The organism is Mesorhizobium sp. B2-8-3, from assembly GCF_006440815.1.
Lineage (GTDB): Bacteria > Pseudomonadota > Alphaproteobacteria > Rhizobiales > Rhizobiaceae > Mesorhizobium.
Genome location: NZ_VFTW01000001.1, coordinates 386,191 through 497,079, shown reverse-complemented (window position 1 = coordinate 497,079; position 110,889 = coordinate 386,191). Strand labels below are relative to the sequence as shown.

The following is a 110,889-nucleotide window of genomic DNA, read 5'->3' as shown; positions in this document are numbered from 1 at the left end:
ACAGGCGCAAGCCGGTAGACGGCGCGCTCGCCGACGCGGTTCATCAGCGTATCGATGAGGTCGGACACGTCCGGCACGCTTTCCTCGACAAGCGAGCTCACGGCCTGGCTGCGCTCCAGGGGTTCGGCCGATGTCGCCGCCAAGATCATCATCTCGATACCGAAGCCCGGTGCGATGGTCTCGACCTTGTCGCAAAGCAACCGGGTGAGCCGCTTGACGTCCCGGACCGGCATCGCCATGCCGGCACGGACCGCCTGGGCCTGGCTGTCGACGCGCTGGCAGATGAGATCAAGACGGCGCGCGCCGAGGCCGCGCTGCTCCATTAAGCTGCAGAGCTGGGCGACCAGTTTGCCGATGTAGCGCGCAATTGTCTCGGCCGCGCCGATCGGCTCGGCGAAGGCACGGCGCACTTCGACGATGTCCGGCGGCCGCACCGGGTCGATCGGCTCGGCTGTGTTGCCAAGAGCCTGATCGATGCGGCGGCCGATCTCCGGGCCGAAGCGCAGGGCAAGCGGCGCGCGCGGCTGTTTCAGGAGATCGCCGATCCGTTGGAAGCCGAGCCTTCGAAGTTCGGCCGCCGTCGAAGGCGCGATCCGCAGCGCCTCTAGCGCAAGCGGTTCTACAATCGATTGGTCGTGGCCGGGTGGCGCGATGAACATGTCTCGCCCGCCATACCGTGCCAGCGCATGCGCCGCGCCCCAGCTGTCCGCGACCGCCGCGCGCGTGACGATGCCGGACATCGCCAGACGCCCAACCATGCCCTCCAGCATGGCGGCCTCGCCGCCATGGAGATGGTCCGCGCCTGTGGTGTCGATGACGATCCCGCCGGGCGGATCGGGCGCGACGATCGGCGCAAATCGAAGCATCCAGACGGCGAGCCGCTCGAGCGCTTCGGCATCCGCCTGCGGATCGGCGTCCTGGATCGCAAGGCCCGGCACCAGCGCCTGCGCCTTCGTCACGGGCATCCCGGGGCGCAGGCCAGCGGCGAGCGCCGCGGCATCGGCCGCGAGCACCACGCGCCGGCTCTTGTCGCGGCCGATCAACACGAGCGGGGCCTCAGCCGGCGGCGCCGCGTTGCCGGCCTTCCGCCGCACCCTGTCGGTCGGCCAGGTCGGCAGGAACAGCGAGACGACCCGTGCCATCGCACGCCTCCAATTCGAAATCGGCACTTTCGCCCGCACGGGCGCGGATCAATTCGACGAGCCATCGGTGTCGGCCGACGCCTGGCACGGGCAGCGGCGCGGAGGGCAGAACCGAGACACGCCAGCGCGTCATGGCGGCCGTCGGCTGGCCGAAATCGGCCGCCTCCGTCTGCCGCCGCCATCTCCGCAGCGCGATTCCGATCGTGTGGGTTTCTTCGGCGGCAAGCTGCAGCCGCCGAGAGGCCGTTATTGTCAGGCGCGCAACCTCACCGACCACCGCGCCCAGGCCGCCATGTCGGATGCCTTCCTCCATACAGGCGAGAATTGTCTTGTCGTCGCCGGCCTCGACATAGATGACGCGATCCGGTTTCAGGCCGGCCTGCGCCAGCGCCGGAGCGAACAGGTCGGGCCGGGTGATGCACCACAAGACCTTGCCGCGCGTGCGCGCCGCCACACCGCCGGCGAACAGCGCCGCGGCCGCGCCATCAATGGCGCCATTTCCACCGCCGGCGATTTCATGCAGCGCGCCGAGCGCCAGTCCACCGCCCGGGAGCCGCGAATCCAGCTCGGCGATCCCGAAAGGAAGCACCGATCTCACGCGCCGGCTCCGGCCCTCGATCTTTTCGATCCGTGCGCGCAAGGCATCTATGCCGGGCTCCGGCCGCAAGATGGGTCGTTAACCTCCAGGAAAGTCTATATAAGCATGTTCTCTATTTGTTCTACTATTGCTTGGTAGAGTCAAGTGGGTATGGGTCACCGCTACGCGCCCCAAGCGCACAAGCCGAAGGCACGGACCTTAGGAGACCGCGCACTGCACGCCCTGGTCTTCCGCAAGGGACAGTCACCCGTATGGGACGAAACCGCGAAGTGGCGTAGGTCGAGAGAAAGTGAAATACAGCCCGGCCGGCGTTAGCCGGGGCGGCACAAACATGTCGAAAAATCGGATCAAATGTACTTGCGATAGTCGGAACTCACCTGTCCGTCGCTGACATACTTCAGCACTTCTCCGACCTTGCGCGCTGCCCTGATAGGGATTGGCAGCTTTTGGTTCATCTGGGTGGAATTCCAATTGACTTTGGTCAGGCCGAGAATCTCGTTCGCGATCTGGGCTACCGTGCTATCGCTGGACTTATAGGGACAGATCAACAGAGGCTTTGGGTCATATATACCGGGGTAAGTCCCGTAGTAAGGAATGCTGCCGTTTGTGTAGAGCAGCCCTTTGCCGTCGAGTTCCACGAATGTGCCGCGCATGACAGGGTAGTTGCCATCGCGGAAGACCTTCACAAATGACGATTCTTGCACCCAGACCAAATCGCGGAGCTCGGTCCCTACCTCGTCGAGAGCGTCAAAAATCCCGTCGGCCTCTTGGTCGCGAAACTTTGATGTTTTCAGAACGATGACGCGCGCCGGATAATTCATGTGATGCTTTTTGTACGCAGCCAGCGCGTCGGCGATGAGCGACTTTGCATCGTCTCGCGTGAGGTAAGGATGCCTTCCCCGGCTCTCGGTTTGTGCGCCCTTTCCTTTGAGAATGAACCCCCTGCCTCGCTCATCGAACATTTGAGCAGCGCTCGTAAAAAGCTGCTGGCCACCGGCCTCGCGGTAGAAGCTAACGCCGATGTAGCAGGAGGAGAACTCACCTTCTTGAGGAGCGCGGCGCCATGGGACGCGCCCTGACCCTTTGTAGTACAGGGTGGTGAGCAGATTCCATGTTCGTCCCGCTTGGTCCTGTATCTGACGGGCACTGCTCTCCTTGATCTTGAGAGGGATGACGGCCCGCTCGTCGAGCACATCTTCCCACACGATCTGAATGGGAAACCGGAAGTGCATCGCTTTCGCTTTGAGCAAGCCGCGGAAGTTGGGAGCATCCGAGCCTCCGCTGTCCTCCTGCTCCACGGTAGCGTCGGAATCGACCTTAGCGTTCCAGACGCGCTCGATGAGTTCTACCGGAAGAGCGATGATCGCGACGTCGGGCCGACTGCTGCCCTCGTCGAGGGCCTGCAACTGCTGGATGATTTCATCTACCGCCATCTCGACGGCTTTGCCGTGATGAGGCTCTTTTCTGATTCGCTCGATGCGTGCCTGCGGAATGGCCGCGACGGCGCCGTCGGGAATTTCGAACCGGCACCGGAAAGGATTGCGATTGCCAAGGCCCGGAAACGGCGGATGCATGTTGGGATGTTTTTCAGACTTCCCGGCGAACCCGAAACTGGCGGCTTCAAGAAAGTCACGGGAATCTTCAATGGTCTTCTGGCTGCCGACGACCGCGATGTTGATCACGTCGCCAAAGGGCGTCTGAAGGGGACCGGCCTCGAAAAGTCCGAGGCGAGGATCGGGGTGTTGATGTTGGTCGCCAAATTCCAACAGTGGCTCTTCGAAGATCTTGGTGTCGAACTTCATGCGAACCTCAGCAGTTCTTGATTGCTGTCTTCGTCATCACTCGCCTTCTTCTGCGCACCCCAAACGTCTTCGGGCACCTTGGTCGGGAGTTCTACCGTCGGCGGATCACCAAATGTCAGGCGCGGATCAGTGGTGGCAATGGCGAAAAGATCATCTGCATTACGGTCCGCTTCGGTGAGGAAACGATGCCACATGATGACCTGTCCCCGCAGCGATGCGCTCTTATCCAGCCGCTTCTTGCCCGCAAGAAGCGCGCTTGGGTAGGAGTGTGGAATGAAGCCGTTGGTGGTAAAGAAATAGGTTGGATTGATGACCAGGAACCAATGGTCGTAGAGGAGTTCGAACCTCGGAACGAACGCGTGGTGCCTCACAAAGTCGACGCGAGCAACGTCTGATTTGTTGCGAACGACATTGACGACGTCGGCTTCAGCCTTCTTCTTCGAGGCTTGGTAGTGATAGGCGCGCGATTCGTTCTCGGCGCGCGCCCTGAAATAAAAAAGCCTGCCCTCTTTGTCCCACCCGAGGTCGGCTCGTATTTGATGCCGAAGGGTTTGGGCTAGCAGGAAAGCGAAATTGTTTCTCTCGTCGAGGTCCTCGTGGAACGCCAGATGTTCCACTTCAATAGCCTCCACCTGATCAAGGTCGACGATTTGATCGCATGATGAAGTTCGCGGATCGTGGAAGGACCAGAATGCACTACCTTTGATCACCCAATCAAATCGCGCAGGCTCCTCTGCCGCCAGCAGCATCGCCGCGGCTTGCTTTGCGGTGTACGCGGTAGTCGTGACAAACACTTCATCCGGAAGGGTCACAGGTAATATATTGACGAGCGCTTCCTCACCGCCGCCAAGCGGTGGAACGAAGTAGCCGAAGCCCGTTTTGGGAATTGTAAGAGCGGCAAGCCTGTCGACAGCATTAGTGTCGAGCACGTCCTGCTGCTTGTCGAAGTGCAACCGCCGCTCGCCCGGCGCCGCGCCTCCAAGGACTTCCTTCCAATAGTAGCTCTCGTCACTTCTGCGGTAGAGAACAAGAATGATCGGCAGATTGGCACCGCGCCAGTACGCGAGGTCTTCGCTCCGTAAGAGATAGGCAAAGCCGTTCGCGTCCTCCGACGTGTACGTGCCGGACTCGGTTGCCTTGACCTGAACAGCAATCATTCGGGCGGAGGGCTGGCCCTCGATCATCACTTCGGCGATGCCATCGATTCCTGCTTCGAGCCGTGAGCGGACGTCGAATTGGAATCCTATCGTGAGAAACCGCAATTGAACTGCGGTCTCGCCGATCTGGCCGAGGAGTTGATTCGGGGTGATAGTTTTTGCCATCCCCGCATTATAGAACATTATGCGAACGGCCCCCATGAGATTCTTGTTTGCACCCGCTTTTCACAGGGGCGGACAAATCGGCGAGCCTGCTACTGAGGCTTGTGGAGACCGCGTTCGCAGTAAACGGTCAAATCGGCTACACTAACTTTCAATCAATCGACAAAGATTTTGAGGGGGTAATGGCCGACATTGTGGACGTTACATCGGACACTGAGAGAACCGCTATCGTCACAGAGTGTCGTCATCCTTGAGCGGTTTCGTTGGCGTGATGGAAAAGAGTTCTGTCGTTGGACAAATCCTCGGGCGGTGTCGCGGAACTCTCTATCCGCGACCTCAGCGGTATTCAGAGAAAAATTTATGAATGATGGCGGCCAGGTTAACCCGAAAGCGCACGGTCGCGCCTGCATCTTGGGGCTGATACGGGTTATGATTTGTGGGGTTGTAATCTCAGCCGAGTGCCCACCTCCTTCTAAGCAGTAATCATACCCAATCTAGCAGAAGATAATGCCGATCAACTCCCAAGCTTTCGATTTCGACAAGGCGGTAGCAGAGCTCCCGATCCTTCGAGGATTCATTGATTTCGTAAACGCACAGGTCGGCGTGTATATGGATTGCCTGTCCGGTTTTCAGGGCAACACGGCGCGCATCGAGAGGCAGGTCTCGCGCCAGCTGCGACGGGACGGCACCAAAATCGAGGACGGGCAAGAGGTTGTTATGTTTGCGAGCTTTGAAGACCCATCTCGCCCGGAAGTGATCCACCACCGCATTATTGCCGCCGAAAACTTTCTCTCCTCCAACAGCGCATCCGGTTTCAACCATCAGCAAATTTGCTGGTCTATCATCGTATTTGTCTTTGCATATTGGGATGAGGAAATTCGCCCGCAGATCGCGAAGGTCAGAGGAGTAAACCCGGACGAAGTGAAGCTCGACGCAATGGGCGACTTTCGCATTCTTCGCAATTCCGTCATTCACAATAAGGGCATCATCTCTGCGGTCGACTACGCGAAATTGAAGGTCATGGGCGACATGGTCAAAGCAGGTGAGCCGGTGACCATCTCTTACGACCACATGCACCGGGTCTTTGTGCTGATAAAGCAGGCCATCGCCGAGTTGATGCTGCATTACACTGGACACTTGCCGGGCGCTCCGAAGGCATCGGAACTTCGCGGAATCGCCATCCAGTAAGAGGGACTTCTAAACCGTGGGATCGAACACACCTAGCGTAGACGAAATCATGGTTGCCATGAACGAATCTGGTTACCTTATGGAGCAGGCAGTCGCCACGCAGCTGGAACAGCGCGGAATTCACGTCAATACTAACGTGGCGTTTGAGGATCCCGACGAAGGTAAGTCTCGGGAGATGGACGTTCAGGGCATCCAGCGAGTGGGCTATAATGAAAAGGAAAAGCTTGCTGCCTATGTTGAGTACATCATCGAGTGTAAAAACTCCTCAAATCCGCTGGTATTCGTTGCGCGACCAAAGCATGGCGCCGACCGAAACAACGCCCCCCGCGAGTTCTTATTCCCCTTCGAATACAAAATGTCAAAGCTCGCGGAGGTGACCAAACTGACTACCTATAGGGAGGTTCCAGCCTACCGACATCTGGGATTCGACAAAGTCTTTAACGAGACCAAGATCGACTGGAAAGCTGTTCAGTTCTGCCGAATTGATCGAAAAGGTGGAGGTTGGCACGCTAATCACGGCGGGCTTTACGACGCCACCTTCTTCCCGATGGTCAAGGCATTTGCCGCGCGCAAAAAAGCTCTCGACTCAATGAAGGCACATCGAACAGACTCGGTGATCTGGCTTTTCTTCCCGCTTGTCGTGACGACGAGCGACTTATTTCTAATCGACTCGTCTGAGCCAGCACCAGCTCCAAAGTTGGTAGATTACATCACCTTCAAACGCGAATTGAGGTCTGCCATGCTAACTGGCACGTTTATGCTGACCTTCGTTCATCTGAAGGCCTTGGAAGCGTTTCTGGCTACGGTCGTAGACCCTATGGCAAAGCATGCGACCGACCTCATCATGAACCGCACCGAGTTTTTTAGGACCCAGGTGATTCCCTGGTCCGACTAGCGCAAACTGCGGCCAAGCGTTCAACCTCGCCCAGCGTTCCACTGAAGTCAGGCAGAGCCAGACGTACACAAACGGTACTCAACGCTTTTCGGTAGGAGCACAGCCGATCTTTTCGGTTGCCGAATGGCAGCAATCAGCTGAACTCCCTCCGACAGGGGACGGTCGGGTTGCGGCTGATCCCATCCGCGATCGCTAGATGAATTCAGGCTCTGATGCAGCACATGTCAGGCCGTGGTAACACCAGCACCGGCGAAACAGTTCACACCATCTCTTTAATCGCAGATGAACCCATCGTCTCCGTCTTCCATTTCTCAGTGCGCACCAACGACCTCTGGAACGGGCTGATCTGGCCGAAGGACGGCTGAAGCCTCGATCGCCTATGCCGCAATGGCGCGTCGCGCGTTTCTTCCCCTGGGCGAAGCCCATTCCTCGCGAAACCAAGAAACGCGCGCCGCGCCATCCTGCGCTTTGCTGTGGTCGCAAGCGATGCGGCAGCGGTCGCCTTCGGCCTCACGATCGCCATCGAGGCCGCATGGTGCGGGCTCGGAAACGAAAAACGGAGACTGAAAATGGCTACCATCGGGACCTTCAAGAAGACCAATGCGAACGAGTTCACCGGCGAGATCGTCACCCTCAGCGTCCAGGCCAAAGGCGTGCGCATCGTCCCCGACACCCGGGCCAGCGGCGAGAACGCACCAAGCCACCGCGTCGTGGTCGGCAAGGCCGAGATCGGCGCCGCCTGGTCCAAGCGCTCCAACGAGGGCCGCGATTATCTCGGACTCAAGCTGGACGATCCGAGCTTCACCGCCCCGATCTACGCCAACCTCTTCGCTGACGAGGAAGGCGAGGGCCACAGCCTGATCTGGTCCCGCCCCAACCGCCGCAACGGCGAGTAACTGTCAAGCGAGCCCGTTCGACTCCGGTCGGACGGGCTTTGGCGTTCGACGGTAATGGAACCGCGATCAGCTGCTCTTTCGCAACAGAATCCCATTGTTAGGAAGTACTTCAATGCCAGCTCTTTCAAGCGCATTCACGATCGCTAATATATTGTTTGCAATCGGAGTCCGCGCACCGCGTTCGAAATCAGCGATTGTCTGCCGCGCGACGGTGGCCGCGCGGGCCAGATCATCTTGGCTCCATCCCAACATTGCACGTGCGCCGCGGCACTGCTCGGCGCTGAAATTCGCTGCCTTGTCTCCAATATTATGATTGACCTCAATCAATTTGTATATTACCCCTGTCTCGAACTTGCGGTCGAAGAGGGTGCGCGAACACCCTTTTCGACCTGACCAAAGCCAAGCTGTGTGGAGCTCGGATCATGGCTGATTCCGACAATACCACGACTTTGCCTTCCGTCACGCTTGGACGGGAGCCCGATCTCCGTTGACCGCTGAGCGTCCTGAGCCTTCTGCCGACCATGCAGCTGAAGATCAGCCGCCGGCCGATCCAGCGCTTGCCCTGTCCCTCGCCTGGATCGAGGCGCACGTTGCGGGGCTGGCCTCTTGCATCCGGCAGCAGCAGGCTGAGTACGCGCTCTTAGAGCGCGGAGCGCTTTTGTCTATTGGCGAAGTCATCGGGCGCGGGGAGGGGGCTGACGCCGACCGAGATTATCTTGATTTCTGCAAGGAAGAGCAGGACGACGCTGAAAAGGCTGACGCCTTGTTGGCTGAGATTGCGGCGACGCCTGCCCAATCCTTTGCGGGCGTGATCGCCAAGCTCGCGATCGTCGTTCGGGAGGCGAATGACAACACCGACCTGTGTGAATTTCCGCTGCCGCAAATCCGCTCGGCCTTGGCCGATCTGCGGCGTCTCATTCATGAAGCGATAATCGACCAGCCTGCCGGCTGGCCCGCAGGCGATCAGTCGATCGGCTCGATGTTCGAGCAGCCCGCATCATCTTTCGCCGCCTGGCGCGCCTTCAGTGCCTGGAGCCAGGGTGATGATGACGCCTATCGCGCCTGGACGAACACATTCAAGACACTGCAAGGCACAAGCCAGTAGGCATCGCAAAATCTCGGCCTGACTGCTCGGCGCCTGGATCTCTCCTCATCGATTCGTCAATGACGGAATCCAAGGATTTCGCTCAAAGCCGCGTCCTCCTATCAAATCCCTGAGGAGGGAAGGATGCGGATGAAGCCGGATACATCGCAGTGGCGTGACCCACAGGCATATGCGTTTATCAAAGCCGCCGCCGCCGATGAGATTGCCTGGGAGTTCCTGCGACGCAATCCCCAGTATCAGCGGGACTTCGCGGCCTCCCGCTCGGCCAAGGCGATTCGCGCATTGCGCAAGCGCTGGGGTTTGCAGTTTCGCCGCCAGGCCTGACCAGTCCGCGGTCGAGCAGCCCGTCTATTGGGCGCCTCAGATCGACCCTGGGGTTGTGAACCTTGTCGAGGTTCCGCCGGATCTGCAAGCGCGGGAGGGCAGCGCCTTCGACGTACCGTTGGCCGTGGGCCCGCATGATGAGGTCGGCCTTCACATGCGTTCGTCGCTTGGCGGCATGCAACTGGCGCTTCTTGGCGACACGAAGCCAGGCGAACCGCTTGCCGCCATCATACCGCTGGACGGCATGGCGCACGACCGGCTGCAAGCCATTGAGCGGTTCATCCGCTCGATCCACAGGCAGCACCTTCCCGACGCCCGCTTGACCGCAGCCCAGCGCCGGCGCCTTGGCCACATGCTGCGATGCCTCGATGGCCGGGAAGAGCAGGCATCCCATTTTGAAGTCGCCACCGCATTGTTCGGCCGTCGGCTGGTCAGCGCCGCCGACTGGCACGACTCGACTTTTCGATATCAGACGCATCGCTTAGTGCGCGACGGCTTGAAGATGGTCGAGCGCGGCTATCGCCAATTGCTGCGCGCGCGACGGCGTCATTCCTGAAGGCATCCGCCGCCTGGTCCACTTTATTGCGCTGTCTACAGGCCCAGGCTTACGATCCTGAAATGAACGGCGTTTTTGCGCCGCATGACGGACATTGAAGTCAGGTTCGCCTTTCCTGAAAGCTGACATCGGTGACCGTGCTGGAGGTCGTTTTGCACTTCAGCAGACAGCGACCGATGATAGCCTGACCTAACGCGGACCATGTTCGACAACTGGCCAACTAAGCCTGGTTCTGAACCTGCCTGCGAACGTCGTCGGCAAGGGGGTGCAAAGCCTCGGAAGGAAGAGAACCCACAAGGCTGTAGCCCATTCCGCTCGATGCCCAACTCCAGCCGTCCACCTTGCCATCCGAAAGCGGCGTCATCGTTCTTGCCTGGTCCACGGCCATGGGGCGGGTCAACATGACCAAGCGCATTCCGTGGTCATTGTCGTACATCAGCATCAGCCCAGCGCCGTGAGGGGTGGAAATGACCCGTCCGCCCATCAACCTGTAGCCGGACTGCGACAAGTCGGGCAAAACAGGTTTGCGCCCCATGCGCTCAGCCGCCCAGTCCACCAACTGGGCGATGTTGTCAGCCCGCAGCTCTACCGGTCTGATCCTGTCGGACGCGTAGGTGGCATAAGATTCGAAGGCTTCGCGGGCAAGGGCAGCGACGCCTTCGCGTGGGGGAGTTACCATCTCGTGCATGTACCAGCCACCGGAGCCGCCAGCGAACAGAAAGAGGACGGCCGCGGCGGCAAGTCGCCATGAGGAACCGCGGTTCCGGCGCCGGGAAGCGATCATGTGTCTCAGGTTGAGATGCGTCGGGATCGGCTCTTCGATGACCCGGTCAAGCGCGGAGCGCAGTGTGCCGCGCTGGCCGGAATATGATGCGAATCGTCTATCGACATCCGGATGCCTTTCCAGATAGGCCGCGACTTCAGCTCTGCGAGTCTCGTCGAGCCGACCGTCGATATAGGCGTGAAGATCGTCCTCGGTGACCGGCCTGTCAATCATTTCACTCTCCGCAAGTGCGATCCTGGCTTAGCGCCAGAGGCGGGATTTTCCAAGATTTGTCGCAGGCGCTCGCGCCCGCGTGACAGCCGCGACATTACCGTTCCGATCGGGATCGCCAATACCTCGGCGGCTTCGGCGTAGGCGAGGTCTTCGACTGAGATCAACAACAGGACGCTGCGCTGTTCCTCGGGCAGTTGCTGAAGCGCCGACATGATTTCTGCTCCTCTGAGGCCATCTTCCTGCGTTGCCCTGTGCACCAGCAGATCGTCGCTGATTTCCTCCAGAGGGATATGTTGACCACGGCGAGAAGCCTGTCTGAGACGGTTGATCGCAAGATTGTGCAAGATGGTAAACACCCACGCCCGCGAGTGTTCGCCTCGACGCTGCTGCCAATGGGTGATCACCCGCTCGAGACAATCTTGCAAGAGATCGTCGGCGGATGTCGGATCATGAAGCAAGCCGCGGGCATAGCGCCGCAGCGCCGGGATCATCGGTTCGACTTCCAGGATGAGATCGTCCATAGCGCACCTTACCGCCAGAGGATGGCCCGCCAGTCTGGCGGGCCATTTAAGTCACTGTGGCTGCACCTGCACAACCTCGCCCGGCTTTCCATCGGCTAAGGTCGCGACGACGAGATAGCGCTTCTCGTCCTTATGCCTGGCTTCGACGATCTGCCGAATTGGGCCAACCGCGTTGACGATCGCGGAACCGGCCGGATTGGTCATGAAGGCCGACAGGTTTTGCAACGCGCCGCTGCCATCCGGCTTCTTGGACAAGGCCAGGACATAGGGCATTTTCGGCTCGAGACCGCTGACCGCCGCCTGTAGAACCTGTGTGAGGCCCTGGTCGAACAGAGTAACGCTCGTCGGCGCCGCCTTGTCCTTGGCTTTCTTTGCCAGAAGCTTCAGATGAGCCGCCTCGCCGGCGGTGCCGAGCGGCATGAGGTTCTGAGTTCCGTCACCTTCGGGCACGGCATTCGGCACATATGCCACGGCCTGTGGCGCCTGACCGATTGGAATGTTGGCGATCACCTTGTTCGTCAGCGTGTCGATGACGGCGAACTGGTCGGCGTTCTCAAGCCCGACATAGACGCGCGTACCATCGCCCGATGGCCAAATGCCGTGCGGCAGGTTTCCAACTGGAATAGTCGCGACTTGCTCGAAATTGTCGGTACGGAAGACCTTGACTTCGTTGAGGCCACCAACCGTCACATACGCGAAACCGCCGTTCTTGTTGACGACGAGATTGACGTGATTGGTGATCGGTCCGGTATCGAGGGTCTTGATGAGGTTGAAGGGAGCCTCAGCGTTGAAGACCTGCGTTTTGCCGATGTCCTTCAAAGTGAACCAGACCTGCTTGCCGTCCGCGGAGGCCGCGATGTTCGGGCAAAACGGGCTTGCCTGCTTCACATGACCCACGATCTGATGATCGGCAACGGCAACGACGGCAACGTCCGGGTTGAACGAAGAGCAGATGTAGCCGTATTTGCCGTCCGGGGAGAATATCTGCATGCCTGGGCCTGGAGCAACCTTGATACGGGTCGTTTCCTTGAAAGAGTTCGAGTCGATGACGGAGATATAGTCCTCGCCGCGGACCGTAACCCAGACTTCCTTGCCGTCGGGCGTAAAGAAGGCTTCATGCGGCGATCGGCCGACATAGGTCGTGTGCTTCACCATATTGGTCGCGGTATCGATGAACGTCACGGAGTTGGAGCCGATGGAAACGACCGCGAGGGTCTTGTGGTCGGGCGAGAAGCCCATACCGTGGACGAGCACTTGTCCCTTGTAGAGCGGGCTCAGATTGCCTGGCTGCGGATCGCCGAGCCGGATGACACCAAGCAGCCTGTTGTCGACCGGGTCGCTGACGGACACGGTGTTGGAAAACTGCTCGGCCGCGTAGATGCGGTCCTTGTGGCTGATCGGAACGTCGGGATCGGAAGCGGCGCCGGGCGCCTGGCCGGCGAAGGCGCCCGCGGGAGCCAGCATCGTGCCAGCAAGAAGAGCAAAGATCTTTAGGTTGGGTCTCACGTGTCAGTCCTTTTCAGTTGGAAGGTCTTGTCATCATCATCTGCATGGCCGGAGCCTTGAGTGATGTCTCCCTGTCAGGGCTCGAGTTGCTGGTCGCTTCGACCTGCGTCGGAGCGGCCTCAGACGCTGGCAATGGATCACCGATCGCCATACGCATTGCCGCGATTTCCTGTTGCTGGTCGACGATGATCTCCTGCGCGATGCGCTTGAGCTGTTCGCTGCTGCCGTAGCGCAGATAGGCCACGGCCATGTCGACCGCGCCCTGATGGTGCGGGATCATCATCTCGGTGAAGTCGCGATTGACGTCACCGGTCGGCTTGACAGCCATGTCCTTCATCATCTTCACCATGGCGGCATCGTTCTGTTGGAGGAACGGGCTTTCGTCGGTCGTCCCGGCAGTGGTTTCGTGCTGATAGGCCGGGATGTCCTGGGCGAAGGCTGACACCGAAATGATGACGACGAGGGACGTCTGCACAAGGATGCAGGTGCGGCGGAAGAAGGCGGTCATTGTCATCTCCTGGTCTTTTTTCGATGAGGTTCACCAGGGTAGACAACGAGCTTCGCGGATTATTCCGAGCGACCCAAATATTTCTGAGATGTTTTTTGCCCCGCGTAACGGGTGGTCTTATTGCGGACGGGTCGTTCGCCTGACGCGAAAGGTTGAAGGGCATGGACGTCGTCTGCTGCTCGACCGGGCCAATGCTGGTGGGCCACGCTTCCGAGGATCGGATGGATGACCTCGCGATCCCGGTAATTTGATGGGGCGCTTCACAATCCTTTCGGATTGCCCAATGCGTAGGCTTGGGGGTTGAGCCTCGCGACATTGTTGTCAGGCGGGGTCCTCGGTTCCGAATATCGCGACAAGCGCGATTGCTGCGGCTCCCAGCAAAATTTCGAAGCTGGCTCCGACCCTCAATGCCGTCTCCGCCCAGCCGTTCCTTTTCTGCAAAAGGGGGACGAAGACGTAGCGATTGGCTATGGCGGTGAAGGTCATGATCATGACGAGCCCGATCTTGATCAGAAGTTTCCCCTGATAAGGTGATCGCCAATCGGTCGGCAGATGCCCGACAACGATCAGAGTATTGGCGCCGCCGCTCAAGAGAACCAATGCAACAGCGACATGGCCTAATGTCGAGAATCGACGGAGGGCACGAGCCGCATGGGGACGCTGTACAGCGTCCCGAGTCGCCTGGAGTATCGAAACGAAGCCGACGAGCCCGCCAAGCCATGCGCCGGCCGAGAGGACATGTACGATGTCGACGGCTTCGTGCAGAGTGCGCATCGTACCGCTATTCATAGCGGCGTGACCGCTGAGTGTGAGACTGGCCAGCGTCAAACCGGCCAAGGCGGCAAGCTCGGCACTCCGACCCGGCATAAGGAAGCGCGTCAGAACAAGCAGCAGGGTTCCACCACCCAGGAAGAGCCATGCTTTCCCCGCGTTTGTCAGCGTGAGAAACGACAGGACCGTCGCGGTGTCGACCGCATCGTGCCAACCATCAGCAACGTAAGCAACCTGCGCCGGAAGAATGACCAATACGGCAATGCCGAGGATCGTCACGCACCACGCGGAAAGTCCTGCGAGACGGTATGTGATTGCTGCCTTCAGTGGCATCGGCGCAGCCAGTGAAAGATAGCCGAAGCATCCCCAAAGCAGCATCAGTGTTGTGTCGATAACGGCACGGCCAGCGATCCAGAGCCACTGGGGATCGATCACGGCCTGACCGAGAAGCTATAGCTTCCCTGGGTCTTGTGTCCATCGCTCGAAAGGACATGCCAGTTGACCGTATAGGTGCCGGGAACAAGCACGGACTGGAAGGAAACCGCCAAGGTCGCGCCATCGCCGGCAAGCGTCGGTCTGCCGTGCTGCACTTCATCGCCCGAGGCATTCAGGATCTCGACGCCAGAGAAAGCGAGGTTCAGTCCTTCGGTGAAGTCGAGAGTTAGCGACGTCGGCGAAGTGTTCACCGTTGCCATTTCGGCGGGGGTAGCCTCCTTAAGATGCGCATGTGCGAAAGCGGAGCCAGCGGACAGAATGCAGCCAAGTCCACTAATCGCCAGAAGAGTTGAAGCGTGTTTCATCCCAGTTGTCCTTTCGGGTGCCGGAGCGGTTCCGGAAACGTGGACATTCGGGCGGCGGGTTTATTCCGCACTGTGATGAAATTCTTAAGGGACAGCTAGCAGTGCGAGGCTACGAACATCCTCAATGGTCAATCTGGGACCTTGCCCCATCGGGCTGAACGTCCGCTATTCGCCTTTTCGGACGCCAGAAACTGCCAGTCCGTTCGCGGCCCCGACCTCGCCATCAGTTGAATGCGCCAAGAGCGGCAGCTCTTGGGAGGCCGTCGGTGACCTATAAACGGCGTAGATGAGGCCGCTTGCCGAAAGGCTGCTTTCCGCAGAGTCAGCATCGAAAGATGATAGGCCGCTTCCGGCCCCAAATGAGACATTAATACAATGCCGCGCGACGAAAAAGGTGGCATCCAGCTTCTTTCGCCGCCGACTCCCAAATTGTCCAGCAAACGTCATGATAGATCTGCGGGAAGGGCGATCCAAATGGCCTTGCGCCCGTAGCACGACACGTCGACGCCAGGGCGGGCGAAGGCATCTCGATCCCAGCAGTAAGCCGCTCAAAGTGAGCATGGGCTTGGCACTGGAGGCAAAGAGGCTTCGATGCAGCACATGCCGAATCCTGTCAGGAAATCCGCTGGCGAAACAGGCCGCCAAACCATTGTTGATCCCGCATGCCGCCATTGCCTCCGTCGGCCATTTCACAGAGGGCACCAACGACCTCTCGAACGGGCTGATCTGGCCGAAGGACGGCTGAAGCCTCGACCGCCTTTGCCGCAATGGCGCGTCGCGCGTTTCTTCCCCTGGGCGAAGCCCATTCCTCGCGAAACCAAGAAACGCGCGCCGCGCCATCCTGCGCTTTGCTGTGGTCGCAAGCGATGCGGCAGCGGTCGCCTTCGGCCTCACGATCGCCATCGAGGCCGCATGGTGCGGGCTCGGAAACGAGAACGGAGACTGAAAATGGCTACCATCGGGACCTTCAAGAAGACCAATGCGAACGAGTTCACCGGCGAGATCGTCACCCTCAGCGTCCAGGCCAAAGGCGTGCGCATCGTCCCCGATACCCGGGCCAGCGGCGAGAACGCACCAAGCCACCGCGTCGTGGTCGGCAAGGCTGAGATCGGCGCCGCCTGGTCCAAGCGCTCCAACGAGGGCCGCGACTATCTCGGGCTCAAGCTGGACGACCCGAGCTTCACCGCTCCGATCTACGCCAACCTCTTCGCCGATGAGGAAGGCGAGGGCCACAGCCTCATCTGGTCCCGCCCCAACCGCCGCAACAGCGAGTGAATTGGCAGACGCCTCGCCCGGACCGGGCGAGGCGTCCTTTGTTCGCGCGAAAGACGTCCGCGCCGCCGGTCTATCCGACTGGGTTCCTGTTACAGGATGCGCTGCTTGATGCACGATGGCGCGAAGATAATTGAGCGGCGGCTATATTGCTGCACGCGTCGGCGGCACTGCCGAAGACCTCTTAGCGGTGCGAAATAGCGCCCCTCAATTGCGCACCTGATCACCATCCCCTTGCTCCTCCATCCTGGCCATCGATCGCCGTTCAACCGCAACGGCCGGAAGGAGACACCTCATGAACGCCGATGCCGCGCCACTGCCGCCGCGCTACCTGCGCACTTCGGAAGCTGCGCATTTCCTCAGTCTTTCTGCGCGCACCCTGGAAAAACACCGCACCTATGGGACCGGGCCTGCCTATCGCAAACTTGGCGGCCGCGTCGTCTACGCCGTCGACGACCTCCAGGCCTGGGTTCGGCGCGGCGCCATGACGTCGACATCCGATCCGCATGGTTCGGTGCTGCCCGCCAAGCCTCAGGCCGCCCGCCTGATCGCCTATGCCGGGCGCGAAAGGCGCTGAGCTCGCCGATCTCCCCCATGTCGGCACGACCACACCCACCAATGGAGCGCGAACAGCTCGACCTGTTCCAGGCGCTGCCCGGTGTTGTCGCGCCACGCGATGCGCAGGACCTCATGGCCTATCCCTTCTTTTCCCTCGCCAAATCCAGGCGCGTCGCGCCGATCGACTTTCGCGCCGGCGATGTGGCGATCCGTGTCGAAGCGATGCCCGATCACGGCATGGCGACGATCTGGGATGCCGATATCCTGATCTGGGCGGCGAGCCAGATCGTCAGCGCGCGGGACGCCGGATTGCGCACATCCCGCCTGATGGCCGCGACGCCATACGAAATGCTTGCGTTCATCGGCCGCGGCGTCTCGAAGCGAGACTACCTGCGCCTCAAGGCGGCGCTTGATCGCCTGCAGTCGACAAGCGTCGTCACCTCCATTCGCCAGCCCGCTGAAGGCCGTCGCCATCGCTTCTCGTGGATCAATGAATGGCAGGAGCGCTCGGGTCGAAACGGCCGCCCGCTTGGCGTCGAACTGATCCTGCCCGATTGGTTCTATCGCGCCGTCATGGACGACGCGCTGATCCTGACCATTGACCGCGCCTATTTCGGGCTGACCGGCGGCCTGGAGCGTTGGCTCTATCGGCTGGTGCGCAAGCATGGCGGACGCCAGCGCGCCGGCTGGCGTTTCGACGTCAGCCACCTGCATCGGAAGTCCGGCAGCCTCTCGCCGCTCAAGCGCTTCGCCTTCGAGCTGCGTGACATCGTGCGCCGCCAACCCTTGCCGGGATATCTGCTCTTCACGGAGGTCGAAGCCGGCGGCCGTGTGTTGTTGGCTTTCGAACCGGCGCCGGCATCGGTTGACAGGATCGTGCCATCGGGAACCCGAACTATCGTGCCATCGGGAACCGCATTCTCGTGCTTTCGGGAACCGCTATCGGCTTTAAGGGACCGGCCCGAAACGGAAAATCGCGCTCTTAACTTAGAATCTAACTCTCAATCTAACATTCTTGCGCGCAAGCCGCGGACTGTCGGCGGGGAGCAGAAGCGGCGGTGCGTTAGGCGGCGCGAGGGAGACGGCACATGACGCCGTCTCCCCAATCGACGCCGCGGGGCGGCCTCACGACGGTCGAGCTGATCTGGATCGAGAAGTGGATCGAGCACCGCATCCGCTTCGGCCGCCCTGCCCATGAGACGATAATCGACAAGCGGCGCCGCGTCGCCGGATTTGCGCCGGGCAGTATTTTTGCCTTCGTGCGCTGGGCGGCGAATGACTTTGGCACCATCGTTTCGCGCATCGACATCGTGCGCGCTGTCTTGCCCGCTGAACCTTACCAGACGCTGCCTTACATCCGGCCAGGCGGCGAGATCCTGCTCAAGATCGCAGGCTGGGACAAGGTTGAGCGCGTTCTCCAACTGATCGATGCGATCGAGGCGATTGGCCTCGATCCGGTCGACGCCGCCCCTGACTATTGGCGTCAGACCCACAACCGCCTGGTTGCCGGCGGAACCCCGTGTGCCTATTCGCTCGAGCAGCACCGGGCCTTTGTGTTGCGCAAGCGAGCGACATCGTGAGCCGCGCCGCTTGCATAGCCGCGACGCTTGTGGCCGTCGTCGCGACGGTCGCTCCGGCTGCCGTGGAGATGCCGCCGCTGCTGTTATGGAACGCGTCGGCCAGTGCGCCGATCGGGCTCTATGCGATCAGGAAAGTCGGCGCTCCGACCGTCGGCGCGCTCGCTGTCATCGAACCGCCGGAGAGGGTCGCCCGGTTCGCCGCAAAGCGTGGCTTCCTTCCGCTTGGTGTGCCGATGCTGAAGCACATTGAAGGGCTTCCAGGACAGCAAGTCTGCCGCATCGGTCGCGTCATCACGGTGGACGGACTTGCGATGGGTGCTGCGCTCGAGCGCGATCGCAAGGGGCGGGCGCTGCCTGACTGGCAGGGCTGCCGCATCATCGCCGCCGACGAAATCTTCGTTATGAACCGGAAGGTCGAGGACAGCCTCGACGGCCGCTATTTCGGCCCTTTCCCGGTGGGTTCGATCGTCGGGCGCGCGATGCCGCTTTGGACCGACGAGAGGGGCGATGACCACTACACCTGGCTCGCTCCGGCGAACTGAAATTCAGCACAGCCAACAAGAGGAAGGAGATAGTCCATGGCCGAGATCGGCGTCTTCCAGGAAACGGAATGCGGTTACTCCGGACGCATTCGAACACTGCTCGTGGACGTCGAGCTGGTGCTTGTCCCGATCAGGACGTCCAACGGCAATGCGCCGGATTTCCGCATCCACATCGGCGATGGCAGCGGCCCCGAGGTCGGCGCGGCCTGGAAGGAAACCGGGCAGACGGCTGGCGACTATCTGTCTTGTCGACTGGAGGATCCGCTGTTTGGTCGGCGCTTTCGCGCCGGTCTCTTCCGATCCGACGACGGTTCCTGGTCGCTGCGCTGGATCCGGCCGAGATGGCGGCCGGAGCGCGCTCGATGAGCGGGCCGTCGGCGCCGAATTGCGCGCACGAACGCCGTCCCGTCAGTTGCTTGCCTAGTCGGAGGCAAGCACGTTGGCTTGTCGCTGGCACCCTGATCCTCTGCCACGCGATCACGGGGGCCGCCGCACAATCCGCGCCGGTCTCCCACAAATCGGCGGACGATCCTTATGCCGCGCATATCGCCGAGGCGTCGCATCGCTTCCGCGTTCCTCAGCTCTGGATACGGGCAGTCATGCACCTTGAGAGCGCCCGCGACCCACGCGCCGTGTCGCGAAAGGGTGCAGTGGGTCTGATGCAGATCATGCCCGAAACCTGGGCCGAGCTGCGCTTTCGTCACCAACTCGGCAGCGATCCCTATGATCCGCACGACAACATCCTTGCCGGCACCGCCTATCTTCGCGAGCTCTATGATCGATACGGTTCACCGGGCTTTCTCGCCGCCTACAATGCGGGGCCGGCGCGCTACGAAGCTTCCTTGAGGGGCCGCCCGCTGCCGGCTGAAACCCGGGCCTATGTTGCAAAGCTCCGCCCTTTCTGGGGCGGCGGTGATGCGCCCGGCGCGCTCACAGCCGGCCATGCCAAGGCGGTCACTTGGAAGGTCGCGCCGCTGTTCATAGTGCGGTCCGGGTCCCTGGCCGGTTCCGGTCTTTCGTCCGGCGAACACGCTTCTGTCGAGGTCTCATCGTCACCGCCGGTGCGCAAACTTTTCGCGGCCAGTTCGCAGCCGCGCCAACTGTTCGCTGGCTCCGACGTGCGGACATCGCAGCGATGACGAAGTGTCCGTCAAATCGCCCCGCGGCATCTCTTTGGACGTCGCAGCCTTTGAGGCGCATAGGGCCCGAGGCAACAACCGAGGGATGGCAAGATAAAAGGGCGCACATTGTGCTGCGATCGGTTGGTTGCATTTTCTGGGTTTTTTGCCGCTTCCCGCACATTGCAGCGGCTCGGGGCAATGTGCTGGGAACATGCAAATCATTGTATTCGCTGCGCAAATGGCAAGGTGAGGAGGGGTGCCGTGTCCGATGAGCACGAGTTCCGCATCCGTCCGGGCCGCATTCGCTCGACGCGAGCCCAATCGTCGCGGCCCTTCGTCGCCCAGGCGCTTGCGGCGGCGCAAAAGGCTGGCGGCAGCGTGTCGCGATCAGGCCGGATCGGGACAGGCAACAGTTCGCGGTTCGGGCGGGGCACGGCAGCGAGCCTTCAGGCCAATCGCTTCCTCACCGGCCGCTCCCGCCTCGTCACGATCAAGACCCGCGTGGTTCGCCATTCGAAACGTGGCGCGCCGCTGGCGACCCACCTCAACTATCTGCGGCGCGAGGGGGTCACACGCGACGACGCGAAAGCCCGCATGTTCGGACCGGAGGTCGACGATGCGTCGATCCCGGATTTCGTCGATCGCTGCAAGGGCGACCGGCATCATTTCCGCTTCATCGTCTCGCCCGAGGATGCCCCCGAGATGGCCGACCTGAAATCCTTCACCCGTGATCTCATGGGTCGCATGCAGAAGGATCTCGGCACGTCGCTCGACTGGATCGCGGTCGACCATTGGAACACCGACAATCCGCATGTTCACGTCATCCTGCGCGGACGGGCCGACGACGGTCAGGACCTGGTGATCTCGCGCGACTACATCAGCCGCGGCATGCGCGATCGCGCCAGCGAGCTCGTCACGCAGGAGCTTGGCCCCCGGTCGGATATTGAGGTCCGCCGGCATGTCGAGCGCCAGGTCGAGGCCGAGCGGTGGACCGGGCTGGACCGCCAGTTGCTCCGCGACGCACGCGACAACGGCGTCATCGATCTAGCACCGCGTGCCGATCGCCAGCCTGACGAATTTATCGCGCCAAAGATCGGGCGGCTACGCAGGCTGGAAACGCTGGGCCTCGCCGAGCAACTCGGTCCTGGCCAATGGATCCTCAGCGAGAGAGCCGAGGCGACGCTGCGCCAGATGGGTGAGCGCGCCGATATCATCAAACGCCTGCATCGCGCATTCTCAGCCCGCGGCATCGAACGCGCGAGCGCCAGCTATGTGCTGGCCGCAGAGACCATCGGCGAGACGATTAGCGGCCGTCTGATCGAGCGCGGACTGGATGACGAACTGAGCGGCAGTGCCTATGCAATCATCGATGGCGTCGACGGTCGTTGCCATCACGTGCGGCTCGCCGATCTCGAGGCGGCGGGCGACGGTGCGCCGGGTGCGATCGTCGAACTGCGCAAATTCGAGGACGCTCAGGGACGCCCGCGGCTGGCGCTTGCCGTGCGCTCCGACCTCGATGTCGACAGACAGGTGGTTGCTGAGGGGGCAACCTGGCTCGACCGGCAGGCGCTTGCCCGTCCTGCGGCGGCTCTTTCCGACGGCGGCTTCGGCGCCGAGGTGCGCCAGGCGCTCGATCGGCGCGTCGAGCATCTGATCGGACTAGGGCTGGCTGAGCGGCAGCCGGGCGGGACCGTCTTTGCCGGCAACTTGATCGACACGCTGCGCCGAAGGGAACTCAATGCGCTGGGCGGCAGGATCGGGACCCAATCCGGGCGCACCTTCAACCGTGCGGCAAGTGGCGAATCCGTGTCCGGCACCTACAGGCAGCGCTTTGCGCTCGCGTCCGGCCGTTTCGCCATGATCGATGATGGCCTCGGGTTCCAGCTCGTGCCCTGGACGCCTTCGCTCGAGAAGCACCTTGGCCAGCATGTCAGCGGCAGCACTCGCGGCCACGGCGATGTCGATTGGAGCTTTGCCCGCAAGCGCGGGCTAGGTCTCTAGCAGCTGAAAGAATGGATCCTGCCATGTCCGCCGCCAAATCCTTGGGAGCAGATCCCCACGGTTTTCCTGAGTGTGGTGTTGACGACTTCGACGGCGACACAATCGCGGCATGGAGACTTGGCGTTCGGCCGCACCTCGGGCCGCGCTGGTCGATCGCGCCGGCTTGCCCGTCCACTTATGCGCCTGCGCGCGCAGGAGGCGGGCGAACGCTACCAGGCCTTCATCACGGCGCGAGACGGCCTGGCGAATGGGGCGAAGCTGCGCCAAGATTTCGGAAGTTAGCGATGCCGTGGGTCCGAGAAGAGGCAGTCTTAGCTGCGCCGCAGGGGATGTCGATATCGAATGTGCGGTCGGGCAGCCCAGAATTCTTGTCCGGCCGCCCTCTGAGCTTGATCAGCGTGTCTCGGCGAGGATGATCGCGCGCCTGATTATCGCCGATCTGACCGACTCGACGAGCTGCGCGGGAAAGTGACGTGGCAACGAAGAAATCACGACCTCGGTCCGCCTTTCGGCATTTTCGGAGATGTCTTCGAGGACCTTGCGCATCAGGGACGTCCCCACGCCGGAAACGTCGGCGGTCTGCATGAAATGGCGGGGCACAATTTCATGTATGGAATAATGCCGGCTCTTGCCGGCAGACATCGCCAGCTTGAATTTCTTGCGAGGGATCTGGCCAGCATCAAGGCTGGGCTGCGCGGTCAGCACGTCATAGAGCGGCGTCATCCGAAACCGCCCGCCGGGCCCGAGAAAAATGCTGAAATTCTTGGCGTGGCCGTCGGTCGCGCCAATGAGCCAGAATATTATGCAAGCACGCAAAAACAGCGAGATGTCGTCTTCGGGCCGGTCACTGCCCTTAAGAAGCTCGATAATCGACGGCATGCCGGGACCGCCCTCTGACTGGTACTTGCGTGTCGGCGGGACCGACAGTGCTTGACACATATCCTCCTGTGGTAGGCGCATGAGACGGCCATCCCTGGCCCACAACCGATCGAACCGCTCGACGATCAGCGTACGGCGCTCCCCGAAGTCGGCGATCTCAGTTCTGGCGGCGGGAACGCCGAACGCGTCGATCAGCTTAAGGCACAGATATTCGTTCTCAACGCTGTTGGAGAGATCGATGCCATTCGGCAACCTGCCGATCTGCGGTTTCAGGATGTGGGTGGTCGCCGCCGTGCCGACCGGCTTGTACCAGCGTCCGTCCTTGCGTAGCAGCGCCGTCTTTTCCTGGGCGCCCGCGATCGAGATGCGGAAATCTTCATCCTCGCCGAGGCCAAGTGGGGCGACCGCGAGGTTTGCGATTATCCCGGCGATATCCTTTTTGCTGGCCGGCTTGCCGTCGCTGCTACCAGGACTGCCGGGATCGACGCCATCAGGCAGGAATTGCAATGCGCCGACGCAGTCATGGCCCAGGGCGGCAAGCATGCTGTAGGCGTCGGTGCCATCCGCCCCGACGCGTTCAGCAATACGCTTGCGGATGGCGTCCTTGTCGGGAAGCAGGTTGTCGAAGACATTGACTACAGGCGCGCCGATATAGCGGTCCTCCCGCAAGGGAAGCGAAAGCGAGACAGGGAAAGTGCTTTGCCAGTCCAGCCATTCGCGGGCATATTGAAAGTCCACGGCGCCGGTGGATTGCCTGCGCAGCACGCCCACCAGCCGACCGTTCACGAAGACATTGAGCGGCGTGTGAGCCGGTCGCCGCGCCATCAGAACAGGTCCGCGATCTCGGTCGCGCTGCTTTTGCTGCGCGGGCGAACCACGAGTTCAAGGTCGAGGGCGGAGAGCGCAGCCATCAACGTACTGAGCTGCACTGCCGGCTCGCCGGCTTCAAGGCGAGACACGGTGGCCTGACGCAGGTGGATCCGGCTGCCAAGCGTCTCTTGCGTGAGGTCGGCTTGCCTGCGGGCGCGACGCAGAATGGCGCCGAGTTGCTTTTCGTTACGAGCGATCTGTTCGGTCATGATAGTCTCCTGAGCATATATACGCGATCGCGTATGACTTGGCAATATACGTGATCGCGTATAAATCTACCGTATACGCAACTCCGTATAGAGATCGGATATACGCAATCGCGTATGATGTTTGATGCTCAAATGCGCAATCCAGGAGGACGGCGCCCTCGCTCGCGCCCGGGCTCTTGGGCTTCCCGATTCCCTGTCTTCCTTGCCGACAGTACGACGCGACGCGATCGGCGTGAGCCCGCTGTTGAATCTCGCGCCAACCTTGCTGACCTCTCGCCACAAGGAGAAGCGAATGTCGGGAACGAAAGTCCTTTGGGGACAGATTGTCGTGGTCATCTTGATCGTGCTCTTCACGATCTGGGCCTCGACGCAATGGTCCGCCTGGCAGCTGGGCTATCAGGAACGGCTGGGAGCGCCTTGGTTCGTCATTGGCGGCATGCCAGTCTATTATCCGCCCGCCATCTTCTGGTGGTGGTATTTCTACGACGCCTACGCACCAGCCATCTTCGCGCGCGGCGGTCTGATTGCCGCCTCGGGCGGCTTCATCGCGATCGCCGTAGCGATCGGCATGTCGCTATGGCGTGCCCGCGAGGCGAGGGAGGTCGCGACCTATGGCTCCGCGCGCTGGGCCGAAAGAAGCGAGGTGCAGGCGGCAGGCCTGCTTGCCCCCGACGGCGTGGTGCTGGGGCGCTATGGAACTCATTATCTGCGCCACGACGGGCCCGAGCATGTGCTTTGCTTTGCGCCGACGCGTTCGGGAAAGGGTGTCGGGCTTGTTGTGCCGTCGCTGCTGACCTGGCCTGGCTCGGCAATCGTCCATGACATCAAGGGCGAGAACTGGGGTCTGACCGCCGGCTTCCGCGCCCGCCACGGCCGGGTTCTGCTGTTTGATCCGACCAATGCAAGATCGGATGCATACAACCCTTTGCTCGAGGTTCGCCGCGGTGAATGGGAAGTCCGCGATGTGCAAAACATCGCCGACATCCTGGTCGACCCCGAAGGCTCACTCGAAAGGCGCAATCATTGGGAAAAGACGAGCCACGCGCTGCTGGTCGGCGCGATCCTGCATGTGCTCTATGCCGGACCGGACAAGACGCTTGCTGGCGTCGCGGCATTCCTGTCCGATCCGAAGCGGCCGATCGAATCAACCCTGGCCGCGATGATGACGACTCCGCATCTTGGGGAGGGTGGTCCGCACCCGGTCATCGCCAGCGCAGCCCGTGAGTTGTTGAACAAGTCGGACAATGAACGCTCCGGCGTGCTCTCGACCGCCATGTCCTTCCTTGGGCTCTATCGCGATCCGGTGGTGGCGGAGGTGACGCGCGCATGCGGCTGGCGCATCGCCGACCTGGTCGCCGATCCTCGTCCGGCGACGCTCTATCTCGTCGTTCCACCATCCGACATCAGCCGCACCAAGCCGCTGATCCGTCTCATCCTCAACCAGATCGGCCGCCGTCTGACCGAGGATCTGCAGGCGAGGGCGGATCGGCATCGATTGCTTCTGATGCTGGACGAGTTCCCGGCGCTCGGACGGCTCGACTTCTTCGAATCCGCGCTCGCTTTCATGGCCGGCTATGGGTTGAAAAGCTTCCTGATCGCGCAGTCCCTCAACCAGATCGAGAAGGCCTACGGCCCGAACAACTCTATTCTGGACAACTGTCATGTAAGGGTCAGCTTCGCGACCAATGACGAGCGCACCGCCAGGCGCGTCTCGGACGCCCTTGGTATGGCAACCGAGCTGAAGGCGATGAAGAACTATGCCGGTCACCGGCTCTCGCCATGGCTCGGTCATCTCATGGTCTCGCGCTCGGAGACGGCGCGGCCATTGCTGACACCCGGCGAGATCATGCAACTGCCGGCAGGCGACGAGATCGTCATGCTGGCGGGGACGCCGCCGATCCGGGCGAAGAAGGCGCGCTATTTCGAAGACCCGCGGTTGCGGGAGCGCATCATGCCGCCACCGGCTATCACGGGTCGAGCCGTGGCGGAGCCTGACGATTGGACGACGATTCCGTTGCCGCTTCCGCAACCGGGTGCGGCAGCCGCAGTTGCCGTGGCGAAAGTCCATGGCGAATCGACCGAGTCCGAATTGCGACGTCAGCCCGAGCTCGATCCACTTCTGCCGGCTGCGGCGGAGCTGCCGCCCGTCAACGAATTCGAGATCGAAGCGCCTGACGAGGCGGATGATCTCGCCGCGAGCAGCAGCCGCATGGCTCGCCTTGTTCGGGGCGTGGCGCGTCAGATCGCGCTCGATCCGGACGACGGCATGGAGCTGTGAAGGTTGTGACGGCAAGAAAGAAAAAGGTCCAGATTTCCGTGTATCTCGACCCTGCCGTGATGGCATTGCTGGTCGAATATGCCGCCCGGCGCGATCGCTCGCAGTCGCTCATCGCTGAAGCGGCGATCGCCTCCTTCCTCTCTCCGGATGCCGACGCGCAACGCGAGGCGGCGATCTCCAGGCGTCTCGACCGGATCGATCGCCGGATCGCGCGGTTGGAGCGCGATGTCGGCATCTCGGTTGAAACGCACGCGGTATTCATTCGCTTCTGGCTGGCCACCACTCCGGCCTTGCCTGAGCCGATGGCCCAGGCAGCGCGCGCCAAGGCAAGCGAGCGTTATGAAGCTTTCGTTTCCGCGCTTGGCAGGCGCCTGGCCAAGGGGCCGAGCTTGCGGCAAGAAATCCCCGAAGACATCGCGCCATCCAGCGATCCTGAACGACAGTGATGTGAGGGCCTGTCGGCGCACAGAGGCCGCCGCGCGAGCTCGCGCGGCGTCACCCGGTCCTGTTGGTGCTGGACCGCTTCTGCTGCTGATCCAGTCAGTTGGCGGCTCCGCACAACTGCGAGGTCGTCAATCCTGGCGGCACGTTTTCGGTGGGGCCAAATCCGTACTTCGCCATGATGCTGGCAATCGTGCCGTTCGACATCACCTTGGCCAGCCCTTGGTTGTAAAGGTCGCGCAGGTCACCATCATCCTTCCTGAACGCGATCGCGACGTAGCTGATAGACTTCTCGTCGGTCGTGAATGGGTTGGCGCGCTCCAGATCGGGGCTCTTTTTGCCGGCCAGCAGCCCGATTGCCGTCGGGGAAGAAAATACCGCGGCGTCGATACGGCCGGCGCGCAGTGCCGCGATGTTGGTCTCGACATCGGGAAACTGCAGGATCCGATCCTGAGGGACGCCCTCGGCGATGGCGTTCTGGATGACATTGCTGCCGCGGCCGCCGCCCATGATGGTGTCGGATTTCTTGGCAAGATCCGCATAGCTATGGATCGCCTTGGGGTTGCCGGCGAGTACGATCGCCGCGTCGTCCTGCCTCAGATCGGGAGCGCCGAAGGCGACCTGCTGGCATCGCGGCGGCGTTATCGACAAGCCGGACGCCACGGCATCGAAACGCCCGGCCATCAAGCCAGGGATCAACGCACCGAACTCGGTGACCTCGAAGTCGATCTGCTTGACGCCGAGATCGGCGAACGCTGCTCTGAGCAGGTCCGGATGCCAGCCGAGCAACTCGCCGGTTCCTTCCTTCTTGTAGCCCCATGGCGAACGGTTGTGGATACCGATCACAATCCTGCCCTCTCTCAAGATGCGTTCCTTTGTCGTTTCCGCCGTGGCCGGCAGCACGGATCCAACAATCGCGGCATAGGCGATGCAGGCCAGGCCAATGGCGGCCGATCGGGCTCGAAATTTCATCGTGCAGTCCTCCCATGAGATTGAGTTGCGCGCAGGGGTTCGGCCCCAGCCGTTCAACGCTACGTTGAGGGCAGCCAATGCGTCAATATAGATATACAAAATATGTACAAAATATTGCCGCCTCTCAAATAATGGGAGGCGAGGTGACCGGGCCGAATATTTGGAGTCTTCAATTTTCCAGGCCCCAACCCCGCAGACGATGCAGATCAGCAGACTCTCGGTCAGGCGCGCTTTTCACCGTTCGGTCTTCCTACTCGAGCCCTCTTTGGCGGCTCACCGCTGGATTGACCGTTGAGCGAATAAGGCTCAGCGCACGATCATTGCTACAAGGTTTCTAAAAGCTTCAGAGGCAGCAGCCGACCGCGCCGGCGGCCGCGATCATATTCAATTTTGCTAAACTCTTCGGAACCGATTGCTCCGGCCCGGTTTGAATCCCGGTTCAGGAGTTCGAGTGCATGCGTAAATCGACCGGTCACCTCGCCTTCATCGAATTTCAGTCACCGACGCTGGTCGAGAACGCTCCTGCCGACACGGACTGGCTGCACGAAATCAAATACGATGGCTACCGGACTGAGCTTATCGTTGAAGGTGGCGGGGCACGTGCTTTCACGCGTCGCGGCTATGACTGGTCGCATCGGTACAAACGGCTCGTCCAGACGGCGGCGAACCTGCCGGTCCGATCCGCGATCATTGACGGAGAAGCTGTGGTTCTCGGCAACACCGGCCTGCCGGACTTTCAAGCGCTCGAGCGGGAACTGGGAAATCCGAACTCGCCGAAGCTCATGTTCTTTGCGTTCGATCTTTTGTACCTCAACGGCCGCGACCTTCGACAGCAGCCGCTGATTGAGCGCAAAGCTGCTCTGCACAGGCTCCTGCAGGAAACGGCTCCAACGCTGACCTATGCCGAACATCTGGAAATCAGCGGCAGTGAAGTTTTCGACCATGCCTGCCGCATGGGCCTGGAGGGCATCGTCTCAAAGCGGGCTGACTCTCCCTATCGCTCCGGCGTCCAAGCGAGCTGGCTCAAGGTGAAGTGCGTCAAGAGCGACACGTTCCCGATTGTCGCTTTCGTTGAAAAGCTTGGCGCGCAGCCACGCCGCATTGCTTCGCTCTATATCGGCAGATGGCAGGGCGAGCGGCTGCTCTATGCGGGAAAAGCGCAAAGCGGCTATACGCTGGAGGCAGCCCGGCGGGTTCGCGAGCGGCTTGATCCGCTCATCATCAGCAAATCACCTCTCTCGGAGCCCATCAAAAAACCCAAGGCAACGTGGGTCCGGCCGGAGGTGCTGGCGGAGGTGCAATTCAGTGGCGTGACAGACCGAGGCATCTTGCGCGAGCCGTGTTCAAGGGATTGCGCGAGGATCTCCAGGTGATCCCGGCGAAGCCGCCGTCCCCCTCCAAGCGCAGGTTGGAGGGCCAACATGGCGTTCCTCGCGAGAACATTCTCCAGCTGTTACCCGATGCTGTTGCACCTTCCAGGGAAGAGCTGATGGGCTACTGGCGGCGGGTGGCTGACCGAGCGCTGATCCATCTGGGACGAAGACCACCGAAGCTGGTACGTCATGCGCAGGGGGCCACCTTCTATCACAAGGGACCGCTGCCCCCGATACCAGGACCGGTGCACCAGCTACGCGTTCAGAAGCGCGAGGGCGGCGAAGGTGTTCGGGTCTGGGTAGATGGTCTCGACGGGCTGCTTGGGTTGGTCGAAATGGATGCCGTCGAGCTACATCCTTGGAACGCTACGATTGACGATATCGAGCATGCTGACCAGCTCGTGCTCGACCTCGATCCTGGCGAAGGCGTGCCATGGGATGCGGTGATCGAGACGGCGCTGTCGGTACGTCACATCATGGAAGCTGCTGGGTTGCCGAGCTGGCCGAAGGTCACCGGGGGCAAAGGCATTCACCTGACGGCTCCGCTGGCTTCGGGTGTGACCCACGACAGGGCGCGGCAACTGGCTAAATCGCTTGCCCAGTGCCTCATCGATGCTAAGCCGGACCGTTACCTCTTGTCAGCCGATCCAGCAGCCCGACGGGGTCGCATCTTCCTCGACTATCTTCGCAACGGGCGCGGCAATACTGCAGTCGGTACGTTCTCGCCACGAGCGCGGCCCGGCTTTCCTATTGCCCATCCTGTCACATGGACGCAGATCGAGCGGGGAATCCGGCCGGACGCCTTCACCATCGACCATCCATTCAGGGCTGCTGTTCGAAAGGCAGCGTAGTGAGAAGCCGCTTAACTTGCGGCGCTTAGTTCATCCTTCTTGGAAGCGAAGGCGAGTAACCACGCGGCCCAAATCACATTTAAGACCTCCGCCCACTTCGATGCCGACGTGCGCTTGCGAAAGGCCATCAGAACCGGGGTCCAGCCTTGCACTCAGTAAGCTAGCCTGACGAGCGCCATCAGGTATGCGTGCCCAAAGCACCAATTTCGTCCAGGCGCAACATCCGAGGATCGTGTGCGTTCTTTAAATTGGAGAGCTGCGGCCGATCTGCGGTATCTCATGCGATGACAGGTCGGAGGCGGCCAGAAATGTCCAAGTTCAAAGAGGCCCTTGAGCGGGGCAAGAAAGCTCGCCGTCGGCAGGACGAGAGCGCGGATGGGCATACTCCAAAGGTGGACTTTGGCGCCCAAGCCAGAGCTTGGCTAACGGAGGTCGTCGTTGCGTCGTTGGAAGCGGCCAAGGCAGACGTGGCGGGAGAGGTGACCATCGATATAGAACCCATCCCACGCCCCGAGGATAGCGCCATTGCTCCGTCTGTTGAATTCCGAATCTACGGGAGTGGAGCAGTGGAGAAAAACCACGCAAGGGCCTTCAAGGTCAGCGTTTCGATAAGTGGGGAGGCGTCAGTTTCTGCGCCCGGCATGGTGGCGGAAGATATAGGAAGCATTGGCGATAAGTCTGACCAACGATTCCGCCAGTTGCTGGCGAGATTGATCGAGGATGCGGCCAGGGACCGCCGATCTTGAGGCGCATCCGCCCTCGATCAGCGCAAGGTCACGCAGACCGGCTGCTGCCGCGATGGCCGTCGCGGAATACTCGCTCGATCAGATTGGCAGCACTTCCGAGCGCTTGACCTGACCCAGGGCGAAACTGCTTTCGATCGAAGCGATATTGTCCAGCCGCGTCAGCTTGTCCTTGATGAACCGCTCATAGGCTTCAAGGTCGCGCACCACGATGCGCATCAGGTAGTCGCGCTGGCCGGTCATCAGATAACAGTCGACCACCTCCGGCCAGCGCAGCACGGCTTGCGAGAACCGGTCGAGATCGTCCTCGCGCTGCCGTTCAAGCTTGATCGACGCGAAAGCGCTGATCGGCAGGCCGAGCTTCTTCTGGTCGACCACCACGGTGTAGCCCTTGATGACGCCGGCGTTCTCCAGGAGCCTGACGCGCCGGGCGCAAGGCGAGGGCGAAAGACCGACGGCTTCGGCGAGGTCGTTCGAAGTCGCCTTGGCGTTCTTCTGCAGCGCGGCGATGATCTTCAGGTCGATTGCGTCAAGCGCCGGATTTGGCATGTTTCCCTCATCTATGGGCAGCAATTGGCTGGATGAGCCAATATCATCAATCGCTTTGCGCAAGAATAGCCACATTCGGAAGGTCGACGCGGGTATCGTTGAGGCGCGATTTCACAGGAGCCGACGATGACGATCCTTTCCGAGCTTGAGCGCAAGGTCCTCTGGCTGGCCGTCTGGATGATCCATCACGCCAATCATCTTCGCGAGTCGACGGACGCCCTCAAGGTCGGCGGCCACCAGGCGTCTTCGGCGTCCGCCTCGACCTTGATGACGGCGCTCTACTTCAAGATCCTGAGGCCGCAGGACCGCGTCGCCGTCAAGCCGCATGCCAGCCCGGTTTTCCATGCCATCCAGTATTTGTTCGGCAAGCAGACGCTCGAGCAGCTGCAGAATTTTCGTGGCTATCGCGGCGCGCAGTCCTATCCGTCCCGAACCAAGGATATCGACGATGTCGATTTCTCGACCGGGTCGGTGGGACTGGGAGTCGCGCAGAGCCTGTTCTCCTCCCTGGTCCAAGATTATGTCAGCGCAAAAGGGTGGAAGACCGATCAGCCGGAAGGCCGGATGGTCGCTCTGCTCGGCGACGCCGAAATGGATGAAGGCAATATCTTCGAGGCGCTTCTCGAGGGCTGGAAGCACGGCCTGCGCAACACCTGGTGGATCGTCGACTACAACAGGCAGAGCCTGGACGCGGTGGTGCGCGAAGGCCTGTGGCAGCGTTTCGAAACCATCTTTCGCAACTTCGGCTGGGATGTGGTGATCCTCAAACACGGGACATTGCAACAGGCCGCCTTCGAGGAGGAGGGCGGCGAAAAGCTGCGGGCCTGGATCGACGCATGTCCCAATCAGCTCTATTCCGCGCTGACCTTCCAGGGCGGCGCTGCATGGCGCAGGCGCCTGCTGGACGGTCTGGGCGATCAGGGACCGGTCAGCCGCCTGATCGAGAAGCGCAGCGACGATGAGCTTGCCGTATTGATGGCAAACCTCGGCGGCCACGATCTTGAGACCATCATCGATGCCTTCGAAGAAGCGCGCGGGCATGATCGCCCGACCTGCTTCATCGCCTATACGATCAAGGGCTTCGGCCTGCCGCTCGCCGGCCACAAAGACAACCACGCCGGATTGATGACACCGGCGCAAGTCGAAGCCCTGCGCCAATGTATGGGAGTGGGCGAGGGCCGCGAATGGGACATGTTCGAGGGCCTCGCCTACGACGAGGCTGCGATACGATCCTTCCTCGCGTCGTCGCCTTTCGCGCAGGCAGCCCCGCGTCGTCACAATGCCACAGCTATTCCGGTGCCAGCGCGCATCAGCTTCGGCGCTCAGCCGTCCATGTCGACACAACAAGGTTTCGGGCTTTTGATGCACGAGATCGCAAAGTCGGACAGCGATTTTGCAAGCCGTGTCGTCACGACATCCCCCGACGTCACCGTCTCGACCAATCTCGGCGCCTGGGTAAACAAGCGGGGTCTGTTCGCGCGCGGCGATCAGGCGGACATTTTCCGCGAGGAGCGCATCCCCTCCACCTTCAACTGGACGTTTGCGCCGTCCGGACAGCATATCGAGCTGGGCATCTCCGAGATGAACCTTTTCACGATGCTTTCGGCGCTCGGCCTGTCGCACTCGCTTCACGGCGAGCGACTGCTTCCGGTCGGAACCCTCTATGACCCCTTCATCGAGCGGGGCCTCGATGCGCTCAATTATGCCTGTTACCAGGACGCCCGCTTTATCCTGGCCGCGACGCCCTCCGGCGTGACGCTGGCTCCCGAAGGCGGAGCGCATCAGTCGATCGCCACGCCGCTGATCGGCATGGCGCAGGACGGTCTCGCGATGTTCGAGCCGGCCTATGTCGATGAACTGGCAATCATCCTGCGTTGGGCATTCGAGTATATGCAGCGTACCGGCGAAGCCGAGCCTGACGACCATACCTGGCTGCGTGATCAAACCGGGGGTTCGGTCTACCTGAGGCTCTCGACGCGCTCGATCGAGCAGCCGACACGCCCGATGGAAAGCAAGCTGGCGCGCGACATCGTCGATGGCGCCTACTGGCTGCGCCCGCCCGGCCCGAACGCCGACCTGGTGATAGCTTACTCCGGGGCAGTCGCGCCGGAAGCGGTACAGGCGCTGGGCTTGATGGCCGGCGATCGGCGCGATGTCGGGCTTCTGGCCGTGACCTCGGCCGATCGGCTGAACGCCGGCTGGTCAGCCGCGGCCCGGGCGCGCCAATACGGCCATCCGCGCGCCTCAAGTCATGTCGAGCGCCTTCTGGCCGGCCTTCCGGCTTCCTGCGCCATCGTTACGCTCTTGGACGGGCACCCCGCGACGCTCGCTTGGCTGGGGTCGGTCCATGGCCACCGTACGCGCGCTTTGGGCGTCGAGCATTTCGGCCAGACCGGCACGATCGCGGATCTCTACCGTCATTACGGGATCGACACGCAAGGTATTATGGCCGCGGCTCAAGCGGTTTCGGTTGGCCGGCCGCTGAGGCACCTCGGCTCCGCCGCCTGACGATCGATCCCACATCGCCTCCCCGGCTGGCTCGTTCGACAGGAAGCCGTCAATACCGGAATTCCTTGAGGGCGGGTGTCAGCCGTCGGCGCCATCCTCCTCCGCTGCGAGAGAGCGTGGGGGAGAACTGAAAATGGCTGGCGCCGGCGATTTTATGAGCCGTGAAACGCTGCGGTCTTCGATCGGGACGGGAGCGGCGATAGCGCATCACGGCGAACTCATCCAGGGCGTCTTCAAGGATGATGGCGGGCGCCTTCATCGCGGGCTCGTCACGCTGCCGGTCGCCGGTTTGAGGTCCGAGGCCACCTTTGCCAGAACCGACGGCGATGCGGTCATTGTCCACCCTGATCATAAGGTCAAGGCGTCGTCAGCCGCGCGGCTCACGCTCGATTTCTTGAAGGTAACCGGCGGTGGCGTGCTGACACTTCAAAGCTCGATTCCCGTGGGGCACGGCTACGGCTCATCGACCGCGGACGTCGTCGCTTCCATTCGCGCTGTAGCCGCGGCCCACAAGGTCCAGTTGCGGCCCTCGAGCATCGGGCGTCTCGCCGTTGCCGCCGAGCGCGCCAGCGACGCGATCGCATTCGATGAGCATGCGGTCCTGTTCGCGCAACGCGAGGGCACGGTGATCGAGAATTTCGGCGGCTCGCTGCCGCCGCTGCTACTGGTCGGGTTCAAGGCGAATGGCGGCGTCCCGGTCGACACATTGCAGCTGCCGCCGGCGCGTTACGACAGTGCCGAAATCCAGGAATTCGGCGTGCTTCGGGCGCTGGTGGCGCGGGCGGTCTACCTTCAGGATCCGAATCTTCTTGGACGTGCCGCCTCGGCCAGCGCCTTGATCAGTCAACGGCACTTGCCGAAAGAGGGTTTCGACGAGATCGCCGAAATCGCCAGGCGGGCTGGAGCGTGCGGGGTGCAAGTCGCCCATAGCGGCTCGTTGTTTGGTCTGATTTTCGATCTTTTCGCATTGAATCTGAAGCGACGGGCAGCTTTGGTCGCGCAACAGATAAGGCGCGCCGGCTTCAAGGAAGTCGAGGTCCATCTGGTCAATGCGGAGGGCTGGACATGGTGACCCTCGCAGTTGACTATTTCAGGGATCTTGAGACCCCACGCCTTGCTCGCCTGGCGCCAAATTTGGTGGCGGCGGCTTTTCCATTGATGAAGCTGATGCCGGCCCGCTACATCCTGGATAGGGCAGCGTCGAATGGCGAACTGAAGGCGGGGTCCCACATTGTCGAGACGACGTCCGGCACCTTCGGCATGGCGGTGGCGCTGCTCGCGGCGGCGCGTGACTATCGCCTTACCCTCGTCACCGCTTCAACGCTTATCGATGCCAAATACAAAGCCCGGCTGGAGCGCATCGGCGCCACGGTCATTGCACTTGACGATCCGCGCGGTGACGGCAATCAGCCTGGCCGGCTTGAGCGCCTGCAGGAAATCCTGGCCAAGGAGCCGGACGGCTTCTGGACCCGCCAATACGACAGTCCGGGAAATTGGCTGGCCTACGCGCGGCTGGCTGAACTGTTCATCCGGGCGGTGGGCAGGGTTGACTGCCTGGTCGGCTGCGTCGGCACTGGCGGTTCGCTATGCGGCACCGCGTCCTTTCTGCGAACGGTCTTTCCCCATCTGACGGTGTTTGCCGTCGACACCCATCGCAGCATTCTGTTTGGGCAGCCCGTCGGCAAACGCATGCTGCGGGGCTTGGGCAACAGCGTTCTGCCGAAAAACGTCAGGCATGAGCTTGTCGACGAGATCCATTGGGTTGGCGCCTATCCGGCGTATCTGAGCGCGCACCGTTTGCTGCGCGAGCACGGTATATTCATGGGGCCGACCAGCGGCGCCGCCGCGTTGGTGGCGCAATGGGTTGCAACGACCCTGCCGGACGCGCAAGTAGCGGTCATCATGCCTGACGAAGGCCATCGCCATGCCGAGACTGTCTACAATGACGACTGGCTTTCGACCCTGCCTGGCTGGCCCTGCAAGGACTTGTCCGAGCCGAGGACGCTGACGACAATCGCACCGGCCGCAGAGGCGCAATGGACGCGCTTTCTTTGGCTGCGCCGTAGTCTCGACGATGTGCTGAAAACGCAGACAGCAAGTGAGGTGCCATCGGCTATTGGTGCGGTGGAGAATCTATGAAACGAGATCCAGCCCGCTTTTGTCGAGCCAGCGCCAGGCGTCTTCCGTCGTCTGGAAGATCTGATCGTGTTCGTTCGATCCAGTGGACCGATCGAGGTCCTTGAGACCGCTGGCGGTCACAACGGCCACGACGCGGTCTGTGGCTGCGATGATACCTTGATTCTTCAACGTCGATATGGCGATCAGCGGCGTGACAGACGCCAGTTCGGCAAAGATCCCTTCGTCCCGCGCAAGACGTTCCTGCATCGCGATCAGGCCGTGATTGTCGACGGGGACGGCGTGTCCGCCGGATTCGCGCAGAGCCTTCAGAGCCTGAAAGGTGCTGCGCGGCGTGCCGATCGATACGGCGAGGCTGTCGAAGAGCATTTTGCGTTCACTCAAGGCATCGGCGCCGCTGGCAAGCGCGTCCGCCAATGACCCGTGCACCTCCGCGGCGACGAGACGGGGCAGCTGCGTGATCGTCCCTTGCGCGTACAACTCGCAAAAGCCCGCCCACACGCCCGACAATGCATCGCCATAGCAGACCGGCAGGACGCACCAGTCTGGCGCCGTGCCATCCGATTGCTCGACGATCTCGTAGGCAATCGTCTTGTAGCCCTCGATGCCGAGTGGATGGCTGCCGACGACCGGACCGTGATAGGGCGAGGCGATGAACCAGTCATAGCGGGCAGCCGCCTGTTCCAGCACGGACCATCGGTCCATTTTGTTGACCAAGGGCAGCACCGTCGCGCCATATTTTCGGATCTGAGCCAGCATCGCGCCGGCCGACCCGGCGAAAGTCGTGACAACGCACTTCAGCCCGGCTCTGGAAGCGTAGGCCGCCAACGAAGCGCCGGCGTTGCCGGAGGAGGCGGTCGCGACGATCTTCGCGCCACGTGCGCGCGCCACGCTGACCGCGACCGTCGAAAAGCGGTCCTTATGCGACCACGTCGGGTTTCGGCCTTCGTCCTTGATTGCGAGGTTGGGCACACCGAGGAACGCGCCGATGCGTGGCGCCGCAAGCAACGGTGTCAAACCCTCGCCAAGGCTCACTGCATCCGCGGCTGTGCAAGGCAGACTATGCGCAAAACGCCATAGCGAGCGCGAGGGGGTGGCGCCGTCCAAGGGATCAGGATGCGGGTCCGGATAAACCGGCCGAAGATTTGCCGGCGCGGTGTTCTGGCACCGCGCGCACCCCTTGGAGTCGATGGTGACATCGGCGGGGTAGGGAGCGCCGCATCGGATGCAGACGAATTTAAGGACCCGGCTTTTGTTCATCCCGGGACGGCTGATCTCTCCCGAAGAATGCGCGGACATGTTGTGCGCGAGGTTGCGAAACGGCCGGCTCGGCATGGCTATTCCTGCGTCAGGAAACGATGAATTCGCTCGTTGTTTCAAACAGCGAACGGTGCAGTTGTCAATGCGGAATGTGCACTATAGTGTGTCGCACCATAGTGCGCGTCGTAGCATCCGTTGTTCGATGAAACTGCGCGGCGTTTTTGGTTTGAACGTGCAGCGGCTACGCAGAGAAAGAAGACTGTCTCAGGAGCAGTTGTCTTTCGTTTCGGGCCGCACGCGAGCCTATATCAGCAGCGTTGAGGCCGGTCGGCGCAACGCCACGCTGGATACAGTCGAGATCCTGGCGAAGGCCTTGGATGTCGAGCCGCAAGAGTTGATCGCGGCCGCTCCATCGAATCGGCGAGCTGTGCGTGTGACGAAACAAGGGGCTGCGAAGTCGACAGAATGAAGGCTCAGGTGTTCTTTCGAGATATTGAGCACATTTCCACTTTTGTCGACTTTAGCCGTCTAATTGACTCCTGCAGTGTACATTCGCTCTAGCTCCCATTGAAGATCGTGGAGACGCGCATAAGTTGTGGCGCGGCGTGCGGCTTGGCTTTTGTCGAGGTCTGCCAATGGAGAGCGAAGGTGTTGCTGACCTTTACGCAGCAATCTCAAGGATCGACACTGCGCGGTCGACTGATGCAATCCTCCAGGAGTTTCGCTCCGTTATGGGGCGGTATGGATTGCGCAATTTTCTGATCACCGGCCTGCCGGGGCCGCACGACGCGGACTGGCAACGCGAGATCCTGGGGGACGGCTGGCCTCCCGAATGGTATCTTCGATATGTCTCGGAGGATCATTTCTTGCATGATCCTTGCGTTGCTCAGTGCCGGCACTCGCCACAGCCCTTCCTGTGGGGCGACCTTCCAGCCGCAAGACTGTTTAAACGCGCAAGATTGGTGATGGACGAGGCGGCGGAGTTCGGGATGAAAGAAGGCATCTGCGTCCCGGTACACGTCCCGCTGTCAGGTCCCGGCGTCGTCACCGCCGCGAGTGACCGGATTGAATTACCGCCGAGCGCCATGCCCTTCATCGAGACGCTGTGCGTACATACGTTCCGAAGCCTTTCAGCGTTAGGAACACCTGGCGGGGGAGATCAGCCCACGCCGTTGACGGCGCGCGAGCGCGAGCTTCTGGAGTGGAGCGCACAAGGCAAATCCACGGAAGACATCGCTTGCATCCTCGGCGTTACCAGAAACACGGTCGAGAGCCATCAACGCAACATTCGAGGAAAGCTCGACGCCATCAACGTGTCCCACGCCATCGTCAAAGCTCTGCGACGACAGGAAATCCAGATTTAGCAATACCTGAATACCATTATACGGGCACGAAGCGCGTTTTCCTACGACCTCCACTTTTGGAGGCGACATGGTCCGTATTCATCTGGTCACTTGGGAAAACAGGAAGCAGTATAGAAGAGTGCTGGAGCGCTATTTCCGCATCCGGTACGACATTTACGTCAAGCAGAGACGATGGCGCGCCGTCGCCCGGCCCATCAACATCGAGATCGACGCCTTCGACAACGAGCATGCGCTTTATGTGCTGGCGCTCGATACCAACGGCAAGATCGTCGGCGGCTCCCGTCTTGTTCCGACGCTGGAGCCGCATCTGATGAGCGAGGTCTTCCCGGTTCTCGCCGGCGGCACGCCTCCGAGAGCGGCCGAAATTTTCGAATGGACGCGGTTTTTTGTCGTCCCATCGCTTCGCACGCACGGAGCGTCGTCGCCGATCGCCGGCATCGTGCTGTGCGGTCTTCTTGAGACGGCGCAGAGTCTGGGGATTCGACAGATCAGCGTGGTGTGCGAGACATTCTGGCCGAAACGCCTGCGCGCGCTCGGCTGGTCGCTTTTCGAACTCGGCAACGCTCTCAAGCATCCGGATGGAGACATCATCGCGCTGCTGATCGATGTCACGCCTGAGGCCATTGAGCAGACGCGCCGCGCTTATGGCATCAGCGGCGTCATACTTGCGGATAAAATCTAGGCTGATTGCCACCGGCAGCTAAAGGTTCGCACGCCAGGGGATATTGTCATCGCGCCCATTTGCGCGGTAGTCAGCCCTATGATGCACCGAATTCGGTTGATGGACTCATGACGCCGCTGGTCCTGATCTCTTCGAAGGACCCGGATTTCTTTCTGGTTTTCGGGCACATCCTTTCAGTCGCCGGCTTCGAAACCCGCCTCATCACGGCAGACAAGGAGATTGCGCCTGCCATCGTGGCCGAAACGCCGCTTGCCGTTATCCTGGACTGTCATCCGGGCGACCGCGCAATCGCCAAGCAATGCCTGTCGCTGAAGTCGTCCGAAGCGACAAGAGCAACGCCTCTTGCAGGTCTCGTCGCGCCTCGTTCCGGCAAACTGCACCTGGACCTTATCAAGGCTGGCGTCGACGAGATATTTTCGCGGCCGTTTGCGCCCGAGCAGCTTCTGACCTGGCTGCATGGCAAAGCAGGTGTCGCGAAGCTTTCGCGCGAAACCAAGACAGGCGATCTGGTGCAGGGCGATTTCCGGCTGGAGCGACAGACCCACCGGACATTCTTCAAGCAAAAAGAGATCGTTATGCCGCCGATCGAGTTCAAGCTTTTGCGCAGCCTTCTGGCGCAACCTGGCAAGGTCTTCAGCCGGGAGGAACTGGTCGCGACCGCATGGCCTGAACACGCCGCCGCAACCGATATACGGGGTGTTGACGTTCATATTGCCAGGTTGCGCAAAAGGCTTCGGGCATGCGTGCGAGGCGATGTGATCCGGACCGTCCGCTCTTCCGGCTACGCGTTCGCGCCGGACTGGTAACCTGCTCGGCGATTCCGCACCTGCCGATCGCCCTGTTGGCGTTCGTGCACGTCCATTGCCGGCACGCCGGTGCATACGCAATCTGTTCTCAATGGCTCAGGATAGTATCCAGGAACAGCCGCGTGCGCGGGTGAGCGGCTCTAGAGAAAAAGTCGTTGGAAGAGGCATGCTCGACGATGCTGCCTTCGTCCATGAAAATGATCTCATCGGCGACTTCGCGTGCAAAACCCATTTCATGCGTCACGCAAACCATGGTCACGCCGGTTTTCGCGAGCGCGATCATGACGTCGAGCACTTCCTTGATCATTTCCGGGTCGAGCGCGGAGGTGGGTTCATCGAACAGCATGATGCGGGGATCGAGGCAGAGCGCGCGCGCGATCGCCGCTCGCTGTTGTTGACCGCCCGACAGCTGGGCCGGATAGGCCCGCGCCTTTTCGGGGATGTGCACGGCCGTCAGATGCCGCATGGCGATCTCTTCGGCCTCGTGCGCCGATTTCAAGAGGACCCGGCGCAGCGCCAGCGTGCAGTTGGCAAGCACGGTGAGGTGAGGGAAGAGGTTGAAGCTTTGGAACACCATGCCGGTTAGCCGGCGCGCCGTCGCGGCATCGCGATCGCTTTTTCCCAGACTTCTCCCTTCAAACTCTATCGTCCCCTTTTGGAAACGCTCAAGACCGTTGATGCAGCGAATCAATGTCGACTTGCCGGACCCGGACGGTCCGCAAACAACGACGCGTGCACCCGGCCGTAAGGTCAGATCTATGTTTTTCAAAACGTGCAGGGCACCGAACCACTTGTTGAGGCCGTCGATCCGCACGAGGGGGAGGGATTCATGCCTCGAGGTCGGAAGCGCGCGCCGGTCGAGCATCAGCGACGCCCGCTCGCAAGCAGGAACTTCTCGATGCGCTTCACTCCATAAGAAACGATCAGCGCCAGGGCGAGAAACAGAACGCCGGCGACGGTCAGCGGCTCAGCGTAGCGATAGGTTTCGGAAGCGATATCGAAGGCGCGCCCGAGCATTTCCGGCACCGCCAGGATCGCGAGATAAGGCGTCGCCTTAAGGATCGAAACCAGGTAGTTGCCCAGGGGCGCGGCGATGTTGCGCAGCATTTGGGGTGCGATGACGAAGATGACCGTGTCGCGGCGCGTGAGCGACAAGGCTCTGGCTGCTTCCTGCTGGCCCCTCGGAATAGCGTCGATGCCCGCCTTGAACACCTCGGCCAGATAACCGCTGTAGTATAGGCTGAGCCCCAATATGCCCACCGTCATGGCGCCAAGCCGGATCCCGTAGAAGGGCATGACGAAATACAGGAAATAGAGCCAGGCCAGAACCGGCGTCGAGCGGATGAAGTCGATCAGGAAGCGCACGGCGAGGCCAGGCGCACCCCCGCCGCGGCGGATCATTTCGAAAGTGAAGCCAAGCGCCGAAGCGCCAAGGCAACTCAAGACCGTGGCGAGCAGGGTGGCCCCGATCGCACCGATAATGGTCGGGATGGTCGAGAGCGCGAAGCCGAAGTTAAATCCCACGAGGCGTTCCTCTTTCGGGACTGACCCGCGCCTCGAGCCAGCGGCCGGCGAGCGCGATCGGATAACAGACGACGAAGAAGGCTAGCAGCAGCGCCGAATAAATCGCGACCGGGTCGTACTCGGTCTGCGAGATTTCCTTGGCGCGGAAGGTCATGTCCGTCAACGTGACCAACGAGACAAGGGAAGTCGCCTTGACGAGCTGAATGAGGTTGTTGACGAATGTGGGGCTCATGGCGACCAACGCCTGGGGCAGCTCGATCAGAAGCAGGATCGCCGGGCGCGAGAGGCCGAGCGCCATGCCAGCCTCGCGTTGGCCGGCAGGAAGAGATTGGAGCCCGGCCCGCACCGCTTGGCTGGCGTAGCCGCCGCTATTGAGGCCGAGCACCAATGCACTGACGGTCATTGCCGATAAAGTGACCCCCATGACCGGCAGAACGTAGTAAAAGACGAAGAGCAGGACGACGACCGCCGAACTGCGCCAGAATTCGATTACTGCCGTGACCAGAAAGCGCGTCAAGCCGGTGGTCAGAAACTGCGCGACCCCGAAAATAAGCGCGAAGGGCACTGCGAAGACCAAGCCATAAGCTGTGACCGCTGCCGTTATGCGCAGCCCTTGCAGGATCCCAAGCCAGATGTCGAGCATGCTCATGAAGCTTCGCCGCCCTTTGCCGTCAAGGGGCGCGGCGTTGCGACGGTCGTGGCGCCTCGAGCATATTTGGAAAAGCCTGTTTGGCGCCGCGAAACCGAGCTCTCCAATCCGAACCGCATGACAATCCTCCGCGCCGTAAAAGGAACGATCGCCCGTTCGGCCAGGTCATCGATGCCCTTTCATAAACCCGGTGAGAGTCATGTGTCAATAAACATGTACATAGTATTGCGAAAGTTTATATTCTGCCGATCTTGGAACGCGGCGAAACGCCGCCACAGAGCTTCCTGAGCTCTGCGCCGCCGTTCGCCGGTTTTTGCTCGCTGCGCTACGACGGCGGTCGAAAGCTGTTGAACCGGGCTGCTTAAGGCCTCTCTTGCTCATCCCCGACCGGAACTGCTCGACGGGTTCCCGGGCCAAACGGGGACAGGATGGCTATCTCGCACAACGATACCGAAGGACGCGCGCGCAGCTCGCGTATGCTGCGCACCGCGCTCGGACCCGCCATCGCCCGGTTCCTGGACGACCCCGCGATCGTCGAGGTCATGCTGAACCCGGATGGCCGGATCTGGGTGGATCGGCTTTCGGAAGGTTTGGCCGATACGGGCGAAATGCTCGCGCCTGCCGCTGGCGAGCGGATCGTGCGGCTGGTCGCCCATCATATCGGCGCCGAGGTCCATTCCCGGTCCCCACGCGTCTCGGCCGAGTTGCCGCAAACCGGCGAGCGTTTCGAAGGCCTGCTGCCGCCCGTTGTTGCCGCGCCGGCCTTCGCGATCCGTAAGCCCGCGGTCGCCGTCTTCACGCTCGATGACTATGTCGCGGCGGGCATCATGACTTCTGGCGACGCCGCTATGTTGCGCGCCGCGGTTGCCGGCCGCGCAAACATTCTCGTTGCCGGTGGCACGTCGACGGGCAAGACTACCCTGACCAACGCGCTGCTCGCCGAAGTGGCGAAAGGGACGGACCGGGTCGTCATCATCGAGGACACCCGCGAACTGCAATGCGCTGCCCCCAACCTCGTCGCGATGCGCACCAAGGATGGCGTCGCCACGCTTTCCGACCTGGTTCGTTCCTCGCTGCGCCTGCGGCCCGATCGCATTCCCATCGGCGAGGTGCGCGGCGCCGAAGCGCTGGACCTCTTGAAGGCATGGGGCACCGGGCATCCCGGTGGCATCGGCACCCTTCATGCCGGCTCCGGTATTGGCGCTCTGCGCCGACTTGAACAACTGATCCAGGAGGCCGTCGTCACTGTCCCGCGTGCGCTGATCGCCGACACGATCGGCCTTGTCGCCGTGCTCGCCGGACGCGGCGCCGCGCGACGGCTGATCGAACTGGTCAGGGTCGAGGGTCTGGGCCCCGATGGCGATTATCGCATCGCTGAAGCTAACCCGATCAACACAGGAGAAATTTCATGATCCGCCTTTCTTCGCGCTGCCACGCCAGCCTGGCGGCGGCCAGTTCCGCCATTGCCCTCAACCTCATGGTCGCGCCGGGCGCCTTTGCGTCGGGCTCCTCGATGCCGTGGGAACAGCCGCTCGAGAAGATCCTGCAGTCGGTCGAAGGACCGGTGTCCAAGATCGTCGCCGTCATCATCATCATCGTCACCGGCCTGACGCTGGCCTTCGGCGACAGTTCGGGTGGCTTCAGGCGGCTGATCCAGATCGTTTTCGGCCTTTCGATCGCCTTCGCGGCCTCAAGCTTTTTCCTTTCGTTCTTCTCGTTCGGCGGCGGAGCGTTGATCTGATGACAACCGCTTTCGAACAGCTCGACACAGTGCCGGGGTGGACCGTGCCCGTGCACCGGGCGCTGACCGAGCAGATCCTGCTCGGGGGCGCGCCGCGCGCAATCGCGATCCTGAATGGCACGCTGGCGGGCGCTGTCGGTCTTGGGCTGCGGCTCTGGCTGGCCGGTCTTCTGATATGGGCAATCGGACATTTTACGGCGGCATGGGCTGCCAGGCGCGATCCGCTTTTTTTCGAAGTCGGGCGCCGGCACATGCGGCTGCCCGGGCATCTGTCGGTTTGAGGGCGCCGCTATGATGAGCCTTGCCGAATACCGCCGGACTGCTGCTCGCCTTGCCGACTTTCTGCCTTGGGCGGCACTCGTCGCCCCGGGGGTCGTGCTCAACAAGGATGGCAGCTTTCAGCGCACCGCGAGGTTTCGCGGACCCGATCTCGACTCCGCCGTAGCGGCGGAACTTGTCGCGGTGGCATCGCGCATCAACAATGCCTTTCGTCGTCTCGGCTCGGGCTGGAGCATCTTCGTCGAAGCGCAGCGGCACGAAGCGGCTTCTTATCCCGAGAGCCAGTTTCCCAATGCGGCCTCCGGCCTGCTCGATGCCGAGCGCAAAGCCGACTTCGACGAGGAAGGGGTTCACTTCGTATCGAGCTACTTTCTCACATTCCTGTTCCTGCCGCCGCCCGAAGACGCCACGCGCGCCGAGGGCTGGCTTTATGAGGGTCGCGACCAGGCCGGCGCGGATCCGGGCGAAATCGTCCGCGCTTTCGTCGACCGGACCGAGCGCGTGCTGTCCCTGCTCGACGGGTTCATGCCTGAATGCCACTGGCTCGACGACGGCCAAACGCTGACCTATCTGCATTCGACCATCTCGACCAAGCGCCATGCGGTGCGCGTCCCCGAGACCCCGATCTATCTCGATGCGCTGCTGGCCGACGAGCCGCTCGCCGGCGGACTCGAACCGCGGCTTGGCGACAAGCATCTTCGCGTGCTCACCATCGTCGGCTTCCCGACCGCCACGACACCCGGCCTGCTTGATGACCTCAACAGGCTGGCCTTCCCGTACCGCTGGTCGACCCGCGCGATCCTGCTCGACAAGGTGGACGCTGTCCGCCTTTTGACCAGGATACGGCGGCAATGGTTCGCCAAGCGCAAGAGCATCGCCTCGATCCTGAAGGAGGTGATGACCAACGAGGCATCAGCACTCCTCGACACCGACGCCGCCAACAAGGCGGCCGACGCCGACACGGCATTGCAGGAGCTCGGCGCCGACATGGCGGGCATGGCCTATGTCACCGCGACCGTTGCCATATGGGATTGCGACCCGCGCGTGGCCGACGAGAAACTGCGGCTCGTCGAGAAAGTCATCCAGGGCCGCGACTTCACGGCGATCGTCGAGACCGTCAACGCCGTCGACGCCTGGCTCGGTTCGTTGCCCGGGCATGCTTATGCCAATGTCCGTCAGCCGCCGATCTCGACGCTCAATCTCGCCCACATGATCCCCCTCTCTGCCGTGTGGGCGGGGCCGGAACGGGACGAGCATCTGGTCAGTCCTCCCTTGCTTTACGGCAAGACCGAAGGCTCGACCCCGTTCCGGTTGGTCCTTCACGTCGGCGATGTCGGCCACACGCTGGTCGTCGGCCCCACCGGCGCCGGCAAGTCGGTGCTGCTGGCGTTGATGGCCCTGCAATTCTGCCGCTACCGCAACGCTCAGATCTTCGCCTTCGACTTCGGCGGCTCGATCCGCGCGGCGACGCTCGCCATGGGCGGCGACTGGCACGATCTCGGGGGTCTTATCACCGAAGGCATGGACGCTTCCGTTTCGCTGCAGCCGCTCGCCCGCGTTCATGACACGTACGAGCGCGCCTGGGCGGCTGACTGGATCGTCGCGATCCTGACGCGCGAGGATATCCAGATCACGCCGGACGCAAAGGAGCATATCTGGGCGGCGCTGACCTCGCTCGCCTCGGCTCCGGTCGAGGAGCGCACCATCACCGGGCTCAGCGTGCTTCTGCAAGCCAATGACCTGAAACAGGCGCTTCGTCCCTACTGTGTTGGTGGCCCGAACGGCCGGCTGCTCGACGCTGAGGCCGAACACCTCGGCCAGGCATCCGTGCAGGCGTTCGAAATCGAAGGTCTGGTGGGCACGCAGGCCGCGCCGGCCGTCCTGTCCTATCTGTTTCATCGCATCGGCGACCGGCTCGACGGTCGTCCGACACTGCTCATCATCGACGAGGGCTGGCTTGCCCTCGACGATGACGCGTTCGCCGGTCAGCTGCGCGAATGGCTGAAGACGCTGCGCAAGAAGAATGCCAGCGTCCTCTTCGCCACCCAGTCACTCTCCGACATCGACAATTCGGCTATCGCACCGGCGATCATCGAAAGCTGTCCAACCCGGCTGCTGTTGCCCAATGAACGCGCGATTGAGCCGCAAATTACCGCCATCTATCGCCGCTTCGGCCTGAACGACCGTCAGATCGAGATCCTGGCGCGAGCTACACCCAAGCGCGATTATTACTGCCAGTCCCGTCGCGGCAACCGTCTCTTCGAGCTCGGCCTGTCCGAGGTCGGGCTTGCGCTTTGCGCCGCGTCCTCGAAGAGCGATCAGGCCCTGATCGGCAGCATCATCGCCGAGCATGGCCGCGACGGCTTCCTGTCGGCCTGGCTGCGTGCCCGCGACGTCGGCTGGGCCGCCGACCTCATTCCCAGCCTCACCGAACCTGAAAAGGATTCCAAACCATGACTGTTCGTCAAAGCCGCCGGCGCGTCCTTCTTCTGGTCGCGGCGACGCTCGCCGCGCCGATCGCGATCTCGCCGATGATGACTTTGCCAGCGCATGCCTTGATCGTGTTTGATCCATCGAACTACTCCCAGAATGTCCTGACGGCTGCGCGCTCGCTGCAGCAGATCACGAACCAGATCACCTCGCTTCAGAACCAGGCCCAGATGCTGATCAACCAGGCGCGCAACCTGGCGAGCCTGCCTTTGTCCTCGCTGCAGCAACTGCAACAGTCGGTGCAGCGCACGCAACAGCTTCTCGGCGAAGCACAGAACATCGCCTTCGACGTCCAGCAGGTCGACAAGGCATTTCAGCAGCAATACAGCAGCGTCTCGCTCTCTGCTTCCGACCAGCAACTCGTCACGGACGCGCGCTCGCGCTGGCAAAACACAGTGGGAGCTCTCCAGGACGCAATGCGCGTCCAGGCGGGCGTCGTCGGAAACATCGACACCGGCCGCGCGCAGATGTCGGCGCTGGTCGGCGCCAGCCAGTCGGCGACCGGTGCGCTGCAGGCGACGCAAGCCAGTAATCAGTTGCTTGCGCTTCAGGGCCAGCAGCTTGCGGACTTGACCGCCCTGGTAGCCGCCAATGGTCGCGCCCAGGCGCTGACCGAGGCCGAGCGTGCTGCCGCGGTCGATCAGGGGCGTGAGCAACGCCGCCGCTTTCTGGCGCCTGGCTCCGGCTACCAGGCCGGCTCGGTCCAGATGTTCAACCGCTGAGGTCGATCGCCATGGACGGCAAAACCCTCGCTCGCGTCGTGGCCGTCGTCTTGGTCGCCGTCGCCATGACGGCGACGGCGCTCGAGATGAGCCGGAAGGAACACAAACCGGTGGGGGAGGGTCAGCACACACCGGCGGCCTCGGTCCCGAATTCGCATCGCGATGGCCTGCGCCGCTGCCAGGCGCTCGGCGAGGCTGCCCTGCGTGATGATGGATGTGCGCGGCTGTGGGCCGAACAGCGTGATCGCTTCCTCGGTCTGGAAAAGCCGTCGGGGAATTCGATCGTCGAGCCGGCCACTTCGCGGTCGCCGGATGCTGGCCAGCACGAGGCCCGGTAGACATGGGCAATACCGGCGTCATCGACCAATTCCTGGCCACCTTCACCCGTTATATCGACAGCGGCTTCGGCCTGCTCGGCGGCGAGGTCGCCTTCGTCGCCACCACGCTAATCGTTATTGACGTAACGCTTGCCGCGCTCTTCTGGAGCTGGGGCGCCGACGACGACATCCTCGCGCGGCTCGTCAAGAAGACGCTCTTTGTCGGTGTCTTCGCCTACCTGATTTCGAATTGGAACAGCCTCGCCCAAATCATCTTCGAGAGTTTCTCCGGTCTTGGTCTCAAGGCGAGTGGAACCGGCTTCTCGGCACAGGATCTGCTGCACCCGGGCAAGGTGGCGCAAACCGGCCTCGACGCCGGACGACCATTGCTTGAGGCGATCTCCGGTCTGATGGGCTACGTCTCCTTCTTTGAAAACTTCATTCAGATCGCTTGCCTGCTCTTTGCCTGGGCCCTCGTTCTGCTCGCCTTCTTCATCCTGGCGGTGCAGCTCTTTGTGACGCTGATCGAGTTCAAGCTGGCGACGCTGGCCGGCTTCGTGCTGATCCCCTTCGGCCTCTTCGGTAAGACGGCCTTCATGGCCGAACGCGTGCTCGGCAACGTCATCTCGTCCGGCATCAAGGTTCTGGTGCTTGCCGTGGTCATCGGCATCGGATCGACCCTCTTCGGCGAATTCACCCAAGGCTTTGGCGGCGAGAACCCCACTGTCGACCAGGCCATGGCGATCGTGCTGGCGGCGCTGTCGCTGCTTGGCCTCGGCATCTTCGGTCCCGGCATCGCCAACGGCCTCGTCGCGGGTGGACCGCAGCTGGGCGCCGGCGCGGCAGTCGGGACTGGCCTTGCCGCGGGCGGCATCGCAGTTGCAGGCTACGGAGCAGCCAGCCTCGCGGCGCGAGGCGGGACAGCCGCGTTCTCGGGAGCGATGTCAGCCGCGCGTGGCGGGACGTCACTCGCTGGCGGCGGCTCGGCCGCCTATATGCTTGGCGCCGCCGGCCAGTCTGGCATGGCAGGCATCGCGTCCGGCTTGGGCGGCATTGCGCACGCTGGCGCTTCGGCGGCAGCCTCTCCACTCAAGCGCGCCGCCGCAAACGCCGGTCAATCTCTTAAGTCGAACTTCGCTTCTGGCGCCGGTTCGGCCGCCGGAATCACCGGCGGTTCGTCGAGCATGGGAACGATTGGCGGCGCCGCTGCGTCAACCGCGGCGGCTGCGTCCGGCGCGGGCAAGCCACCCAGCGCTAAAGGACAGCCCGAATGGGCCAGACGCTTGCATCGCTCCCAGCGCCTCGCCCATGGCGCTCAGACCGCCGCCCACGCAGTGCGCGCCGGCGACAGCCATGGCGGCGGAGCCTCGATTTCTCTTTCTCAAGGCGAATGACCCATGAACATCTTTAGGCGCCCCGCCGTCCACTACGGCAAGAGCCCTCGACCTGAAACCCCCTATCAAAAGGCGGAGCAGATATGGGATGAACGCCTCGGCTCCGCACGCGTGCAGGCACGGAACTGGCGCGCCATGGCGTTCGGGTCGCTCGTCCTGTCGGCGGGGCTCGCCACTTCACTGGTCTGGCAGTCGGGCCGCGGCACTGTCGTGCCCTGGGTCGTACAGGTCGATAAGCTGGGCCAGGCTCAAGCGATCGAGCCCGCAACCGCCGACTACAAGCCGACCGATCCGCAGATCGCGTGGCATCTCGCCCGCTTTGTCGAGCAGGTACGCTCCATCCCCGCTGACCCGATCATCCTGCGCCAGGACTGGCTGCGCGCCTATGATTGGACCACCGACCAGGGTGCGGCGGCGCTCAACGACTATGCTCGCGCTGCGGATCCTTTCTCCAAGGTCGGCAAGCAGCAGGTCGCGGTGGACGTTTCTTCGGTCATCAGAGCCTCGCCGGCCTCGTTTCGTGTCGCCTGGATCGAGCACCACTACGAAAACGGTCAGCTTTCAGGCACCGAGCGCTGGACCGCGATCCTGACGATCGTGACGCAGATGCCAAGCGACGCGGAACGGCTTCGCGCCAATCCCCTCGGCATTTACGTCAACGCCATCAACTGGTCGCGGGAGATGAGCCAATGAGCCCGACATCGCGTCTTGTTGCCGGCACGACTCTCTCAAGATACCTGCTATCGGCCATGCTGGTCTCGGGGACGACGCTGCTTGCGGGTTGCGCCACGCCTGCGAAGAAGCCGCCGAAGATCAGCTACGACACCTATGTTCCGCCCTTGCCGCCGGCTCCGGCCGCCTCGACCGATCAACGGCCGAAAGCTCTTCGCGTGCCACCAGGCTGGGCGCCCGCGCGGGGCGGCGCCATCGGGCAAACGCCGGCCGCCCGTGTCGAGAACGCAAACGCCGCGGCGCGCGTGGAACCGCGCCGTGAGGGCTACTACAACGCGATTCAGATCTACCCATGGAGCGAAGGAGCGCTCTATCAGGTCTACGCCTCACCTGGCCAGATAACGGACATCGCGCTTGAGCCGGGCGAGAGCCTGACCGGAGACGGTCCGATCGCCGCCGGCGATACCGCACGCTGGATCATCGGCGACACCGAAAGCGGGTCCGGCATTGGCCGACGCGTCCACGTCCTGGTGAAACCCTCGCGGGCGGACATCACAACGAACCTCATCATCGCCACGGACCGGCGCAGCTATATGCTTGAGCTACGCTCAGGCGCGAAGCCCTACATGCCTGCCGTTGCGTGGTCCTATCCGGCTGTGAAAGCGGGCCTCCCGCAGACGATCGCCACAATGCCGGTCATACCGGACGTTTCAGTGCGCAACTATCGCTACGGCCTCACCGGGGACAGCCCGCCCTGGAAGCCGGTGAGCGCCTATGACGACGGCCGCAGGGTCTATGTCGAGTTTCCGCGCGGCATCGTGCAAGGCGAGATGCCGCCGATTTTCGTCATCGGTCCGGACGGCGAGGCTGAAATCACCAACAGCCGCGTCTATCGAAACGTCCTGATCGTCGACCGCCTTTTTGGTGCGGCCGAACTGCGTCTTGGCGCTGGCAAGCGGCAGCAGACGGTAAGGATCGTGCGCATCGATGGAGGGACAGACCATGGATTGTGGCGGAGGCCAAGCGTCAGCGCCGCGTCGAAGGTGCCGAACGCAATGCACAGGGGAGCGCTGCAGCCATGAATGAGGACGATAAGGACGTCGAACCCATGCGGCTTCGCGCCGATCCGCCGCGTGTGACGCGTCTGTCGCGCAAGATGCTCGCAGGAATCGGCTTCGTCGCCTCGCTCGGTGTCGGCGGCGCGCTGATTTACGCTCTGCAGGACACCGACACATTCAAGCAGGGCGAGGAGCTCTACCCTACCTCCAATCGGCCGCCCGCGGACGGACTGGCAAGCCTGCCGCGCGACTATGCCGGCCCGATCCTTGGGCCGCCGCTGCCTGGCGATCTCGGCAGGCCGATCCTCGATGCCCAGAACAAGGGACAGGCCGTCGCGCCGCCCTCAATTGCAAGCCCCGCGATTGACGAAGCCGAGCAGCGCCGGCGAGCCGAAGAGGAAGCGGCCAGAACCTCGCGCGTCTTCTTCCAGACAGCGCAAGGAGATCCCAGGACCGCTGAAGCGTCCGCCCCTGCTGTTAATGACCTTGCCAGCCAGAACGCTCAGCCAAATGCGCAGGATCGCCAGCTTTCCTTCCTGTCCGCCGCCGCTGACCGGCGTACCTTGGCCCTGGATCACGTCATGCCTCCGGCGTCACCCTATGTGCTTCAAGCCGGTGCCGTAATCCCGGCCGCGCTTATCACGGGTATCCGGTCGGACCTTCCCGGGCAGATCAGCGCTCAGGTAACCGAAAATGTCTATGACAGTCCCACTGGCCGCTCGCTGCTGATCCCGCAAGGCACTCGTATTATTGGGCAGTACGATAGCGGAATTGGTTCCGGGCAGCGCCGCGTGCTGCTTGTCTGGAACAGGCTGATCTTTCCCGACGGACGCTCCATCGTGCTGGAGCGGCAGCCTGGCGCGGACGCTCAGGGCTACGCCGGCCTAGAGGACGATGTCGACTATCACTGGGGCGAGTTGTTCAAGGCCGCGGCGTTGTCGACCGTTCTGAGCGTTGGCGCGCAGGCCGGTTCTTCTGATCAAGATAGCGATATCGTGCGTGCTCTGCGAAGCGGCGCTTCCGATAGCGTCAGCCAGGTAGGCCAGCAGGTCGTGCAGCGGCAACTCGCTATCGCGCCGACGCTCACGATCCGGCCGGGGTTTCCCGTTCGCGTCCTCGTCACCCGCGATCTTGTTCTTGAACCACACGGAGGTTGACATGGCCAAGTTGAAACTCGCAACGATCGCCGACGACAAGCCAGTGAAGATTACGGTGGAGCTGCCGGCGCCCCTGCATCGCGATTTGGTGAAATACGCAGAGGTCCTTGGGCGCGAGACCGGGCGGCCATCTGCCGATCCATCGCGCTTGATTGCGCCGATGCTCGAACGGTTCATGGCAACGGACCGCGGCTTTGCGAAAGCAAAGAAGGAGGAGGCTTAGACCGGGCTTCCGTGTGGCCGACGAGCGATGAGCGTCTTGAGCCGAGACACCGATAGACTGCTCTGTCGTCCAGGGCCGCTATTCCGAGCTCGGCGCCTGCAGTCAGTCCCGGCATTCTCTTTGCGCAGGATTTTCAAAAAAATGTCTTCCGGCCAACAATTGGTCACCGCTCTGATCGGCAAGTCGTGGAGCAAGGATGAACCTTCGCTCATCCGGCGGGCCTCCGGAATTCAGTTGCAGATTGACTTCGGCACGTTCAGACGGGCGTCAATGCTCTCAGCTGGGCTTGCCGGGCGAGTGGCTTCGGCCTTCGCCGACGCGTTATAGCTGTATGTGAAGCCTGCTGGCCAGCCAGTCGGTAAACTTCTCGCTCATCGGGCGCGCCTGCCACTCGGCCAGGCTGATCTGCCTCGACCGCTTCAGGTCCTTGTCGAACAAGTCGATTTGCGTCTGCGCAAAATCCTTGCCGTAAACATTGAGGGTGGCTTCGTCGTTCAGCCGCAACGAGCGCTCGTCCAGATTGGTGGAACCGAAGCTCGCCCAGACGTCGTCGACGATTAGCAGTTTGGGGTGATACATCGTCGGCTGAAATTCATAGATGCGCACGCCCGCTTCGTGCAGGTGGCCCCAGAAGTAGCGCGAGCCATTTCGCACGATGGGCACATCCGTCAGCGAATTGGGAAAGATGACGTCGACCGCAACGCCTCTCTTCCTGGCGTCTAGTATCTGCTGCAGCGCGATTTCGTCCGGCACGAAATAGGCCATGCCGATGCGCAAGTGACGCTTCGCCGCGGCGATGGCAGTCAGCATCATCAGCTCCATGTCCTCGGAGCCGTTCGGTTGCGATGAAAGGATCAACTGGGTGCTTAGCGCGCCTGTAGGTTCGGGTGACGGATAGAACTTGTCTCCTTGCAACGTTTCGCCTACGGTCTCCAGCCAGTTCTCGGCGAAGGCCGCCTGGAAAGCGGCGACCGAAGGTCCCTGAATTTGGTAATGGGTGTCACGCCACTGGTTCGGATTGCGCGCATCGCCCAGCCAGTTGTCCGCGATACCGACCCCGCCGGTGAACGCGACCCGCCCGTCCACGATGAGCAGCTTCCGATGTGTCCGGTTGTTCACCCGGTCAAGCGTGTACCAGTAGACGGGTCGGTAGCGCTGGAATCGCACCCCGGCGCCCGTCATGATGTGGATCAGGTCCTCGTCGAAAGGGAGGCTGCCCAGCCCGTCGACGAGCAGTCGAACCTCAACGCCTTGCCGGGCTTTTGCGGCCAGGGCCGTGGCGAACTGATAACCGACCGAGTCCGACCAATAAATATATGTTTCCATGTCCACGCTGCCTTGGGCCGCGCCGATCGCTTGCAGCATCGACGGAAAAATCTTGTCGCCATTGACAAGGGTTTGCACGGCGTTCCGTTCGAACATCTGCCCTTGCGAATAGCTGCTCATGCTTCGCGCGAATTGCGGATCCTCCGCGTCGAATCGATGCGGAACGATGGCACGGATGGCACGGGGCTCCGGGGTCAGGTTTACAGCGGCCAGGGTGATCAGCGCGGCCGCGATCGCAACGGCGCTATATTTGAGCATGTCCAGCCAGCAGCCAGCCGTTCTCCCAGCCCCGAGCGTTCTTCTGTTGGTCAGTAACGCTCTAGCGCCTTGAGACCCCACGTCTTTCGCCGGCTCTAACGTTTCTCCCAACAGCAAGAACGTTCAAGCCTTATCCAGGTTCCGGGCGGGGCGCCGAGTCCGGACCGGCGTTTCGTCAGCCGGTTCCTTCCCCAGCCGCACGATCGACCGGAGCGCTGCATCCTTTGCGAGCAATCGCCGCGGGGCTGAGATCGATTTGTCTCACTGTTTCTTGTAAATGCACCGCGCTAACAGGCCGAAAAGTATGTCCCAAACTGTCTCCGAGGAAACAAAGGTAGCAAGGGATGAGGCTCCTAAAGGCGATGTGCTACGGGGCTGTCGACCACGGCTGACGGAACGCTTGGTAATCTCAAGGCCGCCGATTGCCGGAATTGTAATGCGGAGATGCAGCGTTCCAGTCTGTGCAGGCGCGACTTACGGCTCCTTATTTCATAGCCGATCTCCATGAGCTTCCTTGGCTTGGAGGCACCTCCAGGAACAAGCAGATCGCGTTCCAGCTTGGCGATTCGTTCTTTCAGTTCGTGGGCGTCAGCGAGCAGCTGTTGCCGAATCCGGCTTCGACCGTGCATTCCTGCGAATCCTCCGATCCCTATTGACAGCTTCGGACGCCGAGGCTGTACCGGTGGAAATCGATGCGGACGCGGTCGGAATTTCGCAAGTCGCCTAACCTTGATTGATCCATGGCCCGCGCGCCAACGCGAACCGTTCGCCAATCCCGCTCGGAATATGCCGCCCCATACGTGAGAGACAACCCTCTCGCGCGCACTTTTTCGCTTTGCCGATGCGCGCCAGTGCGGAGCGCCGGGATCAGACGATTAGACCCCGCCCCGCGCCAGGAGGTCGCCCTCCCAATTTCGGTCCAGGCCAGATCGAGACTACTTGCGGCGGCCTGTTGAACCGATTGTGCTGAGTTCAGAGTCTCGAACGTTCCTCGCCATCGGGATCGCGCACCAGCGACACCATCAGAACGGCATATAGGATCCCATAGATGGCAGAACCCAGGCGCACGCAGCACACACGCCATCGGGCAAACATATGCAGGAAGTAAAAACACAAGTTCGAGCGCAATCCACGATCGGCCGCCGCCGCTCCTCGGACAAGGAATTTGCCTTGACTAAGGCAAGTTTAGATCTTTCAATGTCAAGTGAGGGGAATGGGCACTCGGAGGTCACAATGCCCCTTGGGAGAAACGTATTTACTCCGACAGAGCTGGCGTTGCTCGGCAGGGTCTTCAACCGGCAGAAGGATTTGCCGGAAACGGCTGACAAGCGAGAGCAAAGGGCTTCCCGCATTATAGCCTACTATCAGGCCGGCATAGTCGATGAAGCTGAATTGGATGAGCTTTCTCGCAGGCCTCTGGGTCGCTGATCCTAATAAATAGCACGTCGACAGACCGCCGCTTTGCTCCGGCGCCTTGTCACTAGGGGGCACACCGAGCCGTCCCTGATTGAAAAGAATTCAGGCTCGTCCTCTCCCAGGGGAGGGATAGCCGTCCCGCATGCTCGTGTAGTGCCAGCTGCCGAAGTTATGGAACCTCTTCATGGCAGCGGGGCGCGCTCTTATGCGGCTTGCTCAGTCGTCAGCCCTAGCTTCTTGATAAGCCTGGGCATTGTCAGACCCTGGACGAAGATCGAGAACGCCACCGCGGCAAACGCGGTGACAATAATAGCCCCGCGTTCAGCTATGTCATGGGGCAGCGCAAGCGACAGGGCAAGCGCGAGTGAGCCGCGCAGGCCACCCCAAACCAGGACATGCTGGTATTTGAGATCCACCTTCAGCGAAGTCGGGTTGAGAAGGGCGCAGAGCGGATAGATGGCGAGGATCCGGCCCAGCAGCATGAGTGCGACGGCGACCGCCGATCTACCCGCAAAGATCCCGAGAGGCTGATGCGCCTCATGGCCGCCAATCAGGATGAACACGATCGAGTTGGCGAGGAATGCGGCATAGCCCCAGAAAGCCAGCACGTGGCTTCGCGCGTTGGCCGATATCGCGCCTTTCCAGCCCACATTACCAACCAGAAGGCCGGAAGCGAGCGTCGCAAGGACGCCTGACATGCCGAATTTCTCGGCGATTAGAAACGACCCATAGGCGGCGATCGTGGTGAGAGTGATCTCCACGAGATGATCCTCCGTCCGCCCCGCGATGAGAAGGAGCACCGCTGCGACGGCCGCGCCAATCACAATGCCGCCGGCGACGATCCAGGCGAAGGAAGTGGCGATGGCCACGAGCGTGGCGTTAGCGCCTGATGCAACGGCGACCAAGATGGCGAAACCGACTGCCGCCGCGCCATCGTTGAGCAGGCTTTCGGATTCGACCAGAAGCCCAAGCCGGGGTTGCACCTTCATCTCCTTGAAGGCAGCCAACACCGAGACCGGGTCCGTGGCCGCGATCAGCACGCCAAAGAGGCTAGCGCCAGTCCAACTCCATCCGAGCAGCCAATGCATGCCAAGCGCTACCACGGCGGCGGCGATCGCCACCCCCGGAAAGGCAAGCAAGGCAGTTACCGGAAGGTTGACGCGGAAATGGCGCCATTCGATTTCAAGCGCCGCCTGAAAAATCAGCGGCGGCAGAAATACCGTGAAGATCAGATCCCGGCTGAGTGGCAACTCGGTTCCACCCGGGACAAAGCCGAGCGCTATCCCGGCCGCTACCAGACCGACGCTATATGGGAGGCGCAGCCGCCTTGAGATCATGGCGACAAGCGAAGCCGTCAGGAGTATGAGCCCGAGCGTGGGAATAGAGAGTTCGTCCATTCCGAATTATGGCTAGGTGGGATGGGATTCGGCAAGCAAAAGCCGTTGTGGCTATGCTGCCCAGGCGCGGTTGGCACTAACGGGGGGGCATCAGAGCTTGAACCGGCCAGGAAGGTCTCAGCTGATTTTGCCTTCGAGTACGGATAGACCTGCAGTCTGACCATGCGACATCGACGTCGGCGAAAGCCGGCGGATCCGGTGCCTTCGCATGCGCTGCAACGGACGGAGCGTCCAGGGCAGCCCTGACGCTGAGTGCCTCCAGGACAGCAAGTGCCGCTGGACGTTTTCCATCCGCTGCACGAAAACATTTTGCCGCCGCCCAGACAGACGCGGCATGTGGCATTTCTGAAGTCCGCCATCTCTCGCTCTACCCACGGCCATTTTAGTGGGTGCCTAACGGCTTCATCACGGGCTAGACGTTGCCCCGCATTGGCCGTTCAAACCTTGCCAAAGCCAGAAGTCCCACGACAGCCGCCGCGGCAAGGAAGAGCGCAATCGTCAGGTCCCTGTCCTATGACCAGCAACTAACAGCCTCGATCGGGTTAGCAACTCACTCCTTCGTCAGGCTCTAAACGCTACTTACGAGGAGCGGGCTTGGGGTGTACTGCATGCCTGCAGCCCAGACGCTCGCCTGGAACGCCTATCGCAAGACCATTGGCTTTCTTGGTGCAAGCGCAAGATTGAAGAAGGCCGGCAGTTGCTGGCGCTTGTCGCGCACCGAAGATGTCGTGTTCGGATCCGCTGGCAGAAGGACGACCATTCTTGCCTGGCGCCTCGGAAATAGCGGCCTGCCGCCAACAAGGAAAATGACGACCAGGCCGCATATCACCAAGATAGCCGTCAACGTGTTTGCAATGATCTCGCCCAACCGCATCGCGACCCGCCTTATTCGTGCTTCCAGCCGGCCGATCGACGCCGGCTCCTCATGCATACCGTCGAGCAACGGATTTTATTCCGTACTCGCCGAGCCACCGAGTGGCCCGCCATCCAATTTTTGGCTGTCACTGGAATAGTTTTGGAGCGACATGAGTAGATGATGCAAGCAGGGTGAGCACAACGGGTGCGACGTGTTCGAGGCCATATCGCACAACGAAAGAGCGCTAACGCGAATGTCGGCCGAACAGGCCGAAATACTGCATCTGGTCGCGGTGCTGGGTTTCACATATTCAGAGACTGCCAACCTTCTGGGCGTGCGGCCGGGAACGGTGATGTCGCGCCCGTGCGGTGCGATCCGGCAGACCGGCAAAACAGCGGCCTGATCATTGTCCACCCCAGGGGCGCACTCCAGTTCTCGAACTTCTTTGAGAACGCATTGGTAAGGCGCGTGAAGCGGCGGTTTGCCATGCGCATGGTGAGGTTAGCGCGCTCGATATGCGACGTGCTGACATGCACCGAATCGGGATTGCCTCCGATCCGCGTCTTGGTCGCGCCAGTGCAGACGGCGGGGCTATAACGGCGTTCCGGCGACTTATTACTTTCCGGTTCGCCGTACTGCTTCACAAGCATGGCGTAATCGATGTCGGCACCAAAGGCTTCCTCGTCCGCATTGAGATAGGCGCGGTGGCCGTCTGTCGTAAGCTGGACGCGGTGCGCAACACGTTCTTTAACGTCGTCCATGAAGGCCAGCGCATATTCGCCAATCGCAACCGCCGACCAGCCAAAAAATGATAAGCTTGCTGTCGCTGTCCAGAGCAGTCCAGCTCCATGGGTCGCCAGCGCCATCGACCGGCTTTTTCGTGCCCGCCATGTCCTTCTGCTTCGCGCCGGTGAAGCTCCAAATGTTCTTTTCCGCTTTGGAAGCGGCCGATTTTGCCGCACCCTGCGTGGTCGGCCGTGGAGCCGTTGAGGTCTGATCGCTGGAATAGCCATTGTTGCGAGGAGAAGCCGGGCGGGTCTTGAAATGCCAGAGCTATTTACGCTATATTGCGTCAGAGTTTCTGGCAATGCACGGAGGTGCTGCGATGGGCCTGGCACAATATGCGGATGATGGGTTGTTCGCACCCAAGAAGATTGCGGACGCTTTCCGCACCACGAGCGAGGAGATCGCGCGTACCGCTGGCCTCGGGAAAGATGCGGTCCAGCGTCGGGAGCGGGTGCGCTCAGACAAGACGCAGCGCCGCCTGCGCGAGATGGTGGAAATCGTGAACAAGGTCGAGCCGCGATTTGGCTCCGCGCTTATAGCCTATGCCTGGTATCGGTCCGAGCCGCTGCCGGGATTTTCGGGGCAGACGGCTATGCAGCTCGTTCGGGAGGGTCGAGCAGCTGAGCTCCTCGACTTCATCGACGCGGTCGATGCGGGGATTTACGCCTGACCATCGCCGCCATCACCTATTCGGGCCGGCTCTACCGCGCCCTCAATCCGATGTATGCCCGCGAGCCCATGTCGGGACGCGGTTCCGAACTCTATGGAGGGCGTTTCAATCCCAAAGGCATGCCGGCGCTCTATGCGTCGACCTCGGTCCTGACAGCTGTGCGCGAAGCCAACCAGGTGGGCGACCTGCAGCCGACGACGCTGGTCGCTTATCGTGCCGAGATCGAGGCCGTCTTCGATGCTGGCGACGCCCCCGCTCTTGCAGCAATGGGTCTCGATGCGACGGCTCTCGCCGACGCGACATGGCGCGATCTGATGAGACACCATGGCGAGGCGCATACGCAGCGATTTGCCCGTGAGCTGGTCGCCCAAGGCTATAATGGCCTGCTCGTGCCGAGCTTCGCCAAGGGCGCTGCAATCGGCGACTTGAATCTCGTTCTGTGGCGATGGGGTGACGCTGCCCCATCCAGACTTGAGCTGATCGACGACGAGCACCGGCTCGTTTGACCTCGCCGGCCGCTGCCCGCGTTGCCGCCAGCTTCTGCGCGTCGCTCATGGACGCTGCGGAACACATTCTTTTGGATACCACCGGCACGAAAGGGCCACCGTCAATGTCTTCGGCAGTGTGTCCGGCGCGGTCTCTGGCACCACCAATGCGGCGGGCGAGCCTCCGACCGATCACCGCTGGCCAGTCTCGCCGGTGTTGGTGCCGGCCTTGGCGTCGAACGATAGGCCGACAGCTACCCCCACCTCCTGAGCCCAAGCGACGAACATTTGTCGGGCGAGATCGGCTGGGCTGTGTCCGTCATATGCGGCGCAGCAGCAGTCGCTGGCGCGGGAGTGCAGGCTGCCACGCTGCTCAATCGGCCATTCCTCAAGAAACTCTATGGCGTCCATAGCGCAGCATATGCTTCGAGCGCCAAGGAACTCGTCATCGACAAGAACGGGACGCGCGAAGGCGTCTCGGCGCTCGTCCTCGCCGCCGCAGGTGTAAGTATACTGATTGGAAGCACAGTCGAGGCTATGAGAGAGTTCGGATCCCATCTGCTTACTCCCGTCGTGATGCGGTGCGGCGCCACAAACGCGATCCAACAAGGTTAGAGTCCGTAATGCGACGCGCCTAAAATATTGGAAGAGGTTGTTTCGGCGTCAAGATCGCCGATGGGGGCTCCGCCGCTTCTGATGGGGGCTCCGCCGCTTCTATTGTGCTGCGCCGGACTGCCGATGGCGCTTGATCTCGACGACTCTCAGGGCCGGCGTCAGCGCGACATATCGGGATGACCGCTAGTCCTCCTCATCACCGAAACTTGCCGGCTGGCAGTTCGGCGTCAGTCCACGCGCCCGAGATCGGAGCATTTGCAGCATCGGCAATTTCTGAAGCCGATACGAGCGCAGTCGTTACCGCTTAGGTTTATGGATGAATGCGCTGCATAGGGGTATTCTGCATCCGCCGTGGGGGCGTGATGCTTGTCGGGTGGACCCCTAAGCATCTCAATCGGGCAGGACGAGATTGGCACGCCTGCCTCTCGAAGAGTCGTCTTGGCCGGGTTGCTGGCAGATCTACTACTGCATCTCTTCACCGCCAGAGCCGTGCAAGAAGGACTGGATCTCATCCATGTCGATCTTGCCGTCGCCATTCTGGTCGATTGCAGAGAAGATCCGCCCGACAGCGTCCTGAACCTCGTTCTCTGACAATGATCCGTCGCCATTCGTGTCCAAAAACGCGAACATCAGTCGCATTCCTGCGCCGCGCATCATACGCGGGCCATGGTGTGCAGCCATCCTGTGCTCACCGGCCGGACCGCCATCACGGTTTTTATGCCAACGGTCGCCATGGCGATCTGCATCGTCCCGAGCGTTGTCATCATCTTCTTGACGATTGTTGGCCACCTCGGAGCTTCGATCCTGTTGCATCCTCTCCTGGATGGCTTGGTCAATCATCTGGCGGATTATTTCACGCGTCGGGCTGCCCGCTTGCCCGTTCACATCCGGCAACTGCCCGGCTCTGGGCTGTTCGGTCGCCGGGGTAGGCGCAGGGGTTCCGTTTGTCTGGGCGAGAGCAGGGAAAGTCGCGAATATAAGAACAGCGGCCGCGGTCGTCATGCAGCGAGGGGGTCTCATGGGGTGCTCCATTCGATTGGTCGTGGTCTGCCTCAAGCTTATTGGGCTAGCCCAAACTGGAGGTCTCTTCGATTGTTCCGGCCCGCGTTCCAGGTCACGAGGAAGTTACGCGAGCCGACTTTCGAGCAATCTCTAGCTTCCTGTCGCGCGGCATGACGGATCACGGCGACCGGCGATCCTCCGTATCCGGCTAGTTCAGCTCTCGTCCGGAGATTGGTCTGGCCCTGGGGTGCTTGGAACACTGGAGGGACCGCGACGTCATCTAGGATGCATTCTAAGCAGTCGACCAACTGCTCGCGTATACCCTTCTTCATCGTTGGGCATTCGAACCGCAAAATTGAGGAATTCATCGATATTCTTCGGCAGGGGGAGGATCGGCATCGTCGTCGACGTGAGGCGTGTGCCCGGGTCCCGCGCCTACCCGCAGTTCGATAGGGAATGCCTGGCCACGTCGCTCGCTGAGGCGCAGATCGCGTATGAAATTGTGGTGCCGCTCGGCGGGCGGCGCGGCAAGGTGATGCGGTTCCGCCCGAAACGAACGGCGCGTGAAGAAACCAAAGCTTGCAACACTACGCGGATTACGCGCTCTCGGCGGAATTTCGAAGCGGATTGGATCGCCTGCTCGCACTCCGGCCGCGTCGCTGCGCGATAATGTGCTCGGAAGCAGTCTGGTGGCGGTGCCACCGCCGCATTATCGCTGATTATCTTCTTGCGCGTGGCGAGAGGGTCTTCCACCTGATGGGCATGGCCGGGTCGAGAAAGCCGTACCAACGGCTGGCGCGTTTTCTTCGAGACAACGGGACAGTGATCTATCCGGCGGTGCCACGATCTGAAGAAAGGCGCAAAGGCCGGGAGGAGGGCGCGCAGGAATGGATCAGCGAGACCAGCTTATCCGCCCACATCGATCCAGGCGGGAGCGTGGTCGCTCGGCTTTCCCACCCGCGGGTCTCGACATCGACACCTGCAGCTTGAATCGTCTCCGCAAGTGATGGGCTTACAAGCAGATGATCCATACGCAGGCCGGAGCTTCGGTCGTAGCCTCCGCGATAGGAGAAATTCCAATAGGTGTAGATGCCCTTGCCTGGATGGACCCGACGCATCGCGTCCACCCAGCCCAAGCTCAGCATGCGGGCGTAGGCGTTCCTGCTTTCCGGGAAGAAAACGGCATCTCCCAACCAACGCGCGGGTATTACGGCGTCAATCTCCGTGGGGACGACATTGTAGTCACCGCAAAGCACGGTGCGCTCGCCTAGCAGCGATTTGCTGTAGGTGAGGAGACGCTCGAACCAGCGGAACTTGTAATCGAACTTTGGGCCTGGTGCGGGATTGCCATCGGGTAAATAGATGCAGCCGACGACGACGTTATCGATCTCGGCCTCGAGATAGCGGCTGTGCGTATCATCGGGATCGCTCGGCAAGCCGCGGCGGCGCTCGACCGGATTCCTCCCGCGCGCCAGTATAGCTACCCCGTTGTAGGATTTCTGGCCGTGCCAGACAGCGCCATAGCCGGCGGCTCGGATCGCCTCGATCGGAAATTTGTCGTCGGGCGTCTTCAGCTCCTGAAGACACACCGCGTCATAGCTGGTCTCGCCAAGCCACTTCAGAAGCACCGGCAGGCGGCCGTTGACACCATTGACGTTGAAGGTCGCAATACGAGGCATCGGTTATCTCCCTGCGTGGCTTCCTCTGAGCTTGCAACGCAAGCCGCTATGGTGGGTTCAACCTGGAACTGTCCGTCGGCCTGTTGGTTAAGAGACTTGGTGCCCCACCTAAGGCTTGTTGAGATTCAGGATTCCCATCTTGGCTTGGTCGTGATTCAAGCTTTTGATGGAACGATTCGTATTGACGGACGCCCAGTGGGCGAGGATGGAACCGCACTGTCTGGGTAAGGCGATAGACCCTGGACGAAGCGGAGGTGACAATCGCCTGTTTGTTGAAGCAGTTCTCTGGATCGTGCGCACTGGAAGCCCATGGCGCGATCTGCCAGCCTTCTTCGGCAAGTGGAACAGCGTCTTCACGCGATACCGCGGTTGGGTCAAAGCCGATGTTTTCATTCGGCTTTTCGAGGCCTGCTCCGATGCCCCGGATATGGAGTACGCCATGGTCGACGCAACCATCGTCAAGGTCCATCGCCACGGCCAGGGCGCAAAAGGGGGACTCAGAGCCAGGCCATCGGTCGCTCCAAGGGCGGCATGACGACTAAGATCCTGGCGCTTACCGACGCCCTTGGCAATCTCGTGCGCTTTGTTCTGCTGCCGGGCCAGCGGTTCGATACGGTCGGTGTCGAACCGCTCATTGAGGGTCTCAGCTTCGACGCTCTGATCGCCGACAAGGCCTTCGACAGCAACGTCATCATCGCCGATCTGAACGTGCGCGGCGCCAAGGTCGTCATTTCTCAGCATTCGCGTCGTGCAAAGTCGCTGCCGCTCGATGCCGAGATGTACAAATGGCGTCATCTGATCGAAAATTTCTTCTGCAAACTCAAGGAATTCAAGCGCATTGCCATGCGTGCCGACAAAACCGACCAGAGTTTCAGCGCCATCATCCTTTGTCGAAACCGGAGAGCGAGTTATTGCGGCACTTGCCGGCAGGATCGCTGAAACGGTACGGCCAGAGCGCGCCTGAGTTCAATTGCACAGGGCTTGCATACTGTGGGCGGAAGCTTTGCAAACCAACGGCACCTGCCGGACGACAGACTGTCCAGCACGCCGTCTCGGAGGCCTTGCAAAGACGCATGCTCTCCAAGGGGGTTTTCCTGGGGGGGACTGACGACGGTAGCCTCGAAGCCGTTCGTCACCGCACAGGGTTTTAGCGCGGGCTTGTTTTCGGCAGATCGGCAGCATCGCCGCGGCCTGCGCGAATGCCTGGGACCGAACTGTGGCCGCCTTCCGTTAATGCTTCTAAGGCAGGCCGTCGGCGGTGGTGTTCGGACGAGAACTGTGGTTCGCGCATCCGGGTAATTGCTTCATGGCAAAGTAGCAGCTAAGGCGAACCTCGCGCGGATTGGCGAGTGCCGAAGGGCCGGCACAGGCTGCGGGGTCAACCTGGCGTCTCCCGCTCCCGCACCTCTTCGATCTTGTCCAGGACGGCTTCGGGTGCCACGTGGCGCTTGAGCTCCTTCAGTTCGTCGTCACCTTTGGTATCTACATCCAGGCGCTTGGCTATCTCTTCCACCAACTTGATGAGCTTGGTCGCCTCATGTTCATTCAGCAGACTGACCCGCAGATCAAGGTCTGCCCTGGCCTTGTCCTCGGCCGCCATGCGTTCTGGTTGATCAGAATGAAGGTCGACAGAAAGATCGCGTCGACCGAGGCGAACATGGCCAGGATGAAAAGCGATGGATCAAACGGCTCGATGAAGATTGCGGCGCCGCGATTGAGTGCGGTCCAAGCCCCGAAGAAGACAAGGTGGAATATAGACGAACATCATGCTGCCGGCGAAGTTGCTGATCGCTACGGCCGTTCGTTGCACCAAGGATGCAGCCGCGGCGTCGCGTTCCGTCTCGCCACCAACGCCTCTATGTTCCGCGCCAAGGCAGGGCTGAGGCCTTCCGCCGCTGGGGTGGTTGGCGTGATTTAGCCCTTGCTGTTAGGGGCGGCCGGGGGACCCATTCTTGTCTCTCCCGTCTGGCCTGCCTAACTCCCTGTTGGGCAATTCGCTCCATTTTGATCGGCTTCGAACGCGCGCATCCACGTTCCTGTCCGCAATCCTGCCGCCGCATTGGCGCCACCGATCGTCATTCCCCTGCGTTGAGTTGGGTGCCTGCAGTCCCTATTTAACGGCCATGCCCGAGCGCCGAAAAATCGACCAGACCGCGAAGTTGGCTGGAGAGTGGCCTCTTTCCCCGGCGGCGACGCTTGGATCGTCGGTCCGGTCAAGAGGCATTTTCCTCGAGATGCGCGCGCGTCTTCCCTTGCCCTTGAGAACACTGCTCCACGTAGAATCCCGGGTGCTCACCTTGAGGCTGCCGGAGGGTTCTGACGCCGACGTTGAAGCGGCAGCGGCGATCGTGTCCAAGGCCATGCGGAATATCGAAGACCTCCCGGTAATCCCTCGAGAGGTCGAGGACATCCTTACCATCTCGTCCGGCGAGCGGCACCGTTGGCTGAAAGATGGTCGCTTGCAGAGCGTCGGGACCAGAACCATCAAACTACGCGGGCGCGCGAGAAAGATCACCTTCCACGTGTTCGATCCACGTCACGTTGAAGATCTGCTCGATCGCGATCTTGTCACCGTCTGGCGCGAAGAAGACGCGGCGAAGGCGGCCGAGAACCGGAGACGCGCCGCCGCAAAGGCAGCCCTGAAGCGCGCGCAAAAGAGAGGGCGCGAACGGGCAGGCTCAATCGACAGCAGTTGGGACGAGGATCCTCACCCCAAGCTGCGCGGTTGGGAAGATTTTGAGGGCGAAGGACTGCTGCGCTGACCGGCTCGTCGCGATCGTGCATGATCAGCGGGGCTTCCGCTGGTGGCCAATCACGAGGGCGGCTAGTTGCCTGGGCTGCGACGGGCGTCCGCCTCTGACGCCTTGTCGGCGGCATCGTTGATCGTGGCAATGTGACCTTGCTCGACTCCTACGTTCACTTTACAGTAGGGCTTACCGTGTTGCTGTTGGTCATTCCTCGTCTACTGGCCCGATGGCTGGGCGGCATGCCCTGGATCGAAGATCCGCAGAAACCATGGCTTGACCTCGCAGCGTGTGCCGGACGCAGCCACCTTTACGTTCTTCTCGTCGCGCTGCCGTTGAGCGGCTGGTATGCCGCCTCCCGGATCGGCGCGTCGGTCTCCTTTCTTGGGATCGATCTGCCGAGCTTGACGGCGTCGGTGCAGGGCGCGCCAGGAGAGATTGCCGATTTGCACGAACCGGCGGAACGCTGATCCTTTGGCTGGCAGGCCTGCATGCGCTGATCGCACTCTGGCATCAATTCGTTCTGAACGACCGGACGCTCGAACGAATGGATCCCATGGCGCCGTCTGATTGACCGAGGATCGTCGATAACTTCCGATTACCTATTTCTAGCCATGCATACGCCGGTGACCATCTATGAGATTGACGCGGGGCAAATTCCCCGCCGCTTCAATCTCACGCCGCGCTGCGTCGTGTGGGATCTTGAAGAGGTCGAAGAATGGCTGGAGTTGCGCCGTCAGGCCTCTATCGAGGCCGCGCCAAAATTGCGCCCGGGCCGGATGTCCATCGGCGCAGGAAACTGCTTTTGGACGTGTTAGTAAGGCACCGGCGCGCCTATGCCGGCCACGTCCCTGAACCGCAACCGTCGCGATGGTGATAGCCCCCAAAAGTCGCCACCTGACCATTCAGACCCACCGGAAGGCGCGCCTGAGCTCCTTCACTCCGTCTTTCTCATACCGGCGCCCATGAGCGATGATGATGCGTTCCGGCGCCCAGACAATCATCTGCCGAACCGCTTTCGCAGAGCCTGACTTGAGCGGAAGAAAGTCAATTGCATATCGATCGGAGCCTTGCCGTCGGGATCGGCGGCACCAGAAAGCCGCACAAGCAGGCGGAAGAACCAGCTGTGGATGCGGTTCAGTTCGAAGTTCTCAATGAGATCCGTCAGGATCAGCGTCTTCGACAGGCGATGGAAGAACACGGCCTCCGTCAGCACATCGCCTTTAATGACGAGAAGATCGATTTCGTCCGGCCAGGAAGACTGTCTATCCATCAACGCCTGGTCGACCTGGACCGGCCTCTTGGCCCGCTTTTCGAGGCCGGGAACGGCAAAGACCTTTGCTTCCGGCAATTGCGCCTTCCAGTCCGGTATCCACCAATAGTGCAATGAATTCGGTGCAACGAGGAAACGGATCGGTCCCAATGCTTCAAGCGCCGTACGCAGTTCGGGCGAGTACTCCACCGGCGAGTGAAGGATCAGGTCTCCGCCGCTCAGTCTAATCACTGTCATCCGGGTGGTGAATGGCAGTTTCAGCCCGATCGAGACGAGGGTGATTTCCGAACCGTCCACGATCCAAATGTCAGGGGCGACCGGTTTGAGCACATTGACCGGCGCGTAGGGTTCCAGGCTTGGTTCCTGATGAGGATCGCTGCTCATGGGGTCATCGGCCCAGATGTCGTAGCCGCCGAAGCGATTCTGCTAGCAATGGTTCCTGCCGCAGCATTTCGCGCAGGTGATCCGCGGCAAGCTTCTCCAGCAGGTGGCTGCCTTCGACGGTCATCGTCACAAGGACGCTGCGACGGTCGGTGGGAGCTTGCTTACGCTCGACCAGACCGGCGCTGACCAGACGGTCGACCAGTTGCACCGCGCCGTTCGGCTGCAGCAGCATATCGCGGGCGAGGTCCCGGATCATGATTGCCCGGTCCGGATGCACCCTGATTGCCAGCATCGCCTGATACTGCTGGGAGGTGACGCCGGCGGCGGTCAGCGTGGCCTCGCTGAAGGCGAGAAAGCGCCGCATCGCCCCGCGAAAACCGGCCAGTCCTTCATAGACGCTGTCGTCAAGAGCCGTGGATTCGACGGGATCGAAAGTGTCATCCGCGGGATCGATCGTTTGCGAGGCCACAACGTCCCTCCGGCCGCGACGGCGTGCCGCACGGTTTTCGTGTGCTGAATCGCCGAGTGCCGGTCGTTCGCGCTCTGCCACTCTTCTCAATCCCGTCATTTTATGTCATGGCATGACATATTCGATCGTAGCTGAAAAGGCCAGCAGATTTGGCTGACGTTTGTCGGCTGCAAAAGACGCGGCCCAGTTGCCGGCTGCCCATCGGCTTCGGGCGGGCGAACCCAATGACAAGGAACGGCATGTCTGCGCCAAGCAATTCGCAAAGTCCGATCAGGAAGCTTGAGACTTCCTATCCCGTCGAGGCGGCACCAGCCGACGAGCAAAGTCGGCGGCTGAACCTACTTTCTCTTTCGCTGCTCGCTTTGGGACTTGGCATCGTCACCGGGCTGGGCGCGGTGGTCTTTCGGGATCTGATCGGGCTGCTGCACAATCTGTTCTTCAACGGCACGCTGGCCATTGCCTACGACGCCAACGTTTTCACTGCGCCGAGTCGCTGGGGACCGTTCGTTATCCTGGCGCCCGTGGTTGGTGCGGTGATTGTCACCTTCCTCGTGTCCAACTTTGCACCGGAGGCAAAGGGCCACGGCGTACCCGAAGTGATGGACGCCATCTATTATAAGGAAGGGAACATCCGGCCGATCGTGGCTCTGGTGAAATCGCTTGCCTCGGCCGTCGCCATTGGCTCGGGGTCGTCGGTCGGGCGCGAGGGGCCGATTATCCAGATCGGCTCGGCGCTGGGCTCGACGCTTGGCCAGATCATAAACATGCCGGTCGGTCAGCGCATTGCCCTGGTCGCCTCCGGCGCCGGCGCCGGCATTGCAGCCACTTTTAACACGCCAATCGGCGGCGTAATGTTCGCCATCGAGCTGATGATGCCGGAAGTGAGCGTTAGTACTTTTCTGCCAGTGGCGATCGCGACCGGCACGGCAACTTTCGTCGGTCGCTGGTTCTTCGGCCAGCAGCCGGCCTTTCTCGTACCTCCCTTGCAGGCGTTGCCCGCCGATGCCAACGCCGTCATCCTACTGGTTCTCTATGCGGCTTTGGGTGCGATTATGGGCGTGGCGGCAGCGGGCTTCATCCGCGGCCTGCATCTGGCCGAGGACTGGTTCGACAAGCTTCCCGGCCGCTATACCCGTCATGTGATCGGCATGCTGGCGCTTGGTATGCTGATGTATGTGCTCTTCGTCACCCTCGGGCAGTACTATGTCGACGGCGTCGGTTACGCCACGATCGAAAGCATCCTGACGGGCCACACATCCATCGTCTGGCTGCTGGTCTTACTGTTCGTCTGCAAGATGGTGGCCACTTCCATCAGTCTTGGCGGGGGCTCGTCCGGCGGTATCTTCTCGCCTTCGCTGTTCATGGGTGCGACCCTTGGTGGGGGGTTCGCGGCGCTGCTGCAGGCGGTCGGTGTTCCCGTTCAGGTCAGCATTCCGGCCTTCGCCATGGTCGGCATGGGCGCCATGGTTGGTGGCGGTACCGGGGCGGTGATGACCGCCGTCACCATGACCTTCGAGATGACGCGCGAATACGACATCGTCATGCCGATGATCCTTGCGGTTGCCACCAGCGTCGGTGTGCGACGGCTGCTGTCCCGCGAGAACATCTACACGCTCAAGTTGGTGCGGCGTGGCCGCGCCATCCCCAAAGCGCTGCATGCTAACATGTTCCTTGTGCGTCATGCCCGCGAGGTCATGGACGCCGACATCATGGTTCTGCCGGCGGAGCAGGGCTTCGACGAATTCCTGCGCGAGCATGAGACGGAGGGACGCCTTCGCCACGTTGTGATCACCCGAGGCGATCAGATCTTTGGCGTCTTGCGCGTCAATACCGGGCTGCGGCGCGGTCTGGAAGGTGCGCGCACCGGCGTGACCCTCGGCGACATCGCCAGCCGGGACTTCACTGTCGTGGGCGAGGACGCGGTCGCCTCTGATGTCATCGAGCGAATATGGCGCAGGAATGCCTTCATGGCGGTAGTCGTGAGCGGACGCGGCATCCCGCGGGCTTCCGCTGTCGTCGGCGTCATCACACGCGAACATGTCGCCAATTCGGTGGCCGAGGGCATCCGCATATATCCGCGATAACAGTCGGCCCGAGCGAGCAAGCGATCTTGAGCACCCCAGATCCGACGGGCGCTGGAACAAAGAGTAGGACATTCCATGACCGAAGAAACGCCGCCGGCGGACGGTGGCGCGACTTACGCAAGCCGTGAATGTGACTTGCATTACTGACGATGTGCCGCAGGTCCGCAGCCGAAGAAATTTAAACCGCAATGGAATAGTTTCCGGCCCCGCTCGGTAGATGCAGCGTTGAGGGTGAGCTTCGACTGTGGCTGGCTGCCTCCAGAGGCCGCTGTCGGGACTGGGGAGCGAAGCAGGCATTGATGACACATGGCTATTCGACGCCTGCACTTCGGGAGGAAAGCGCTCCCATCTGGCCCAGCGGTTGCGTCCCTGACCGCTGGGCCGATCCCGAGCGGAGGCTGTGCAGAATGGTATGAGCGTGAACTTCGACGTCATACCCTATCTGGAAGATTTATGGCGTTACGCGCGGGTGCTTACGCGCGATGACTCGGATGCTGACGATCTGGTTCAAGAGGCGCTTGTCCGTGCGTTGTCATTGGCCAAGTCCTACGATACTTCGCGTCCGCTGCTGCCCTGGCTGATCGCTATCGTCCGGAATACTTTTTTGTCCGGCGCAAGCCGCATGGCGGCCGACCGTCAGCGCCTGGCCTCTTACGCCGATCTGTCGGATCGCACGTCGCCGCCAGCGCAGGAGCATTGCGCCGAACTGGCCGACGTAGGACGGGCACTTTCTGGCATGCCAGCGGAACAGGCGGAAATTCTTCATGTGGTCGGCGTGCTGGGCTTCACCTATTCGGAAGCTGCCGACTTGCTGGGTGTGCCCGCCGGGACAGTCATGTCCCGCTTGAGCAGGGCCCGCGTCGCCTTGAAACAAAGCGTGGAGAATGCAACGGGTCAGGCATCGGGTTCCTTGAAAATAGTGGGAGGCCGTGATGTGGCCGAATAGCCGGATTTCAGACGAAGAGATCAACCGGTTCCTCGACGGCGAACTCTTACCGACGCAGCGATCCGACCTGCAAGCGCGGCTCGCGCAGGAGCCGGAGCGGGCGGCCGAAGTGTTTGCACACGCTCAGCGCATGGAAGCTTTGCGCAATGCTCAACCGCGGCGAACCCTTCCACCGCGCGCGACTTTAGAAAAGGCAAAACAGTTGGAGCGAATGTTCCGCCAAAAGAAGCTAATAGCTGTCCTAAAGCTGCAGGTCGCTGCTGTCGCTCTCATTGCGGTGGGGTGGTCGGCCAACTCACTGACCGTACCGCTTCGCCAGGGCGGCAAGACGGCTGATGAAAGCTTCATCCTGGCCGCGAGAGACGCCTTGAAAGTTGCGCAGCTCAATGCAGGTCCGAACAGGGGTAACGAGCCGAAGCAGGACAAGATTGAACGGCTGGTCGGTGCAGTCAACGTCAGCATGCCAACCTTGCCTTCGGGGTGGGTGGTGAAGGACGTACAGGTGCAGCCCTGGAACGGGCAGCAAAGTCTTGTAGTGACAGCCGACACGCCCAGCGTCGGCCGGATCACGCTCGTCGCGGCTCCAATGAACGGCGAGGACGCCGTTCCTCCAACCCCTGCCACTGACGGCAGGGTTCCGACAGTCTACTGGCAATCGGGAGGCACGGCTTACGCCTTGATGGGCTCCGCCGCGCCGGACCGGCTCGAAGTGGAAGCAAAGCAGATCGAAGTCGCTACGCGCAGAAACGTTGCGCCGAAGACAAAGGGCTAGTCAGCGCCGATGCTATCAGAAGGAAAGCGAATGCACTCCAGTTGCGGCCGACGGCACCCGGCGTCATTCTCGTGTCGCCGGAGCGGGTTCGATTGGCCCTGCGGCCGATCGAGCGCCGCCCGCCCGCAGACAGAGAGCCCGGCATCGTGAACGTCCTGTCGTTCGAAAGGCGGTATTTTCCGTCCAACTGCCCGGTTTGCGCTGGGATGGCCCTGGAGGCCGAGGTTTCCCTTCGCAAGGTCGAATTCCAATGTGCATCTTGCGGCGCGTTCGAGATCACTTCCGCGGCACGCTCAGCAATGAGAGGACTCTCGCAGGAAAACCGTGAAGTTTGGTTGTCGCAAGCCAGGCAGCAGGGCTTCACGATCCCTGTGGTTGCCTGCGCAAATGAAATGCTTCGAAGAGCCGATCGCTCAGGTGAATAAGGCTAGGCTTCAGGAAAGTGCGACCGCGCGGGCACTTCCTGACGGCCCGGCATCCGGCTGGGGTGGTCCCTCTTGGCGCGAGTTACCAGGCGTTCCTGTCCCTAATCGTCAGACGGCCATGATGCGTAAGTTGGAAGAAGACGAAGAAATAGGTCTCATCGGTTATCCCGGCGACGGCGAGTATATCGCGGTCTTAGGCGATCGTGAGCGCCGGAATTGGCTACTCGGTGGTGAGTTTTGCGCCCTGGATGGGGCTGACCTTGCCGATCAAGCAGCGGTCTACCCAAGGGATCTCGCCTTGTCCTGGTGACGCTAAGAGACAACTGGATCGTCGCAACTGGGGACTACGACCCGGCTGAGGTCGGCCACAACCCTAACTGATGACCGCGAGGAACGTTTTGCCTGCAGGGAATAAGGATTCTAGCGAGAAACAAAGGCTCGCCGATCTAGAGGCCGCTGCGATGCTGCGCACGTCCAACACCATGATTTTGGATGCCAGCACTGAAATAGCAATCTCGGCTGCCGCCGCTATGATGAACTTGACCCGGTTGGAGATCATTCGCCTCGCAATTCGCGAATGGCTGACGGCGCGCGAAAACGCGCGATTTCCGACCGAAGGACACGCATCACATCAATCTCTGGCGCCTGAGCGTTCGGACGTCCCTGATTAGATTCTTCAACCAGCGCTGGGCCAGCCAATGCTTCACAGACACGCTAATGGCAGGTCCGCCCTGGACCTCTACGAGCCAATCAACGTTCTGAAGCCTGTGGCTTCCGACCTCTGGATTGTCGATGGATCAGAAATCAGGTTCGGGCTGGGCTGGCTGAAATTCCCGTTTTCAACGCGCATGACGATCTTTCGGCTACGAAGCGGGGAATTGGTCCTGCATTCACCGGTGGCGTATTCCCCCGGGCTTCGATCGGCCATCGAGATATTGGGACCAATTCGCTACCTGATTGCGCCGAACTCACTCCACTATTGGTGGGTGCCCGACTGGAAAGCCGCCGTCCCCGCGGCAAAGGTTCTGGCTGTCCGCGGGCTGAGACGTCGAGCGAAGCGTCGTTTTGATGTCGACACGCTGCTGGTAGGTCGTAATTCGCCCTGGCCCGATGACATAGACCTACTGGTGGTGCGCGGCGATATGCTAACGGAGGCGGTTCTGTTTCACCGCCGCACTCGAACATTAATCCTCACTGACCTGATCGAGAACTTTGAGCCAAGTCGGATTCATAACTGGCTTTTCCGATTTCTCTTGAAACTTGCCGGCGCTGCAGATCCCGACGGCAAGGCCCCCGTCGACATGCGGTTGAGCTTTTTTGGGCGCCGTACAGCGCTCCGATTGGCGGTTCGTCAGATGCTCGACTGGGATCCGGAACGCGTTATCGTCTCGCACGGACGATGGTATGAGAAAGACGGGGTTTCCGAGCTGCGGCGGGCATTTCGATGGGTGTTGTGAGTACCTCGCTGCCTCGCAAGCCTAACGCCCTTTTGAATTGCCCGCAGATAACAGCCCCTAGGGTCAGGACTCATAACCAGTAGCCGACAATTGCCGTAAGTGAGACGGAAGCTCGTTGCCGATCGATCGCAACGCGTGGCAATGCGGCGGAAATGTTTAGGCCGCACAACCATCCGCTCAATGGTGTCACAATTGCTGACGAGATACCGTTTGCCTCCATGCCTTCTTTGGATCACTGTCCCTAAGTCGGGCAAAGGCGTTGCCCGGATGGTGGACTCAGGGGGGAGCGCAATGACCAACGTCTTCACTACTGTTGTCGGCATAGAAATCCCGATTGTCCAGGCGGCAATGGGTGGAGCTACGTCTCCGCAATTCGCGGCCGCGGTTAGCAATGCAGGCGGGCTCGGGATGCTCGCCCTCGGCTGGAGTCCGCCCGAAGCGGTACGCGCAGAAATTCGGGCTACTAAGGCCCTGACTGAACGGCCATTCGGCGTCAATCTCGTGTTGACTTATCCGCAGGAAGAGCGCCTCGCGATCTGCTTAGAAGAAGGCGTGCCGGTGGTCTCATTTTTCTGGGGTCAGGCAGGCTCGCTGACGGCTGCGGCGCATCGTGGCGGTGCAAAGGTGCTGCATACGGCAGGAAGCGCCGATCAGGCTCGGATATCAGCCGAGGATGGTGCGGACGCAATCGTTGCGCAAGGCTGGGAAGCGGGTGGCCACGTTTACGGTAGGGTTGCCACGATGGCGTTGGTTCCGGCAGTTGTTGACCAGGTCGCGCCGGTTCCCGTTCTTGCCGCCGGTGGCATTGCGGATGGACGCGGTTTAGCTGCGGCGATGGCACTTGGTGCCGCGGGCGCCTGGATCGGTACCCGCTTTCTCGCGAGCATCGAAGCTCCAATTCATCCGCGCTATCGCGACCGCATCCTCGCAGCCAAGGAGACGGACACAGAATACGGGACTGTTTTCAATGTCGGGTGGCCCGACGCTCCACACCGTAGCCTCCGCAACAAAACAATTGAAGCTTGGGAGGCAGCCGGACGCCCGCTGGCAGGTGGGCGTCCCAACGAAGGCGCGGTCGTTGCGAGGTCGCCATATGGTGATGTGATTACATATCAATCTCACACGCCGGGATCGGGGGACGACGGCGATATTGACGCCCTTGCCTTATGGTCGGGCCAAGGCGTCAGCCTCGTCCATCACCTCCAGCCGGCCGCCGAGATTGTCCGCGAAATAAGGGACGAGGCGCGGGCAATACTCGCACGGCTTGGGAATGATCCAACCTTCTAAAGCCCGCAACGCCAGGGCTCATTGATCGAGCCAGAAGATGACGGCGGCTGCGATGCAGATAGCCGAGAAGAAGGTATGGGCACATCGGTCGTAGCGGGTGGTGATGCGCCGCCAATCCTTGAGTTTGGCGAACAGGTGCTCGACCTTGTGGCGCAGGCGGTAGAGCGCCGCATCGTAGGCGTATGGGACTTTGCGGCTCCGGCTGGACGGGATGCACGGCTCGATGCCCCTGGCTTCGAGTTCCTCGCGGAACCAAGCGCTGTCGTAGCCGCGCTCAGCGATTAGATGAGAGGCTGGCGGCAAAGCGTCGAGCACTAGACGGGCGCCCTTGTGGTCGCTCATCTGGCCTTCCGACAGGAGCAGGATGAGCGGCCGTCCATCACCGTCGCACACGGTGTGGAGCTTCGAGTTCAGCCCGCCCTTGGGGCGTCCGATACGACGTGTAACATCCCCCTTTTTAAGCAGGCTCGCCGCCGTGCGATGAGCCTTCAGATGCGTCGCATCGATCATGATGCGCTCGGATTTCGGTCCTTCCCCGGCAAGGCCGGCGAAGATGCGGTCGAACACCCCCATCGGACTCCAGCGGATGAAGCGATTATAGAGCGTCTTGTGCGGGCCGTAGCCGGCCGGCGCGTCCTTCCACTGCAGCCCGTTGCGGATCACGTAGATGATGCCGCTCACCACCCGCCGGTCATCGACCCGGGGAACTCCGTGCGACAGCGGGAAGAACGGCAATATCCGCGCCATCTGGCGCTCGCTCAGCAAAAACAAGTCACCCATTACGGCCTCCTCGGAAACCGTGAAACACATCTCAAACTAAATTGATAGGTCCTGAGCCTAGGCTGCGGCCATGACAAACGGTAAAGATCGCACTCTTGATTGTAGTGCTGCTTTGGCAATTGCCATCCATCTCGTCCGTGTGCTTTTCGAACCACCTGATTGGGGAGGGCGGCTCTGAAGCCACTAAATCGCCTTGACGGCGTCCCGATACCGCCCGTCGCTTCCTGATTGCCTCGGCATGAATATCCGGGCATTGCATGTGGCTCATGCGAAATCAGGCGAGCCATCCCGTAGCCCAGCATCGCCGCACACATCAGCGCAATCACGTTATCGTGGTTTCCGGTCCTCTCCAGGATGATGACGAAGGCTGTCATCGACGCCGGCGAAGTAGCCGGCCATACCGAGCATGGCGAAGCTGGTGCTTGCGCCGAGGATGAGGCCAAGCGTGCTTCCCAGGTCGGCGCCCACCGCCAGCGACGGCGCGCGAAGATACCCTCTGGATGCCCGACACAATCGACAGCGGACCGGCCGCGAACTTCTCCACGAAGAAGAACCTTCGGAACGGGCTATATCCAGGCGCGCGGTGCGATCGGAGGCACTCCGCTGCCGCCGTTCTGCTCAAGTGACTGCTGCACGGTTTGCGCCAATGCATTAGGTGCCACGGCCGACGTCCCACAAGTTCGGGCCTGTCGCGCAATTGTGGGATTCCGCCAGAGACGCATCTCCTCCGCACACTTCCCAATGCGTGGCAGGGCCATTACGCCAAAACCGAAGGTGGAGGAGATTCTCACCCAGGCGCAGGTCCCTTAAGGTCATTTCTGGCATCCAATCGGGCAGCCTCGGGTCGATGTACAACTTGCCGTTGGGCGCGTCTGCTCGCATCCCAACGATCGCCTGCAAAAAGGAAAAGCATGAGCCCGCGGCCCATGCCTGCGGAACGTTTGCCCGCTTGTATTGCACTGGAAAAGTCGTCGGCGTCCGCGTCGACCCGGCGTAGAGTTCGGGCATGCGATGCTGCATGAAGTAGCTCGCCGCACCGCTCACATCTCCGGCGATACAAGCAGCTTCTTTGAAGAATCCGTAGCGCCGAAACCCGAGCGCGATCAGCCCATTGTCATGGGGCCAGACGGAGCCTCTTTGATACGAATGCGGATTGTAGGCTCGATGATCGGCCGAGAGTGTCCGGATGCCCCAGCCGCTCCACATGTCGGGCATCATGAGCCTCTTCACCACGCTGGCGGCTCGCTCCGGTGCGACAATACCGGACCAAAGACAATGGCCAGGGTTGGATGCGACGCTCAGAACCGGCTTCTTGTTCCCATCCAACGCAAACGCATAGAAGCCCGACGCCTGATCCCAGAACACGTCGTTGAACCGTTCGAACAGCGTTTTGGCTTTGGCCCTAAGTTGCCCGGCACGATCACCATCGCCTCTGGCATCGTAGCTTTCAGCCATTCGCTGCCAGGCATCGTAGACATAGCCCTGCAGCTCGCAAAGGGCCTTCGGTCCCTTGACCGGTGTGCCGTCGGGATAGACGACGGCGTCGTCGGCGTCCTTCCAGCTCTGGTTCTCATAGCCTGCGTTTGAGCGAGTTTCGTATTCCTGGAACCCGTCACCGTCGCGATCGCCATAGCGATCGATCCAGTCCAGGCACTTCTCGGCGGTGTCGATGTGCCGCTCGATCAAACTTGCGTCCCCGGTACAGCGCCAGGCGTTGTGAAGCGCGACCAAATAGAGGGGCGTCGCATCGGCGGTGCCATAGTAGGGCGTATGCGGAATGAGATTGAAATGAGCGAGTTCGCCTGTACGAAGCTCGTGCATGATCTTTCCGGGCTCGGCGTCGCGATAGTCATCATGTGAGGTGGCTTGAAACCGAGCAAGGACATCGAGGGCGCCTCGCGCGAAATCGGGATAGATCAAGGAATTCTGGAGCGAGACAATCAGACTGTCGCGGCCGAATAGCCCGATGAACCAAGGCAAACCGGCGGCCGGAACATACTCGAGCTGGTCCGTGCCTTCGATCGGCAGTCGAAGTGCCGCCATATCTTCGATCGCCTGATTGTAGAGCTGCTGGAATTCGCCATTCGACGTGCTGAGCTTGCATACCATGCTGCGCCAAGCGGAGACCCGTTTTGCGGCCTTCGAACTCAAGCAGTCGTCGACGCAGACGCGCGAGGCCCGAGACGTCTTTTGGCCCTGTTCGAAGTCGTAGAGCAGGCAGGCGTGCCAGCTAGCGCCAGGATCAAGCCTGATGTCGAACGATATCCTCCCATTCGCATAGACAGGTTTTGTGGGTGTTCTGTCCACCGTTATGGTGATGGCCCGCCTGAAATCCCGATTGACGTACGACGTGCGAAGGCGCGCGCTTGCAGGCGTCCATTTCGTGGTGATACGACCACGGCGAACAACTGAGTCGGCCTCCACCTCGAAGAGGTCGGCGAAGTCACAACGGATGCCGACCTCCAGATTGAATTCAACCGCCTCCGATCCGTGGTTCACCAGGTCAAAATCCTCATGCAGCCCTCCGTGACCCAGGGCGCGACCGATAAGCAACCCCAGGTTGCCACCCTCCACCGGACCGGTTTCGGTCTCGAAGAGCCGGTTTACGAGATAGATCTTGGCGGCGAAGTGGGCGATGTTCCCGGAGTTGAGCAGATCCCAGGGTTCTCCATTCGCATAGATCTGCCAACTGGAGACGACGCGTGTATCGGAGGCGTATAGACCTTGGTGTGTTGGCCAGGTGATTTGGCCATCCTGATCTGTGACCAGGAAGCCGAGGCCCTCGTTGATTGCCAATCGCGGCGGTCCGATCGCAATTTCAAGGGTCATGCCGGAGGTGCCTTATCTGTCGTTGGTCGCAGTCGCCCGCCATTGATCCGGAAAGAAATTGGGCAAGCGGGTGGCATGCCGTCACGGTTGAAAGCTCAAGGCCCGGTTTCTCGCGCCGGCGAGAATATATCCGGAGCCGGATTGCCAATTTCCCGGGCAAGAACAGCGGTTCCGAGCAGGGCAGGGACCGCGAGGGTCTCGTCTGGCACTCTGTCCATCAGTGGTCGCTACGCGACCTTTTCGAGCTCCGCCGAGAGTTGCTCGGGATTAATCACGCCCTGCCTGAAAAGGCTCATCACCTTGAGTGCGATCCGCTCGCGGTCAGAATCGGCGACGACCCGGTGCGCGGCGCAATAGTCGTCGAACGCTTTTCTCAAAATAGCGAGTTCCACGGGATCAACCACACCGTACGGTGACATGCCTGCCTCCCTAGTGCCGGGCGAACGCATGATAGCCGCTTCCAAGCGTCCGCTTGCCTTTGTTTGGTACGGGCGACAAATGGACCTTGTGCCCCAAATGTGCCAGGGAGCCGCTGTCGACGGTAAAGACGAACAGGAAGGCACAAATCACCAAATCAAATTCGCGTTTGGCCCCATGTTTCAGCCGCACGCTGACGCAGTCTGACTTTTCCTCGAATCCGGCGATCTCATCGCCGAAAATGATCTCGGTTGTGTCTTTGATCTTTTCGAACAGCAAGCGAGAGAGATCGCTGCGTGCGAGGATCACATAGCGGCCGTTTGTCAACTCGCCGAAGACGTCCGTGCCAAAGCCTGCGACGCGCTTTCCGCTATCGTTCACGATGCGCATTTCGCGCACATGATATCCCACGCGATTGATGTCTGCCCCCAGGCCCATCCTCTCTGCGATCCAATAGCCAAGACCCCAAAAATCGATGACATAACTCCCGGCGCGCAATTGAGGCGCCTGCTCGATCAGCGTTGGCCGGAATCCGGCGGCCGCGAGCCAAAAAGGCAAGAGCCGGCCCCGCAATCCCCCGCCCGAAATCAATACCGTTCGATCGACCATCCTGAGCCACCACTTCAAAGCACTTCACCGGGGTAGACACCCCACAGGCCGACTTGTTTCATAAAGCCGGTTGATGGACCTGACGCCACCGCGCACCACTGCCCGTCGCACCGGGTCAGCTTGACCTCGACGCGAGGTTCGAGCCAGGCAGCGATGGAGCTATCCGTTGCCGGCTTCGCGTACAGGGCAATGTGATCCCTTGACCAAGGGGCGACGATGCCGGTCCTGCGCCCTGACAGGAGTGAACCGTAGATCCACCCGCTGGTTCCGTCCCAATCCCTTACCCGGCGCCAATTGCCGTACTCCTGATAAATCTCCAAGGGCACACCCCGTCGTTTGAAGACCCATTCAATGTTATACCCAGTGCCCGGCCCGACACGCAGATTAGCGGACGAAGCTTTCAGCGAGACGAAGCGAGGCAGAGGAAGGGGGCCAGCTTCTGCTCGGAGCCCCGTCGTCCTGGCGGATGCCGCAACCAACGCAATCGTAAGAGCGAAACGGACGAGTGCGTTGCACAACTGACGTCTGACCTGCCGCCGGACCGCTAAGAAACCGAACGGTGCTCCAAGCTCGATCATGGGCAATCTTGGCCTATTCGACGAGCATGTGCGCCTCTCGGGCCGCGTCGATCAATGCGTTCCTGGCAACGTCAGCCGCAATACCGCCATTCATGGCCTGGCGGCAGGCGCGTAGCGCCGCCAGATGCTTCTGACTTCCTGCACTGCGCCAGTGCTTGCTAAGCAGGTCGACTGCCTGATTGGCGTTGGAAAGGTTCTTGATCTCGCCGGATATTCCGGTGGCGACTGGCACCGGCCTTGAAAACCACGCTTCATACATTGCTATGCCTCCATCGTGATGGCCGCCCAGCAAAACATTCGCGCCGCCGGGCGAAAATCAAGGATCGGCGATTAGCTCTTGGTGCTGTCCTGAGCTACGCTGTTCGGCGGGATGGTGTCCATCGCGGCCAATTTGTCCGCACACAGATCCGCGGCGCCCGGCACATCCTTCTTCATACCGGCCAGTTTCACCCACCCGCCATCGCTGATGAAACTATCTCTTTGGTATGAGGAGGTTCCCTTAAGCTTAGCCAGATTATCGCTGGCGTTCGACGCTGTGATGAACTTCTCGACACAGAGATTAGCCGCCAGTTCGGCCTTGGCCTTGATGGCGGAGGTCTTCGCCATTTCCGATGCCGTTCCGGCCGTCGTCCAACCGCCGGCTGTGAAGCCGACGATCATCGTCAGCACCGCAGCACCCACTACCGACCAAAACCAGAGTGTCTTGGACGGTTGGTATTCGTCGAAGCGTTGCGATAGTGTTTGATCGTTTGCCATGGTTTCCTCCTTTTGAGATACGCTCATTGTTTCCGGTTGATTTCCGCCGCCCCAACCGACAATGGCCGGAAATCGACCGATCGATCGACATGATGAGGCCTCTCCGCAGGGGCGACCCAGGTCAGGAGACAGGGCAGGGGAATGCTGGGGCCGATTGGCAGAACTTTCGGTCGCGAGCACGCCGGCGCAGGTCCTCGAACGCTCACGCTCGTCCCCCGTACTCTAGCGCCTGTGACGATATGCTGGAGCGTTCGGAAATTTTCCAAAATAGTGAGTGCGGACAAACTTCACCTCGATGCCGCATATACCGAGCCCGCGACTGAACTATTCCAGGCCAGTCGCGATTATGTGAAGTGGAGTTAGGCTGGCGTGATCAGTTGACTGGAATTTGGCAGCTTTCGCGGCCGAACCGGCGATGCGGTCGGACGCTAGTGCCTCGCGCTTTGGGGGCAAGCGATGGAAAGGCATTTCCTGGAACGCCGCCGCTGAAAACTCCTCGTGCGGAGACCGATGGTTGCACAATTGGGATCCCAGGATAACTCGTGAAACACTTTATATTTAGTCGCTCAGAAATCACTCCTGCCCGCGCTCCCGCCAATGATAGGCTTGGCGGATTTTTGAAACCTCAGCCGTTGCCCTCGTCAAAGCTACGGCGAGTAGCCATCGGTGAGTGGCCATTTTGTCCTTGGGCACCGGCAGCTACAGCTCCGACTTTGCAGTAGTCACTGGGGCTCTTGCTCAGCTCGTGAATCAATTTCACAGATCGCCTTTGGCGGTCACGTCGCTACCGGGCGCGAGAAGACCCCGTGCTTCGAATTGCGATGCCAGCGCAGCGCTTGCTGTCGCAAATAGCACGCAAAGATCAGCAACGGCGCCAGTTCGAATGGATTGCGCGGAGCGGCAAGATTTTCCCGTTCGGACCGGGAATTGCCAGCGCGATCGTTCCGCAGACGGCGAATACTAGCGCAGCAGCGAGCGCGGGTGGCGCGATGAAGCTCAGGAGCAAAAAAGTGATCGAAGAGTGGCCAGCTCTCGTGTTCAGCACTGAAGCGGCAAGCGGGGCCAAGACGGGCCACACCTTGTTGCCCATGCTCATCGCGGGGCTATCCCTGATCGTTCTCGGCGGCACGGTCCTGTTGATCGTTGTGTAGCAGAATAAGTCCGAGCGGGACCTGGCGGGTCTCTGCACTTTCGGCGAATTGTTTGCGCTTCGGCAAATAGACGGATTTCGACCGGGCTAAAACTTTGGCGCCGGGCCAAGGGTGTCGTTGCTCGGCGCTTTCCACAGCAGTCGGGATTTATGAATATGTCTGAATCGCAAGTCTCATCACAACCCCAGCTAGACGTGCGCGCCGTCCCGCCCGTCGAGCGCCACGCTCGGATTTTCGGGATTGCCCAGGCACTGGCTGGGGGCCAATCCTTCGTCATCGTGAACGATCACAACCCGCAGCCTCACCCGGCAGGGACCGCAGGAGGGCATCGACGACATGTCCGTCGTTGACCCAGAATTGCGGGTGTGCGGAGTAAATGGCTTAAGGGTGATTGACTCTTCGATCATGCCAGTGCTCATCAGCGGCAATACGAACGGCCCGACAATGATGATCGGTGAAAAAGGTGCCGATCTCATAAAAGGCATCCGCTCTGGTCGTTCGCAACCGCCAATGGCGGCGGTCGCATGAGCTGAGATGTCACCCGTCTAGAATCTGAACTTTCTAGTCAAATCGGCGTCTAGCCTCTGAATTTGTGAACGCAGACCGTCTCGTTTCGGCCTCAAGCGGGTGGCCGCTTCTTTATAGCATACACATCCGGCCTCCGACTTTTGCCCTAGGTATTCGGCGCGCGCCGGGATAGCATATGTGCTGGTTGGGGTGTGCGATGACAGAAGTCTCGATACGCCGAGCGGACTTCATGATGGTCCTCGCGTATGCGTCGGACCTCGCGACAGGCCATTCCCGCGACTTCGCGCTGAAATCTTGCGTGCTTGCAATGCGGATCGCGGACCTTGCGGGTGTTTCCGAGCAGGACCGGCGCAATGCCTACCACCAGTCGATGCTGCGCTATGTCGGCTGCAATGCGGATACGGACCTTCTGGCGGCCACCTTCGGTGACGAAATCGCACTGCGCCAGGATCTTGTCGCTCTCGACATGGGCAACCGTGCAGAATTGGGCAGGGTCTTCGTGCAGGCCTTCAAGCGGTTCTACTACGATCTCGAGCCTGACGCGCAGGCCAGGGCGATCGAGGCTGCGATGGCGCAGGCGCTGGCCGTGGCCCGCCCGGTGCTGACTGCGCATTGCGAGGTCGCCCAGCGTATCGGCGAGCGGCTTGGCCTGTCCGAGGACATCCGGCGCAACCTTGGCCAGATCTACGAACGCTGGGACGGCAAGGGCCTGCCGCGCGGGCTGAGCGGCGAGGATGTTCTGCCGGCCGTCCGCCTGATCACATTGGCGCAGGATGTGATTGCGCTCAGCGATGCTGTCGGTATCGACGCGATGGCCGAAACCGTTGCCAGTCGCGGCGATGGCCCATACGAAGCGGGTCTGGCCCGCCTCGTCTCGGCCAACGCGGCGGCCTTGATGGAAGGCATCGGCGCGACGGTCGACCGCGAGACGATTTTGGCGCTGGAGCCCGATCCGCCGGTAATGCTGGACGAGGAGGCTTGTGATGAGGCGTTCCTCGCAATTGCCGACATGATCGACATGCGCATGCCGTTCACGCAAGGCCATTCGCGGATGGTGTCGGAACTGGCCGCGGGTGCGGGCCAGCGGATCGGGTTGCCCACTGCCGATGTCCGCGCCCTGCGCTGGTCGGGCTGCATCCATGACATCGGCGAACTGGTGGTGCCGGTGGCGACCTGGATGCGCAACGGCCCGCTGTCGGTGCGAGAGCGCGACGCGGCGCAGCTGCACGCCTATTACGGTGAGCGGGCGCTGGCTTCCTTCGGCCACGGCGGCGACGCGATGGGCGCGCTCGTGCTGCGCCATCACGAGCGCCTGGACGGTTCGGGATATCACCGCAAGGTCAGCGGCTCCGACCTGTCTCCGGCGGCCAGGATCCTGGCCGCCGCCGAGGCGTTCCAGACGTCGCGGGAGGAACGTCCCCATCGCAAGGCGCTGTCCAGCGAGGCGGCGGCGACGCAGTTGCGTGCGGCTGTTCGTGACGGCTGTATCTGCCCCGAGGCTGCCGAGGCCGTGTTGTCCTTCGCCGGACAGCAGTCGCGCCGGGCTTTGCCGCAGGCGCTAGCCGGCATGACGCGGCGCGAAATCGAGGTGCTGCGCCTGATCGCCGCCGGCCTTACGGCGAAGGAGACGGCTCGCAAGCTCGATATCTCGCCCAAGACCGCCGACCACCACATCCAGAGCGTCTACTCCAAGATCGGCGTGACCACCCGCGCCGGTGCCGCTCTCTATGCGGTCGAGCACAGCCTTGTCCGACCGGGCGAAATGCCGGCATAGGGAATCCACCCCATGTGCGCCCGCTTCGGCGCGCGCATCGTGATCCTGTCGATGGACCAATGGTGGCCGCGACCGACAGGAGGAAATCAGATGCTTCTCGCAACGACCAAGGTGGCGGACGTCGACCACTTCATCCGGATCTTTTCGACCAAGGGCGCCGACAAGCGCCGGCTGCACGGCTCGAACGGCGCAACCGTGTTCCGCGACCCGAGCGAACCTGACCGCGTCTGGGCGATCTTCGACTGGGACGCCGAGGGTTGGAAGAATTTCGTGTCGGATCCGGAGGTGCCTGCGATCCTGCAGGAAGCCGGCCATGTGGGCAAGCCGCAGGCGGCATTGCTGCTCGGTCACTACGAGGCCTGACGTCCACGCTGCGCGCCGCCTGCTGGCTGGCGGCGGCGCGCCCGGCAAACACCTCGGAAGCCGAATTCCCCAAAACTCGCAACACCCAGAATCGGAGAAATGACATGAATCCGAAACCCATCAAGATCGGCCTTATCGCCGAACTCACCGGCCCGTTGTCTTTCATGGGCGTCGCCAATGCGAACCTCACCACCATGCTCGTCGACGACATCAACGCCAAGGGCGGCCTCCTCGGCCGGCCGGTGGAGCTCGTCATTGAGGATGGCGAGACGAACGACGGCGCCGCCAAGGCAAGGACCGCAAAGCTGATCGATGTCGACAAGATCGATGTGGTCGTCGGCGGCATATACAGCTCGACCCGCTTGGCCATCAAAAGCGAGGCGGTCACCCGGGGCAGGACGCTTTACATCTATACCGAGCAGTATGAGGGACAGGAGAACGATCCCTTGATCTTCTGCACGGGCCCGGTGCCCGCGCAGCAGGTCGAGCCGCTGATCCCATGGCTCATGGAGTCCACGGGAGCCAGGAAATTCTACCTGCCATCGGCCGATTACATCTGGCCTCATTTGCTGAACAAGGCCGCGAGCCAGGTGGTGCGCGCCAATGGCGGCGAGATCGTCGGCGAGGAGTATTTTCCGCTGGACACTGTCGATTTCCGGCGGACGGTGCAGCAGATCATGGCGAGCGGCACCGACGTGGTTTTCAACACCATCGTCCCGCCGGGGCTGACACCGTTCCTCGAAGAACTGCACAAGGCCGGCTTCGGCAAACGCGGCGGCCGGATCGTCTGTACCTACTTCGATGAGAACTTCTTCAACCTGGTGCCGCCCGACCAGATCGAGGGCCTCTACAGCTGCCTCGACTATTACCAGGAACTCGACGAACCGTTCGGTCGCGCACTGTTGCGGCGCTACAGCGCGCGGTTCCCCGGTGGCGCTACCTTGACTGCGGGCAGCGGGTGCACTGGTCACTACCGGGCGATCAAGATGTGGGAGGCCGCCGTTCATGAGGCCGCCACCGTCGAGCGCGACGCGGTTATCCGGGCGCTCGATCACGCTCGGATCAGTGAGGGACCTGGGGGCCCGGCGGAGATGGTTCCCGGCCAGCATCATGTGCGGATGAACATGTACATCGCACAGGTACAGAGCGGTCGATTCAGGGTCGTGAAGAACCTGGGTCCGATCGATCCCAACCAGCGAATGCTTACCGAAGAATTCCAACTGAGCAACGTGAGGTGAGCTGCGCGGATCCCGATCACTGCTCTTCCAATAGCGAGGGCGGCTAGATGGTGCCCTCGCCGTCCACCTTCTCGTAACGGCCAGCGACGACGTTGCGCCAAGATGGGGATCGCCAGCAGAGTGGTACCTTTCTGGATGAACCGGACCGTCTGTGCCCAAGCTGCATAGCGCCGGTGTTAGCCGGTGCAGGCCCTGTTCCTTTGCAAGATGTGAATTTTCTGTTTTAGCTATTGCCAATCTCGATCCGGCGCACTCTCGTCAAATCGTCACAATCAGCGGATGTCAGGGTCAGTGGTTACGTCTCCTCGCAACCAATTTTATCATAAATCAATAACCGTCCGCCTAATGCCGCTATCCTCTCCACCAGCCCGCCAGCCTGGGAGTCCCCCTCCTTGGAAAAGGCTGCGGACTTAGAGGGCCAGCCGGGTAGACTGGCCCCTCATCTCTTTTTCACACAGATTTTGGTTGATTTCCCGCGAGCCTTGCCACAACGATTGAGCATTCGGGGTACAGTGGAGTTGGGCTGGTGGACGTTAAATCGCTCATAGGCCGGCGAGCACCGCTAAAGAGCTTGTCCATGCAGCGCTCCTAAGCGCGCCTCTGGACGAAACGGTTTCCATTAAAGCAACTATCGCGGCAGCCCGTGAACTTGGCCTCGAACTCACCTCGAAGGATTGCGAACTCACCGAACTCATCATATTCGAGGCGGTTTTGCTCGGCCGGTTCGTCGCCTTCGATTTGCATGAGTGATGCGCACCCACGGCGTCCTTTGGTTCTCGCCGCCGGTCTCGGTTAAGACCGGCAGCATGGCGTCTGCTAAGAGGTCAACAAAGTCCAGGCAGCCGTCGAGAACCTACTTGAGTGGCCCAATCGAGGCCGTCGCCACTGGTCGACGCTTTAAGATTGGATTGCGGGGTTCTCTTCCTCGCGGGGCGGCAAGACGGTGGCGCTCGCCGGCGCCCCCGAGGCGCGATTTTGCGTGACGGCTGGTGGACTACGCGGTCCGATCCGTGGATGCGGTCCGTGAGATCGTTTTCGCTACCAGCGTGTTCGGCACCAGTATGTCATTGCGACGTGCGAAGGCGACCAGGGTTGCCCGCACGATCTCCGGATCGACCTCACCGGCAATGCCGGCTTTGCAGGCGTTGAGCGCGACCGCATGAGCCCCGTTACGGCCGGGGGCGGGCCAGTCCTGAAGCAGGGAACATGCTTCCATCGCGTTCTCGATTGTCACCGGGAAACCCATTCCGACCAGGATTGTGACAGGTTGTTCAAAGCGCGTGTTTGTCATGACTTGAGCCTCTATCGATAGCGTTGCGACTGCGGCGTGCCGAGCAACGGGCCTGTCCGCAAGGACAACTCGACGCCCTGCCCGGATTCTGCCAAGACGCGAGATCCGAGCATCAGGTTCGGCTCTCCGCAGACACTCCCGATGCCGCGACACGTGCGCCGACAGGATCAGCGTCGACGTCACCGTGCGCCGGTTCCAGCCCGCAGATTCGGCCATGTCCAGCAAGCCCGTCAGCAGCGGCTTGAGCGCCGTTCGGCATTCCTCTTCGTAGGCAAGGAATTCGCTCGGCGAGCATGCCGGGGCCGGAACGGTTCCCTCGCCGGTCATCACATTCATGATATTCTCCCCAATCGATCTGGCGATGCTCGCTCCCCACGTGGGGAGCGAGTCTGCCGGCGCTCAGAAATCCATTCCGCCGCCGCCCGGCATCGCCGGGACCGGTGCTTCCTTCTTAGGCTTTTCGGCCACCATGGCTTCCGTGGTGACGAGCAGGCCCGCGACCGAGGCGGCGTCTTGCAGTGCGGTGCGCACGACCTTCGCCGGGTCGATAACGCCCTGCGTATAGAGATCGCCGAACTCGTTGGTCTGGGCATTCCAGCCCCAGCCGAACTCCGCCTTCTCGCGCAGCTTGCCGACGATGATCGACCCCTCGGCTCCCGCGTTCTCGGCGATCTGGCGCACCGGGGTTTCGATCGCGCGGCGAACGATTTCGACCCCGGTCTTCTGGTCGGCATTGTCGACAGCGACGTTATCGAGCGCCTTTGCAGCCCTGAGCAGTGCGACGCCGCCGCCGGGCAGCACGCCTTCCTCGACAGCCGCGCGGGTCGCATGAAGCGCGTCGTCGACACGGTCCTTGCGTTCCTTGACCTCGACCTCGGTCGAGCCGCCGACGCGGATCACCGCGACGCCGCCGGCGAGCTTAGCCAACCGCTCCTGCAGCTTCTCGCGGTCGTAGTCCGAGGTGGTCTCCTCGATCTGCGCCTTGATCTGGGCGATGCGGCCCTGGATCTCTTCCTTGCGGCCGACGCCGTCGACGATCGTGGTGTTTTCCTTCTCGATCGCTACCTTCTTGGCGCGGCCCAGCATCTGGATCGTAACATTCTCCAGCTTGATGCCGAGGTCTTCCGAAATCGCGGTGCCGCCGGTGAGGATGGCGATGTCCTCGAGCATGGCCTTGCGACGGTCGCCGAAGCCCGGTGCCTTGACGGCCGCGACCTTCAGACCGCCGCGCAGCTTGTTGACGATCAGCGTGGCCAGCGCTTCGCCCTCGACGTCCTCGGCGATGATCAGCAGCGGCTTGCCTGACTGCACCACCGCTTCAAGCACCGGGAGCATGGCCTGCAGGTTGGAGAGCTTCTTCTCATGAATGAGCACGTAGGGCTCCTCGAGCTCGACGCGCATCTTGTCCTGGTTGGTGATGAAGTAGGGGCTGAGATAGCCGCGGTCGAACTGCATGCCTTCGACGACTTCGAGCTCGGTCTCGGCGGTCTTGGCTTCCTCGACCGTGATGACGCCTTCATTGCCGACCTTCTCCATGGCCTCAGCCAGGAAGCGGCCGATCTCGGCATCGCCATTGGCCGATATGGTGCCGACCTGCGCGATTTCGTCGTTCTTCGTCACCTTACGGGCGTTGGCCTTCAGCTCCGCGACCACTGCGTCGACGGCCTTGTCGATGCCGCGCTTCAGGTCCATGGGATTCATGCCCGAGGCCACGGCTTTGGCCCCCTCCTTGACGATCGCTTGCGCAAGAACCGTTGCCGTGGTCGTGCCGTCGCCGGCGATGTCGTTGGTCTTCGATGCCACTTCGCGCACCATCTGCGCGCCCATATTCTCGAACTTGTCCTCGAGCTCGATCTCCTTGGCGACGGTGACGCCGTCCTTGGTGATGCGCGGCGCGCCGAACGATTTATCGATGACGACGTTGCGGCCCTTTGGTCCCAGCGTCACTTTCACGGCGTTGGCGAGGATGTCGACGCCCCGCAACATCTTCTCGCGCGCTTCGGTATGGAATTTCACCTCTTTGGCGGCCATTGGATAACTCCTCTTTAGGCAGCTTTCATTGACTGGTTGACTGTTTGAAAAAGCCCTCAGGCGGCCTTCTTCATTGTGGCAGTCTGCTCGATCACGCCCATCACGTCGCTCTCCTTCATGATGAGCAGGTCCTCACCGTTCAGCTTGATCTCGGTGCCGGACCATTTTCCAAACAGGATCCGGTCGCCGACCTTCACGTCGGGTTCGACCAGCTTGCCGCCGTCGTCACGAACGCCAGAGCCGACGGCGATGACTTCGCCTTCGCTCGGCTTTTCTTTGGCGGTATCGGGGATGATGATGCCACCCGCCGTTTTTTCGTCGGCTTCGATGCGGCGGACCAGGATACGGTCATGCAATGGACGGAACGCCATGTCGTTCTCCTTCAGGACAAACAGGTTTTGAGGTTCCCCCGCACCGGACCGGCAATATCGGCCGGTGCGGGGCGACGCGACCCTCTCGGGCATCGCGCGCGCATATCGAGCTAGTTTTGGGATTTTCGGGTTTCAAGGGGCCGATGCAAAAAAATTAGCACTCGGCATATGAGAGTGCCAACGGACTGTTATCGTGCAGCTATTTCGTTCGAACGGGAGACTTTGCAGCTTGAATTTTCGCGACTCGCAGACAAAATTATCGCTGCTGCTGCCCATGGGACGGCAGCCTGGAACACGAACGCTATTCGAGGAGTTTTTGCAGACGGAGGACATCGATGAACCACCAGACGTTTTCGCCGATAATTTCCTCTCTTGCCCCCGAAACATCCGACTATTCGCTCGATCGCCTGCTGGCGCCGGCCAGGCATTTCAAGCATCCTGACGAGGTCTTGAAGGACGAGACGCTCGATCGTCAGGAAAAGCGGGCGATTCTGTCGTCCTGGGCTTCGGATGCCTGCGCTGTGGAATCCATGCCAGCGCTGCGTCAGCCGCCGGGTACCGAGCGGCCGGTAACCTTGGACCAGATCATGGATGCCTTGTGCAAACTCGATGTCGAGGCTGCGACGCCATATCCGGCAACCGATCATCGGCACATGTTTGACCGACTGGACGCATGAAATCGTAAGGAGAAGCATATGGTCAACGCGGTCAGCAGGGAGTTCCGACTGCAGATGGTTGGCTACGGACTGACCACCGCCGAGATCCATTACCATCTTCCCGATCACCCGAGCCTGCTGCAGCTCTACGTCTGGCAAGAATATGACCTGGCGCCGGAGTTTCCGGAGCTGCAAGAATTCCTGGGCTATTGGGAGCGTGAACTGGTGGGCGCGCTGCATTCCGTGCGAGTCGCCCACCATCGCCTCATCCAACCTTCGGAATTGCGCGCCGTCGACGGGATCATTGCCATCCACTGAGCGTGGCGTCAGATCGCAAGCCTCCGGTCGTCCTCATCGGACGGCATTTGCGGAGCGCGGAATGGCCATCTGCCGGTATCAGGCCGGCCCGTTTCGCCGCTTTCTTGAAAGCGTTATAAGCCTCACGGCCGCTGCGCCAGCCATCCAGCGCGTCGCGGCAGGCCCGCTCTGCGGCGCGCCAGCTGCGTCCCTGCGCCCATTCAGGCCATTGCTGATCCAGGCATTCCAATGCCTCGAAGCTGCTGGCGACCTTGCGCGAAGTGGCGGGAAATTCGAGCTTGACCGGTTCGGGAAACCGAACGTCGTTCATCACTTCCTCCGTTTGTTGTTCCAGTCTTTTGCGAGCAAGCAATCGGGCGGCGCCATCGGCGAACGCCCCTTGTCGAGATGGTTGGCCGCCCATGCCGTGTCAAGGTTGCCGCATGGCCGGCGTCAAAACCGTTGAACCTCCCCATCGGCAGCCGGCAGCCCGATCGGCCCGGCGATGCCTTCGGGCGCCATGATGATTGCCGCTCTGCCTCTTGACGCGGTGGAATTGAATTCCCAGATCGATTTTGCTGGCGCCTAAAAGGGCCAGCGAAGGTCAAGGAGCGCCGCATCCTTGGCGCTCCTCGTATCTATATTGCTCAATGGAGGATGTAGCTATGAGAACGACATTCGACTTTACCCCTCTGTTCAGGTCGAGTATCGGCTTCGACCGCATGCTGAACGCGCTCGAGGCTGCGAGCAGAGGCGAGCCGATCGACAACTGGCCGCCCTATGACATCGCCAAGACCGATGAGGACGACTACCGCATCACCATGGCGGTCGCCGGATTCAGCCAAGACGAACTGACCGTCACGCAGGAGCAGAACATGCTCATGGTGTCTGGCCAGAAGGTCGGCGAGGACAACAGCCATTACCTGCATCGCGGCATTGCCGGCCGAGCCTTCCAACGCCGTTTTGAACTGGCCGATCACGTCAAGGTTGTCGGCGCCGGTCTCGTCAATGGTTTGCTGACGATCGATCTCAAGCGCGAGATTCCCGAAGAGATGAAGCCGCGCAGGATCGAAATCGCATCCGACAAGACGATGCCGAAGGTCGCGGCGAACCGGAAGATCGAAGCTGAGAGGCAGGTCGCCTGAGAGCTCGCTGATGGTCTGGCGCGCGCGGCATCGGGCCTCGCCCGGTGCCGTCGCGAAACGATTGGTCAAATCCAATCAACAGAAAGGAGAACAACAATGAGTGTACGTGATCTGATCCCTTGGAGACGGGAAAATAGCCGGCTTCCGAGCTTGTTTCGCGATGACGAGCGCGACCCCTTTCTCTCGTTGCATCGCGAGGTGAACCGCCTGTTCGACGACGCTTTCCGCGGCTTCGGCCCTGCGCTATCGGCCTTCGGTACGCTATCTTCATTCGGCAGCGGCTGGCCGAGCGTCGAGATTTCCGACGGCGAGAAGGAGATCAAGGTGACGGCCGAGGTTCCCGGTCTGGAGGAAAGGGACGTTGAAGTGCTGCTCGATGACAGCGTGCTGACGCTGAAGGGCGAGAAGCGCTCCGAAACGGAGGACAGGGACCGGCAGTTCTCGGAGCGCTACTACGGCCGCTTCGAGCGGCGCATCCCCCTCGGTTACGAAGTCGAGGAGGGCGAGGTCGACGCCCGCTTCAAAAACGGTGTGTTGACGGTGAGGCTGCCGAAGACCGCGAAAGCGCAATCACAGGCAAAGCGCATCGAAATCAAGAGCTGACATGTGGCGCGGAAGGTCGCCGACAGGCCGGGCCTCCCGCGCCACACCTGCTCTACCAGGAAGAGAAATGCCTCTCAGCGACGAGCCGCATTCCGGCAAAGCCCGAACGAAACACGCGGGCGCCGTCGAGAACGATCGAGGCTGCCGCTAAAGAGGAACGCATGCTGCTCGATTGAGGGCCCGGCTCAGATATCGGTATGATGCCAGCGGCCAAGCTCTCCTCTTCGAGAGATCTGTGACATCACCGACGCTGGCCCCCGCGTTGGGGTGAGTCCTCGCCAGTTCTTCTGCCTTGGATTTCACATCAAAGGAAGCTCGCCGCCGCTTTTTTGCTGCTGCTACCGCATCCGCAATCTCGACTGCCAGGGTGAGTGCCGGCATTAGACTTCTCCCGGATGCCCAGCCTCTACTCCCAAACATTGCAGACGTTCGGCCAACCCGACAGCTGTGCCGGCGACAGCGTCACCGAGCCGCCAGGCTCGGCCACATGAACTGTCCGTGGTTCATGCGCTTGGTGAACAGACAAAGACCGGTGACATCCCAGAACAGGATCTTCAGCAGCCAGGCATTCTTGCCGCGGAACACGAACAGATGCCTCGAGAACGGCTCCTTCTTCAGATGTTCCTGGATCAGCGTCGCGAGCCCATCGAGCCTTTGCGCATGTCGGTGTGACCCAAAGCCAGATGCACTTTCACGCCGGCCGGAACGACGAGCATAACGCCTTCTCCCTGGCCGCCAGCTGCCGCTTCACCGCGGCCGCAGTGCTGCCAGTCGGCGCAAACACGCGCCGCCCATCATAAAGACCCCGCTGCCAAGGCGCTAGGTGCCAAGGGCGGAAAGAAGCGCGCCGAGAACATGACGCCAGAGCGGCGCCGAGATCGTTAAGAAGGCAGCAGCGAAACACTGGGGAAAATAGCAAGCACGTTCACTTTTGTGGTCGATGGAAGACCTTTGCGAGAAAATGGACGCCGTTGCGCCGAAGCCGGGCACGCGGTCCATATAAGAAGCGCGCTGCGGACAACTCCTAACAACCGCAGGTCGATTAGATGACGCTACGGAAGAACGATTGCAGGACGTCCAGGGAACGAAAAGCCCGCCGCTACCCAGTCGAGCGGCGGGCTTCCTGCGATTTCGTAAGCGGCTACACCCCTGAAAGGAGCGACCGCTTCCCCGGTTAATGCGGCGACCGCGCAACGGTCCCGACAATTTTAACCAACGTCAAAATTTCAAACTGATACACTACCCGAAGTTTTGAGGGTCTTCCTCGCTGTCGCGCGCGATGGATCGATCAGCGGCGCGGCAAAACGGATCGACGTGCAGCATTCGACGGTCTCGCGCCGCATCAAGGCGCTGGAACAGCAGCTCGGCACGCGCCTGATCGAGCGCAAGGCGTCGGGCTACGAGCTCACCAGCGCGGGCGAGGAGCTGAAGCTCGCTGCCGTCAAAATGGAAGTCGAGGTGCTGGAGGTCGAAGGCGCGCTCGGCGGCGAAGAAGATCGTCCAACAGGCGTACTCCGCGTCGCTGCGATCAACAACATGGCCTCGTCGGTGCTGATGCCGATATTCGCGCGCTTCAGCGCAAAATATCCAGAAATCGAGCTGCACGTGCAGGTCTCGAACAAGTATGTCAGCCTGGCCGAGCGCCAGGCCGATGTTGCGATCCGCCAGACCAACACGCCGCAAGAGACACTGGTCGGCACGTTGCTCGGCAAGGTTGCCTCTGCCGTCTATGGCGAGCGCAATATGTAGTCTCATTGCGCTCCGGCGCGACGCCGAAATGGCTGGGCGTGGAATGTTGCGCCTTCCACCAGTCGTTGACAAATGCCGCGTGCCCCAACCGCGACTACAGCTTTTTTGTCGACGATACTTTGTTGACTCTCGCGGCGCTGCGCGAGGGAATGGGCCTCGCCTATCTGCCGTGCTTCATGGGCGACAATGACGCCCGACTGCTCCGTTATCTCGCCCCGGAGCCGCATCATGATGTCGGCCTCTGGCTGCTGTACCATCCCAATCTCCGACGCACCAAGCGTGTGCGACTGTTTCGCGAACACATGCTGGCGGAAATGGTGAGCCAGCGGGAGCTGTTCGACGGTTTGAAGCCGCGACGTGAGGGCCGGAACAATCTCGCCACGATGTCGTCGCCGGAGCCGAAACGCCACGGACGACAGGCTGCGCCAGTGTGAAATAGAGTTGGCCTCCGTTGCCGTTGCGGCGCAACATGTCGCCTTCTGGCCCTAGGCGGCGGTTTTTGAATGTCCGTTCTTCCTGCGCTCCTGAGGCAGTTGGCACGTCAATACGACGCACTTGCGTACCTGCTAAAATAATGAAATACGGCCCGCGAGGGATGACGGCAGGGAATGGGTTGGCATGTATTTTCCTCAGTTTCTCACGGGAATGGTGGTGACGTCGGGCGCCTTAGCGGCGCGGGCATATGGCGCGACAGGCTCCCTATGGATCGCGGCCGTCTGGGCCATTCTCACGTTGGTGCTGCTGCAAGTCGGATATTTTGTGCTTGTGCTCGGGATCGTTTATGGGTCGCGAGATAGCGATCGAGCGTCGGATGCAGGTTCTAGCCAGACAGCAAGTCGCGTAGCGCGATAGAGTCCGCGCGGGACTGCAGAACAATTCGCTTCTAACCCCCTGTCTCCCGAAGCCTAATGCCGTGGAGAGCACCGCCATGAAGACTTTGGCCGGCTTGGACTCCGGCGGGCAGGCAATGCGAAGGTCCGCTTCGCATTGTCGCTCCAAATCCTGACTGGCAGAAGACGGCCCCAAAGCGGTCGGCAAATTTTCTACAACTCGCAATCCACTGGGGTTCTTGGAAGCTTTTCGAACTTTCTGGGTCGCGCCTCAGCCCGAATTGCGGGGCTTATGGACAAAGGGGGATACTGAATTCGATTTTTAGGCATCGACTTCCTGGCGCGTTTGCCTCCTCATGGTACGCGTCAGCAGGTGTCCAAATGTGAGTGGCAGCTTTGCGCCTCAATTCCCGCTACTGGGATCGCAAATGCCATTTTCCCGGAGCAGTCACAAGCAGGTTGTCTGACGGCCCGAACGGCCACCAGCTCACAGGGCCATGATGGGTTCAGGCAACCCTGCGATATCGACCCGCCGCATGAATACCGCGCCTCCGACGTCGTCCGCCTTGGTCGCCTCGGTCGTGCTGCCGTCCCAGCCGGTCGTCACGTACAATGTCTTGAGTTCTGGTCCTGCAAAACACAGGCTGGTCACGAATGTGGCAGGCAGATAGAGCGACCGTCGAAGCGTGCCTTTTGGGTCGATACAGACAACCTTGCTGCCGCCATAAAGTGCGCACCACACATTGCCCGCACTATCAACGGCAAGGCCGTCAGGCATTCCATCATTGTTGGCAAAGGTGAAGAACACGCGACGACCCGAGATCGATCCGTCATTGCCGAGATTGTAAGACAAGATGCGGCGGCCCACGGTATCGCTGAAATAGAGCTTGCGGTTGTCGGGCGAGAAAGCCGGGCCATTGCAGATCACGAAGCCCCGGTCGCCGACCACCCAGCCTGTGCCGGGGACCATGCGATAGAAGAGCGCGTTTGGCTCCCGCTCCGACACATCATAGGTTCCCACCCAATAGCGCCCGGCACGGTCGACCTTGGCGTCATTGTAGACGAGGTTCATTTGTCCTTGCTTGGGATTTGCGAAAACCCGGGTTTTCCCAGTGGCTGTGTCGAGAAGGTGCAGCCCATGATCCACCGCGAGAAGCAGGCCCTTTTCGGTAAGGACGAGCGACCCGATAGTCTCGGCGAAATCCATTTTCCAGCTGTCGCGGGCGCCACTGCCTTGTCGTTGCCGGTGCACGGTTGGGCCATAGAAGTCTATCCAATAGAGTGCCTGCTCTGCCGGGTGCCACAGGATGCTCTCGCCCAGCCGATCGCGTGTTGGGGCGAAGATTTTCCATTCCGCGATGTCTGCTGGCATGTTTCCGATCCTTGCCGGTTTGGGGCGCATCACTGAGCATCCGAACGCGACGGCGGCCCGTGTTGCGTCGGCCTCTCAGAAGCCCCGTGAAAGTCGAACCTCGAGGCTCAGCTGCCAATGTGGAAAGTCTCCGTGTGGCCGTCGACCGCTATTGCCTGACCCGTCACCATTTTCGCGGCCGGCGAAGCCAGGAACACGCACATGTCGGCGATTTCCTCCGGGTTCACGAAGCGCTTGATCGACTGGGATTGGACATATTCCTTCTGGAGGACATCGATTGCGACCCCGCGGCTCTCCGCCTCGGCCTTGATAACTTGCTGCATGCGGGCGCCATCGACGGATCCAGGGCAAATCGCGTTGGCGCGCACACCGTATGGCCCGAGTTCGACAGCCAGAGATTTCGTGAGCCCGATCACTGCCCATTTGGCGGCGGCATAAGGCGTCCTCAACCCATAGCCGTACAGACCGGCCGTTGAAGAGATGTTGATGATGCTGCCGGAGGACTGGCTCTTCATCAGAGGCGCGGCGCGCCTGGCACACAGGAATTGCGCGTCAAGGCACACACTGAGACAGTCACGCCAGTCGTTCAGTTTGAGCTCCTCGACATAGCCGGTAGGACCCTTGGTGCCGGCGTTGTTGATGAGGACATCAAGACCGCCGAGATCACGGAGTGCGTCATCAAACCAGGCGTTGATGGCCTTCTCGTCGCTCAAATCCACTTTCTTACCCGAGACCTGCGGATGGGTCTTTGTCACATTGTGCAATGCCCGCTCATCGACATCACAGACATGGACCTTGGCGCCACTGTCAGCGAAGGCCTGGGCGATAGCCCACCCGATGCCCGAACCTCCCGCAGTGATCATCACGCGTTGGACCATTTTATCCTCCTTGTTGTCCCGGATATGACGCGGCGCCGCTGCGCGCGTCATTTACGCTTCGGCACTATTTTTAGTGTAGGCACCAGCCCCCGACGAAGGCGGCGATTGACGGCAACGGCAGCGCAACGAACGACGCAGGCCGAGACTTGGTGCCCCGCCAATCAGCGAGAAAGCTCGCCGCCGTCCACCACGATGTTGGACCCATTCACATACGAGCAGAGGCCCGAGCAGAGCGCGACGGCGACATAGGCGATCTCTTGCGGTTGCGCGAAGCGCCCCATCGGGATCGCCGCTTCATAGCTGGCGCGGATGGTTGCGGCATCGCTGCCAGTCTGCCGCGCAACGTTGGCGGTTGTCGCCGCCACCATCTCCGTGTCGACGCTGCCAGGCGAGATGGTGTTGACGCGTATGCCCCGTGGTGCGAGTTCTCCCACCAGCGCATCTGCCAGTCGCAGGACACCAGCCTTGGAAGCGCAGTAAGCACCCCACAAAGGCCATCCCTTCAGCCCATACTGCGACGCGATGAGGACGAGGTTGCCCCCGCGATGCAGATGCCGTGATCCCTCTCGAGCGACCAGGAACGCCCCTATCACGTTGACATCCAGTACACGGCGAAAGTCTGCGACCTGCATGTCGGCCAACGGGGCGACAACACCGATCGCCGCAGCGTGAACGATGTCGTCAATGGGACCTTCAGCAGCGATTTCCGCCAAAATTCGTTTTACGGACTCTTCGTCGGCAATATCACAGCCCCGAACCGTTTCGGACGCGTTGATGTCGAGGCGCACGACTGCGGCGCCGGCCTGGTCGAATGCGTCTGCGATGGCCTTGCCAATTCCGCGGGCCGCGCCCGTCACAACGGCGCGTCGGCCGGCAAGCAGCTGCGGCACCTGAAACGGGGCAGAAGAACTCTCCTGCGAGGGGTTGGCGAATGTCATGTGATGGCTCCGGCGAAAAAGGCGATTTTGGCTAACGGTGAGGCTATTTCACCGCGCGCTGCCGCAACAATGGTGCCGAAGGTCACTATTGATAGCATCATCTCGCCGACCCGCGTCCGAGATGGTGACCGTCGGCACCATTGTTGAGGTCTCAAAGCGTGAATTAGGGTCCTGCCAAGATCACGATTTGTCTCGCGGGAGCCATTGCCATGAAGCCAGATACCCTTCCCAAATGCTGCATTATCGGAGCAGGCTGCAGCGGAATTGTCACTGCCAAGGCACTCACGCAACGCGGCATTCCCTTCGACTGGTACGAGATGAGCGATCGGGTTGGCGGTCAGTGGGCATTCGAAAATCCGAATGGGAAGTCGGCGGCATACCGATCGCTGCACATCGATACCTCCAAGCTGCAGCTGGAGCTGGCGGACTTCCCGATGCCCGCAGATACTCCGCACTATCTGCACCACACGCAGGTGCTGGCCTACCTGAAGTCGTACATGGACCATTTCGGTCTGACCGCTAAGGTCAAACTCAATACCGAGGTCAAGAAGGCTGATCGTGATGCCAATGGGACCTGGCAGATTCGTTTGGGCGACGGCGAGACGCGCTCCTACGACGCATTGTTCGTGTGCAACGGACATCATTGGGATCCGCGTCTGCCCGAGCCCGCCTATCCAGGCAAGTTCGAGGGCATGCAGCTTCACTCGCATGGCTATCGCGACCCGTTCACGCCGGTGGATTTCACGGGCAAGAACGTCCTGGTCGTTGGCATGGGCAATTCGGCGATGGATATCGCCAACGAACTTTGCCCACGCCATATCACCAACAAGCTCTTTGTAAGCACCCGGCGCGGCGCGCATATCTTTCCGCGTTTCCTGCTCGGCAAGCCTGCCGACAAAGGCAAGCTCTATCCTTGGCTGCCGCTGTCGCTCCAGCGCTGGGTTGGCCGTCGGATCTTCCATTTCGCGGTCGGTCACATGGAAGATTTCGGGTTGCCTAAGCCTGACCACCGCGTGTTCGAAGCGCACGTTTCGGTGTCGGACACATTTCCAACGTTGGTTGCCTCGGGCGATATCGAAATTCGACCCGGCATCAGAGAGCTCGACGGTGACAGCGTCGTCTTCGAAGATGGACGCCGTGAGAAGATCGACATCATCGTCTGGGCTACCGGCTACAAGGTCTCTTTTCCCTTCTTCGACCGGTCCTTGATCTCGGCGCCGGGCAATCGCCTGCCGTTGTTCAAGCGCGTGCTTAAACCCGGAATACCAAACCTTTTCTTTATCGCTCTGGCGCAACCGAGCATCACGCTCTTTGCGCTTGCAGATCGGCAGGCAAAGTGGATAGCGACATATCTTGCTGGCGACTATGCACTGCCCGACGTGGAAGAGCAGAAGCGCACCATTGTCGCCGATGAAAAGAAGCACATGAGCCGCTATTACGCGTCGGCGCGCCATACGATGCAGCTCGACCAGGACATCTATTTCTCGGAGCTCGAGGGCGAACTCAAGCGCGGACGCAAGCGCGCCCGTTCTCTTGGCTTCGGGCGCACCCGGCTGCCGGTTCCCAGGGTCGCCGATGTGGAGTTTCGGGCCGCAGCCGAGTGAGGAACGCCGTTAGGCGCCTGTCACCCGCAGGTGCTGGACGTAGGTGAGAAAGAGCTCGCGTTCGGTGGTGATATCGAGCTTCTGATAAAGGCGAAGCCGGTGGTTTTTGACGGTTCCACGCTTGACGCCCAGGCGATCCGCGATGCTGGCGATCGGATGGCCTTCGAGCGTCAACTCGACGATTTGGCGTTCGCGGTTGGTAAGAACGGATAGCCAGTCATTTGGATCGGCACGCGGTGCGTGCATGGCAGATACCTCGACTTGGTCGCATTGGCCACCAGGTGCTGCACCGAAATCGGCGCCCAGGGCCGATCGGACGACGAGCCGGCCATCAGGAAGCAATGCCTTGGTGTTGCCGGTGCTGGCGAGCTCAACCAATGCCTCCACCAGCCCGCCCCTTGGATCGGCGACCAGCCTGCGCCACGCGCTGTTTGCGGCGAGTTCGTCGCCGCGCCGGTCAAGGAGGCGCAGGGGCTTTTCGGTGGCATCTGCCGCCAAGCCATGACTGATGATGGCTTTCAAGTGGGCATCGTGCAGACCGGCCAGCGAGGGAAATGCATTCTCGATCGTTGCAAGCTCCGCGGCGCCGAATTCGCCGACGGCGCGATCGACCACGAGCGTCGGACTGGCGCCGCCGATCGGCGGCAAGAACACGGCAATCTCGTCACTGATGCTGGCCGCGCGCAGGAACTCAAGGGCATACCGGCTTTTCCACATTTCGGCGGGCGCCAGACGGCGCAACGAACAGACCGCCGGCGAGGCAACGCTTCGCCAATAATCGTGAAACGGGTCGAGCGTATACAGACCAGATGCGTAGGGCGCGGCAACCTCGCTGCGGATTTCGCGTGGAATGATGAGGTCCGGCGCTCCGGAACTTGAATACCGCACCAAAGAAAACGCGTCGGCCTCGACCAAGGAGGCAATCACCTCGAGCAATCTGTCATAGAAGACATCATCGCCAATCGCGGCGCTCGCGCGTCCTATCGCAGTGGAAAATCCCAGTCCCGCCATGCCGTTTCGAACTTCAGACCGGATCTGGCCGGGGTTCGGAACGTAGTTTCTAACCGGAGAATGGACGTTCATTTCTCCTCCTTGGCCTTTTGGCCCAAAAATTGGTCATATGGCCAATTGTTGATCCTTTTGGACAAATATGTCAATGTGAACTCATGAGCCTGACAAAAATCAGTGACATCCGACGCCGCGAGCTGCGCCATGCAGCCTTTGAGGTTCTGCAAAGCGAGGGCATGGCGGGGGCTACAATCGAGAAAGTCGCCCAGAAGGCGGGCGCCTCGAAAGGCATCGTCCATCACTACTTCAAAACCAAGCAGGAGCTTTTCGAGCACACGATGCGCCATTCGAACTCGTTGCTGCGTGACGAGGTCATTCGGCTGATGCGTTTGGCGCGTAGCCCGGACGAGCGCCTGTGGGCGATCATCGCCGGCAATTTCAGTACAGCGTTTTTTACGCCGGGAATTTGCCATGCCTGGCTTGCACTCTGTTCCGAAGTGCCGCGCGAGCCGCAGCTGGCGCGCATTCAGCGTGTCGTCCACGCTCGTATGCATTCGAATTTGATGAGCGCCTTGTCTGGGCTGGTCCCAGCCGATCAATGCGAGGCCGTGGCGCTTGGAATAACCACAATCATCGACGGGCTGTGGCTCAGGCTCGGACTGCGGCCGGCAAAAATTTCTGCACTCGAAGCGCTGGAGCAGCTGAGCGACTATCTGGCTCACCGCATCCCTCACATAAGCTGGGAGGAGCATCTGTCGCGCACCGATCCCGGCCACCGGCCGGGTTGAGGGGATAGCGCATGGCGTCGCGGATGGTGACCGTTGGCACCATTGTTGGACAACGGATGGCTGCATAGGCTCTGACAGACCTGAACGTGAAGGAGCAATTCCATGGCCGCGCGGCTCGCTGACAAAGTAACCCTGATCACTGGGGCGGCGTCGGGGATCGGCAGGGAGACGGCCCGGCTTTTTGCACGTGAGGGATCCACCGTGTTCCTTGGCGATATCGATCGCCGGCGCGGCGAGGCCGCAGCTGCCGAGATCGGGGCGTCTGCGTCTTACGTCGAGCTCGACGTGACCAAGGAGAATTCCTGGTCAAGCGCGGTCGACGCGGTTCTGGAGCGGGCCGGCAGGCTCGATGTGTTGGTCAATTCCGCCGGGATTTGGAGTGACGGCGATTTCATCAGCTACTCGCTCGCTGAATGGCAACGCACGATGGATATCAACGCCACCGGGACTTTCCTGGGCTGCCGTGCCGCCGTGGCGGCGATGAAGGAAAAGAGCAACTCCGGATCGATCGTCAACATCGCCTCGATCTACGGCAACATTGCTTCTGATGACGCGGTTGCCTACGCCGCCAGCAAGGGCGCGGTGAGGATGTTGACCAAGGGCGTTGCGCTCTATTGCGCTGCCAACTCATTGGCTGTGCGCTGCAACTCGGTTCATCCCACCTATGTCGATTCAGAAATGCTTGCAAGCTTCGCACATGTGGTCGGCGGCCGCGAAGCGGCAGTGGCCGGGTTGAGTGGAGTGGTGCCGATGCGCAAGCTGCCGGTGCCATTGGACATCGCGGAGGCGGTCTTGTTCCTCGCGTCTGACGCTGCTCGGCTCGTGACGGGGGCTGAGCTGCCTGTCGATGGTGGGATGCTTGCCGGGATATTTGCACCTATCAGCGCTCCGCCGCGCCAACTTGGGGCTTAAGCCCTCCGGGACCCCGAGTTTGATGACAAGAACGAAAGACAATGGGAGAAAGAAATCATGATAGGTCGTAAAATTGCACTTTGGACAGTGCCACTTGCCGCAGGTCTCGCGATCGCTCCGACGGCGATGGCGAAGCCCTTGGGCGAGACGAGTACATCGATTAAGATCGCTATCAACGAATGGACCGGCCAGAACCTGTCCGCGCACATCGCCGGCAAGTTGCTGGAAAAGCTTGGATACAAGGTGGAATATATCACTGCCGGCACGTTGCCTCAGTTCACCGGTATCGCAAGTGGCAGCCTCTCTGTGTCACCAGAGGTTTGGCCGAGCAACTTGGGTGATGTCTACCCGAAGGCCAAGGCGGAGGGAAAGCTCGAAGAAATCGGCGAGCTCGGTCTTGAAACCAAGGATGGGTGGCTGTTCACAGCCGACACCAAGACCGTCTGTCCGAAATTGCCCGAGTGGAGCTAAAAGAGCCCGCCTGCGTGCAGGCGCTTGCAACGCCGGAAACATTTCCGAACGGGCGGCTTCTCGACTACCCGGCCGATTGGGGATCGGTCAGCGGGCCTGAGCTGAAGAACGCCGAAATTCCGTTTACGCCGGTGCCCGCCGGTTCCGAGGGGGCGCTGGTTGCCGAGCTACAGGCAGCGGTTGCGGCCCACAAACCCTTACTCATGCGTTTCTGGGCGCCGCATTGGGTGTTGGCCGAAGTGCCGGTGGAATGGCTCAAAATGCCGCCCTGCGACCCGAACAACCTGGCCGAGTGCATCGTTGCGCCGCCGGTGATCAAGGTTGCGTGGGCTGGGTTTCGCGGAAAATGGCCAGCCGGCTATGAGCTGATGAAATCGCTGCAGATCCATGCCGATGACCAGCAAAAGATGATTTATGCCGTGGACAAGCAAGGCAAGAACCTCGATCAGGCCGTCGATGGCTGGATCGAGGAACACCAGAGCGACTGGCAGTCCTGGCTGAAGGCGGCTCAGAACTGAATTGAGCCCGGATCAATCGCGAGCGGTGGCGCCAAGTCCGGCTCGCCGCCCTTCTGGAACCAGCTGAAGAAAAGTTGGACATGACCAATCCTGTGGATGGATCAAGCGCCGCGCCGAGGGCACCCGCCAAGCTCAGGTCCAGAAGTCTCTGGAAGATCTACGGACCTCGGCCGGCGAAGGCCCTGGCCCTATCCTCGACCGAGTCTCCTGCGTCGCTCAGGCGAAGGCTAGAATCTGCCGGCAATTTCCTGGCCCTGGCAGATGTCAGCTTTGACGTCCGGCAAGGGGAGATCTTCGTTGTCATGGGTCTTTCAGGCTCGGGCAAGTCGACGCTCGTGCGGTGCCTGTCGCGCCTCGTTGAGCCAACGCACGGCGAGGTATGGCTCGGTCAGGAAAACCTCCTCTTGGCCACCGAGCGTCGATTGGTTGACGTGCGCCGCAAAGTCATGGGAATGGTATTCCAATCCTTTGGCTTGCTTCCGCATCTCAATGCGCTCGACAATGTGATATTCCCGCTCAGAATGCAGGGAATGCCACTTTCCCAACGCCTGGAGACCGGCCGTGAAATGATCTCGCTTGTCGGCTTGCAGGGCCGCGAGCGCAGCATGCCACACGAGCTTTCCGGCGGACAGCAGCAGCGCGTGGGGATCGCACGCTCGCTTGCCGTCAATCCGGAGCTGTGGTTCCTCGACGAACCCTTCTCCGCGCTCGATCCCATGATCCGGCGCCAGATGCAAGACGAGTTTCTGCGACTGCAACGCCTGCTCCAAAAGACGATCGTGTTCATCACCCATGACATTCAGGAGGCGTTTCGTCTGGCCGACCGCATCGCGATCATGCGCGAAGGCCGCATCATCCAGATCGGCACGCCGGCCGACATCATGCTTCACCCGGTGGATGCCTATGTAGCAAGCTTTACAGAGGAGGTTTCGCTGACCAAGGTGGTGACCGCCGGCTCGGTCATGGAAGCAATCCCACAGGGCTGGAATGGCGATGAGGGCGCGTACGAGATCGACGCCGCCGTGCCGATCGAGGCCCTGCTTCCGCAAAGCATCGCCGGCGCCCGAACGTTTGTGATCACGCGGGAAGGTGAGGGCCGGGTAGGTCTCTTGAATTCCGAGGTCATCGCAAAAGTATTGGCCAATGACACAATCAAGCGGGGAGCGGCGTGAGCGCTCAACAGGCAGTGTTTGCCCCGAACGAAAGCCTGCCAATAAAATCCAGGCAATTGTTCTGGCTCGCGGTTCTGGCCTTCATTGCGATCTGTGTCGCAATGCGATCCGCGATGCCGTGGCTCGTAGACTATCCCAGTGCCTGGTTGTTGCCGGTCGCTCCCCTCATCACCGGGATCTTCGGCTTCATCATACCCCTGCTAACCCCGATCTGCGCGGTGCTGGCCACCATTTTAGGCGCGGCTTTGAATGCCTGCAGCGCAGCGCTACAGTGGATGCCTTGGCCGGCAATGCTCCTCTTCTTCGCAGTGCTCGGCTGGTTGGCCCGGGGCTGGCCGTTGGCATTGTTCACGCCGGCAGCGCTGGGCTATGTCGTGCTGGCCGGCTATTGGGAACAGGGTATGAATACCCTGTCATTGGTCGTACTGGCAGTACCGCTCGCCGTCGGATTTGGTTTCCTGCTCGGCATTGCGGCCCACTCGTCCCGTTTTGTCCGCAGCGTCACCATGGTGGTGCTGGATCTGCTGCAGACGGTGCCAGCCTTCGCATTCCTGATCCCGCTCCTGCTGCTGTTCGGTTTCGGGCCAATCGTCGGTTTGATCGCCTGCCTTGTGTACGCGGTGGCCCCCATGGTCCATTGCACGATGCTCGGGCTAGAGCGCGTACCCCTTTCTCTTCTCGAGGCCGGCACCATGGCTGGCTGCACGCGCTGGCAACGCTTCTGGAATGTCATTTTGCCGACGGCAAAGCGAGAGATCCTGACAGGTGTCAATCAGACCACGATGGCGGCCTTCAGCATGGTCATCATGGCGGCCATCATTGGCGGTTTCAACGATGTCGGTTGGGAGGTGCTGAACGCCATGCGCAAGGCCGAATTCGGTCAAAGCTTGCTGTCAGGCCTCGTCGTTGCGGTTTTGGCGATGGTGGTGGACCGTATTACCTTCGGCATGGCCCAGCCGCAACGTAACAAAGCGCCGACGACGTGGCGCAAAATCCTGCGAACTCTAGCGATCCTGGCGCTACCTGTTTTTATCGCTGTCTTGTTGCATGCCTCGCCATCGGCCATGGCCTTCGCCGACCGGGCTCGTGGTGTGATGGACCCGTCAGGCCTGAATCGCTTCGTGATCGGGCTTGTCCACGACTTTTCCGCGCCGCTCGACGCATTGAAGGTCTTTGTCCTCTATCATTTCATGCTGCCACTGCGCATCGGTCTGGTCGGCGCTGTCACGCCCTTCACCTGGGGCTTTGCTTGGACGCCTGAGATCAATGCCGTCTATTGCGGTCTGACGCTAGCGCTGGCAGCCTGGCTATGGTTCAGGGGTCAATGGCAGATGGCGGTCGGCACGTTGATAGCCGCGACCTTTTTGTTACTCGGCTTCAACGGGTTTCCCTGGCCGGCCTTCATTGTTGTCGTGACATTCCTGGCGTTGTCGGTCAGTGGTACGCGCCTGGCCGCGCTCGCGGCTTTCGGTACTTGCTTCATTGTCGGCAGCGGTCTCTACCGCCCGCTCGGCCAGTCATTATATCTGTGCCTCCTGGCCGTGCTGATATGCATGTTCACGGGAGGGCTCCTCGGCGTTGCCGCAGCCAAGAGTGACAGGTTCTCGACTGTCTTGAAGCCCATCTGCGACGCGCTCCAGACCATGCCGCAGTTCATATTTTTGATCCCCGCTCTGATGTTTTTCCAGGTCGGCGAGCTTACCGGCCTGATTGCAATAGCATTGTACGCAATCGTGCCGCCAATTCGCTACGTGGAGTACGGGCTGAGAAGTGTCCCAGCGGATCTTGTCGAAACATCGCGCCAGATTGGCTGCACTGCTTGGCAGCGCTTGATCCATGTTGAGTTGCCGGTCGCCAAGCCGGTGGTCGTCCTCGGCGTGAACCAGACGATCATGGGGGCGCTGTCGATGCTGCCGGTGGCGGCGCTCGTCGGCACCAAGGATCTGGGACAGCAGGTTTATATCGCGTTGAGCAAAGCGGATCCCGGCCAGGGTCTGGTGGCAGGCCTGTCGATCGCTCTTGTCGCCATGATCTCGGACCGCATTATGCGAGCGACAGTCTCAACCGCCGGCGCTGCGCTGGATTAGCCGCTAGGCAAAAGCCTCGTGGGTCGACGTCATTAAGACATGCGCCACGACCGTTGAGGGTGACTGCGATCCAGGCTTTGCCAGGGTCGCGACGCATTCGCTGGAGGCTTGCAACAAGGCCTCGAGCATGGCGGCGGCGGATCGGTGGTGGCCGGCGGCAAAACGGTTGTGGATCTTTGGGGAGGTCATACTGATGCCGGCCCCGTTGCCGCCCATGGCTGCAAGACACGCTGATCAAGGTTTGTCGTCGACAAAAGGGGTGGTCGCACTGGCGATCGCAATGCTTGTGGAGCGTGGCGGACGGCTGGGTTGACAACCCGGCTCGGGAATTTAGCAACGGTCGGGCAGTTATCGACTGCTGGCAAAGGCGTGACGACCTTGCGGCTCATATCGGGACAATCTTCACAACCGGTCCGGGCACGGGCGCACCGGCGAAGGTTGGCGCGCTGCGGTGCTTGCATGGCTACGAGGCCGGCTTCCGGCTGCCATGCGGACCTACCAGCTTGTCCACAAGGTTTGTAAGCATGTCGAGTGCGGACTTTCGCGAGGGGTCGGTTTTGGTCACCGCCATTCGCAGCCAGAAGCCATCCATCAGCATGCTGAGCACCTCCGCCGCCCTTTCAGCCTCGGCGTTGGGCAGAAGCTGCCTCAATTCATGCACCAGGTTGCTTCGCATGCGCGAATTCTGGATCTTCAACAGTCTTGCAAAGCGAGCCGAGAACGTGGCCTGCGCGCAATAGGAAATCCAATATTGAGCCCGGCCGGCGATATACATTCGCTGATCGACGTTGCCAGCAGCAATCTAAAGCGGGTGGCTGCGGCTTCATTCCTGTGATGAAAGGGGCCGGAGCGAGACGATGGCCCCTCGGCTATCGCTTTAGCAAATCGCGATTGATGGTGATGGTAGGTGGCCTCCACCCGCGCGGCATATCCAAGGATGCCTCACGGAAACTTCGCTCGACGTCGGCGGTATAGGTGCCGTCGTTTTCGAAGCGGTCCCAGAGGATGAAGCCAGTGATGAACGCGATCACGATAAGGGGCCAGCGCATCGGAACCTCCCTCAAAGTCCCGAATGGCATTGTCTGCCTGCGGCAGGACAAATACAAGCAGTTGCTAATGTTCAGCCCTCAAAGGCATGGACGGTGTTGAGGCCCAAGGTTGAAATAGCCACGATCTGGCATCTTTCCTGCATTGGACCCTTTCGAGAGCGGAAAGGGGTGACGAGATGCGGATACATACTCGGCCGAGCCGAAGGGCTGGCGCGTTGAAGTGCATATTTTCGGGGCCACTACCGATCGATAGTGTGCAGGTGGAAGAGGAAGACGTTGTTATAATCTCTGTGACTGCTGATGACATCTACACAAAGAAATCCAAGCAGCACTACGAGATAGCCCTGACAAGAGAGGAACTCAGACTGCTTGCCGCTGCCGCGCTCGAGCTGCCCCGAGATCGGGTGTCATGAACTGAGCCGCCTCAAAATAGGACGGGTGTGGGGGCGTGCGCCTGTGCCTGGCGGGTTTAATTTCAAGCCTTACGCTTCGGTGCCACATGGCTGGTGAAGAGCCGCACGGCACTGCGCTTGACCGTAATCCCGAGATCCTTGCCGCCGACCGTCACAGTATCCTCGTCGACTGACGCGCTTGCGCACGGTTGCCGTGATGGCGACTTCGTCGCCTACCTTGATGCTCTTTGCCATGCCAGCGATTCTGGGGCGCGGCACGGCGCCGTGAGGATTAATGCGCCCTAATGTTCGTTAGAGGGCCGCCGGCTGGCTTCTCCCTTCTGAAGCCGAGGGATTGCGAAACAAAATCGAAAGCTCCTGCTTTTTATCCGGAAGGAGTGCAACATGGAACCGAACGGATACGAGCGCGCGTTGCAAAGCGGCAGCTGGCCGAGAGGCTGGCAAAAGAGACCGGGATCACCGAGCAGCGGGCCGCTGAGCTAATACATCTGATTGGGACGGACTGGACCGCTTTGCTCCGCGAAGCGCAATTCCTGAAAAATCGGCATTGACAGTCCCCAGGCACTTGCGGATCTGGAACCGCCCGCTTGTCTCGATGTTATGCAACAGAAGGGACGTTGCAGCTTCCAAGGAGATGAGAACAATGAGGCAGATACTTTTAGCATCAGCGATAATGGCCATGTCCACGGGGCTAGGCTTGGCCCAGACCAACAGCACTACCACGAGTGGATCTTCTTCAAACACGACGACAATGCCCAGCGCTCAAGGCACCGACTCCACCACCACTAGCGGCACCAATTCCAATTCGGCAAAGGATTGTGCACCTGGCCAACAGACCGGCAGCGCAAAACAGGCGGCTCCGGGCCAGCAAGATACCAGCGCGAAATCAGCAGCCCCGGGCCAGATGAAAACAACCACCGAAGGGTGTTAGTCAACTCAAGCGAGCGGCGGCTTTTTCGTTTGATTTGTCTGCAACCAAATCCGCGCATCTGAGTCGGCAAGTGGTCGATCTCTACGGGGTGTAGCCGCTGACCACCCATCGCAGAAAAGCCGGTCGCTTACGCTTATTAGCTGCGACGGGCTTTCTGTTTGCAGATCACCCGGATTGGACGGCCCGCTTATTTATCCTGATGCGCGACTGTCACTGTCCTTTCGCTACAGCATCTGGCGCACCGCCCGCGCTGTCGGATGAAATCCGAAGTGGTCCCCAACGCCTCGGTGGTCTGGGCGGCATGCGCATGAGAGCTGAGACGCAGGGCTTCGGCAATGCACCTATCGCAAATGGCTCCCGGAAACCTGCACCGTGACGAAGTCGTTTGTCATCTGAGCAACGATCACGGCGGGCCGCCCCTCCCTTGCATTGCGCTAAGCATAAAGGCGCTTCCGCCTATGTCATCAAACGGGATGTGCGGGAGGGCAAATTTCAAACTGAGACTCTGGATCATGTCGGCTTGTCGACCAGTGGCGTCTTTCTCTTCGGCGGAACGTAGGTGGTCATCAGTCTGACCTTATCGGCGTTCACGTGACCGGCACGCCGAGATTGACTGTCACTTTGCCCTCATCGACGCGGGTGACATCGCCTATCAGCTCGATTGGCTGGCCGTGCTTCACCTTCGACGTCCTGTCCATTACCGAATGGGGAAAGTCGTAGCTGGGGTCGACACGCTAATCCGGTCTTCGGTCACATACGCCCGCGCAGCGTCGCTGTGATGGCGACTTCGTCGCCGATGTTGAAAGAGCCCTTCGCCATTCTGGGATTCTGGGGCGGCCGGCGTCTGTCAAGCAGTTGCTAATATATGTAACGCATATTGACAGTGGATAAGCTGACTGCGGCCGAAAAACGTGAGTTGCGAAAACCGCAAGCAATTGCGTCGACGCGGCGGCCCAATGCCCTCTATTTGCGTAGCTCCTGAGCCAAGGCGTTAAGCGCCTTGGTCATGACGGCGACGGCTTCAAGGTTGATTGCAATTTCGACATCCTCGCCGATCGTCTGCAGCGTTAAGACCCCGACCTTGGTTATGCCGTCGTCCATCATTGCGATAGAGACACCAGTTGGCATGTGAGGCGGCTTGTGCAGCGGTTTATGCAGCATCTCGGGCTCCTTTCGTCGCAATTGAGAGACAGTGAACGAAAAGAGAACAAAATGTCAAGGGATCCCTTGACCACACAGGATTGCGTTCCTCATTTCACTCCTATGCCTGAGCAACCCAAGAAGTGGCCGAGAGGTGCTCCCTGGACCTTGTCGCATGCCCACGACGCAGGGCGGGGATCCGCTGCGCCCGCTGCAACATCACGCGCTACTACAAGCCGATCGAGTTGCGAGAGGTCATCGGCAACGTCACGATCGACGAGGTGAGGGGCAAAGCCCGCTGTCAGAAGTGCGGCGGCCGCGAATGGATGAGCGCGCAGCTATTTCACGCGACCGGCGAGCCGGCCCACACGATCCGCTTTCGGCGGCTTGTCGAAATCCGGTGCGAGAAGCGGGTGATCTGGCGCGATGAGCAAAGGACAGCAGGAGCGGCCCGGCAGGCTGGCAGCTGCCAGCAAACGCCGGGCCTGGCCGATGGGTCTCGGGGGCGAGACACGGCACCGGCTAACGACAACCAGCGCGCTAATTCCCGCGCCGTCTGACTCTTGATCCTGGCACGGTTTCACACGGATTTTCGGCCAATCTGGCGAGCCGCCGATCTCTCAGCCACAGGGATTTCTTGCTTTCCCGTCTCTCATGGCGAGCATCAAAAGCGGCCGATTGGCCTTGCATCGATGCGATGGCATAGTCGGCTCTGTTGGTTCGATAGTCTTCCTTTTGGATGGTCATTGGTATTCCTCCCGCGCGGCTTTTCCCTCCTAAATGACGGCCAGAACCAATAGCCGCCAATGCATCGCAGGAGTCTACAAATTGAGGATTGTATTAAAATGATACACACCCGCGCGGAGCAGCAACGTTTCAGCGGGTGGCTGACGCGGGCGTAGCGGAACGGCGATTCCAGCTTCTAACAGTGTTCAATTCGTCGATGCAGACCGGGCCGGATGCGGTGCAGTCGCCACGCAACGACGACGCGTACAATCACCGGCCCGAGCGCTTTTTTCCGGCGATCCCCCCTGGCTTGGCCCCAGGCTTGCGACCGAGTCCGCTCGCCTTCGCCAGTGCCGACCGCTGCGCGGCATAATTTGGCGCTACCATCGGATAGTAACAAGCCAGG

114 protein-coding genes and 9 pseudogenes (2 of these 123 cut by a window edge) are annotated in these 110,889 nt (G+C 61.0%); 72 read left to right on the top strand and 51 right to left on the bottom strand.

What is annotated here, in order from left to right; genetic code table 11:
* From FJ418_RS02715 to FJ418_RS02700, 4 genes are all read right to left on the bottom strand, one after another.
* A protein-coding gene (locus tag FJ418_RS02715; RefSeq protein ID WP_140863374.1) for a DUF6504 family protein crosses the window boundary here: on the bottom strand, window positions 1-1,142 show its 5' portion. The gene continues 379 nt to the left of window position 1, outside the view; the window shows 1,142 of its 1,521 coding nt (coding positions 1-1,142); it begins with the start codon at window positions 1,140-1,142; its stop codon lies beyond the left edge, outside the window.
* The gene (locus tag FJ418_RS02710) at window positions 1,057-1,809 is read right to left on the bottom strand and encodes a damage-inducible protein (protein WP_140863372.1); all 753 of its coding nucleotides are present in this window, start codon (window positions 1,807-1,809) and stop codon (window positions 1,057-1,059) included. The genes FJ418_RS02715 and FJ418_RS02710 overlap by 86 nt, the downstream gene beginning before the upstream one ends.
* Window positions 1,810-2,087: 278 nt before the next feature.
* Complete coding sequence (locus FJ418_RS02705) at window positions 2,088-3,542, bottom strand: hypothetical protein (protein WP_140863370.1); 1,455 nt, start codon at window positions 3,540-3,542, stop codon at window positions 2,088-2,090.
* A complete protein-coding gene (locus FJ418_RS02700; RefSeq protein ID WP_246682898.1) occupies window positions 3,539-4,882 on the bottom strand; it encodes a DUF4365 domain-containing protein in 1,344 nt (447 codons plus the stop codon). The genes FJ418_RS02705 and FJ418_RS02700 overlap by 4 nt, the downstream gene beginning before the upstream one ends.
* Window positions 4,883-5,368: 486 nt before the next feature.
* Between FJ418_RS02700 and FJ418_RS02695 the strand changes: the two genes are divergently transcribed.
* The 3 genes from FJ418_RS02695 to FJ418_RS02685 all read left to right on the top strand — a co-directional run bounded on the left by FJ418_RS02695 (window position 5,369) and on the right by FJ418_RS02685 (window position 7,840).
* Window positions 5,369-6,049, top strand: a complete 681-nt coding sequence (locus FJ418_RS02695) for a hypothetical protein (RefSeq protein ID WP_140863369.1) — start codon at window positions 5,369-5,371, stop codon at window positions 6,047-6,049.
* 49 nt (window positions 6,050-6,098) lie between these two features.
* Window positions 6,099-6,944: a hypothetical protein gene (locus FJ418_RS02690; RefSeq protein WP_140863367.1), complete on the top strand. Its 846-nt coding sequence runs from the start codon at window positions 6,099-6,101 to the stop codon at window positions 6,942-6,944.
* A 569-nt stretch (window positions 6,945-7,513) separates the two neighbouring features.
* Window positions 7,514-7,840 carry a DUF736 domain-containing protein gene (locus FJ418_RS02685; RefSeq protein ID WP_113190782.1) on the top strand — a complete coding sequence of 109 codons (327 nt, stop codon included), beginning with the start codon at window positions 7,514-7,516 and terminating at the stop codon, window positions 7,838-7,840.
* Between the two features lie 66 nt (window positions 7,841-7,906).
* On the opposite strand, the gene FJ418_RS02680 is transcribed toward FJ418_RS02685, so the two are convergent.
* Window positions 7,907-8,167 carry a helix-turn-helix transcriptional regulator gene (locus FJ418_RS02680; protein WP_224656332.1) on the bottom strand — a complete coding sequence of 87 codons (261 nt, stop codon included), beginning with the start codon at window positions 8,165-8,167 and terminating at the stop codon, window positions 7,907-7,909.
* A gap of 160 nt (window positions 8,168-8,327) precedes the next feature.
* Between FJ418_RS02680 and FJ418_RS02675 the strand changes: the two genes are divergently transcribed.
* From FJ418_RS02675 to FJ418_RS02665, 3 genes are all read left to right on the top strand, one after another.
* Entirely contained in the window at window positions 8,328-8,945 is a 618-nt protein-coding gene (locus FJ418_RS02675) for a hypothetical protein (protein WP_246682897.1), read from the top strand.
* Between the two features lie 123 nt (window positions 8,946-9,068).
* Entirely contained in the window at window positions 9,069-9,269 is a 201-nt protein-coding gene (locus FJ418_RS02670; RefSeq protein WP_246682896.1) for a DUF6499 domain-containing protein, read from the top strand.
* 55 nt (window positions 9,270-9,324) lie between these two features.
* On the top strand, window positions 9,325-9,825 hold the full coding sequence (locus tag FJ418_RS02665) for a DUF2285 domain-containing protein (protein WP_140863365.1): 501 nt from the start codon (window positions 9,325-9,327) through the stop codon (window positions 9,823-9,825).
* 220 nt (window positions 9,826-10,045) lie between these two features.
* Here the strand turns inward: FJ418_RS02665 and FJ418_RS02660 are convergent, their stop codons facing one another.
* From FJ418_RS02660 to copC, 6 genes are all read right to left on the bottom strand, one after another.
* Window positions 10,046-10,822, bottom strand: a complete 777-nt coding sequence (locus tag FJ418_RS02660) for an anti-sigma factor (RefSeq protein WP_140863363.1) — start codon at window positions 10,820-10,822, stop codon at window positions 10,046-10,048.
* A complete protein-coding gene (locus FJ418_RS02655; RefSeq protein WP_140863361.1) occupies window positions 10,819-11,343 on the bottom strand; it encodes a sigma-70 family RNA polymerase sigma factor in 525 nt (174 codons plus the stop codon). Before FJ418_RS02655 ends, FJ418_RS02660 begins: the two co-directional genes overlap by 4 nt.
* Before the next feature lie 51 nt (window positions 11,344-11,394).
* Entirely contained in the window at window positions 11,395-12,807 is a 1,413-nt protein-coding gene (locus tag FJ418_RS02650; RefSeq protein ID WP_140863359.1) for a YncE family protein, read from the bottom strand.
* 55 nt (window positions 12,808-12,862) lie between these two features.
* Complete coding sequence (locus FJ418_RS02645; RefSeq protein WP_140863357.1) at window positions 12,863-13,357, bottom strand: DUF305 domain-containing protein; 495 nt, start codon at window positions 13,355-13,357, stop codon at window positions 12,863-12,865.
* A gap of 321 nt (window positions 13,358-13,678) precedes the next feature.
* Entirely contained in the window at window positions 13,679-14,563 is an 885-nt protein-coding gene (gene copD, locus FJ418_RS02640; RefSeq protein ID WP_140863355.1) for a copper homeostasis membrane protein CopD, read from the bottom strand.
* A complete protein-coding gene (gene copC, locus FJ418_RS02635; protein ID WP_140863354.1) occupies window positions 14,560-14,928 on the bottom strand; it encodes a copper homeostasis periplasmic binding protein CopC in 369 nt (122 codons plus the stop codon). Before copC ends, copD begins: the two co-directional genes overlap by 4 nt.
* Before the next feature lie 948 nt (window positions 14,929-15,876).
* On the opposite strand from copC, the gene FJ418_RS02630 reads away from it, so the two are divergent.
* The 8 genes from FJ418_RS02630 to FJ418_RS02595 all read left to right on the top strand — a co-directional run bounded on the left by FJ418_RS02630 (window position 15,877) and on the right by FJ418_RS02595 (window position 22,002).
* Window positions 15,877-16,203: a DUF736 domain-containing protein gene (locus tag FJ418_RS02630; protein WP_176477128.1), complete on the top strand. Its 327-nt coding sequence runs from the start codon at window positions 15,877-15,879 to the stop codon at window positions 16,201-16,203.
* A gap of 292 nt (window positions 16,204-16,495) precedes the next feature.
* Window positions 16,496-16,777, top strand: a complete 282-nt coding sequence (locus FJ418_RS02625; protein ID WP_140863352.1) for a helix-turn-helix domain-containing protein — start codon at window positions 16,496-16,498, stop codon at window positions 16,775-16,777.
* Between the two features lie 17 nt (window positions 16,778-16,794).
* Window positions 16,795-17,850 carry a replication initiator protein A gene (locus FJ418_RS02620; RefSeq protein ID WP_140863350.1) on the top strand — a complete coding sequence of 352 codons (1,056 nt, stop codon included), beginning with the start codon at window positions 16,795-16,797 and terminating at the stop codon, window positions 17,848-17,850.
* Complete coding sequence (locus tag FJ418_RS02615) at window positions 17,847-18,338, top strand: DUF2840 domain-containing protein (RefSeq protein WP_140863348.1); 492 nt, start codon at window positions 17,847-17,849, stop codon at window positions 18,336-18,338. The genes FJ418_RS02620 and FJ418_RS02615 overlap by 4 nt, the downstream gene beginning before the upstream one ends.
* The gene (locus tag FJ418_RS02610) at window positions 18,335-18,880 is read left to right on the top strand and encodes a S26 family signal peptidase (protein ID WP_140863346.1); all 546 of its coding nucleotides are present in this window, start codon (window positions 18,335-18,337) and stop codon (window positions 18,878-18,880) included. The genes FJ418_RS02615 and FJ418_RS02610 overlap by 4 nt, the downstream gene beginning before the upstream one ends.
* A 36-nt stretch (window positions 18,881-18,916) precedes the next feature.
* Window positions 18,917-19,246: a DUF736 family protein gene (locus FJ418_RS02605; RefSeq protein WP_140784841.1), complete on the top strand. Its 330-nt coding sequence runs from the start codon at window positions 18,917-18,919 to the stop codon at window positions 19,244-19,246.
* Window positions 19,243-20,019 carry a lytic transglycosylase domain-containing protein gene (locus tag FJ418_RS02600; protein ID WP_140645576.1) on the top strand — a complete coding sequence of 259 codons (777 nt, stop codon included), beginning with the start codon at window positions 19,243-19,245 and terminating at the stop codon, window positions 20,017-20,019. The genes FJ418_RS02605 and FJ418_RS02600 overlap by 4 nt, the downstream gene beginning before the upstream one ends.
* Before the next feature lie 243 nt (window positions 20,020-20,262).
* Entirely contained in the window at window positions 20,263-22,002 is a 1,740-nt protein-coding gene (locus tag FJ418_RS02595) for a VirD2 family relaxase/mobilization nuclease (RefSeq protein WP_140863344.1), read from the top strand.
* Window positions 22,003-22,395: 393 nt separating this feature from the next.
* On the opposite strand, the gene FJ418_RS02590 is transcribed toward FJ418_RS02595, so the two are convergent.
* Window positions 22,396-23,706 (bottom strand): type II toxin-antitoxin system HipA family toxin, encoded by a 1,311-nt coding sequence (locus FJ418_RS02590; protein ID WP_140863342.1) that lies wholly within the window; start codon window positions 23,704-23,706, stop codon window positions 22,396-22,398.
* Window positions 23,706-23,960, bottom strand: a complete 255-nt coding sequence (locus FJ418_RS02585) for a helix-turn-helix transcriptional regulator (protein WP_140645573.1) — start codon at window positions 23,958-23,960, stop codon at window positions 23,706-23,708. Before FJ418_RS02585 ends, FJ418_RS02590 begins: the two co-directional genes overlap by 1 nt.
* A gap of 292 nt (window positions 23,961-24,252) precedes the next feature.
* Here FJ418_RS02585 and FJ418_RS02580 point away from each other — a divergent pair, with 292 nt between their 5' ends.
* Entirely contained in the window at window positions 24,253-26,238 is a 1,986-nt protein-coding gene (locus tag FJ418_RS02580) for a conjugal transfer protein TraG (protein WP_140863340.1), read from the top strand.
* A gap of 5 nt (window positions 26,239-26,243) precedes the next feature.
* Window positions 26,244-26,684, top strand: a complete 441-nt coding sequence (locus tag FJ418_RS02575; protein WP_140784846.1) for a CopG family transcriptional regulator — start codon at window positions 26,244-26,246, stop codon at window positions 26,682-26,684.
* A gap of 94 nt (window positions 26,685-26,778) precedes the next feature.
* Here FJ418_RS02575 and ehuB read toward each other — a convergent pair whose 3' ends face one another.
* Complete coding sequence (ehuB, locus tag FJ418_RS02570; protein WP_246682894.1) at window positions 26,779-27,729, bottom strand: ectoine/hydroxyectoine ABC transporter substrate-binding protein EhuB; 951 nt, start codon at window positions 27,727-27,729, stop codon at window positions 26,779-26,781.
* Window positions 27,730-28,106: 377 nt separating this feature from the next.
* Here ehuB and ligD point away from each other — a divergent pair.
* Together ligD and FJ418_RS02560 are read left to right on the top strand one after the other, a co-directional pair.
* Window positions 28,107-29,875: pseudogene (gene ligD, locus FJ418_RS02565) on the top strand (DNA ligase D).
* A 308-nt stretch (window positions 29,876-30,183) separates the two neighbouring features.
* Entirely contained in the window at window positions 30,184-30,621 is a 438-nt protein-coding gene (locus FJ418_RS02560) for a hypothetical protein (RefSeq protein ID WP_140784847.1), read from the top strand.
* A 78-nt stretch (window positions 30,622-30,699) separates the two neighbouring features.
* Here FJ418_RS02560 and FJ418_RS02555 read toward each other — a convergent pair whose 3' ends face one another.
* On the bottom strand, window positions 30,700-31,167 hold the full coding sequence (locus FJ418_RS02555; RefSeq protein ID WP_041002492.1) for an Lrp/AsnC family transcriptional regulator: 468 nt from the start codon (window positions 31,165-31,167) through the stop codon (window positions 30,700-30,702).
* Window positions 31,168-31,293: 126 nt separating this feature from the next.
* Between FJ418_RS02555 and FJ418_RS02550 the strand changes: the two genes are divergently transcribed.
* The 3 genes from FJ418_RS02550 (at window position 31,294) to FJ418_RS02540 (ending at window position 35,814) form a co-directional block, all read left to right on the top strand.
* Window positions 31,294-33,675 carry a transketolase gene (locus FJ418_RS02550; protein ID WP_140863338.1) on the top strand — a complete coding sequence of 794 codons (2,382 nt, stop codon included), beginning with the start codon at window positions 31,294-31,296 and terminating at the stop codon, window positions 33,673-33,675.
* Between the two features lie 133 nt (window positions 33,676-33,808).
* Complete coding sequence (locus FJ418_RS02545; protein WP_140708214.1) at window positions 33,809-34,747, top strand: kinase; 939 nt, start codon at window positions 33,809-33,811, stop codon at window positions 34,745-34,747.
* Window positions 34,741-35,814 (top strand): PLP-dependent cysteine synthase family protein, encoded by a 1,074-nt coding sequence (locus FJ418_RS02540; RefSeq protein ID WP_140645565.1) that lies wholly within the window; start codon window positions 34,741-34,743, stop codon window positions 35,812-35,814. The genes FJ418_RS02545 and FJ418_RS02540 overlap by 7 nt, the downstream gene beginning before the upstream one ends.
* On the opposite strand, the gene FJ418_RS02535 is transcribed toward FJ418_RS02540, so the two are convergent.
* The gene (locus tag FJ418_RS02535) at window positions 35,809-37,071 is read right to left on the bottom strand and encodes a threonine synthase (RefSeq protein ID WP_140784910.1); all 1,263 of its coding nucleotides are present in this window, start codon (window positions 37,069-37,071) and stop codon (window positions 35,809-35,811) included. The two genes, FJ418_RS02540 and FJ418_RS02535, sit on opposite strands and share 6 nt — an antisense overlap.
* A gap of 202 nt (window positions 37,072-37,273) precedes the next feature.
* On the opposite strand from FJ418_RS02535, the gene FJ418_RS02530 reads away from it, so the two are divergent.
* From FJ418_RS02530 to FJ418_RS02515, 4 genes are all read left to right on the top strand, one after another.
* Entirely contained in the window at window positions 37,274-37,540 is a 267-nt protein-coding gene (locus FJ418_RS02530; RefSeq protein ID WP_140708210.1) for a helix-turn-helix transcriptional regulator, read from the top strand.
* A 166-nt stretch (window positions 37,541-37,706) separates the two neighbouring features.
* A complete protein-coding gene (locus FJ418_RS02525) occupies window positions 37,707-38,435 on the top strand; it encodes a LuxR family transcriptional regulator (RefSeq protein WP_140708208.1) in 729 nt (242 codons plus the stop codon).
* Window positions 38,436-38,553: 118 nt separating this feature from the next.
* Window positions 38,554-39,117 (top strand): acyl-homoserine-lactone synthase, encoded by a 564-nt coding sequence (locus FJ418_RS02520; RefSeq protein WP_246682893.1) that lies wholly within the window; start codon window positions 38,554-38,556, stop codon window positions 39,115-39,117.
* Window positions 39,118-39,224: 107 nt separating this feature from the next.
* On the top strand, window positions 39,225-39,923 hold the full coding sequence (locus FJ418_RS02515) for a response regulator transcription factor (RefSeq protein WP_140863336.1): 699 nt from the start codon (window positions 39,225-39,227) through the stop codon (window positions 39,921-39,923).
* Window positions 39,924-40,011: 88 nt separating this feature from the next.
* On the opposite strand, the gene FJ418_RS02510 is transcribed toward FJ418_RS02515, so the two are convergent.
* Genes FJ418_RS02510 through FJ418_RS02500 form a run of 3 tightly spaced genes read right to left on the bottom strand, consistent with a single transcriptional unit; the run spans window position 40,012 to window position 42,096 of the window.
* Window positions 40,012-40,788, bottom strand: a complete 777-nt coding sequence (locus FJ418_RS02510) for an amino acid ABC transporter ATP-binding protein (protein WP_140708204.1) — start codon at window positions 40,786-40,788, stop codon at window positions 40,012-40,014.
* Complete coding sequence (locus tag FJ418_RS02505; RefSeq protein WP_140784852.1) at window positions 40,788-41,447, bottom strand: ABC transporter permease subunit; 660 nt, start codon at window positions 41,445-41,447, stop codon at window positions 40,788-40,790. The genes FJ418_RS02510 and FJ418_RS02505 overlap by 1 nt, the downstream gene beginning before the upstream one ends.
* Window positions 41,437-42,096, bottom strand: a complete 660-nt coding sequence (locus tag FJ418_RS02500) for an amino acid ABC transporter permease (RefSeq protein WP_140784853.1) — start codon at window positions 42,094-42,096, stop codon at window positions 41,437-41,439. The genes FJ418_RS02505 and FJ418_RS02500 overlap by 11 nt, the downstream gene beginning before the upstream one ends.
* 428 nt (window positions 42,097-42,524) lie before the next feature.
* On the opposite strand from FJ418_RS02500, the gene trbB reads away from it, so the two are divergent.
* Genes trbB through FJ418_RS02445 form a run of 11 tightly spaced genes read left to right on the top strand, consistent with a single transcriptional unit; the run spans window position 42,525 to window position 52,149 of the window.
* The gene (gene trbB, locus FJ418_RS02495; RefSeq protein ID WP_140708198.1) at window positions 42,525-43,508 is read left to right on the top strand and encodes a P-type conjugative transfer ATPase TrbB; all 984 of its coding nucleotides are present in this window, start codon (window positions 42,525-42,527) and stop codon (window positions 43,506-43,508) included.
* Window positions 43,505-43,837 (top strand): TrbC/VirB2 family protein, encoded by a 333-nt coding sequence (locus tag FJ418_RS02490; RefSeq protein ID WP_140708196.1) that lies wholly within the window; start codon window positions 43,505-43,507, stop codon window positions 43,835-43,837. The genes trbB and FJ418_RS02490 overlap by 4 nt, the downstream gene beginning before the upstream one ends.
* Entirely contained in the window at window positions 43,837-44,118 is a 282-nt protein-coding gene (locus FJ418_RS02485) for a VirB3 family type IV secretion system protein (protein ID WP_140708194.1), read from the top strand. Before FJ418_RS02490 ends, FJ418_RS02485 begins: the two co-directional genes overlap by 1 nt.
* Window positions 44,119-44,128: 10 nt before the next feature.
* On the top strand, window positions 44,129-46,573 hold the full coding sequence (gene trbE, locus FJ418_RS02480; RefSeq protein ID WP_140863334.1) for a conjugal transfer protein TrbE: 2,445 nt from the start codon (window positions 44,129-44,131) through the stop codon (window positions 46,571-46,573).
* On the top strand, window positions 46,570-47,328 hold the full coding sequence (gene trbJ / locus FJ418_RS02475) for a P-type conjugative transfer protein TrbJ (protein ID WP_140708190.1): 759 nt from the start codon (window positions 46,570-46,572) through the stop codon (window positions 47,326-47,328). The genes trbE and trbJ overlap by 4 nt, the downstream gene beginning before the upstream one ends.
* An 11-nt stretch (window positions 47,329-47,339) precedes the next feature.
* Window positions 47,340-47,666 (top strand): putative entry exclusion protein TrbK-alt, encoded by a 327-nt coding sequence (trbK-alt, locus tag FJ418_RS02470; protein ID WP_140858453.1) that lies wholly within the window; start codon window positions 47,340-47,342, stop codon window positions 47,664-47,666.
* A gap of 2 nt (window positions 47,667-47,668) precedes the next feature.
* On the top strand, window positions 47,669-49,039 hold the full coding sequence (gene trbL, locus FJ418_RS02465) for a P-type conjugative transfer protein TrbL (RefSeq protein WP_140863332.1): 1,371 nt from the start codon (window positions 47,669-47,671) through the stop codon (window positions 49,037-49,039).
* 3 nt (window positions 49,040-49,042) lie between these two features.
* The gene (trbF, locus tag FJ418_RS02460) at window positions 49,043-49,732 is read left to right on the top strand and encodes a conjugal transfer protein TrbF (RefSeq protein ID WP_140784861.1); all 690 of its coding nucleotides are present in this window, start codon (window positions 49,043-49,045) and stop codon (window positions 49,730-49,732) included.
* Complete coding sequence (gene trbG / locus FJ418_RS02455) at window positions 49,729-50,793, top strand: P-type conjugative transfer protein TrbG (protein ID WP_140863330.1); 1,065 nt, start codon at window positions 49,729-49,731, stop codon at window positions 50,791-50,793. Before trbF ends, trbG begins: the two co-directional genes overlap by 4 nt.
* Complete coding sequence (locus FJ418_RS02450; RefSeq protein ID WP_140784863.1) at window positions 50,790-51,926, top strand: TrbI/VirB10 family protein; 1,137 nt, start codon at window positions 50,790-50,792, stop codon at window positions 51,924-51,926. The genes trbG and FJ418_RS02450 overlap by 4 nt, the downstream gene beginning before the upstream one ends.
* A gap of 1 nt (window position 51,927) precedes the next feature.
* The gene (locus tag FJ418_RS02445) at window positions 51,928-52,149 is read left to right on the top strand and encodes a DUF2274 domain-containing protein (RefSeq protein WP_140784864.1); all 222 of its coding nucleotides are present in this window, start codon (window positions 51,928-51,930) and stop codon (window positions 52,147-52,149) included.
* Window positions 52,150-52,470: 321 nt separating this feature from the next.
* Here FJ418_RS02445 and FJ418_RS02440 read toward each other — a convergent pair whose 3' ends face one another.
* Window positions 52,471-53,733, bottom strand: a complete 1,263-nt coding sequence (locus tag FJ418_RS02440; protein ID WP_140784865.1) for a phospholipase D-like domain-containing protein — start codon at window positions 53,731-53,733, stop codon at window positions 52,471-52,473.
* Between the two features lie 1,095 nt (window positions 53,734-54,828).
* On the opposite strand from FJ418_RS02440, the gene FJ418_RS32680 reads away from it, so the two are divergent.
* Window positions 54,829-55,161 carry a hypothetical protein gene (locus FJ418_RS32680; RefSeq protein WP_348643072.1) on the top strand — a complete coding sequence of 111 codons (333 nt, stop codon included), beginning with the start codon at window positions 54,829-54,831 and terminating at the stop codon, window positions 55,159-55,161.
* Window positions 55,162-55,352: 191 nt separating this feature from the next.
* On the opposite strand, the gene FJ418_RS02430 is transcribed toward FJ418_RS32680, so the two are convergent.
* On the bottom strand, window positions 55,353-56,546 hold the full coding sequence (locus tag FJ418_RS02430; protein WP_140784866.1) for a cation:proton antiporter: 1,194 nt from the start codon (window positions 56,544-56,546) through the stop codon (window positions 55,353-55,355).
* Between the two features lie 608 nt (window positions 56,547-57,154).
* Between FJ418_RS02430 and FJ418_RS02425 the strand changes: the two genes are divergently transcribed.
* Together FJ418_RS02425 and FJ418_RS32675 are read left to right on the top strand one after the other, a co-directional pair.
* Window positions 57,155-57,559, top strand: a complete 405-nt coding sequence (locus FJ418_RS02425; protein ID WP_140784867.1) for a hypothetical protein — start codon at window positions 57,155-57,157, stop codon at window positions 57,557-57,559.
* A 96-nt stretch (window positions 57,560-57,655) separates the two neighbouring features.
* A complete protein-coding gene (locus tag FJ418_RS32675; RefSeq protein ID WP_140784868.1) occupies window positions 57,656-57,805 on the top strand; it encodes a sigma factor-like helix-turn-helix DNA-binding protein in 150 nt (49 codons plus the stop codon).
* 28 nt (window positions 57,806-57,833) lie between these two features.
* On the opposite strand, the pseudogene FJ418_RS32300 reads toward FJ418_RS32675, so the two are convergent.
* Window positions 57,834-58,356: pseudogene (locus FJ418_RS32300) on the bottom strand (IS1 family transposase); the annotation flags it as partial.
* 151 nt (window positions 58,357-58,507) lie between these two features.
* On the opposite strand from FJ418_RS32300, the gene FJ418_RS02410 reads away from it, so the two are divergent.
* Both FJ418_RS02410 and FJ418_RS02405 read left to right on the top strand, forming a co-directional pair.
* Entirely contained in the window at window positions 58,508-58,858 is a 351-nt protein-coding gene (locus FJ418_RS02410) for an antitoxin Xre/MbcA/ParS toxin-binding domain-containing protein (protein WP_140784870.1), read from the top strand.
* Between the two features lie 11 nt (window positions 58,859-58,869).
* Window positions 58,870-59,364: an RES family NAD+ phosphorylase gene (locus tag FJ418_RS02405; protein ID WP_140784871.1), complete on the top strand. Its 495-nt coding sequence runs from the start codon at window positions 58,870-58,872 to the stop codon at window positions 59,362-59,364.
* A gap of 171 nt (window positions 59,365-59,535) precedes the next feature.
* On the opposite strand, the gene FJ418_RS02400 is transcribed toward FJ418_RS02405, so the two are convergent.
* Complete coding sequence (locus tag FJ418_RS02400; RefSeq protein ID WP_140784872.1) at window positions 59,536-59,901, bottom strand: DUF982 domain-containing protein; 366 nt, start codon at window positions 59,899-59,901, stop codon at window positions 59,536-59,538.
* Window positions 59,902-60,420: 519 nt separating this feature from the next.
* Complete coding sequence (locus tag FJ418_RS02395; RefSeq protein ID WP_246682892.1) at window positions 60,421-60,960, bottom strand: EF-hand domain-containing protein; 540 nt, start codon at window positions 60,958-60,960, stop codon at window positions 60,421-60,423.
* 247 nt (window positions 60,961-61,207) lie between these two features.
* Between FJ418_RS02395 and FJ418_RS32670 the strand changes: the two are divergent.
* A pseudogene (locus tag FJ418_RS32670) lies at window positions 61,208-61,474 on the top strand (DUF488 family protein); the annotation flags it as partial.
* 65 nt (window positions 61,475-61,539) lie between these two features.
* Window positions 61,540-61,674 (top strand): annotated as a pseudogene (locus FJ418_RS32525) (DUF488 domain-containing protein); the annotation flags it as partial.
* A 192-nt stretch (window positions 61,675-61,866) separates the two neighbouring features.
* Here FJ418_RS32525 and xth read toward each other — a convergent pair.
* Window positions 61,867-62,639 (bottom strand): annotated as a pseudogene (xth, locus tag FJ418_RS02385) (exodeoxyribonuclease III).
* Between the two features lie 166 nt (window positions 62,640-62,805).
* Here xth and FJ418_RS02380 point away from each other — a divergent pair.
* Window positions 62,806-63,578 (top strand): IS5 family transposase gene (locus tag FJ418_RS02380; RefSeq protein ID WP_210243137.1). Its coding sequence is split into 2 segments (ribosomal slippage): window positions 62,806-63,136 and window positions 63,136-63,578, totalling 774 coding nucleotides; the frame shifts between segments, so codons are not numbered across the junction.
* Between the two features lie 439 nt (window positions 63,579-64,017).
* Here FJ418_RS02380 and FJ418_RS32665 read toward each other — a convergent pair.
* Complete coding sequence (locus FJ418_RS32665) at window positions 64,018-64,239, bottom strand: hypothetical protein (protein ID WP_348639947.1); 222 nt, start codon at window positions 64,237-64,239, stop codon at window positions 64,018-64,020.
* The gene (locus FJ418_RS32660) at window positions 64,185-64,334 is read right to left on the bottom strand and encodes a hypothetical protein (protein ID WP_348643076.1); all 150 of its coding nucleotides are present in this window, start codon (window positions 64,332-64,334) and stop codon (window positions 64,185-64,187) included. Before FJ418_RS32660 ends, FJ418_RS32665 begins: the two co-directional genes overlap by 55 nt.
* Before the next feature lie 428 nt (window positions 64,335-64,762).
* On the opposite strand from FJ418_RS32660, the gene FJ418_RS02365 reads away from it, so the two are divergent.
* From FJ418_RS02365 to FJ418_RS02355, 3 genes are all read left to right on the top strand, one after another.
* A complete protein-coding gene (locus FJ418_RS02365; protein ID WP_140784875.1) occupies window positions 64,763-65,401 on the top strand; it encodes a hypothetical protein in 639 nt (212 codons plus the stop codon).
* 137 nt (window positions 65,402-65,538) lie between these two features.
* Window positions 65,539-65,853: a hypothetical protein gene (locus FJ418_RS02360; protein WP_140784876.1), complete on the top strand. Its 315-nt coding sequence runs from the start codon at window positions 65,539-65,541 to the stop codon at window positions 65,851-65,853.
* Window positions 65,854-66,009: 156 nt separating this feature from the next.
* Window positions 66,010-66,201, top strand: a complete 192-nt coding sequence (locus FJ418_RS02355; protein WP_246682890.1) for an AlpA family phage regulatory protein — start codon at window positions 66,010-66,012, stop codon at window positions 66,199-66,201.
* Between the two features lie 182 nt (window positions 66,202-66,383).
* Here FJ418_RS02355 and FJ418_RS02350 read toward each other — a convergent pair whose 3' ends face one another.
* Both FJ418_RS02350 and FJ418_RS02345 read right to left on the bottom strand, forming a co-directional pair.
* Window positions 66,384-67,040 (bottom strand): DUF4336 domain-containing protein, encoded by a 657-nt coding sequence (locus FJ418_RS02350; protein ID WP_246682888.1) that lies wholly within the window; start codon window positions 67,038-67,040, stop codon window positions 66,384-66,386.
* Between the two features lie 4 nt (window positions 67,041-67,044).
* A complete protein-coding gene (locus FJ418_RS02345; RefSeq protein ID WP_246682887.1) occupies window positions 67,045-67,509 on the bottom strand; it encodes a MarR family transcriptional regulator in 465 nt (154 codons plus the stop codon).
* Between the two features lie 224 nt (window positions 67,510-67,733).
* Between FJ418_RS02345 and FJ418_RS02340 the strand changes: the two genes are divergently transcribed.
* The 6 genes from FJ418_RS02340 (at window position 67,734) to FJ418_RS02315 (ending at window position 73,193) form a co-directional block, all read left to right on the top strand.
* Window positions 67,734-69,593 (top strand): chloride channel protein, encoded by a 1,860-nt coding sequence (locus FJ418_RS02340; protein WP_246682886.1) that lies wholly within the window; start codon window positions 67,734-67,736, stop codon window positions 69,591-69,593.
* A gap of 412 nt (window positions 69,594-70,005) precedes the next feature.
* Entirely contained in the window at window positions 70,006-70,539 is a 534-nt protein-coding gene (locus FJ418_RS02335; protein WP_140784878.1) for a sigma-70 family RNA polymerase sigma factor, read from the top strand.
* Window positions 70,526-71,311, top strand: a complete 786-nt coding sequence (locus tag FJ418_RS02330) for a hypothetical protein (protein ID WP_140784879.1) — start codon at window positions 70,526-70,528, stop codon at window positions 71,309-71,311. The genes FJ418_RS02335 and FJ418_RS02330 overlap by 14 nt, the downstream gene beginning before the upstream one ends.
* Before the next feature lie 543 nt (window positions 71,312-71,854).
* Complete coding sequence (locus tag FJ418_RS02325) at window positions 71,855-72,046, top strand: hypothetical protein (RefSeq protein WP_140784880.1); 192 nt, start codon at window positions 71,855-71,857, stop codon at window positions 72,044-72,046.
* A gap of 151 nt (window positions 72,047-72,197) precedes the next feature.
* Window positions 72,198-72,407 carry a hypothetical protein gene (locus FJ418_RS02320; protein WP_140784881.1) on the top strand — a complete coding sequence of 70 codons (210 nt, stop codon included), beginning with the start codon at window positions 72,198-72,200 and terminating at the stop codon, window positions 72,405-72,407.
* Between the two features lie 27 nt (window positions 72,408-72,434).
* Complete coding sequence (locus tag FJ418_RS02315; RefSeq protein ID WP_140863328.1) at window positions 72,435-73,193, top strand: DUF4336 domain-containing protein; 759 nt, start codon at window positions 72,435-72,437, stop codon at window positions 73,191-73,193.
* A 70-nt stretch (window positions 73,194-73,263) separates the two neighbouring features.
* On the opposite strand, the pseudogene FJ418_RS32285 reads toward FJ418_RS02315, so the two are convergent.
* Window positions 73,264-73,399, bottom strand: a pseudogene (locus FJ418_RS32285) (IS5/IS1182 family transposase); the annotation flags it as partial.
* A gap of 85 nt (window positions 73,400-73,484) precedes the next feature.
* Here FJ418_RS32285 and FJ418_RS02310 point away from each other — a divergent pair.
* Entirely contained in the window at window positions 73,485-74,480 is a 996-nt protein-coding gene (locus FJ418_RS02310; protein ID WP_140863327.1) for a nitronate monooxygenase, read from the top strand.
* An 18-nt stretch (window positions 74,481-74,498) separates the two neighbouring features.
* Here FJ418_RS02310 and FJ418_RS02305 read toward each other — a convergent pair whose 3' ends face one another.
* The 8 genes and pseudogenes from FJ418_RS02305 to FJ418_RS02270 form a co-directional block, all read right to left on the bottom strand.
* Window positions 74,499-75,260, bottom strand: a complete 762-nt coding sequence (locus FJ418_RS02305; RefSeq protein ID WP_140784882.1) for an IS5 family transposase — start codon at window positions 75,258-75,260, stop codon at window positions 74,499-74,501.
* Between the two features lie 211 nt (window positions 75,261-75,471).
* A pseudogene (locus FJ418_RS32280) lies at window positions 75,472-75,813 on the bottom strand (chloride channel protein); the annotation flags it as partial.
* Between the two features lie 98 nt (window positions 75,814-75,911).
* Window positions 75,912-78,089, bottom strand: coding sequence for a glycogen debranching N-terminal domain-containing protein (locus FJ418_RS02295; protein ID WP_140863325.1), 2,178 nt, complete (start codon window positions 78,087-78,089; stop codon window positions 75,912-75,914).
* Between the two features lie 227 nt (window positions 78,090-78,316).
* Window positions 78,317-78,508: a hypothetical protein gene (locus FJ418_RS02290; protein WP_140784884.1), complete on the bottom strand. Its 192-nt coding sequence runs from the start codon at window positions 78,506-78,508 to the stop codon at window positions 78,317-78,319.
* A gap of 10 nt (window positions 78,509-78,518) precedes the next feature.
* Window positions 78,519-79,115 (bottom strand): hypothetical protein, encoded by a 597-nt coding sequence (locus FJ418_RS02285; protein WP_140863323.1) that lies wholly within the window; start codon window positions 79,113-79,115, stop codon window positions 78,519-78,521.
* A gap of 14 nt (window positions 79,116-79,129) precedes the next feature.
* Window positions 79,130-79,693 (bottom strand): SH3 domain-containing protein, encoded by a 564-nt coding sequence (locus tag FJ418_RS02280; RefSeq protein WP_140863321.1) that lies wholly within the window; start codon window positions 79,691-79,693, stop codon window positions 79,130-79,132.
* 13 nt (window positions 79,694-79,706) lie between these two features.
* Complete coding sequence (locus FJ418_RS02275) at window positions 79,707-79,952, bottom strand: DUF982 domain-containing protein (RefSeq protein ID WP_140784887.1); 246 nt, start codon at window positions 79,950-79,952, stop codon at window positions 79,707-79,709.
* Between the two features lie 71 nt (window positions 79,953-80,023).
* Window positions 80,024-80,449, bottom strand: coding sequence for a hypothetical protein (locus FJ418_RS02270; protein ID WP_140784888.1), 426 nt, complete (start codon window positions 80,447-80,449; stop codon window positions 80,024-80,026).
* 821 nt (window positions 80,450-81,270) lie between these two features.
* Between FJ418_RS02270 and FJ418_RS02265 the strand changes: the two genes are divergently transcribed.
* From FJ418_RS02265 to FJ418_RS02240, 5 genes and pseudogenes are all read left to right on the top strand, one after another.
* On the top strand, window positions 81,271-81,600 hold the full coding sequence (locus tag FJ418_RS02265; RefSeq protein ID WP_181166814.1) for a hypothetical protein: 330 nt from the start codon (window positions 81,271-81,273) through the stop codon (window positions 81,598-81,600).
* Window positions 81,601-81,902: 302 nt separating this feature from the next.
* Window positions 81,903-82,128 (top strand): annotated as a pseudogene (locus FJ418_RS02255) (GMC oxidoreductase); the annotation flags it as partial.
* Between the two features lie 229 nt (window positions 82,129-82,357).
* Complete coding sequence (locus FJ418_RS02250) at window positions 82,358-83,902, top strand: HD domain-containing phosphohydrolase (RefSeq protein ID WP_246682885.1); 1,545 nt, start codon at window positions 82,358-82,360, stop codon at window positions 83,900-83,902.
* Between the two features lie 90 nt (window positions 83,903-83,992).
* Window positions 83,993-84,265, top strand: a complete 273-nt coding sequence (locus FJ418_RS02245) for a hypothetical protein (RefSeq protein ID WP_027024197.1) — start codon at window positions 83,993-83,995, stop codon at window positions 84,263-84,265.
* 104 nt (window positions 84,266-84,369) lie between these two features.
* The gene (locus FJ418_RS02240) at window positions 84,370-85,503 is read left to right on the top strand and encodes a substrate-binding protein (RefSeq protein ID WP_140863315.1); all 1,134 of its coding nucleotides are present in this window, start codon (window positions 84,370-84,372) and stop codon (window positions 85,501-85,503) included.
* A gap of 994 nt (window positions 85,504-86,497) precedes the next feature.
* Here FJ418_RS02240 and FJ418_RS32275 read toward each other — a convergent pair.
* The 3 genes from FJ418_RS32275 to FJ418_RS02220 all read right to left on the bottom strand — a co-directional run bounded on the left by FJ418_RS32275 (window position 86,498) and on the right by FJ418_RS02220 (window position 89,196).
* A complete protein-coding gene (locus FJ418_RS32275) occupies window positions 86,498-87,130 on the bottom strand; it encodes a DUF982 domain-containing protein (RefSeq protein ID WP_246682884.1) in 633 nt (210 codons plus the stop codon).
* A gap of 63 nt (window positions 87,131-87,193) precedes the next feature.
* Window positions 87,194-88,825, bottom strand: coding sequence for a chaperonin GroEL (gene groL, locus FJ418_RS02225; protein ID WP_140708178.1), 1,632 nt, complete (start codon window positions 88,823-88,825; stop codon window positions 87,194-87,196).
* 56 nt (window positions 88,826-88,881) lie between these two features.
* Window positions 88,882-89,196: a co-chaperone GroES gene (locus tag FJ418_RS02220; RefSeq protein ID WP_140863449.1), complete on the bottom strand. Its 315-nt coding sequence runs from the start codon at window positions 89,194-89,196 to the stop codon at window positions 88,882-88,884.
* 335 nt (window positions 89,197-89,531) lie between these two features.
* Between FJ418_RS02220 and FJ418_RS02215 the strand changes: the two genes are divergently transcribed.
* Window positions 89,532-89,873, top strand: a complete 342-nt coding sequence (locus FJ418_RS02215) for a hypothetical protein (RefSeq protein WP_140645541.1) — start codon at window positions 89,532-89,534, stop codon at window positions 89,871-89,873.
* An 18-nt stretch (window positions 89,874-89,891) separates the two neighbouring features.
* Window positions 89,892-90,170 carry an usg protein gene (locus FJ418_RS02210; RefSeq protein ID WP_140645540.1) on the top strand — a complete coding sequence of 93 codons (279 nt, stop codon included), beginning with the start codon at window positions 89,892-89,894 and terminating at the stop codon, window positions 90,168-90,170.
* Here the strand turns inward: FJ418_RS02210 and FJ418_RS02205 are convergent.
* Window positions 90,154-90,480, bottom strand: a complete 327-nt coding sequence (locus FJ418_RS02205; RefSeq protein ID WP_140645539.1) for a DUF982 domain-containing protein — start codon at window positions 90,478-90,480, stop codon at window positions 90,154-90,156. The two genes, FJ418_RS02210 and FJ418_RS02205, sit on opposite strands and share 17 nt — an antisense overlap.
* Before the next feature lie 334 nt (window positions 90,481-90,814).
* Here FJ418_RS02205 and FJ418_RS02200 point away from each other — a divergent pair, with 334 nt between their 5' ends.
* Window positions 90,815-91,294, top strand: coding sequence for an Hsp20 family protein (locus tag FJ418_RS02200; protein WP_140645538.1), 480 nt, complete (start codon window positions 90,815-90,817; stop codon window positions 91,292-91,294).
* A gap of 96 nt (window positions 91,295-91,390) precedes the next feature.
* The gene (locus FJ418_RS02195) at window positions 91,391-91,897 is read left to right on the top strand and encodes an Hsp20/alpha crystallin family protein (protein WP_140863314.1); all 507 of its coding nucleotides are present in this window, start codon (window positions 91,391-91,393) and stop codon (window positions 91,895-91,897) included.
* 462 nt (window positions 91,898-92,359) lie between these two features.
* Here the strand turns inward: FJ418_RS02195 and tnpB are convergent, their stop codons facing one another.
* Window positions 92,360-92,488, bottom strand: coding sequence for an IS66 family insertion sequence element accessory protein TnpB (gene tnpB / locus FJ418_RS32270; protein ID WP_226892230.1), 129 nt, complete (start codon window positions 92,486-92,488; stop codon window positions 92,360-92,362).
* Between the two features lie 660 nt (window positions 92,489-93,148).
* Between tnpB and FJ418_RS32160 the strand changes: the two genes are divergently transcribed.
* Both FJ418_RS32160 and FJ418_RS32155 read left to right on the top strand, forming a co-directional pair.
* Entirely contained in the window at window positions 93,149-93,646 is a 498-nt protein-coding gene (locus FJ418_RS32160; protein WP_210243135.1) for a LysR family transcriptional regulator, read from the top strand.
* A 5-nt stretch (window positions 93,647-93,651) separates the two neighbouring features.
* A complete protein-coding gene (locus FJ418_RS32155) occupies window positions 93,652-94,080 on the top strand; it encodes a LysR substrate-binding domain-containing protein (RefSeq protein WP_210243134.1) in 429 nt (142 codons plus the stop codon).
* Between the two features lie 883 nt (window positions 94,081-94,963).
* Here the strand turns inward: FJ418_RS32155 and FJ418_RS02170 are convergent.
* The 3 genes from FJ418_RS02170 to FJ418_RS02160 form a co-directional block, all read right to left on the bottom strand.
* Window positions 94,964-95,848, bottom strand: coding sequence for an SMP-30/gluconolactonase/LRE family protein (locus tag FJ418_RS02170; RefSeq protein ID WP_181166813.1), 885 nt, complete (start codon window positions 95,846-95,848; stop codon window positions 94,964-94,966).
* Between the two features lie 107 nt (window positions 95,849-95,955).
* Window positions 95,956-96,777 carry an SDR family oxidoreductase gene (locus FJ418_RS02165; RefSeq protein WP_246682882.1) on the bottom strand — a complete coding sequence of 274 codons (822 nt, stop codon included), beginning with the start codon at window positions 96,775-96,777 and terminating at the stop codon, window positions 95,956-95,958.
* A 110-nt stretch (window positions 96,778-96,887) separates the two neighbouring features.
* A complete protein-coding gene (locus tag FJ418_RS02160; protein WP_140784899.1) occupies window positions 96,888-97,664 on the bottom strand; it encodes an SDR family NAD(P)-dependent oxidoreductase in 777 nt (258 codons plus the stop codon).
* Window positions 97,665-97,873: 209 nt separating this feature from the next.
* Between FJ418_RS02160 and FJ418_RS02155 the strand changes: the two genes are divergently transcribed.
* A complete protein-coding gene (locus FJ418_RS02155; protein ID WP_140784900.1) occupies window positions 97,874-99,268 on the top strand; it encodes an NAD(P)-binding domain-containing protein in 1,395 nt (464 codons plus the stop codon).
* Window positions 99,269-99,277: 9 nt separating this feature from the next.
* Here FJ418_RS02155 and FJ418_RS02150 read toward each other — a convergent pair whose 3' ends face one another.
* Window positions 99,278-100,351 (bottom strand): helix-turn-helix transcriptional regulator, encoded by a 1,074-nt coding sequence (locus FJ418_RS02150; protein WP_246682880.1) that lies wholly within the window; start codon window positions 100,349-100,351, stop codon window positions 99,278-99,280.
* Window positions 100,352-100,434: 83 nt separating this feature from the next.
* Between FJ418_RS02150 and betI the strand changes: the two genes are divergently transcribed.
* The 6 genes from betI to FJ418_RS02120 all read left to right on the top strand — a co-directional run bounded on the left by betI (window position 100,435) and on the right by FJ418_RS02120 (window position 106,224).
* Window positions 100,435-101,064, top strand: coding sequence for a transcriptional regulator BetI (gene betI / locus FJ418_RS02145; RefSeq protein WP_140708161.1), 630 nt, complete (start codon window positions 100,435-100,437; stop codon window positions 101,062-101,064).
* A 102-nt stretch (window positions 101,065-101,166) separates the two neighbouring features.
* Complete coding sequence (locus FJ418_RS02140) at window positions 101,167-101,976, top strand: SDR family oxidoreductase (RefSeq protein WP_140784901.1); 810 nt, start codon at window positions 101,167-101,169, stop codon at window positions 101,974-101,976.
* A 57-nt stretch (window positions 101,977-102,033) separates the two neighbouring features.
* Window positions 102,034-102,447 carry a glycine betaine ABC transporter substrate-binding protein gene (locus FJ418_RS32520; RefSeq protein WP_140863308.1) on the top strand — a complete coding sequence of 138 codons (414 nt, stop codon included), beginning with the start codon at window positions 102,034-102,036 and terminating at the stop codon, window positions 102,445-102,447.
* 14 nt (window positions 102,448-102,461) lie between these two features.
* On the top strand, window positions 102,462-102,965 hold the full coding sequence (locus tag FJ418_RS32515) for a glycine betaine ABC transporter substrate-binding protein (protein WP_181166812.1): 504 nt from the start codon (window positions 102,462-102,464) through the stop codon (window positions 102,963-102,965).
* A gap of 80 nt (window positions 102,966-103,045) precedes the next feature.
* The gene (locus FJ418_RS02125) at window positions 103,046-104,137 is read left to right on the top strand and encodes an ATP-binding cassette domain-containing protein (RefSeq protein ID WP_140863305.1); all 1,092 of its coding nucleotides are present in this window, start codon (window positions 103,046-103,048) and stop codon (window positions 104,135-104,137) included.
* Window positions 104,134-106,224: an ABC transporter permease subunit gene (locus FJ418_RS02120; RefSeq protein ID WP_140708155.1), complete on the top strand. Its 2,091-nt coding sequence runs from the start codon at window positions 104,134-104,136 to the stop codon at window positions 106,222-106,224. The genes FJ418_RS02125 and FJ418_RS02120 overlap by 4 nt, the downstream gene beginning before the upstream one ends.
* Window positions 106,225-106,687: 463 nt before the next feature.
* On the opposite strand, the gene FJ418_RS02110 is transcribed toward FJ418_RS02120, so the two are convergent.
* The 4 genes and pseudogenes from FJ418_RS02110 to FJ418_RS02080 all read right to left on the bottom strand — a co-directional run.
* On the bottom strand, window positions 106,688-106,999 hold the full coding sequence (locus FJ418_RS02110) for a TetR family transcriptional regulator C-terminal domain-containing protein (RefSeq protein ID WP_140863303.1): 312 nt from the start codon (window positions 106,997-106,999) through the stop codon (window positions 106,688-106,690).
* A 94-nt stretch (window positions 107,000-107,093) separates the two neighbouring features.
* Window positions 107,094-107,273, bottom strand: coding sequence for a hypothetical protein (locus FJ418_RS02105; protein ID WP_140652539.1), 180 nt, complete (start codon window positions 107,271-107,273; stop codon window positions 107,094-107,096).
* 2,307 nt (window positions 107,274-109,580) lie between these two features.
* Window positions 109,581-109,778: a hypothetical protein gene (locus FJ418_RS02090; protein WP_140784904.1), complete on the bottom strand. Its 198-nt coding sequence runs from the start codon at window positions 109,776-109,778 to the stop codon at window positions 109,581-109,583.
* A 975-nt stretch (window positions 109,779-110,753) separates the two neighbouring features.
* Window positions 110,754-110,889: pseudogene (locus FJ418_RS02080) on the bottom strand (MucR family transcriptional regulator) (it continues 278 nt past the right edge of the window).

Coding starts and splice junctions, on each gene's coding strand:
- FJ418_RS02705 (WP_140863370.1), bottom strand. CDS start 3,542: ATGAAGTTCGACACCAAGATCTTCGAAGAGCCACTGTTGGAATTTGGC.
- FJ418_RS02700 (WP_246682898.1), bottom strand. CDS start 4,882: ATGTTCTATAATGCGGGGATGGCAAAAACTATCACCCCGAATCAACTC.
- FJ418_RS02695 (WP_140863369.1), top strand. CDS start 5,369: ATGCCGATCAACTCCCAAGCTTTCGATTTCGACAAGGCGGTAGCAGAG.
- FJ418_RS02690 (WP_140863367.1), top strand. CDS start 6,099: ATGGTTGCCATGAACGAATCTGGTTACCTTATGGAGCAGGCAGTCGCC.
- FJ418_RS02685 (WP_113190782.1), top strand. CDS start 7,514: ATGGCTACCATCGGGACCTTCAAGAAGACCAATGCGAACGAGTTCACC.
- FJ418_RS02670 (WP_246682896.1), top strand. CDS start 9,069: ATGCGGATGAAGCCGGATACATCGCAGTGGCGTGACCCACAGGCATAT.
- FJ418_RS02660 (WP_140863363.1), bottom strand. CDS start 10,822: ATGATTGACAGGCCGGTCACCGAGGACGATCTTCACGCCTATATCGAC.
- FJ418_RS02655 (WP_140863361.1), bottom strand. CDS start 11,343: ATGGACGATCTCATCCTGGAAGTCGAACCGATGATCCCGGCGCTGCGG.
- FJ418_RS02650 (WP_140863359.1), bottom strand. CDS start 12,807: ATGCTGGCTCCCGCGGGCGCCTTCGCCGGCCAGGCGCCCGGCGCCGCT.
- FJ418_RS02645 (WP_140863357.1), bottom strand. CDS start 13,357: ATGACCGCCTTCTTCCGCCGCACCTGCATCCTTGTGCAGACGTCCCTC.
- copC (WP_140863354.1), bottom strand. CDS start 14,928: ATGAAACACGCTTCAACTCTTCTGGCGATTAGTGGACTTGGCTGCATT.
- FJ418_RS02630 (WP_176477128.1), top strand. CDS start 15,877: ATGGCTACCATCGGGACCTTCAAGAAGACCAATGCGAACGAGTTCACC.
- FJ418_RS02625 (WP_140863352.1), top strand. CDS start 16,496: ATGAACGCCGATGCCGCGCCACTGCCGCCGCGCTACCTGCGCACTTCG.
- FJ418_RS02620 (WP_140863350.1), top strand. CDS start 16,795: ATGTCGGCACGACCACACCCACCAATGGAGCGCGAACAGCTCGACCTG.
- FJ418_RS02615 (WP_140863348.1), top strand. CDS start 17,847: ATGACGCCGTCTCCCCAATCGACGCCGCGGGGCGGCCTCACGACGGTC.
- FJ418_RS02605 (WP_140784841.1), top strand. CDS start 18,917: ATGGCCGAGATCGGCGTCTTCCAGGAAACGGAATGCGGTTACTCCGGA.
- FJ418_RS02600 (WP_140645576.1), top strand. CDS start 19,243: ATGAGCGGGCCGTCGGCGCCGAATTGCGCGCACGAACGCCGTCCCGTC.
- FJ418_RS02590 (WP_140863342.1), bottom strand. CDS start 23,706: ATGGCGCGGCGACCGGCTCACACGCCGCTCAATGTCTTCGTGAACGGT.
- FJ418_RS02585 (WP_140645573.1), bottom strand. CDS start 23,960: ATGACCGAACAGATCGCTCGTAACGAAAAGCAACTCGGCGCCATTCTG.
- FJ418_RS02580 (WP_140863340.1), top strand. CDS start 24,253: ATGTCGGGAACGAAAGTCCTTTGGGGACAGATTGTCGTGGTCATCTTG.
- FJ418_RS02560 (WP_140784847.1), top strand. CDS start 30,184: ATGTCCAAGTTCAAAGAGGCCCTTGAGCGGGGCAAGAAAGCTCGCCGT.
- FJ418_RS02555 (WP_041002492.1), bottom strand. CDS start 31,167: ATGCCAAATCCGGCGCTTGACGCAATCGACCTGAAGATCATCGCCGCG.
- FJ418_RS02550 (WP_140863338.1), top strand. CDS start 31,294: ATGACGATCCTTTCCGAGCTTGAGCGCAAGGTCCTCTGGCTGGCCGTC.
- FJ418_RS02545 (WP_140708214.1), top strand. CDS start 33,809: ATGGCTGGCGCCGGCGATTTTATGAGCCGTGAAACGCTGCGGTCTTCG.
- FJ418_RS02540 (WP_140645565.1), top strand. CDS start 34,741: ATGGTGACCCTCGCAGTTGACTATTTCAGGGATCTTGAGACCCCACGC.
- FJ418_RS02535 (WP_140784910.1), bottom strand. CDS start 37,071: ATGAACAAAAGCCGGGTCCTTAAATTCGTCTGCATCCGATGCGGCGCT.
- FJ418_RS02530 (WP_140708210.1), top strand. CDS start 37,274: ATGAAACTGCGCGGCGTTTTTGGTTTGAACGTGCAGCGGCTACGCAGA.
- FJ418_RS02525 (WP_140708208.1), top strand. CDS start 37,707: ATGGAGAGCGAAGGTGTTGCTGACCTTTACGCAGCAATCTCAAGGATC.
- FJ418_RS02515 (WP_140863336.1), top strand. CDS start 39,225: ATGACGCCGCTGGTCCTGATCTCTTCGAAGGACCCGGATTTCTTTCTG.
- FJ418_RS02510 (WP_140708204.1), bottom strand. CDS start 40,788: ATGCTCGACCGGCGCGCGCTTCCGACCTCGAGGCATGAATCCCTCCCC.
- FJ418_RS02500 (WP_140784853.1), bottom strand. CDS start 42,096: ATGAGCATGCTCGACATCTGGCTTGGGATCCTGCAAGGGCTGCGCATA.
- trbB (WP_140708198.1), top strand. CDS start 42,525: ATGGCTATCTCGCACAACGATACCGAAGGACGCGCGCGCAGCTCGCGT.
- FJ418_RS02490 (WP_140708196.1), top strand. CDS start 43,505: ATGATCCGCCTTTCTTCGCGCTGCCACGCCAGCCTGGCGGCGGCCAGT.
- FJ418_RS02485 (WP_140708194.1), top strand. CDS start 43,837: ATGACAACCGCTTTCGAACAGCTCGACACAGTGCCGGGGTGGACCGTG.
- trbE (WP_140863334.1), top strand. CDS start 44,129: ATGATGAGCCTTGCCGAATACCGCCGGACTGCTGCTCGCCTTGCCGAC.
- trbJ (WP_140708190.1), top strand. CDS start 46,570: ATGACTGTTCGTCAAAGCCGCCGGCGCGTCCTTCTTCTGGTCGCGGCG.
- trbK-alt (WP_140858453.1), top strand. CDS start 47,340: ATGGACGGCAAAACCCTCGCTCGCGTCGTGGCCGTCGTCTTGGTCGCC.
- trbL (WP_140863332.1), top strand. CDS start 47,669: ATGGGCAATACCGGCGTCATCGACCAATTCCTGGCCACCTTCACCCGT.
- trbF (WP_140784861.1), top strand. CDS start 49,043: ATGAACATCTTTAGGCGCCCCGCCGTCCACTACGGCAAGAGCCCTCGA.
- trbG (WP_140863330.1), top strand. CDS start 49,729: ATGAGCCCGACATCGCGTCTTGTTGCCGGCACGACTCTCTCAAGATAC.
- FJ418_RS02450 (WP_140784863.1), top strand. CDS start 50,790: ATGAATGAGGACGATAAGGACGTCGAACCCATGCGGCTTCGCGCCGAT.
- FJ418_RS02445 (WP_140784864.1), top strand. CDS start 51,928: ATGGCCAAGTTGAAACTCGCAACGATCGCCGACGACAAGCCAGTGAAG.
- FJ418_RS02440 (WP_140784865.1), bottom strand. CDS start 53,733: ATGCTCAAATATAGCGCCGTTGCGATCGCGGCCGCGCTGATCACCCTG.
- FJ418_RS32680 (WP_348643072.1), top strand. CDS start 54,829: ATGCAGGAAGTAAAAACACAAGTTCGAGCGCAATCCACGATCGGCCGC.
- FJ418_RS02430 (WP_140784866.1), bottom strand. CDS start 56,546: ATGGACGAACTCTCTATTCCCACGCTCGGGCTCATACTCCTGACGGCT.
- FJ418_RS02425 (WP_140784867.1), top strand. CDS start 57,155: ATGCCTGCAGCCCAGACGCTCGCCTGGAACGCCTATCGCAAGACCATT.
- FJ418_RS32675 (WP_140784868.1), top strand. CDS start 57,656: ATGTCGGCCGAACAGGCCGAAATACTGCATCTGGTCGCGGTGCTGGGT.
- FJ418_RS02410 (WP_140784870.1), top strand. CDS start 58,508: ATGGGCCTGGCACAATATGCGGATGATGGGTTGTTCGCACCCAAGAAG.
- FJ418_RS02400 (WP_140784872.1), bottom strand. CDS start 59,901: ATGGGATCCGAACTCTCTCATAGCCTCGACTGTGCTTCCAATCAGTAT.
- FJ418_RS02395 (WP_246682892.1), bottom strand. CDS start 60,960: ATGACGACCGCGGCCGCTGTTCTTATATTCGCGACTTTCCCTGCTCTC.
- FJ418_RS32665 (WP_348639947.1), bottom strand. CDS start 64,239: ATGGCGGCCGAGGACAAGGCCAGGGCAGACCTTGATCTGCGGGTCAGT.
- FJ418_RS02365 (WP_140784875.1), top strand. CDS start 64,763: ATGCCCGAGCGCCGAAAAATCGACCAGACCGCGAAGTTGGCTGGAGAG.
- FJ418_RS02350 (WP_246682888.1), bottom strand. CDS start 67,040: ATGAGCAGCGATCCTCATCAGGAACCAAGCCTGGAACCCTACGCGCCG.
- FJ418_RS02340 (WP_246682886.1), top strand. CDS start 67,734: ATGACAAGGAACGGCATGTCTGCGCCAAGCAATTCGCAAAGTCCGATC.
- FJ418_RS02335 (WP_140784878.1), top strand. CDS start 70,006: ATGAGCGTGAACTTCGACGTCATACCCTATCTGGAAGATTTATGGCGT.
- FJ418_RS02330 (WP_140784879.1), top strand. CDS start 70,526: ATGTGGCCGAATAGCCGGATTTCAGACGAAGAGATCAACCGGTTCCTC.
- FJ418_RS02325 (WP_140784880.1), top strand. CDS start 71,855: ATGATGCGTAAGTTGGAAGAAGACGAAGAAATAGGTCTCATCGGTTAT.
- FJ418_RS02320 (WP_140784881.1), top strand. CDS start 72,198: ATGCTGCGCACGTCCAACACCATGATTTTGGATGCCAGCACTGAAATA.
- FJ418_RS02315 (WP_140863328.1), top strand. CDS start 72,435: ATGCTTCACAGACACGCTAATGGCAGGTCCGCCCTGGACCTCTACGAG.
- FJ418_RS02310 (WP_140863327.1), top strand. CDS start 73,485: ATGACCAACGTCTTCACTACTGTTGTCGGCATAGAAATCCCGATTGTC.
- FJ418_RS02305 (WP_140784882.1), bottom strand. CDS start 75,260: ATGGGTGACTTGTTTTTGCTGAGCGAGCGCCAGATGGCGCGGATATTG.
- FJ418_RS02295 (WP_140863325.1), bottom strand. CDS start 78,089: ATGACCCTTGAAATTGCGATCGGACCGCCGCGATTGGCAATCAACGAG.
- FJ418_RS02290 (WP_140784884.1), bottom strand. CDS start 78,508: ATGTCACCGTACGGTGTGGTTGATCCCGTGGAACTCGCTATTTTGAGA.
- FJ418_RS02285 (WP_140863323.1), bottom strand. CDS start 79,115: ATGGTCGATCGAACGGTATTGATTTCGGGCGGGGGATTGCGGGGCCGG.
- FJ418_RS02280 (WP_140863321.1), bottom strand. CDS start 79,693: ATGATCGAGCTTGGAGCACCGTTCGGTTTCTTAGCGGTCCGGCGGCAG.
- FJ418_RS02275 (WP_140784887.1), bottom strand. CDS start 79,952: ATGTATGAAGCGTGGTTTTCAAGGCCGGTGCCAGTCGCCACCGGAATA.
- FJ418_RS02270 (WP_140784888.1), bottom strand. CDS start 80,449: ATGGCAAACGATCAAACACTATCGCAACGCTTCGACGAATACCAACCG.
- FJ418_RS02265 (WP_181166814.1), top strand. CDS start 81,271: ATGCCAGCGCAGCGCTTGCTGTCGCAAATAGCACGCAAAGATCAGCAA.
- FJ418_RS02250 (WP_246682885.1), top strand. CDS start 82,358: ATGATGGTCCTCGCGTATGCGTCGGACCTCGCGACAGGCCATTCCCGC.
- FJ418_RS02245 (WP_027024197.1), top strand. CDS start 83,993: ATGCTTCTCGCAACGACCAAGGTGGCGGACGTCGACCACTTCATCCGG.
- FJ418_RS02240 (WP_140863315.1), top strand. CDS start 84,370: ATGAATCCGAAACCCATCAAGATCGGCCTTATCGCCGAACTCACCGGC.
- FJ418_RS32275 (WP_246682884.1), bottom strand. CDS start 87,130: ATGAATGTGATGACCGGCGAGGGAACCGTTCCGGCCCCGGCATGCTCG.
- groL (WP_140708178.1), bottom strand. CDS start 88,825: ATGGCCGCCAAAGAGGTGAAATTCCATACCGAAGCGCGCGAGAAGATG.
- FJ418_RS02220 (WP_140863449.1), bottom strand. CDS start 89,196: ATGGCGTTCCGTCCATTGCATGACCGTATCCTGGTCCGCCGCATCGAA.
- FJ418_RS02215 (WP_140645541.1), top strand. CDS start 89,532: ATGAACCACCAGACGTTTTCGCCGATAATTTCCTCTCTTGCCCCCGAA.
- FJ418_RS02210 (WP_140645540.1), top strand. CDS start 89,892: ATGGTCAACGCGGTCAGCAGGGAGTTCCGACTGCAGATGGTTGGCTAC.
- FJ418_RS02205 (WP_140645539.1), bottom strand. CDS start 90,480: ATGAACGACGTTCGGTTTCCCGAACCGGTCAAGCTCGAATTTCCCGCC.
- FJ418_RS02200 (WP_140645538.1), top strand. CDS start 90,815: ATGAGAACGACATTCGACTTTACCCCTCTGTTCAGGTCGAGTATCGGC.
- FJ418_RS02195 (WP_140863314.1), top strand. CDS start 91,391: ATGAGTGTACGTGATCTGATCCCTTGGAGACGGGAAAATAGCCGGCTT.
- FJ418_RS02170 (WP_181166813.1), bottom strand. CDS start 95,848: ATGCCAGCAGACATCGCGGAATGGAAAATCTTCGCCCCAACACGCGAT.
- FJ418_RS02165 (WP_246682882.1), bottom strand. CDS start 96,777: ATGACGCGCGCAGCGGCGCCGCGTCATATCCGGGACAACAAGGAGGAT.
- FJ418_RS02160 (WP_140784899.1), bottom strand. CDS start 97,664: ATGACATTCGCCAACCCCTCGCAGGAGAGTTCTTCTGCCCCGTTTCAG.
- FJ418_RS02155 (WP_140784900.1), top strand. CDS start 97,874: ATGAAGCCAGATACCCTTCCCAAATGCTGCATTATCGGAGCAGGCTGC.
- FJ418_RS02150 (WP_246682880.1), bottom strand. CDS start 100,351: ATGAACGTCCATTCTCCGGTTAGAAACTACGTTCCGAACCCCGGCCAG.
- betI (WP_140708161.1), top strand. CDS start 100,435: ATGAGCCTGACAAAAATCAGTGACATCCGACGCCGCGAGCTGCGCCAT.
- FJ418_RS02140 (WP_140784901.1), top strand. CDS start 101,167: ATGGCCGCGCGGCTCGCTGACAAAGTAACCCTGATCACTGGGGCGGCG.
- FJ418_RS32520 (WP_140863308.1), top strand. CDS start 102,034: ATGATAGGTCGTAAAATTGCACTTTGGACAGTGCCACTTGCCGCAGGT.
- FJ418_RS02125 (WP_140863305.1), top strand. CDS start 103,046: ATGACCAATCCTGTGGATGGATCAAGCGCCGCGCCGAGGGCACCCGCC.
- FJ418_RS02110 (WP_140863303.1), bottom strand. CDS start 106,999: ATGTATATCGCCGGCCGGGCTCAATATTGGATTTCCTATTGCGCGCAG.
- FJ418_RS02105 (WP_140652539.1), bottom strand. CDS start 107,273: ATGCGCTGGCCCCTTATCGTGATCGCGTTCATCACTGGCTTCATCCTC.
- FJ418_RS02090 (WP_140784904.1), bottom strand. CDS start 109,778: ATGCTGCATAAACCGCTGCACAAGCCGCCTCACATGCCAACTGGTGTC.